Annotated in this window: 82 protein-coding genes (2 of these 82 only partly in view); 47 read left to right on the top strand and 35 right to left on the bottom strand. The window is 69.0% G+C overall.

Annotation, left to right across the window (positions count from 1 at the left end; genetic code table 11):
- A protein-coding gene (locus HUA75_RS08710; protein WP_174486103.1) for a non-ribosomal peptide synthetase crosses the window boundary here: on the bottom strand, positions 1-2,896 show its 5' portion. Its footprint begins 7,451 nt before the window's first position; only the first 2,896 of its 10,347 coding nucleotides appear in the window; it begins with the start codon at positions 2,894-2,896; the stop codon falls past the left edge of the window.
- 98 nt (positions 2,897-2,994) lie between these two features.
- On the bottom strand, positions 2,995-4,095 hold the full coding sequence (locus HUA75_RS08705) for an ornithine cyclodeaminase family protein (RefSeq protein ID WP_371746080.1): 1,101 nt from the start codon (positions 4,093-4,095) through the stop codon (positions 2,995-2,997).
- Positions 4,096-4,280: 185 nt separating this feature from the next.
- On the opposite strand from HUA75_RS08705, the gene HUA75_RS08700 reads away from it, so the two are divergent.
- Entirely contained in the window at positions 4,281-5,312 is a 1,032-nt protein-coding gene (locus HUA75_RS08700; RefSeq protein WP_174477692.1) for a hypothetical protein, read from the top strand.
- A gap of 84 nt (positions 5,313-5,396) precedes the next feature.
- Here the strand turns inward: HUA75_RS08700 and eno are convergent, their stop codons facing one another.
- The 5 genes from eno to HUA75_RS08675 form a co-directional block, all read right to left on the bottom strand.
- Complete coding sequence (eno, locus tag HUA75_RS08695; protein ID WP_174486102.1) at positions 5,397-6,680, bottom strand: phosphopyruvate hydratase; 1,284 nt, start codon at positions 6,678-6,680, stop codon at positions 5,397-5,399.
- A gap of 72 nt (positions 6,681-6,752) precedes the next feature.
- Positions 6,753-7,940 carry a DUF3322 domain-containing protein gene (locus HUA75_RS08690; protein ID WP_174486101.1) on the bottom strand — a complete coding sequence of 396 codons (1,188 nt, stop codon included), beginning with the start codon at positions 7,938-7,940 and terminating at the stop codon, positions 6,753-6,755.
- Entirely contained in the window at positions 7,937-11,320 is a 3,384-nt protein-coding gene (locus HUA75_RS08685) for an ATP-binding protein (RefSeq protein WP_174486100.1), read from the bottom strand. The genes HUA75_RS08690 and HUA75_RS08685 overlap by 4 nt, the downstream gene beginning before the upstream one ends.
- Positions 11,317-11,931 carry a DUF4194 domain-containing protein gene (locus tag HUA75_RS08680; protein ID WP_174486099.1) on the bottom strand — a complete coding sequence of 205 codons (615 nt, stop codon included), beginning with the start codon at positions 11,929-11,931 and terminating at the stop codon, positions 11,317-11,319. The genes HUA75_RS08685 and HUA75_RS08680 overlap by 4 nt, the downstream gene beginning before the upstream one ends.
- On the bottom strand, positions 11,928-13,364 hold the full coding sequence (locus HUA75_RS08675; RefSeq protein WP_174486098.1) for a DUF3375 domain-containing protein: 1,437 nt from the start codon (positions 13,362-13,364) through the stop codon (positions 11,928-11,930). The genes HUA75_RS08680 and HUA75_RS08675 overlap by 4 nt, the downstream gene beginning before the upstream one ends.
- A gap of 216 nt (positions 13,365-13,580) precedes the next feature.
- Between HUA75_RS08675 and HUA75_RS08670 the strand changes: the two genes are divergently transcribed.
- The gene (locus HUA75_RS08670) at positions 13,581-14,675 is read left to right on the top strand and encodes a LuxR C-terminal-related transcriptional regulator (RefSeq protein ID WP_174486097.1); all 1,095 of its coding nucleotides are present in this window, start codon (positions 13,581-13,583) and stop codon (positions 14,673-14,675) included.
- A 54-nt stretch (positions 14,676-14,729) separates the two neighbouring features.
- Here the strand turns inward: HUA75_RS08670 and HUA75_RS08665 are convergent, their stop codons facing one another.
- From HUA75_RS08665 to HUA75_RS08655, 3 genes are all read right to left on the bottom strand, one after another.
- The gene (locus HUA75_RS08665) at positions 14,730-15,005 is read right to left on the bottom strand and encodes a DUF3892 domain-containing protein (RefSeq protein ID WP_174486096.1); all 276 of its coding nucleotides are present in this window, start codon (positions 15,003-15,005) and stop codon (positions 14,730-14,732) included.
- Between the two features lie 142 nt (positions 15,006-15,147).
- Entirely contained in the window at positions 15,148-15,819 is a 672-nt protein-coding gene (locus HUA75_RS08660) for an iron-containing redox enzyme family protein (protein ID WP_174486095.1), read from the bottom strand.
- Between the two features lie 72 nt (positions 15,820-15,891).
- Complete coding sequence (locus tag HUA75_RS08655) at positions 15,892-16,698, bottom strand: GNAT family N-acyltransferase (RefSeq protein WP_174486094.1); 807 nt, start codon at positions 16,696-16,698, stop codon at positions 15,892-15,894.
- A 270-nt stretch (positions 16,699-16,968) separates the two neighbouring features.
- Between HUA75_RS08655 and HUA75_RS08650 the strand changes: the two genes are divergently transcribed.
- The 6 genes from HUA75_RS08650 (at position 16,969) to HUA75_RS08625 (ending at position 23,328) form a co-directional block, all read left to right on the top strand.
- The gene (locus tag HUA75_RS08650; protein WP_174486093.1) at positions 16,969-17,571 is read left to right on the top strand and encodes an RNA polymerase sigma factor; all 603 of its coding nucleotides are present in this window, start codon (positions 16,969-16,971) and stop codon (positions 17,569-17,571) included.
- Positions 17,552-17,935: a hypothetical protein gene (locus tag HUA75_RS08645; protein WP_174486092.1), complete on the top strand. Its 384-nt coding sequence runs from the start codon at positions 17,552-17,554 to the stop codon at positions 17,933-17,935. The genes HUA75_RS08650 and HUA75_RS08645 overlap by 20 nt, the downstream gene beginning before the upstream one ends.
- On the top strand, positions 17,932-18,660 hold the full coding sequence (locus HUA75_RS08640) for an ImmA/IrrE family metallo-endopeptidase (protein ID WP_174486091.1): 729 nt from the start codon (positions 17,932-17,934) through the stop codon (positions 18,658-18,660). The genes HUA75_RS08645 and HUA75_RS08640 overlap by 4 nt, the downstream gene beginning before the upstream one ends.
- A gap of 2 nt (positions 18,661-18,662) precedes the next feature.
- The gene (locus tag HUA75_RS08635) at positions 18,663-19,835 is read left to right on the top strand and encodes a hypothetical protein (protein WP_174486090.1); all 1,173 of its coding nucleotides are present in this window, start codon (positions 18,663-18,665) and stop codon (positions 19,833-19,835) included.
- 12 nt (positions 19,836-19,847) lie between these two features.
- Positions 19,848-22,028, top strand: a complete 2,181-nt coding sequence (locus tag HUA75_RS08630) for an ATP-binding protein (RefSeq protein ID WP_174486089.1) — start codon at positions 19,848-19,850, stop codon at positions 22,026-22,028.
- Positions 22,029-22,434: 406 nt separating this feature from the next.
- Positions 22,435-23,328 carry a sulfotransferase domain-containing protein gene (locus HUA75_RS08625; RefSeq protein ID WP_217445997.1) on the top strand — a complete coding sequence of 298 codons (894 nt, stop codon included), beginning with the start codon at positions 22,435-22,437 and terminating at the stop codon, positions 23,326-23,328.
- 38 nt (positions 23,329-23,366) lie between these two features.
- On the opposite strand, the gene HUA75_RS08620 is transcribed toward HUA75_RS08625, so the two are convergent.
- Positions 23,367-23,507 (bottom strand): hypothetical protein, encoded by a 141-nt coding sequence (locus HUA75_RS08620; protein ID WP_174486087.1) that lies wholly within the window; start codon positions 23,505-23,507, stop codon positions 23,367-23,369.
- A gap of 287 nt (positions 23,508-23,794) precedes the next feature.
- On the opposite strand from HUA75_RS08620, the gene HUA75_RS08615 reads away from it, so the two are divergent.
- Positions 23,795-24,811: an endonuclease/exonuclease/phosphatase family protein gene (locus HUA75_RS08615; RefSeq protein ID WP_174486086.1), complete on the top strand. Its 1,017-nt coding sequence runs from the start codon at positions 23,795-23,797 to the stop codon at positions 24,809-24,811.
- Between the two features lie 9 nt (positions 24,812-24,820).
- Here HUA75_RS08615 and HUA75_RS08610 read toward each other — a convergent pair whose 3' ends face one another.
- Complete coding sequence (locus HUA75_RS08610) at positions 24,821-25,357, bottom strand: YceI family protein (RefSeq protein ID WP_141644755.1); 537 nt, start codon at positions 25,355-25,357, stop codon at positions 24,821-24,823.
- A 296-nt stretch (positions 25,358-25,653) separates the two neighbouring features.
- Between HUA75_RS08610 and HUA75_RS08605 the strand changes: the two genes are divergently transcribed.
- Both HUA75_RS08605 and HUA75_RS08600 read left to right on the top strand, forming a co-directional pair.
- A complete protein-coding gene (locus HUA75_RS08605) occupies positions 25,654-26,496 on the top strand; it encodes a RimK family alpha-L-glutamate ligase (protein WP_141644756.1) in 843 nt (280 codons plus the stop codon).
- A 153-nt stretch (positions 26,497-26,649) separates the two neighbouring features.
- Positions 26,650-28,065 (top strand): radical SAM protein, encoded by a 1,416-nt coding sequence (locus HUA75_RS08600; protein ID WP_174486085.1) that lies wholly within the window; start codon positions 26,650-26,652, stop codon positions 28,063-28,065.
- On the opposite strand, the gene HUA75_RS08595 is transcribed toward HUA75_RS08600, so the two are convergent.
- The 3 genes from HUA75_RS08595 to HUA75_RS08585 form a co-directional block, all read right to left on the bottom strand.
- Positions 28,058-32,338, bottom strand: coding sequence for an AAA family ATPase (locus tag HUA75_RS08595; protein WP_141644758.1), 4,281 nt, complete (start codon positions 32,336-32,338; stop codon positions 28,058-28,060). The genes HUA75_RS08600 and HUA75_RS08595 overlap by 8 nt on opposite strands.
- Before the next feature lie 7 nt (positions 32,339-32,345).
- Complete coding sequence (locus HUA75_RS08590) at positions 32,346-32,747, bottom strand: hypothetical protein (RefSeq protein ID WP_174486084.1); 402 nt, start codon at positions 32,745-32,747, stop codon at positions 32,346-32,348.
- A gap of 81 nt (positions 32,748-32,828) precedes the next feature.
- Positions 32,829-33,380: a molybdenum cofactor carrier protein gene (locus HUA75_RS08585; protein WP_174455672.1), complete on the bottom strand. Its 552-nt coding sequence runs from the start codon at positions 33,378-33,380 to the stop codon at positions 32,829-32,831.
- 257 nt (positions 33,381-33,637) lie between these two features.
- Between HUA75_RS08585 and HUA75_RS08580 the strand changes: the two genes are divergently transcribed.
- Together HUA75_RS08580 and HUA75_RS08575 are read left to right on the top strand one after the other, a co-directional pair.
- On the top strand, positions 33,638-33,943 hold the full coding sequence (locus tag HUA75_RS08580) for a hypothetical protein (RefSeq protein ID WP_141644761.1): 306 nt from the start codon (positions 33,638-33,640) through the stop codon (positions 33,941-33,943).
- Positions 33,944-34,057: 114 nt separating this feature from the next.
- Complete coding sequence (locus HUA75_RS08575) at positions 34,058-35,029, top strand: sigma 54-interacting transcriptional regulator (protein ID WP_141644762.1); 972 nt, start codon at positions 34,058-34,060, stop codon at positions 35,027-35,029.
- On the opposite strand, the gene HUA75_RS08570 is transcribed toward HUA75_RS08575, so the two are convergent.
- Positions 35,010-40,721: an AAA family ATPase gene (locus HUA75_RS08570; protein WP_254627512.1), complete on the bottom strand. Its 5,712-nt coding sequence runs from the start codon at positions 40,719-40,721 to the stop codon at positions 35,010-35,012. The two genes, HUA75_RS08575 and HUA75_RS08570, sit on opposite strands and share 20 nt — an antisense overlap.
- A 356-nt stretch (positions 40,722-41,077) precedes the next feature.
- Here HUA75_RS08570 and HUA75_RS08565 point away from each other — a divergent pair, with 356 nt between their 5' ends.
- On the top strand, positions 41,078-41,293 hold the full coding sequence (locus tag HUA75_RS08565) for a hypothetical protein (protein WP_174455572.1): 216 nt from the start codon (positions 41,078-41,080) through the stop codon (positions 41,291-41,293).
- Positions 41,294-41,303: 10 nt separating this feature from the next.
- Here the strand turns inward: HUA75_RS08565 and HUA75_RS08560 are convergent, their stop codons facing one another.
- The gene (locus tag HUA75_RS08560; RefSeq protein WP_174455676.1) at positions 41,304-41,720 is read right to left on the bottom strand and encodes a hypothetical protein; all 417 of its coding nucleotides are present in this window, start codon (positions 41,718-41,720) and stop codon (positions 41,304-41,306) included.
- Between the two features lie 361 nt (positions 41,721-42,081).
- Between HUA75_RS08560 and HUA75_RS47880 the strand changes: the two genes are divergently transcribed.
- On the top strand, positions 42,082-42,456 hold the full coding sequence (locus HUA75_RS47880) for a DUF2381 family protein (RefSeq protein WP_371746079.1): 375 nt from the start codon (positions 42,082-42,084) through the stop codon (positions 42,454-42,456).
- A 139-nt stretch (positions 42,457-42,595) separates the two neighbouring features.
- On the opposite strand, the gene HUA75_RS47875 is transcribed toward HUA75_RS47880, so the two are convergent.
- Complete coding sequence (locus tag HUA75_RS47875; RefSeq protein ID WP_141644766.1) at positions 42,596-43,360, bottom strand: immunity 52 family protein; 765 nt, start codon at positions 43,358-43,360, stop codon at positions 42,596-42,598.
- Positions 43,361-43,372: 12 nt separating this feature from the next.
- Entirely contained in the window at positions 43,373-44,521 is a 1,149-nt protein-coding gene (locus HUA75_RS08545; protein WP_254627463.1) for a Tox-REase-5 domain-containing protein, read from the bottom strand.
- A gap of 672 nt (positions 44,522-45,193) precedes the next feature.
- On the opposite strand from HUA75_RS08545, the gene HUA75_RS08540 reads away from it, so the two are divergent.
- Positions 45,194-46,300 (top strand): hypothetical protein, encoded by a 1,107-nt coding sequence (locus HUA75_RS08540; protein ID WP_174486080.1) that lies wholly within the window; start codon positions 45,194-45,196, stop codon positions 46,298-46,300.
- A gap of 199 nt (positions 46,301-46,499) precedes the next feature.
- Here HUA75_RS08540 and HUA75_RS47505 read toward each other — a convergent pair whose 3' ends face one another.
- Positions 46,500-48,782, bottom strand: a complete 2,283-nt coding sequence (locus HUA75_RS47505) for an RCC1 domain-containing protein (protein WP_174486079.1) — start codon at positions 48,780-48,782, stop codon at positions 46,500-46,502.
- Between the two features lie 426 nt (positions 48,783-49,208).
- Between HUA75_RS47505 and HUA75_RS08530 the strand changes: the two genes are divergently transcribed.
- The 25 genes from HUA75_RS08530 (at position 49,209) to HUA75_RS08410 (ending at position 85,623) form a co-directional block, all read left to right on the top strand.
- Entirely contained in the window at positions 49,209-49,775 is a 567-nt protein-coding gene (locus tag HUA75_RS08530; RefSeq protein ID WP_174464897.1) for a DUF4255 domain-containing protein, read from the top strand.
- Entirely contained in the window at positions 49,772-50,668 is an 897-nt protein-coding gene (locus tag HUA75_RS08525; RefSeq protein ID WP_174486077.1) for a hypothetical protein, read from the top strand. Before HUA75_RS08530 ends, HUA75_RS08525 begins: the two co-directional genes overlap by 4 nt.
- A 10-nt stretch (positions 50,669-50,678) precedes the next feature.
- Positions 50,679-52,643 (top strand): phage tail sheath subtilisin-like domain-containing protein, encoded by a 1,965-nt coding sequence (locus HUA75_RS46530; protein WP_174486076.1) that lies wholly within the window; start codon positions 50,679-50,681, stop codon positions 52,641-52,643.
- 18 nt (positions 52,644-52,661) lie between these two features.
- The gene (locus HUA75_RS08515) at positions 52,662-53,117 is read left to right on the top strand and encodes a phage tail protein (RefSeq protein ID WP_141643598.1); all 456 of its coding nucleotides are present in this window, start codon (positions 52,662-52,664) and stop codon (positions 53,115-53,117) included.
- Between the two features lies 1 nt (position 53,118).
- Positions 53,119-55,908, top strand: coding sequence for a hypothetical protein (locus HUA75_RS08510; protein ID WP_174486075.1), 2,790 nt, complete (start codon positions 53,119-53,121; stop codon positions 55,906-55,908).
- Between the two features lie 3 nt (positions 55,909-55,911).
- Positions 55,912-56,391, top strand: a complete 480-nt coding sequence (locus tag HUA75_RS08505) for a phage tail protein (RefSeq protein ID WP_141643596.1) — start codon at positions 55,912-55,914, stop codon at positions 56,389-56,391.
- A gap of 3 nt (positions 56,392-56,394) precedes the next feature.
- Positions 56,395-57,135, top strand: coding sequence for a peptidoglycan-binding protein (locus HUA75_RS08500; protein WP_174455682.1), 741 nt, complete (start codon positions 56,395-56,397; stop codon positions 57,133-57,135).
- Between the two features lie 12 nt (positions 57,136-57,147).
- A complete protein-coding gene (locus HUA75_RS08495; protein ID WP_174486074.1) occupies positions 57,148-57,327 on the top strand; it encodes a hypothetical protein in 180 nt (59 codons plus the stop codon).
- Positions 57,328-57,340: 13 nt separating this feature from the next.
- The gene (locus tag HUA75_RS08490) at positions 57,341-58,426 is read left to right on the top strand and encodes a phage late control D family protein (RefSeq protein ID WP_174486073.1); all 1,086 of its coding nucleotides are present in this window, start codon (positions 57,341-57,343) and stop codon (positions 58,424-58,426) included.
- Complete coding sequence (locus HUA75_RS08485; RefSeq protein ID WP_141643592.1) at positions 58,423-59,142, top strand: phage baseplate assembly protein V; 720 nt, start codon at positions 58,423-58,425, stop codon at positions 59,140-59,142. The genes HUA75_RS08490 and HUA75_RS08485 overlap by 4 nt, the downstream gene beginning before the upstream one ends.
- A complete protein-coding gene (locus HUA75_RS08480) occupies positions 59,142-60,713 on the top strand; it encodes a hypothetical protein (RefSeq protein WP_174486072.1) in 1,572 nt (523 codons plus the stop codon). Before HUA75_RS08485 ends, HUA75_RS08480 begins: the two co-directional genes overlap by 1 nt.
- A gap of 4 nt (positions 60,714-60,717) precedes the next feature.
- The gene (locus HUA75_RS08475; RefSeq protein WP_141643590.1) at positions 60,718-61,110 is read left to right on the top strand and encodes a GPW/gp25 family protein; all 393 of its coding nucleotides are present in this window, start codon (positions 60,718-60,720) and stop codon (positions 61,108-61,110) included.
- A 7-nt stretch (positions 61,111-61,117) separates the two neighbouring features.
- Positions 61,118-63,421, top strand: a complete 2,304-nt coding sequence (locus HUA75_RS47870) for a baseplate J/gp47 family protein (protein ID WP_174486071.1) — start codon at positions 61,118-61,120, stop codon at positions 63,419-63,421.
- Positions 63,422-66,193: a phage tail protein gene (locus HUA75_RS08465; RefSeq protein WP_174486070.1), complete on the top strand. Its 2,772-nt coding sequence runs from the start codon at positions 63,422-63,424 to the stop codon at positions 66,191-66,193.
- A complete protein-coding gene (locus HUA75_RS08460; RefSeq protein WP_174486069.1) occupies positions 66,190-67,638 on the top strand; it encodes a hypothetical protein in 1,449 nt (482 codons plus the stop codon). Before HUA75_RS08465 ends, HUA75_RS08460 begins: the two co-directional genes overlap by 4 nt.
- 3 nt (positions 67,639-67,641) lie before the next feature.
- Positions 67,642-68,928: a hypothetical protein gene (locus HUA75_RS08455; protein ID WP_174486068.1), complete on the top strand. Its 1,287-nt coding sequence runs from the start codon at positions 67,642-67,644 to the stop codon at positions 68,926-68,928.
- 42 nt (positions 68,929-68,970) lie between these two features.
- Entirely contained in the window at positions 68,971-69,930 is a 960-nt protein-coding gene (locus tag HUA75_RS08450; protein WP_174486067.1) for an IPT/TIG domain-containing protein, read from the top strand.
- A gap of 9 nt (positions 69,931-69,939) precedes the next feature.
- Positions 69,940-72,447, top strand: a complete 2,508-nt coding sequence (locus tag HUA75_RS08445) for a vWA domain-containing protein (protein ID WP_174486066.1) — start codon at positions 69,940-69,942, stop codon at positions 72,445-72,447.
- A gap of 112 nt (positions 72,448-72,559) precedes the next feature.
- Positions 72,560-74,593 carry a hypothetical protein gene (locus tag HUA75_RS08440; RefSeq protein WP_174486065.1) on the top strand — a complete coding sequence of 678 codons (2,034 nt, stop codon included), beginning with the start codon at positions 72,560-72,562 and terminating at the stop codon, positions 74,591-74,593.
- 14 nt (positions 74,594-74,607) lie between these two features.
- On the top strand, positions 74,608-76,671 hold the full coding sequence (locus HUA75_RS08435; RefSeq protein ID WP_174486064.1) for an ATP-binding protein: 2,064 nt from the start codon (positions 74,608-74,610) through the stop codon (positions 76,669-76,671).
- A 12-nt stretch (positions 76,672-76,683) separates the two neighbouring features.
- Positions 76,684-80,022 carry a hypothetical protein gene (locus HUA75_RS08430; RefSeq protein ID WP_174486063.1) on the top strand — a complete coding sequence of 1,113 codons (3,339 nt, stop codon included), beginning with the start codon at positions 76,684-76,686 and terminating at the stop codon, positions 80,020-80,022.
- A 25-nt stretch (positions 80,023-80,047) separates the two neighbouring features.
- Positions 80,048-80,470, top strand: a complete 423-nt coding sequence (locus tag HUA75_RS08425) for a hypothetical protein (RefSeq protein WP_174486062.1) — start codon at positions 80,048-80,050, stop codon at positions 80,468-80,470.
- Positions 80,471-80,483: 13 nt separating this feature from the next.
- Positions 80,484-82,865 (top strand): glycosyltransferase, encoded by a 2,382-nt coding sequence (locus tag HUA75_RS08420; protein WP_174486061.1) that lies wholly within the window; start codon positions 80,484-80,486, stop codon positions 82,863-82,865.
- A 7-nt stretch (positions 82,866-82,872) separates the two neighbouring features.
- Complete coding sequence (locus tag HUA75_RS08415) at positions 82,873-83,634, top strand: hypothetical protein (protein ID WP_174486060.1); 762 nt, start codon at positions 82,873-82,875, stop codon at positions 83,632-83,634.
- A gap of 186 nt (positions 83,635-83,820) precedes the next feature.
- Positions 83,821-85,623, top strand: a complete 1,803-nt coding sequence (locus HUA75_RS08410; protein WP_246137251.1) for a lipopolysaccharide assembly protein LapB — start codon at positions 83,821-83,823, stop codon at positions 85,621-85,623.
- Here HUA75_RS08410 and HUA75_RS08405 read toward each other — a convergent pair.
- From HUA75_RS08405 to HUA75_RS08350, 12 genes are all read right to left on the bottom strand, one after another.
- Positions 85,620-86,735 (bottom strand): FAD-binding oxidoreductase, encoded by a 1,116-nt coding sequence (locus HUA75_RS08405; protein WP_174486059.1) that lies wholly within the window; start codon positions 86,733-86,735, stop codon positions 85,620-85,622. The genes HUA75_RS08410 and HUA75_RS08405 overlap by 4 nt on opposite strands.
- A gap of 117 nt (positions 86,736-86,852) precedes the next feature.
- Entirely contained in the window at positions 86,853-87,254 is a 402-nt protein-coding gene (locus HUA75_RS08400) for a hypothetical protein (RefSeq protein ID WP_141643576.1), read from the bottom strand.
- 198 nt (positions 87,255-87,452) lie between these two features.
- Positions 87,453-87,887, bottom strand: a complete 435-nt coding sequence (locus HUA75_RS08395) for a hypothetical protein (RefSeq protein ID WP_141643575.1) — start codon at positions 87,885-87,887, stop codon at positions 87,453-87,455.
- 60 nt (positions 87,888-87,947) lie between these two features.
- On the bottom strand, positions 87,948-90,251 hold the full coding sequence (locus HUA75_RS08390; RefSeq protein ID WP_174486058.1) for a lantibiotic dehydratase: 2,304 nt from the start codon (positions 90,249-90,251) through the stop codon (positions 87,948-87,950).
- Entirely contained in the window at positions 90,248-92,221 is a 1,974-nt protein-coding gene (locus HUA75_RS08385; RefSeq protein ID WP_174486057.1) for a hypothetical protein, read from the bottom strand. Before HUA75_RS08385 ends, HUA75_RS08390 begins: the two co-directional genes overlap by 4 nt.
- Positions 92,218-94,554: a lantibiotic dehydratase gene (locus HUA75_RS08380; RefSeq protein WP_174486056.1), complete on the bottom strand. Its 2,337-nt coding sequence runs from the start codon at positions 94,552-94,554 to the stop codon at positions 92,218-92,220. Before HUA75_RS08380 ends, HUA75_RS08385 begins: the two co-directional genes overlap by 4 nt.
- A 56-nt stretch (positions 94,555-94,610) precedes the next feature.
- Entirely contained in the window at positions 94,611-97,853 is a 3,243-nt protein-coding gene (locus tag HUA75_RS08375; RefSeq protein ID WP_174486055.1) for a serine/threonine-protein kinase, read from the bottom strand.
- The gene (locus HUA75_RS08370) at positions 97,846-98,685 is read right to left on the bottom strand and encodes a hypothetical protein (protein ID WP_174486054.1); all 840 of its coding nucleotides are present in this window, start codon (positions 98,683-98,685) and stop codon (positions 97,846-97,848) included. The genes HUA75_RS08375 and HUA75_RS08370 overlap by 8 nt, the downstream gene beginning before the upstream one ends.
- 9 nt (positions 98,686-98,694) lie before the next feature.
- The gene (locus HUA75_RS08365; RefSeq protein WP_254627462.1) at positions 98,695-101,250 is read right to left on the bottom strand and encodes a TonB-dependent siderophore receptor; all 2,556 of its coding nucleotides are present in this window, start codon (positions 101,248-101,250) and stop codon (positions 98,695-98,697) included.
- A gap of 299 nt (positions 101,251-101,549) precedes the next feature.
- Positions 101,550-102,464, bottom strand: coding sequence for a PhnD/SsuA/transferrin family substrate-binding protein (locus HUA75_RS08360; RefSeq protein WP_174486052.1), 915 nt, complete (start codon positions 102,462-102,464; stop codon positions 101,550-101,552).
- Entirely contained in the window at positions 102,461-104,977 is a 2,517-nt protein-coding gene (locus HUA75_RS08355; RefSeq protein WP_174486051.1) for a tetratricopeptide repeat protein, read from the bottom strand. The genes HUA75_RS08360 and HUA75_RS08355 overlap by 4 nt, the downstream gene beginning before the upstream one ends.
- Positions 104,978-104,995: 18 nt before the next feature.
- Positions 104,996-106,810 carry a SpoIIE family protein phosphatase gene (locus HUA75_RS08350; RefSeq protein WP_174468777.1) on the bottom strand — a complete coding sequence of 605 codons (1,815 nt, stop codon included), beginning with the start codon at positions 106,808-106,810 and terminating at the stop codon, positions 104,996-104,998.
- A 244-nt stretch (positions 106,811-107,054) separates the two neighbouring features.
- Here HUA75_RS08350 and HUA75_RS08345 point away from each other — a divergent pair, with 244 nt between their 5' ends.
- The 4 genes from HUA75_RS08345 to HUA75_RS08330 all read left to right on the top strand — a co-directional run bounded on the left by HUA75_RS08345 (position 107,055) and on the right by HUA75_RS08330 (position 110,990).
- Positions 107,055-108,197 (top strand): metalloprotease, encoded by a 1,143-nt coding sequence (locus tag HUA75_RS08345; protein WP_174486050.1) that lies wholly within the window; start codon positions 107,055-107,057, stop codon positions 108,195-108,197.
- Between the two features lie 124 nt (positions 108,198-108,321).
- Positions 108,322-109,329 carry a thiamine pyrophosphate-dependent dehydrogenase E1 component subunit alpha gene (locus tag HUA75_RS08340; protein ID WP_141648393.1) on the top strand — a complete coding sequence of 336 codons (1,008 nt, stop codon included), beginning with the start codon at positions 108,322-108,324 and terminating at the stop codon, positions 109,327-109,329.
- A 3-nt stretch (positions 109,330-109,332) separates the two neighbouring features.
- Entirely contained in the window at positions 109,333-110,391 is a 1,059-nt protein-coding gene (locus tag HUA75_RS08335; protein ID WP_174455711.1) for an alpha-ketoacid dehydrogenase subunit beta, read from the top strand.
- A 197-nt stretch (positions 110,392-110,588) separates the two neighbouring features.
- A complete protein-coding gene (locus HUA75_RS08330; protein ID WP_246137774.1) occupies positions 110,589-110,990 on the top strand; it encodes a GNAT family N-acetyltransferase in 402 nt (133 codons plus the stop codon).
- Positions 110,991-111,019: 29 nt separating this feature from the next.
- On the opposite strand, the gene HUA75_RS08325 is transcribed toward HUA75_RS08330, so the two are convergent.
- Positions 111,020-111,391, bottom strand: coding sequence for a TIGR02266 family protein (locus HUA75_RS08325; RefSeq protein ID WP_141648396.1), 372 nt, complete (start codon positions 111,389-111,391; stop codon positions 111,020-111,022).
- Between the two features lie 194 nt (positions 111,392-111,585).
- On the opposite strand from HUA75_RS08325, the gene HUA75_RS08320 reads away from it, so the two are divergent.
- Both HUA75_RS08320 and HUA75_RS08315 read left to right on the top strand, forming a co-directional pair.
- Positions 111,586-112,452: a hypothetical protein gene (locus HUA75_RS08320; protein WP_174486049.1), complete on the top strand. Its 867-nt coding sequence runs from the start codon at positions 111,586-111,588 to the stop codon at positions 112,450-112,452.
- Positions 112,453-112,665: 213 nt separating this feature from the next.
- On the top strand, positions 112,666-113,937 hold the full coding sequence (locus HUA75_RS08315) for a GDSL-type esterase/lipase family protein (RefSeq protein WP_174486048.1): 1,272 nt from the start codon (positions 112,666-112,668) through the stop codon (positions 113,935-113,937).
- Between the two features lie 22 nt (positions 113,938-113,959).
- Here the strand turns inward: HUA75_RS08315 and HUA75_RS08310 are convergent, their stop codons facing one another.
- Both HUA75_RS08310 and HUA75_RS08305 read right to left on the bottom strand, forming a co-directional pair.
- Positions 113,960-114,667: a hypothetical protein gene (locus HUA75_RS08310; protein WP_174486047.1), complete on the bottom strand. Its 708-nt coding sequence runs from the start codon at positions 114,665-114,667 to the stop codon at positions 113,960-113,962.
- Positions 114,668-114,689: 22 nt separating this feature from the next.
- Positions 114,690-115,343 carry the final stretch of a phosphoenolpyruvate carboxylase gene (locus tag HUA75_RS08305; RefSeq protein ID WP_174486046.1) on the bottom strand. Its footprint extends 2,019 nt past the window's final position, so only the last 654 of its 2,673 coding nucleotides appear in the window; the start codon falls outside the window, past its right edge; its stop codon occupies positions 114,690-114,692.

Here is a 115,343-nt window from a genome sequence, read left to right as displayed (position 1 = left end):
GCTTCCCGTTCACTGTCAGGGGGAAGGCCGGCAGCGGGACGAAAGCCGAGGGCACCATGTACTCGGGCAGCCGTGCCTGCGCGTGCGTGCGCATCGCCTGGGGCGTCAGCGCCACTCCCACGGAGGGCACGAAGTACGCGACGAGCCACCGACCTCCGGGCCCATCGTCCCGGGCCAGCACCGCCACCTCACGCACCTCGGGATGCGCGGCGAGCGCGGCCTCCACCTCGCTCAACTCGATGCGAAAGCCTCGGAGCTTCACCTGACCGTCCAGCCTGCTGGCGAACTCGAGCGTCCCGTCGCGCAGGAAGCGCACCCGATCTCCCGTGCGGTACAGCCGGGCTCCCGGCTCCGCGCTGAAGGGATGCGGCACGAAGCGCTCCGCGGTCAGCTCGGGCCGGCGGAGATAGCCCCACGCCAGTCCATCGCCCCCTGTGTACAGCTCGCCCCACACGCCCACCGGCACCAGCTCCAGGGCCGCGTCCAGCACGTAGACGCTCGTGTTGGAGATGGGCCGACCGATGGACACCGACGTGCCGACTCGCGCCGGGTCCGTGAGCCGATGGGTGGTGGTGAAGGTGGTGTTCTCCGTGGGGCCATAGCCGTTGACCACGCTTCCACCCCGCGCCAGCCGCGCGCGGACAGCGCCGGGAGACACCACGTCACCTCCCGTGAGGACCTGACGCACGCTCGCCAGGGACTCGGGCCGGGTGGCCATCACCTGCTCGAAGAACGCGGAGGTGAGCCACAGCGCGGTGACGCCATGGCGCGACAGCGCGCCCTCCAATTCCTCCATCGAAGGCGAGTGCTCGGAGAAGACGACCAGCCGTCCTCCGTTGAGCAACGGGCCCCACAGCTCCAGCGTGGCCGCATCGAACGAGATGGGCGCCAGTTGGAGGAAGACCTCCCCTGCTCCCAGCTCGGCGAAGTGAGAGCCCTTCACCAGTCGCACCACGGCCCGGTGTGGAATGCACACGCCCTTCGGCCTTCCCGTGGAGCCGGAGGTGTACATCACGTACGCCAGCGCCTCCGGTGGGACGGGCACGCCCGGCGCCTCGTCGTCCTCCGAGTCAGCTTTCTCCGATGAAAACTCCAGCGGCAGGATGTGCACGGCCATGGCGGGGAGCCGCGAACGCAACGAGGGCTGGACCAGCAGCACCTGGAGCCCCGCGTCCTCGCACATGAAGGCCAGCCGCTCGACGGGATACGACGGGTCCAGCGGCACATACGCCGCGCCGGCCTTGAGGATGCCGAGCGTCGCCACCACCATCTCCAGCGAGCGCCGCGTGAACAGCCCCACGCGACTTCCGGCCACCACACCCCGCTGCCGCAGCAGCCGCGCGAGCTGCCAGGCCCGCCGATTCAGCTCGGCATAGGTCAGGTGCGCGCCCTCGAACTCCACCGCGACGGCGTCGGGCGTGCGCGCCACCTGCGCCTCGAACACCTCGTGGATGCTCGCCTCGCGGGGATACTCCGTCCGCGTGTCATTCCACGCCACCAGGAGCTGCTCACGTTCGCTGGCGCTCAGCAGGGGCAGCTCCGAGACGCGCTGCTCGGGATGAGCCACCACCGACTCGAGCAACCGGACGTAGCGCTCCGCCAGTTCCGTCACCGTCTCTTCATCGAAGAGGTCCGTGTTGTATTCCCAGTACGTCACCAACCCTCGGGGCGTCTCCCGCGCGAATAGGGTGAGGTCGAACTTCGACACGCCCGGCTCCAGCGGAAGGTCCGAGACGTCCGCGCCTTCGAGCGCCAACGCCGAGGCCGGCTCGCCTTGGAGTACGAAGGCCACCTGGAAGAGGGGCGAGCGACTCAAGTCCCTCCCCGGCTGGAGCGCGTCCACCAGTTGTTCGAGCGGCAGCTCCTCGTGCGCGAACGCACCCAGGCACGTGCGCCGCACCCGCTTGAGCAACTCCTGGAACGACACATCCTCGACGCGTGCTCGCAGCGCCAGCATGTTCGCGAAGAAGCCGATCATCCCCTCCAGGTCCCTGGAGCCGCGTCCCGCGAAGGGCGAACCGACGACGATGTCCCGCTGCCCGCTGTAGCGCGACAGCAACGCCTGGAACCCCGCCAGCAGCGTCATGTACAGCGTCACCCCCTCCTTCCGGCTTAGCTCGCGCAGGGGGCCCTCCAACGCCTCGAGCGGAGCCATCCACTTCAAGGCTCCGGCGAACGTCTGCACCGCGGGCCTCGGGCGGTCCGTCGGCAGCTCCAGCACCAGCGGCGCTCCCGCCAACTCCTCCTTCCACCACGCCAACTGCTTCTCCAGCACCTCCCCCTTCAGCCACTCCCGCTGCCACCTCGCGTAGTCCGCGTACTGCACCTCCAAGCCCCGCTCCGCCCCCGTCTCCCCTCTCACCCTCGCCCCGTACGCTTCGCTCAGCTCCCGCTCCAGCACTCCCACCGACCACCCGTCGAACACGATGTGATGCACCACCCACACCAACACGTGCTCCGCCTCCCCCACCTTCAGCACCTTCGCCCTCAGCAGCGGCCCCCGCTCCAGGTCGAACGGCCCGCGCGCCTCCTCCTCCACTCGCGCCAGCACGCCCCCTTCCTCCACCTCCTCCACTCGCAGGCTGAACTCCACCGCCTCGTGGATTCGCTGCACCGGCCGCCCGTCCACTTCTCCGAACGTCGTCCGCAGTGACTCGTGCCGCCTCACCACCTCGCGGAACGCGTCCTCCAGCGCTCCAACATCCAGCCGCCCTTTCAGCCTCGCGGCGAAGGGAGCGTTGTAGGCGGACCCATCCGGGTCGAGCTGCGCGAGGAACCACAGTCGCTGCTGCGCGAAGGACTGCTCCACCACGCCACCGTGCGGCTGGTGCACCAACGGAGGCCGACGCCCCGCTCGCTCCACCTTCGTGCGGGTGGACTGCTCGCTCTGCGACATGGTGCTCCTCGGGTCCTCGTGAAGTCCCGTGACACCGGTGACCGGGCTGCGGGACTCCCGCGTAAGAGGCAATGAGAGGAAGAGACCGGATGCGTGCGTCAGGCCACGCGGAACTTGTGCCGGGAGTCACCCGGCTCACCCTGACCTGGCTCGACCCCGCGCTCCGGCAGGAGCAGGTCATACGGGTCCATCGCATCCCCCGCGAGGCACTCCAGCTCCACGTCCATGCCCAGCCCATATCGCCGGGCCAGCTCCGTGAGGACACGCGTCACCGCCTCGTCCTCCAGCGAGAAGCCCGTGGAGTCGAACACCGTGGACCGCTTGCGCCAGTCCTCGTAGCGCTCGGGATGCTGCACGACCTCGATGATGCCCGGCCCAATCTGCTCGGGCTGGAGCTGCTGGCACTCCCCTTCGACGAGCGCCTGGGGAAGGAAGTCCGGGCACACCAGGCTGCGCTCCAGCAGCGAGCGAGGCAGCTCCACCTTCCCCGGCAGGTCCGAGCCCACCGCGTTGACGTGCACCCACGGCCGCAATCGCCCGTCCTCCAGCACCGGCCCTTCACCCACGCCCACGGAGGTCACCGTGCACAGGATATCCGCCTCCGCCTCCACCGCCTCCCGTGGCGCCGCGCGAACATCCAACCCCAGGAACCCCACCCGCTTGGGAAAGGAGCGCTGCACCGCCGCGTCCACGTCAAAGGCAAGCACCCGCTCCACGGGCCACACGCGGGACAACGCGTGCAGCTGCGTGACGGCCTGCGCCCCGCACCCCACCAGCCCCACCACCCGACTCTCCGGATGCGCCAGGTGGCGGCTCGCGATGGCGGACGCCGCCCCCGTGCGCAACGCCGTCGCCAGCACCCCGTCCACCACCGCCCTCAAATGCCCCGTCTCACAGTCATAGACACTGTTGGTCGCGATGATGGTGGGAACCCCATAGCGTCTGGGATTCAACGGATTGTAGCCCACCACTTTGATTGTAATTGTTTCCCCCTGGCGCATCACTGGCATCCATTCCAGCACGCCTGTCCGAGCATTGCGCAGGGTGAAACCGTCGCGCTGCCGCAGCTCCGTCCGGGACGTGTCGAACGCGCGAAAGGCGCCTTCCACCGCCTCGATGACCTGGTCCATCAGGGCATCGATTCCAACCTCCTGCACGAGCCTGCGCAGGTCCGCCTGGGTGACGAGAAGTGTCTTCACGGGCGCTCCCCTCGGGTGGAGATGCGAGCACTCTGCATCAAGCCGTCGGACCTGTGAAGACAATCAAAACAATCCGACACATCATTACCAGACCAGAAGAATTATCATCCCTGATTGCCCATGACCACACTTGCCGACATTGCATGATTTACAGGCCCTCGGCACAAGCCGTAACATCCGACGCCGTGAGCGCACGGACGGACACCGCGGAGTTGTCGTGGGGTTGGGTTCGCAATCCCCGCTTCGACCTTCTCTTCATCGTGGGAACCGCGGGACTGGGCTGTGTCTTCGCCCTGGCCGCGTTGGCGAAACCCTCGCTATTCCCGCTGCTGCTGACCATCGACGTGTGGCTGCTCGGCTACCACCATGTGGTGTCGACCTTCACGCGGCTGGGCTTCGACGGGGAGAGCCGGCAACAGCACCGTTTCCACATCTGGGTGCTGCCGCTGCTCGTCTTCACGGGGACGTTCACCGTGTACAAGCTCGCGGGCGTCTGGCCGCTGATGAGCATCTACTTCTACTGGCAGGGGTGGCACTACCTGCGGCAGAGCTACGGCGTCAGCCGCATCCTGGACCGGGCCTCGCGCAGGCCGCCCTCGGACAATCCGGCCACGGTGTGGATGCTCTACCTCCTGCCCCTGGCGGGCCTGCTCCACCGCTCCGCGCAGGGCTCCACCACGTTCCTCAAGCTGGACGTGCGCATGCTGCCGGTGCCCCAGGAAGTCGCCTGGGTGGCCGCGGCCAGCGCGCTGGTGGCGGTGGCCGCCTGGGCGGTATTCCAGGTCCGCGCGCTGCGCTCCGGCACCGGCAGCCCCGTGCAGACGCTCTATCTGGCCACGCACGCGGGCATGTTCACGCTGGGCTACTTCGTCATCCCCAGCCTGGAGACGGGCTGGCTGGGCCTCAACGTGTGGCACAACGCGCAGTACATCCTCATCGTCTGGCTGTTCCACAACCGCCGCTTCGGGGACAAGGTGAGTCAGGCCCACCCGTTCCTCTCCACGCTCAGTCAGAGCCGGCGGATGCTCCACTACCTGGTGGTCTGCGTGGGGATTTCCGCGCTGCTCTACACCTTCATCCTCAAGGGACTCGGGTGGATTCCGGCGGCCAGCCTGCTCATCGTCCAGACGCTCAACTTCCACCACTACATCGTCGACAGCCTCATCTGGAAGGTGAGGCAGCCGGCGGTGCGGCGCAACCTGGGGCTCGCGGCGTGAGCCCCGCCGTCACGCGGACCTTCCCCGCCCGCGTGACGGACGGCACGACGGCCGGACGACTCCGCCCGGCCGCCGACGCGCGCCTCAGGCCCCCACGCGCAGCACGGAGCGGCCGCCGTAGCGGGCCTGCTTGCCCAGCTCCTGCTCGATTCGGATGAGCTGGTTGTACTTCGCGGTGCGGTCCGCGCGGGACAGCGAACCCGTCTTGATTTGACCGCAGTTGGTGGCGACGGCCAGGTCCGCGATGGTGGCGTCCTCCGTCTCACCGGAGCGGTGGGACATCACGGCGGTGTAGCCCGCCTTGTGCGCCATCTCCACGGCGGCCATGACCTCCGACAGCGTGCCAATCTGGTTGACCTTCACCAGGATGGAGTTGGCGATGCCGTTCTTGATGCCGTCGGCCAGCCGCGTCACGTTGGTGACGAACAGGTCATCGCCAACAATCTGGATCTTCTTGCCGATGCGGTCCGTGAGCAGCTTCCAGCCGGCCATGTCGTCCTCGGCCAGCCCGTCCTCGATGGAGACGATGGGGTACTTCGCCGCCAGCCCCTCCAGGTACTTCACGTGCTCTTCGATGGAGCGCTTCTCGCCCTCGCCCTCGTAGTCGTAGACGCCGCCCTTGAAGAACTCGCTGGCGGCACAGTCCAGCGCCAGGGCGATGTCCTCGTTGGGGCGGTAGCCGGCCTTCTCGATGGACTTCATGATGAAGTCGAGCGCCTCTTCGGCGTTCTTGAGGTTCGGCGCGAAGCCGCCCTCGTCGCCCACGTTGGTGCCGTGGCCGGCCTCGGACAGGCCCTTCTTCAGGGTGTGGAAGACCTCGGCGCCCATGCGCACCGCCTCGGAGAGCGACTTGGCTCCCACGGGCATGATCATGAACTCCTGGAAGTCGATGGGGTTGTCCGCGTGTGCGCCGCCGTTGATGATGTTCATCATCGGCACGGGCAGCAGGTTGGCGGAGACGCCACCCACGTAGCGGTAGAGCGGCAACCCGCGCGCGGCGGCGGCGGCCTTCGCCACGGCCAGCGACACGCCGAGGATGGCATTGGCGCCGAGCTTCTTCTTGTTCGGCGTGCCGTCGAGGGCAATCATCGTCTGGTCGATTTCGAGCTGCGCCTCCGCGTTCATCCCGCGGACCGCGTTGAACAGCTCGTTGTTCACCGCGGAGACGGCCTTCAGCACGCCCTTGCCAAGGTAGCGACTCTTGTCGCCGTCCCTCAGCTCCACGGCCTCGTGCGTACCCACCGAGGCACCGGAGGGAACCGCGGCGCGACCGCGAATGCCGTTCTCCAGGATGACATCGACTTCGACAGTGGGATTGCCGCGACTGTCGAGAATCTCACGGCCTACGACACCGACGATTGTAGTCATCGCGCCTTCGTAGCGAAGCGGTCCCAGTGCGTCAAGACACGAGTCCCCGAGCGAACCGGGGCATCTCCTGACTCACGCGGACAGTCGGGCCAGGGTGTTCTCCACCCAGCGAAAGCCGATGTGTTCCTGCTCCAGTCGGACGCGCTCGCCCAGCCGCTGATGGCGAAGGTCCTCGTAGAGCGCGGCCTCCGACTCGGTGAGTCGCGACAGCGTGCCCCGGTGAGGCTTGTCCTCCTCCACCCAGTGCGCCGTGTGCGCCAGCAGCACGTCGCGGTCCATCAGCAGGGAATGGACGCGGGGATGGTGCGCGCGCAATCGGTCGAGGATGGCGAAGCCATGCGTGTCGATGTCGCCCCAGTAGTACACGCAGGTCGAGGACAGCCAGGGCAACGCGCCGAGCGGCTCCAGCGCGTATCCCAGGCCGAGGATGACCAGGCTCCGCGGGACACAGGGGAACGCGAGGCCGTTGACGTCATTCTCGGTGATGAACACGCGCTCGACGCGAGGCCGCAGCGCCGCCAGCTCGGAGACCGTCACGGTCAGGTCCGACAACAGGCCTTCGAGATAGAGGGCCGGATCCAGGAAGCGAAAGTGGACGCGGAGTGGCTTCGTGCGCAGGCCGAAACGGGACGCGAAGTCACGCACCGGGAGGCGCTCGCGCACTGACGGCTGCACCTCTTCCTGCAGGTCCATCAGGAGTCCCTGGTGCTTCTCGATGAACTTCGAGTCCACCCCAGGAAGGTCCACCTGTCGCATGTACCGCCCGGAGTGCGGGTGGGTGAGGAACCAGTCCAACGCCACGAGCACCCGCGCCCACTCGGCCTCGCGCTCCAGGAGCACCTGGGGGCGCCGAACCAACCACTCGCGCAGCGACGGGAAGCGAGCAAGCGTCTGGTTCGCCAGCGCGTCGAAGCGCCGGGCCTCGCTCGATTTGCGCAACAACACGAGCGCGCTCTCCCGGGTGGGGACGATGACGCACCGGGGCACCCGGTTCGCTCCGAGCTGGCGGTGGCGCACTTCCGACCACTCCACGTGCAAACCCGAGCCGCCCTGGGACTCGCCTTCCCACTCACGGACCCACTGGCGGGCCTCGTCGAACCGGGCCGCCAGCTCCGCCCCCTCTGGCCGGCGCAGGCGCAGGCTCAACGGAAAGAGCGCCTCGCCGGAGAGCGGGGCCGAGAGGATGCGGCCCGAGTCCCAGACGCGCCGGACCTGCTCCCGCACGTTCGCCGGAGTGGTCCATGCGAGCACCCGGCTCATGCGCTCCGGGCCTCTCGCTCGGCGTGGTACTGCTCGATGGTGAGGTTGCGAACCCGGGAGCGGCGGCCCTCCTCGTTGTGGACGTAACCCACGCTGGCCACGTACGGCTCGATGACGCGAATCTTCTGCAGCGGCGTCACGATGAGCAGTTGCAGGTCCAGGCGGCGGAACAGCTCCAGCCCATACGACGCCGACTCGTCCGAGCCGCGCCCGAAGGCCTCGTCGATGACCACGAAGCGGAACGAGCGCGAGCGCGTCTCGCCCCACTGCAGGCCAAACTGGTAGGCCAGGCTCGCGGCCAGCACCGTGTACGCGAGCTTCTCCTTCTGTCCGCCCGACTTGCCGCCCGAGTCCGCGTAGTGCTCGTGCTCCTGGTCATCCGCGCGCCAGCGCTCCGAGGCGGAGAAGCTGAACCAGTTGCGCACGTCCGTCACCCGCTGCGTCCACTTCGCATCCGCGTCGGCCTCGCCCACTCGCCCCCGGAAGCGCTCGATGATGCGCTTCACCTCCAGGAACTTCTGCTCGGAGTACGCGTCATCCTCCGAGCCCGTGAGCGTGCCCTCCGTGCAGGCGCGCAGGTCCTGCTGGAACTCGCGGATGTCGGCGTCCGCCGTCGGCACCAGCTCCAGGACGATGTAGCGGTCCGGGTTGTAGTCGATGGCCCGCAACGAGCGGTTGATGGTGTCCACCCGCTCGCGGATGCCGTGGCGCTCCCGGTGGAGCTGCGCCTGGAAGTTGGCCACCTCGCGGATGGTGTTCTCGTTCAAGAGGCTCTTGAAGCGCGCCTCGAAGCGCGGCAGGTCGTCCGCGCGCAGCGAGCCGAGCAGCCCCACGTACTCCGCCGCGGCCTCCAGGCTCGCCGCCAGCTCCTGGGTCTCCAGCGGAAACTCGGTGCGATACGCCTGCATCGCGGCAAGGAGGGCATCCCGCACCCGCTCCTGCTTGCGCGCCTCGCTGTCGATGCGCGCCTGGAGCCGCTCGCGCACCTGCCGCTCCCGCTCGTCGCACGCGTCCGCTTCGAGCGCCGCGCCCCCCTGCCCCTCCGCGCAGAGCGTGGCCACGCGCGGGTAGCAGGCCCGGATGGACTCTGACGTCTCTCCCATCGTTCGCTGGCACGCCGTCAGCGTCCGCCGCGTCGCATCCTCCTTCTCCTCCAGGCGTCCCTGGCGCTTCTCCACGGCCTTCAAGGCCTGCTCGGTCGCCGCCAGCTCCTTCTCGACGGCGTCGAGCTCCCGCTCGAAACCCCTGAGCACGTCGGACTCGCCCTCCAGGGCCTTGAGTCGCTCCTCCCTCCGCTGGATGTCGCTGGCGACCAGACGCCAGTCGAGCTCCCGGAAGGTGTCGAAGACGGCGAGCTGGCCCAGTTGCTCGCCCTGGGTCTGCAGCCGCGCGTGGCGCTGTTCGAGCGCCTCCCACCGCGCGGTGGCCGCCTGGATTCTCGCTTCCAAGGCGCGGGACTCCGACTCCAGCGCCTGACGCTTGGTGTCGTTCGTCCAGCCCAGCACCCACTGCGAGCGGTCGTCGATGCGGCGCCGGTCGTCCTTCAAGTGCCGCTCCCCGCCCGACTTCACCTGTCCCGAGCGAGAGAGCGCCTGACGTGAGCGCACGAACTGCTCCGTCGTGTCGCAGCACGTGTAGTCGAACTGCCGGGCGAGCTGCGCCTCCAGCCACGGCGCCATGCTGGAGCCCGGCTTGAGGGCGAGCTTGTGCGGAAGGGACTCGGGCCGCGCCGGTGGCACCCGCGTCAGGCCCTCTTCCCGGACGCGGTAGTAGACGAGCCGCTCGTTCAGATGGGTGCGGTCCACCCACTGACTGACCCGCGCGTAGTCGGAGTCAGGCACCAGCAGGGACACGCCCAGCGAGTACAGCACGCGCTCGATGGCACCCGTCCAGTCGCGCGCCTCGTCGCGGATTCGCAGCAGCTCTCCGGCGAACGGGAGCACGTCCTCGGACAGTTGGAGGTCCGCGCACAGCCGGGCCCGGAGATGGAGGAAGCGCGCCGGGATGTTGGAGCGCTGACGACGCAGCGCCTCAAGCTCCACGGACACGGCCTCGTGCGCCTTCTTCATGTCACGCAGGTCCATGACGACCTCCGTGCGGGTGTTCTGCACCTCCGCCAGCTCGCTCGCGGTCGCCTCGCGCTGGAGCTGGACCGAGCGTGCATTGGAGAGGAAGACCTCCAGCTCCGTCGCGGCTGGCAGGCCCACGGCCTGGGCCATCCGCGAGTAGCGGTCCGCCTTCCGCAGGCGCTCGTCCCGCTCATGTCTGCGCTGCACCAACTCCGCCTTCTCCGTCTCCAGGCGGTCTCCCCCGTTGGCGGAGATGGACTGACGCAGCCTGTCCCGGTCCGCCCCGTGCCGCTCGCGCTGCTCCCGCACCTGCTCCGCCTGGAGGCGCACCTGCTCGCGCTCCGCCTCCAGGCTGGCCAGCCGCGCCTCGAACAGTCGCGCCTTCTGCTCGGAGAACCAGGGCCGCAGGGCGTCGCGGCAGCTTCGCAGCGCGTCGAGTTCCGTGGACAGGGCGGTGAAGCGCTCATGGTCCGCCACCAGCGGCTCCAGTCGGCTCACCTGCCGCTTCGCCTTGAGGACCGCTTCGTGCGCGCGGTGGAGGTCATCGAAGTGACCCATGAGCGCCGCGAGCCGCGTCTCCACGTCGAAGGGAGGCAGCATGTGCTGGCGCACGAAGTCCGTCAGGTTGCCCACGGACTTCATCGACACCGTCTGGAGGAACAGGTCCAACGCCTGCTCGTTCTCCAGCCCGAAACGTCGCCGGAAGGCCGCCTGATACGGAGGGAACGTCTCATGGACTTCGCGCGAGAGGTCCTTGAGGCGCTTCTTCAGCGCGTTCAGGTCCGAGCCGCAGCGAGAGAAGTGCTCGGTGATGGAGAGCTTCCCATCCGCGACCACGTACAGCCGGGCGGGCTGGCCCTCCGGCTCGCGCATCCACATGACCTGGGCGAGCGTGACGTCCTGGCCATAACCCTCGTTGTGGAAGTGGGCGAGCAGCACCGAGTACGTCGGCGCGTCGCGGAGGAAGACGGGCCTGGCGCCCATCCCTCCCTCGCCGCGCTCGGACTTGTACTGGCCTCGCACATAGGAGCGCAGTGAGCGCTCCCGGGCCTCCGCGCCCGCCGCCTTGTTGTAGGCGAGCTTCTGGGGCGGCACGAACAGCGTCACCAGGCCGTCCACCAGCGTCGACTTGCCCGAGCCGATATCCCCGGTGAGCAGTCCGCTCTCGCCCTGGAGCTCCAGGTGCCACACGCGGTCGTGGAAGGTGCCCCAGTTGTAGACCTCGAACCGGCGCAGTCGAAACCCCGCGCGCTCGTTGGGGGCGCCGATATCCAACAGGTCCGCCTGCGTGAGAGGACGCACCGTGCTCATTCCACACCTCCGGGTTGTTTCTCGACGAGCTGGTCGCGGTAGGCCGCGAGCCGCTGCTCGAAGTCCTCCAGCCACTGCGCATCGACGAATGCCTTCAGGATGCGGCGGACCTCGAAGGTGTCCTCCTCCCCCAGCCTTCGGAGGAACCCCATCTCCAGCGCCCGCTCGATGTCCTGATTCACGCGCTCCACCCACCGGACCTCGTTGGTGCCATCCGGGAGGAACAGCCTCACCAGCTCTTGCAGCTCATGGCGCCGGAGCACCAACCGACCGCCACCCGCCGCGGCGTCCGCATCCGCGAGCTTCTTGCGCAGCAGCGCGAACAACAGACTCAGGCCATATCCCAGCTGTCTGCGCGCGATGAGCCGGGGCAGCTCGGATGTGCCCTCCCCCTCCGAGCGCTGTCGCAAGAACGCGTGGCCCTCCGACTCGTCGAGCATCAACCGCATGCCCAGCACGGACACCTGGTCCCGCACGCGGGCTTGCAGTTGGAGCAGGGACTGCCACAGCGCGGAGTTGTCCTCGCGGTAGACAACACCTTTCAAGAGGGAGACCACGACGAGTGACAGGGCATCGGGACCTTCGGAGGGACGCGGAGCGGGGGTCGTCATCGGAGGAAGAGCACCAGGGGAAGGGTGGCGCGGCGCGGGTGGCCGCTCGCGTCGGTCCAGAAGAGTTCTTGCGTACGGGCCTCATCGACCGAGGAGCGCCTGTCCTCGGAGGCCAGGCTCAGGTAGACGACCAGCTCCGCGAGGCCGTGTTGCAAGGGGTGCTCCCGCACCAGCTCCGCCAGGGAGATCTGCTCGCGTGACTGGAGGGCCTCGCGGACGTGCGTCTTCAACCGCGCCTTGTCGATGAACGCGAGGTTGAAGAGGGCCTCGGAGGGCACGTCCTCGGTCGCCTCCAGCACCTCCTCGTCCGCCATCCGGGTGCGCGCGGGCGGTGAGTACATGGGACGCTCCAGCGGAAGGTCGAGCGTGGGTGCCAGCTCGTCGAGCGACATGAGGGACACGGCGGGAGGCCGCGTGCGCACGGCGAGGGCGTGTTTCTCGATGCCGCGCAGCACCTGGAGGATGCGGCGGTTCTCCAACCAGACGCGGTCATCCAGGAAGCGGCGGAGCTGACCGGACAGCCTCGCCACGGTGCGCTGGGTGTGCTCGCCCGCCTCCAGCCAGTCGAAGTGGATTCGCGGCAGGCGCGAGTCCGGCTGGAGCGATTGAATGGCGGGATGGGCCAGCACGCGCTCCAGGTTCCGGGTGAGCGCCTCCTTGCGCTCGGGGGACATGAGGAAGTCCCAGAAGGCGCGGAAGCTTCGCCCCTGGTCGGAGCCATTGATGGCGTCTCGTTCGCCCAGCACCGTCTCCAGGAGCTCGCCGCGCGTTCCCTCCCACGTCGCGATGCGCTCACGCACGCGCCGGTCCAGCGCATGGAAGCCATCCTCCAGCGCCCGGAAGTCGGACAGCAGTCCGCGCGCGGTGTCGGACATCTGCTGGAAGCGGTCCTTGAGAGCGGACTCATCCATCAGGTCCAGGTGGCCGGCGCGCACGCGGGCGATCTCCGCCTCCACTTCGGCCTTGCGGCGCTCCAGCTCCACGAGCCGGGCCTCGGGGTCGGGCTCGGTGCCCTCGGTCATCTCCTGGAGGAGATGGAAGACGGTGAGCAATCGGGACTCGGTGCCCACGAAGGGCTGCTCGGTGAGCTGGCTCAACCAGCGGATGGCGCGCTCCGCCGCGGGCGTCAGGTCGAAGTGCGGTTCATCCGTGTCGGGCGGATAGAACTTGCGCAGCCAGCCCGCGCTGTCGGCGGCCCACTCGTCGAGATACGCGCCAGCACTTCGAGGAAACGCGGCCTCCCCGCGCCGCTCCCGGAGGGCGTGCAGATGGTCTTCGAGGCGCAGCACCAGTTCCCGTTGGGGCGTGGCGCGGGCGTTGGATTCGACGAAGACGCGGTGGAGGAAGCTGACGATGAGGGAGGCGTGGTCCGCGACGAGCAGCCGCCATGCGGGATGCTTCAGTCGCAGGGTTTCGAGCGTCGCGAAGTCCATGAAGTATCACCCTTACACCGCGCCTCTGACATGCCCGGGTGACCCCACGGGGCGGTTGTGTTGATGAAAAGTGGGCGTCTTGCCTGGTTGGTTGCCTGCCCGCGAGAAGCCAGGCACTCCGCTCGCTGGACGCGGGGCGAGGGCCTCTGGCGGGATGCGACGTGAAGCCGGACATCGTGGTCTCGCGCGGGGACACCTCCGCGCGTTGGAGGACGGATGGAACTGGCCGTCGACCTCACTTCACACGAGCAGCGAATCTTCTCCGGCCTGATGGAGGGGCTGATCAGCTCGGTTCACCTGCCCGCGCTGTTGGGACAACTACAGGAATCCCTTCCCAAGCTGGTCGCCGCGGACTGCGTCGCACTCTGCGTCTCCCGACCTGGACGACCATCGGACTATGACTGGATGGTGAGCGGTGGCCCCGCGAGGCTGCTCGCGGAATATGCCGCACTGGCCCCTGTCGACTTCGTGAGACCCGCCGTCTTCAGCTCCCCTGGAACAGTCTTCCGCGATGTCGAGATGCTTCCGCCGGGGACGATGAAGAAGACCGCGCTGTATCGACGGAGCCAACAGCTGTCGCTCCGATTGCAGCATGTCCAAGCGGTGTTGCTGACACTCCAGCCGGAGTGGCACGCCGGTCTCACGCTCTACCGCGATCATCCCCTCCCCTTCTCCGACAGGGACCGCGCCATCCATCAGTGGCTGACGCCACTCCTCGCGAAGGCCGTTCTCAACTGCCGCACGTTCGAGTCCACCTCCATCGGAAGCCGCCTCCTGGACGTCCTCTTCCAGCGCCGGGATGCCGCATACGTCGTTGTGGTCTCTCCCGGGCTTGAGAAGTTCCGCACGCAGCGCGCCCAGTTCCTGATGGAGCGCTGGTTCATGCCCTCCGACCGCGACGGCTCAGGCCTGCCCAAGAAGCTGGTGGAGCGTCTCAAGCTCTTGGATCGTGCGGAGACAGCCCCGCCTTCTGCCCCGGACACGCTCACCTTCCTGCGTCCCGACGGACTGCTGACGGCGACCTTCGCTCGCATGCCGACGGAGGACGGCTCGCACCTGTGGGCCATCGTGCTTGAGGAGTCTCCCCACGCCGTCCCCCTTCCTGGGGATCTGGGTGCCAGGCTGACTCAACGTCAGCGCGAAGTTGTCATGCTGATGCTCGAAAACCTGAGCAACGAACGCATCGCCGAGGAACTTGGCATCAGCCTCTACACGGTGAAGGCGCACATCAAGACCAGCTTCAAGAAGCTGAGCATGGATAAGCGCACCGACCTCTTCTATGAGGCGGCTCGGCGCCTCAAGCCCGTGTGAGAGACCCGCGCCACCGCCGCCCGCTGATGGAGGAGCCGGGCGGCGGCGACGGCATCAGAAGTGAGGAAGCTTGAGCAGGTTGTCCGTGGTCGTCTCGTTCGCTTCAGTGCGGAGGTAGGGCGGGTTCGCATTCACGGGAACGACCCGGACGTCGACTCCGGGCTTCGCTTTGACGAACGCGCTGTTGCCGGATTGCACCCACTGCACCATCACCGGTCGACTGCTCTGGCCGTCGCGCTGGCCCTTCTCGCCCTCGTCCCACCTGAATTCGGTGATGTGCTCCAGCCCGGTTCCACCACTCAAACGAATCCCCGTGATGTAGCGCTTCATGGCTCTCCTCGACGTGAAGGGTGAATGAAGACAGGGACGCCAGGAGGCGCCCCCCCTCTCCTCCCAGGCCCCTGTCTTCGAGTCGCAGGATGCGCATTCACTGAGCACCGCGTCTCTACCCCCTGGGTGGTAGCGCCAGCCCCTATCGCTCCCGGAAGAAGCCCGGATACAGCACGCGCGTGGTGCGCGCGGAGAGGATGAGCGCCGCCTGCTCCTCCGGGTCTTCGAGCGCGCGCAACACCTCGGCGAGCTGCTCGACATGGTCTCCGTCCACGTCTCCGTGCCCGCGCAGGAACGTCACGGCCTTGCGGATGTTCGGGATGCGCTCGGCGGCGATGAGTCGCTCCACCGTCGCACCCGCCCGCTGCACGGACAGCGACTCCAACACATACGCCGTCCCGAGGAACGCCGTCGGCACTCCCGCCCGCGTCGTGTATTGGTTCCACCCGACATAGGCCTTCACGGCGGCGCAGCACTCCGTCGCCTCGACCCGTTCGGCCGACCAGCCCAGGTTCTTCAGGTCCGCGAGCAACCACCGCTCGTGCCCATGCTCCTCGTCGGACTTGCTCAGGAGCAGCTCCGCCAACGCGGGGTGCAAACCCAGCCGACGCATCCGCAACCCGGCGCCCTCCAGCAGCGGCGTGGTCCACCGCACGTAGTGGTACGTCTGCGCCAGATAGTGGGCATACCCCTCCGAGTCGATACGCCCCTCGAAGAGCCGCCGCGCCGCGGGGTTCTCGTCCAGCACTCGCACGAGCCCACGCGCCTCCTGCTCCAGCGCCGCAACCCAATCGTTCTCATTCTGTGTCCGCACGCACGTCTCCTGTCCGGAGCCTCGTCGGCTTCCGGTCGAATTGAACCGAAGTGAAGGGGAAACAGGTCCGGCCTACCCCGCGCGCAGCACGTCTCCGTCCAGGTCCGCGAACCGCGCGAGCGTGCTCGTCGGCACGTCATCCAGCGCGGCCACCAGCGGCAGGGAGAACCGACGGAAGCCCGCGTCGTAATGCGGAGCACCGACGAACCTCGCGCCCATCTTCTGCGCGAACAACGACAGCACCGGGGGCATGCGCAGTCCGTCGAATAGCCCCCGCGCCGCGCTCTCTCGCTCCAGGGCACTGTAGAGCAGCGCGCTCGGAGCCTCCGGCGACTGGGACGCCTGGAGCGCACGGACCCGCCAGCGCGAACTCACCCAGCTCCGACGCGACGCCACCTCGACGACGAGCCGCGCATCCTCCGCCGAGTCCGTCTCCATGTTGGCGGACGCAATCCAGTGCGTCACCCCGCGCCGACGGCTCTCTTCGTAGAGCCCCGCCTGCAACCGGAGCAACGCCTCCGAGTGTCGCCAGCGCTTCAAGATGCAGAAGCGCGTGCTCTCCGCGAACACGAGCCCCGGACCGCCGACACCCTCCAGGTCCAGCTTCTGCTCCAGCTCGATGCCAAGCGGTCCCCCCGTCACCCGCGCCACCTCCGCGTTGGGCAACAGCAGGCGCGAAGTCGCCACCGGCTCCACGCCCGCGTAGACGACCAGGTGCACGGTGGTCTCCAACGTGTCGAAGCAGCTCACCTCACGCCGCGACGGTGGCGGCGCTCCCAACAGCAAGCGCAGCTCTCCTCCAAAGACAGCCCAGCGGACACGAAGCGCGTCATCCAACTCACGCTGGGTGGTCGCGACTCGGCAGGTCAGTGATGACATGGGTCCTCACACGGCGAATGGGTCCAGGCACGGCGTTTCGCCGTCCCCCTTCCCTTTCGTCGCAAGGCACCGAAGTGCGGCGACGTCTTCGCGACCCTGTCCTCATGGGCATACCACCCAGGAGGTACAGACGCGGAGCCTGTCCGGTAACAACCTCTGACGACAATGCCCGGTCGCGCGCACGTCGAACTCCATGGAACGGTGCCGAATGAGCACACACGACGCGGTCATTGCGTGAACGGAGCAACAAGCTCCCGGCGAGGTGTGGGGATGCGCTATCCATCGAAAGCGGAGGAAGAGGCGCTGCACGCGAAGATCCTCCAGAAAGACGTCACAGCTCCCGCGGAGGTCCATCGCGCCTTCATGGACGTCATCATCCACGTGCTGGACCGCGAGGTGCCGTGTCGTCATCGGGAGGTCGCTCACGACTCCGCCATCGACGCCGTGCTCCACTACCTGAAGGCCCCCGAGCGCTTCGACCCGCACCGGGGCCGGCTCTCCACCTATCTGACGCAAATCGCCAAGAAGCGGGCCCTGGACCGACGCCGCACCCTGGAGAAGCGGGAGCTGCGCGAACAAAAATACGCGGGTGAATTCGAACTCGTGGCCCGGTCTCCGAAGGAGGCCCTGGAGGCCACGGTGGAGGCACGTCTGCTCATGGACAGGCTGGAGAGCTCTGGGCTCGTCCCGGAGGAGCAAGCGTTCCTGCGGCTCGTCCTCCAGGGCGAAGGCTCCACCGAGCGGCTCGCGGTGGCGCTCGGCCTGGGACCACTGCCAGAGGACGAGCGCCGACGTCAGGTGAAGCGCCACCGAGACCGCCTGATGAAGCGGTTGCAACGCCTGGGAAGAGAGGATGTCGATGTCGACCCCTGATTGGCTGGAGCAGGCGGCACGGCGCAGCGCACGCGAGCCGTGGACGCTCGGCCATGCATTCGAGCGCTACCGCGAACTGGAAGAGCGCACCTGGGAGCAGCTCGTCGAGGACCTGGACTGCACGGAGGAACAAGTCCAATGGCTGTCACTTTGTCGACGTCCGGAGCGTGAGGCCTTTTCCGAGCAGGTGGCCCAGCTCGCGAAACGTTTTGAAGTGGATCTCCGGCGGCTCACCCGGGTTCTCCGGCGCGGGCAGGTCATGGATGCTCTGGGGCAAGCAGGAGCAAACGGCGGGGGCACTGGTGAGAACTCCCTGCTGGTGGCCGCGAGAGACCGTTCCGACAAGGACGAGACGAACTCATGACGGGGCGCTGGCTGGAGGAGGCCGTGGCGACGTCCAGGTTGCCCGTGCCCCAGGTGTTTCCAAGGAACCTGGACGCGGAGGTGGATGGCTTCCTCGACGTCTCCCTCGAGTCGCTCCCGAACCTGACCTCCGGGGGCGTGAGCCGGTGGCTCGCGAAGCGAGGCGTCCATCACCGGGTGGCGGACACGGAGCGCGGGCTGCATGGCTGCATGGTGGCCCATGTGGGAAACGCCATGCTGCTCCTGGACAGCCAGGACTCTCCCGAGGAGCAGCGCTTCACCCTGGCACACGAGGTCGCCCACTTCGTGCTCGACCATCTGCTGCCACGGGCCTGGGCCTTGAGGGCCTTTGGCGCGTCGATTCAGCCAGTGCTGGACGGACTGCGCGCGCCGACGCCACAAGAAGTGCTGTCCTCCCACTTCGACGACGTACCCCTCGGGGTCCAGGTGAAGCTCATGGACCGGAGTCCCTCGGGCACCATCCAGACCTCCAAGGTGGTGGAGGCCGAGCGACGCGCGGACCGGCTGGCCTATGAGCTGCTGGCGCCCGCTTCATACGCGCAAGAGACCTTGAGCGACGGGCCCGTGGAGTCGCGCGCCCAACGACTCTCCGCGCGGTTCGGGCTCACCCCGTGGGGAGCGCGCGAGTACATCCAACTGCTGCTCCCCCGGCAGCGTCCCCAGCGATTCTCGCTCGTGGAGATGCTGGGCGGAGCCCGGAGGTAGACATGGCGGGTGGGGACCATGACGAGCTGTATGGCGACGAGGACTTCCTGGCCGACTATGGCGAGGACCTGGGCACGACGCTCGACCTCGACACCTGGCTCCCAGGGTTCGACCTCGAGCGGGTGATGACGCGAATCCGCCAGGAGCTCGCCCAGGCCGTGAGCAAGGAAGACCAGCTGCGCGCCATCATCCGCGCGGAGATCCTCCCGCTCATCAGCGGACGACCGGGAGGGCCTCGGGAAGCAGGGCTGTACCAGGCCACCGCCGACCAGTTGGAGACCATCTATCAGACCCTCTTGTTCGCGGGCCGGGTGGAGGCGGTGAATGGCACCTTCGCGTCCTACGAGAGCCTGCCCATCGGCATCACCCAGATTGGCATCGCCATCGTCGGCTACGAGGGCACCGCGGGCACCTTCTCCCAGCGCCTGTTCCGCAAGGAGATGGCGGAGAAGCACAGCAACCTCCTCCAGGAGGTCTACGCCTGCATCGACCGCCGGCAGGAGAACTCCAGTTCAGCGCGAGCGGCGCCCTACTCCCGGCTGGCCCGACGAGGCATCCGCGCCTACGCGGAGCGGTCGGCCCTGGTGGACAAGTCGAGCGCGGAGTGGCGAATCGGGCAGGGCAATCCGTGTGCGTATGACCTGCTCACAGGCTCCGGATATCTGCGGCTGCTGGACGCGTCGCTCGGCACGCTGCGGCGGCTCATCCTCCGGCACAAGAAGTTCGTGTTCGTGAACTCCGTGCTGGAGGACCGGGGCTGGCTGACGCTGGGCAGCTCGCTCCAGCCCGGCGAATACGTGGTCATCGAGTCACTCGAACGCTTCGGCGAGCAGGTCCTCGGGCGATGGCAATATGACCCCGGCAGCCTGCGGCGCGTGGAGGACTTCGTGCAGGAGTGCTGTCCGGAGGTTCTCACCGGCGTGTTCCGGACCTCCGGGCTGGCGCCTCCCCGCCTGTTCCATGCGCACCGCGAGCACATCCACATGGCGGCGCGCATCGCCATGGCGGACAGCCTCCTGCGCCCCGCGCGCGGCTTCCCCCTGCTGCTCGACGTGGCCGAGACGACCTGTCGAGGCGCCTTTGGCGAAGACGGCTTCCAGGGCCTCATCCAGGAGGCCTACACGCTGAACGGCGCGGGACTCCAGTACTTCAGCGGCCACAAGCAACGCAGGTAGGGGGAGGGAGTCATGTCTGACAATGACAAGCCGTCACGGCCGCAGGGAACGCGGGCACCGTGGGAGGACGGGCCCCGGCGCGCACCCACTTCGAATGGCACGGCGACGCGCCCCGGGCCCGCGCCACGTGGACCCGCGTCCAACCTGCCGCCCACCTTCTCGACATCGCGCGCGTCGCAGTATGGAGGCCCGGACCCTCGCGACCTTCGCCCTCCGCCGTCCGCGCGGGAGAATGGGCCACCCCGTCGCGAGGCGCCGCCGACAGCGCCTCCCCCTCGCGGTCCGGAGGCACGGCGCAACGACGTCATCCGCCCGACGCCGCCCGAGACACTGGAGGAGTTGGATGCCCTGAAGAGCGAAGCAAAGCCCGCCTCTCCGGAGGAGGCGGAGCTGTTGAAGGCCGTGGCCTTCACCCACTTCGACACCGCCTCCAGCGAGGACAACCTCGTCACGCTCCTCCTCACCCGGGCTGACCTGCATCTGTTGGCCTCACAGACGCTCGTGCGCATCAAGTCGCGCGAGGACCAACGCACCTACCTGGGCGTCGTCGTGCGAGGCCCCTTCGCCGAACCCAACGCCGTTGCCGCCAACTCCCCCATGGCCATTGGCGTGGTGACGCAGGGCAAGCGGGTGACCTACACCTTCGACTACCACGGGCGCGCGGAGGTGGAGCTGCTCGGCGAGGAAATCGAGGGCGCCCTCAAGCCCCCGCGCTTCCGCCCCCGGCCGCAGAGTCCCGTGTTCCGCCTCGACGAGGAAGAGAGCGCCCGCGTGCTCGGCGTGGGCGGAGACCTGTGCCTGGGCGTCGTGGTCGGCTACGAGAAGATGGAGGCCCGGCTCAATCCGCGCGACAAGGCCATCCTCCCGCGCCACACCGGCATCATCGGGACGACGGGCGGCGGCAAGTCCACCACCGTCGCCACACTGCTGCACCGCGCGCAGTCCCAGGGCATCGCCACCATCGTCTTCGACGTGGAGGGTGAGTACACGCACGTGGACCGCCCCACTGACCACGCGGCGATGCTGGAGGCGCTCCGGCGCCGGGGACTGAAGGCCGAAGGCGTCAGGGACCTCCACATCCACCACCTGACCGGGCGCGCCAGCCTCAATCCCAGACACCGCAACCTGCACGGCTTCTCACTGGGCTTCTCCAGCCTGTCCCCCTACGCGCTCGCCGAGATTCTCGACATGTCGGACGCGCAGCAGGAGCGCTTCCTCAAGGCCTACGACGTCACCAAGCTGCTGCTGGAGGACTTCGGCATCTTCCCGACGAGCCCGGACGAACAGCGGCAGGCCCTGGACGTCGACGAGCTCTCCACCGGCTACCCGAAGATGACCATCCAGCACCTGCTGGATGTCGTGAGCGCCTACATCTACAGCCTCAGCGACGAGGGCCGCGCGGACACGAAAGGCCGCGCGCGCGGCCCGTCACGCAAGGACGCCGGCACGGAGGACCTGTTCGCCGCGGAGGAGGCCCCGCCGAGAGGCCCCTCCCTGTACAGCGAGTTCCGGGGCAACCCCGGCCGGGTGATGAACCGCGTCATGGCGCAGAGCAGCAAGCACGAGATCAGCTGGAAGGCCCTGGCCAGCAAGCTCCACCGACTGAGGCGCCTGAACATCTTCGATGTCGGCAATGTCCCCAAGGTGGACTACGGCGCCATGCTCACCGCGGGCCGCGTCTCCGTCATCGACCTGTCCGACACCGACTCGCCCCAGCTCAACAACCTGGTCATCGCGGACATCCTCCGAGGCATCCAGGAGACCCAGGAGGCCCGCTACGCGCGCGCCAACGCCCACGCGCAGGACGTCACCCCCGTCCTCATCGTCATCGAGGAGGCCCACGAGTTCCTGTCCGCCAGCCGCATCTCCCAGATGCCCGTGCTCTTCGAGCAGGTGGCGCGAATCGCCAAGCGCGGCCGCAAGCGCTGGCTCAGCCTCGTCTTCGTGACGCAGCTCCCCCAGCACCTCCCCAACGAGGTGCTGGGCCTGCTGAACAACTTCATCATCCACAAAATCACGGACAGCTCGGTCATCTCGCGCATGCAACGCGCCGTGGGAGGCATCGACGAGAGTCTTTGGAATCGGGTCTCCCGGCTGGCCCCGGGACAGGCGCTCGTCTCGTTCACCAACTTCACCCGGCCCCTCATGGTGGCGGTGGACCCCGCACCGGTGAAGCGGATGCTCGTGGAATGATGAGAGGATGCCCCTCATGAAGACTCTGACGCTGGCAGGTTGGGTGCTGGGCGCGCTGCTGTGGAGCGCCTGTGGTTCCGACGATGACGACGAAGGGGCGTGCGTGCAGGTGACCGTCTTCGCCCGGTCCGCGACGGGGAACTGTTCCGCCTACCCGTCGACCTGCGACGTTCCCGCCGGCTACGTCGAGTGCTGCGGGGGTTTCCTCGGCGGCTGCGTCGCCTCCGGACCTGATGCGCGGTGCGTCGACGACCCCACGGACTCCTGCTCCCCTAACACAGGGGGTGCGGATTGCCCTGGTGTCTGCGACTAGCTTACTGAAAATTTCCAATTCCCGGGACGCCTCCGCGAGCCACGCCAATCCTGCATTGGTTGTGTCGACGTGAGTGTGCATAGTGCGTCGTTCATGTCGTCACCGGCTCATTCCGTGCCGCGCAGTCGCCCCTGGCTGCGCTCCCTGCTGCGTCAATCCATTATCGGACTCACGTGGCTGTCAGGGCGGCTGCTGGCGACCGCCGAATGGCTCCGGTGGGTGCGTCTGAGATATGTCTGGCTCAAACCGCGACGCGGAGACATCTACATCGCCACCAGCCCCAAGGCGGGAACGACGTGGATGCAGATGATTGTCTTCCAGCTCATCACGCAAGGCCGGGGCGAGTTCGAGCACATCAATCAGGTGTCACCCTTCCTGGAGCTCCTGCCCCGCGATGCCACCACGGAGCCCCTGCTGGACTCGCTGCCCTCACCGCGCATCCTGAAGTCGCACCTGCCCTTCCAGCAGCTCAAGCCGCCCAGGCACAGCCGCATCATCTACGTCACGCGCAACGCGGCGGACTCGCTGGGCTCGCTCTACCACCACCACTGTCTGATGGAGGCCACGCCCCTGCCCTTCGAGGGCTACTTCCGGGTGATCATGGACGTGGAGGACCCGTGGCTCGGGCACCTCGAGTCCTGGTGGCCGCACCGGAAGGACGCCAACGTCCTGCACGTGCGCTACGAGGACTTGATTGAGAACCTGGAGGCGGGCGTCAGGCGCGTGGCCGCGTTCTGCGAGCTGCCCATCGACGAGTCGCGGCTGGGCGACATCCTGGAGCGGTGCGGCATCGCGTACATGAAGCAGCACAACGAGCGGTTCGACATGCGCGGGCCGCAAGCGGCGCTCCAGGGCCGAGGCACCTTCATCCACCAGGGTGGCGTGGGCCAGGGCCGCGCGAAGCTGAGCGAGGAGCAGCGCGCGGAGCTGGACACCCGGGTGGTCCGCGCTCGCCAGCGGCTGGGCATGGTGGCCACGGAGCCGTAGGGCCAAACGCTCGCCCGGCCGCACCCGGAGCGCTGGGGCTACACGTCCGGCTTGGACGAGTCCTTCCCCTTCTGCTTGTCGTTCTTCCAGCCCCAACTGGAGCTCCACATCCCGGGCCCCGTGAAGAGCACCGTGACGAGCGTCATCACCGCGGCGCCAATGAGAATCTCCCAGAACATGTCCACGCCTCCAGCCACAGAGTCAGCACCATCCGTACACGCCCAGCATCCCTGATGAAGGCGTAACCGGCGACACATCCCAGGGGGAGTGTCACCTCGCCCACCCGTCGCGAGCACCCTACCGCCCGCTCCCTCGGGGACCCGACGAGAGGTCGCCCTTGAGACAATGACGGGTGGCGTCAACGGCGCGCGGCAACCTAGCAGCTCATGCCCCGAGTGCAATCGAGGACGGAGACACTTCGCCGTCGGGGGCCGGTCCACTTCGCGGTGGTACTGTGCCCGCCCGAATGCCTCTGCTCCCCATCCGTGGCCCGCACCGCTCCGCAGTCATCGGCGCGTGCGTCTCTTCTCTTCGCCGTGCTCCGCTGCTCATGGGCCTGCTGTTCGGCGTCCTCGGCTGTGAGGGGCGGCCTCCTCCGGAGCATCCAGGCCCGGTGAACCCGTGTCCCTCCGGCACCTGTGGCGGCGGCCAGGTCGTCCGGCCCGAGGGGAGCGTGCGCATCGCGGCGTTCAACGTTCATCGCCTCTTCGACACCGTCTGCGACTCAGGGAAGTGCGGCGGCTCCGAGTATGAAGCCCTGCCCACGCCGGGCGTCTTCGATGCCCAGGTGGGTCGGCTGGCGAGTTCCCTCACCACGCTGGACGCCGACATCGTGCTGCTCTCGGAGGTGGAGACCCAGGTGGGGCTCGACGCGCTCCAGGCGCGGCTGCCGGAGTTTCCTCACGCCGTGCTGGGCGAGACGGGTGGGACGGCCTCCGTGGACGTGGCGGTGCTGTCCGCCTTCCCCATCACCTCGGTGGGAAGCCATCGGGACCGCGTCCTGACGCGACCGGATGGCTCGACGACGCGCTTCTCGCGCGAGCTGCTGGAGGTACATCTGGACGTGAACGGCAAGGAGGTCATCGTCTTCGCCGCGCACTTCCGCTCGAAGGTGGATGACGACCCGGGCCGTCGCTACGCGGAGGCGGACACCACGCGGACCATCGTCGCTCAGGCCGCCGCGCGCGCGCCGAAGGCGCTGGTGGTGATGGGCGGCGACCTCAACGACGTGCCCGGCTCGGCGCCCATCACCGCCATGGAGCGAGATGGACAGCTGCTGCGCGTGGCGAAGGACCGGCCGGACGACCAGACCTGGACCTATGTCTATTCCGGGCAGAAGCAGGCCATCGACCATCTGTTCGTCGCGAACGCGGCGGGCGGCACCTATGTGCCGGGCTCGTTCCGCGCGGCGCGGGAAGGAGGCGGTGGGTTTGGCGGCTCGGACCACTCCGCCGTGCTGGCCGACTTCCTTCCCTCGCCTTGAGCCGCGTCTTCAGCTCGCGGCGGGCAAGGCCTGGATGTCCAGTTCGATGTCCACCTTCTCCCCGACGAGCCACCCTCCGTTGTCGAGCGTCTTGTTCCAGCGGATGCCGTAGTCGGAGCGGTTGATGGTGCCCTTGGCCGTGTAGATGAGGCGCGTGCTGCCCCACGGGTCCTTCGACGTGGCCGTGTGGCGCGCCTCGAATACGACGGGCTTCGTCACGTTGCGGATGGTCAGCTCACCGAGGAGCCGGAAGCCCGAGCCTCCGGTGGGCTCCAGGTTCGTGCTGCGGAAGGTGAGCCTGGGCGCGGCTTCGGCGTCGAGGAAGTCGGGCGAGCGCAGGTGCGTGTCGCGGTCCGGCGCGCCCGTGTAGATGCTGGCCGTCTCCGCGCTCACTTCGACCTCGCCCTGGGTCGGCCGCTCGGCGTCCACGCGCAGCACGCCGGAGACGCGCTCGAAGCGGCCGTGCACGCGCGCCACCACCATGTGGCGGGCGATGAACAGGACGGAGGAATGGGAAGAATCAATGTTCCAGGAGGTCACGGGCATGAGGGGGGCTCGTTGGGTGAGGAGTCGAGGGGGAGCGTCGCGAGCGGGTCACCGCGGACACAGTCATCCTAGAGAAAGAACGCACCCCAGGTGGCCTATTCGAGTGACGCTTCAAACATTGCGACGCGAAGTGAATGCCTACCCGACGTGGCGCGCGCGCAGGCGAGCGTGGACGATGTCAGACATTGCGCGAGCCCCCGTCGGGGTGTCGCCGTAAAACAAACAAGGCCCGTACACTCGGACGCCTTGGCGCTTTTTCCCCAGCCTCCGAACAGTGGATGCTTTCCGGAGAACAGATGCGTCCCAACATCGTGGTCGTCAACGGCGAGCGGCACTGGCCGACCTGGTTCCCGGAGGCCGAGGTCATCCCGGTCCGACTCCAGGACTCCGCCTGGGTGCTGCGCGAGGGCATCCTGTGGTGCATCACCCGAGAGGCGGCGGTGCGAGTCGACGGCGTCTTCTGGCGCGTGGGCGCCATCCGTCCGGACCCGCGCCATCGCACGGTCCTGGACCTGGTGCGACTGAGCGGCGTGCCGTGTGTCAACCCCGCGAAGACGCTCGTGCGTTGTCATGACCGGCTGTCCATGCTCGCCGAGCTTCGCGAGGCGGGCCTGCCCGTCATCCCCTTCGACGTCGCGCTCGGTGACGACATGGTGCGCCGGATTGCCCGACCCGCGCCGTTCGTCGTGAAGGTGGGTAACCACCATGGCGGTTACGGGAAGGCGCTGGTGCGAAAAGAGTCCGAGTGGTTCGAGGTCGCGGACCTGCTGTTCGCCGCCGATGACTACGCGGCTGTCGAGCCCTACATCGACTACCGGCGGGACGTGCGCTGCCTGGCCATCAGGGACCAGTTCTGGGCCATGTCGCGCGCGGGCGCGGGCTGGAAGGCCAACGTCCAGACGCGAAAACACCAGGTCATCGACGCTCCCGAGGAATTGGTGGGCTACACCCGGCGGGCCCTGGAGCACCTGGGGGCTGATATCGTCGCGCTCGACTTCCTGGAGACGCAGGAGGGGCGCTTCGTGTTGCTGGAGTGCAACGACACGCCGGGCCTGTCGGGCTTCCCCGAGCAGCTGTGTTCCGAATTGGCGGAATGTCTCCGGGAGAAATTGCGGACCCGCCCCCCAGCTGGGGCCTGAAACACGCGGGGGTCCATCGGGACACAGTCGCTGTCATTTTGCCAAGACGGCTCACCCGGAGGATTCTGGGAACACGGTCTCACGAGGGGGAGACTCCGACTGTCGACGGCGAATCCTCGCTCGCGCCGCTTCATCCTGGAGCCACAGCCTCGCATGCGGATCGCCGTCATCGCCACGTACACGCACCCCACGCGCCTGCGCATCAAGGAACCCTCCATCATGCAGTCCTCCGTGCCGGAGCTGATCGCCGGCCTGTGCCCCGAGCACGCGGAGGTGGAGGTCTTCAACGAGAAGGAGGTGGACATCCCGTTGGACCGGCACTGGGACCTGGTCTTCTTCTCGTACCTGCACTCCTACTACGAGCACACCAAGGTGCTCTCCACGCTGTTCCGCCAGCGCGGAATGACCACCGTCGCCGGCGGCCGCCACGCCACGCACTTCCCCGACGACGTGGCGCTGTACTTCGACGCCGTCATCACCGGCGAGCCCGAGTCCAACGTCCCCGCCCTCATCGCGGACTTCGAGAAGGGCCAGCTCCAGAAGCGCTACGAGCGGCCCTCGCTCGGCCCCACCGCCATCCAGCCGTATCGCTACGAGCTCATCGACTTCACGAACAACAAGGTGCGCCTGCCCGGCATCGAGGCGTCACGCGGCTGCCCGTTCCGCTGCAACTTCTGCGTCCTCACCGGCCACGAGCGCTACCGCTACCGCCCCGTCGCGCAGGTCATCGACGAAATCCAGACGCGCATGCGCTGGAACCCCAACTACCTGGGGTTGATGAAGGACGCCTTCATCTTCCTCGACAACAACCTGGGCGGCTCGCCCAAGTACCTGCGCGAGCTGTGCGAGGCGCTGATTCCCCTCAAGAAGACCTGGGGCTGCGCGCTCACCTTCAACGTCCTCAAGGACGCGTCGCTGGTGAACCTGATGGCCAAGGCCGGCTGCCGCTACGTGTACACCGGTCTGGAGTCGCTCAACCCCGAGTCCATCAAGGCGATGAACAAGGGGCAGAACACGCTCTCCGAGGTCGACGCCGTCATCCGCCGCACCTTCTCCGCCGGAATCCTCCTGTCCTTCGGCCTCATCGTCGGCTCGGACGGCGACACCAATGAGTACCTGGAGAAGATCCCCGAGTACCTCGCGGACCTGCAGTACTTCTCCGTCACGTTCCTCGGCATCGTCAGCCCCTACCCGGAGACGCCGTTCTTCCGCGAGCTGCAGGCCGAGGACCGGCTCCTGCCCGGCACCGTCAGCCGCGACTACGACGGCTACACGCTCTGCCACCGGCCGAAGAACCTGCACCCCTCCGAGGTCGTGGACCACTTCCACCGGCTCTGCGCGCAGCTGGGGAGCCTGCCGAACATCGCCCGGCACTACTGGTCCAAGCTGACCTTGAGCAACCTGCCCCGCTACAAGCAGACCATCCTCTTCGCCGGGCCCGAAATCCTCAGCATCCGCAACCCGCTGAAGAACCCGGCCCGCCACTACATCGCCGGCATGGACGCGCTGGAGGACTGGGACACGAAGCAGATGGCGGCGCTCGGACTTCAGCCCCAGCGCATCACCTGAGCGCGACGGCGCGAGGCGCTTCCACCGGGGCAGGCGGCGTCAGGCCCAGCTCCGCCTCCAACCGGTCCAGGCGCCGCAGCTCCGCCTGGGCGCCAATGGACTGGAAGATGTCGCGCGCCCGCGCCAGGAACTCCACGCGCCGGTGCGGCAGCGCCACGGCCGCGTCATGGTACGCGACGCCCGTCTCCCACCGGTTCGGCGTGTCCTCCAGGAAGGCGATGGCGCGAAGGAACAGCGACTCCGCCGCCTTGCCGCCCTTCTTCAGCGCCAGCGCGCGCGCCGTCACCCGCATCGCGGGCCCCTTCAGGTACGGGTAGCGCCGCCCCAACAGCCGCGCCTTGAACAGGCAGCGACGGATGATGGCCCACAGCGTCTCCTGGGGCACCGCCACCGCGCCCTGCTCCAGCGCGAACAGCGCGCCCTCCGCCGCGTCGACCAGGCCAATGTGGAGGAAGGGCACCAGCACGTGGTAGCGCCACAGCGCCTCGTCCGCGCGCACCGCCATCAACCCCGCTTCCTCCACCTGATGCTCGCGCACCGTCACGTTGACCAGGTGGTTGAGGCTGGCGCACTGGTTGGCCAGGTCCTGCACCTCGATGCTGATGCGCAGGCCCTGCTCCAGCTCCGCGCACAGCTCGCCGACTTCGCCCTCGCCCCGCAGGTAGCGGCACATGGGAATCCACGAGTGTGCCCACCCCTGGTGCATGAGCGCGTGCAGCTCCTCGCCCATCTTCCCCATCTCCACGAAGGCCCGCTCGGCCCCCTCGAAGCGCGAGGCGAGGAACTGGCTGGAGCCCAGCATCATCAGCCCCGTCTGCACCTCCCACATGTCCCGCACCTGGCGCAGCAGGGACATGGCCTGCTCGGCGTACTGCGTCGCCTGCGCCAGGTCGTTACTGAAGACGGACAGCGTGGCCAGCCGGCTCAGGGCGATGCCCTCCGCCGAGGGATCTCTCGCCCGCCGCGCGTAGTCCAGCGCGCGCAGACACCAGCGCTTCGACAGCCCGAGGAAGCCCGAGCCGAACAAGAGCGAGCCGTAATAACTGCTCGCCAGGCTCAGGCCCCGCTCACCGCGCGAGCGCTCCGCCATGATGGTGGCCACCATGGTCGCCCAGGTGAGCTTGGCGATGTCCTTGAAGTAGTAGATCTTGATGAGGGAGATGAGCGTGGTCAGCTGCTTGAGGTACAGCGGCAGCCGTGAGCCCAGGGGCCGCGCCAACCAGGGGAACAGCGCGTAGAGCAGGTGCAGCCCGAAGGCCAGGAGCGTGCGCACCACGAGCGCGGGCAGGCTCCCCGGCGTGCGGTGCCCCATCAACTCCATGGCCCGCTCCAGCTCCTGGATGGCCCGCTTGGACTCGCCCTTCTCCTGATGGGCGCGCCCCAGGCCCAGGTGCAGCTCCGCGCGGCGTGACACCAGCTCCTCGTCCGCCAGGCACTGCTCGAACATGTGGATGGCGCCCGCGTAGTTGCCCGCCTGCAGCAGCGTCTCCGCCAGCTCCTGCATCACCCGGCGCGTCTTGAGCAGCACCTCGTCCGGGTCCAACTCCACCGTGCCGGCGAGGATTTCGATGGCGCGGTTGTAGTGGTGGAGGGCGTCGTCGTTGGCGTACTGACCGCGCGCCCCGCGGGCCGCCATCAGCGTGTACTCCAGGCCCTTCACCTCGTCGTTCCCGGCGAGGAAGTGGAAGGCGAGGATGCCGGCGGACGCCGCCGTGTTCTCACCGGCACGGGCTTCCAGGAAGCGCGCCAGGCGCCGGTGCAGGTCCTCCCGCGACGACACCATGAGCGTGTTGTAGGCCGCGTCGCGGATGACGATGTGCTTGAAGATGCAGGTGTAGGGCTCCTCCACCTCCAGGAGGATGAGGCCCAGGTGCGTCAGCGTGTCGATTGCCTCGCGGATGCGCTGGCGGGACACCGAGCCCGGCGCGAGCGCCGCCACCGCGTCCAGCGTGAAGATGCGGCCGATGACGGACGCCACCTTCACCACCAGCTTCTCCGTCTCGCTCAAGAGGTCGATGCGCGCGAGCACCACGTCCTGGATGGAGTCCGGCAGCACCAGCGTCTGGAGGCTCCGCTTCAGCTCCCGCCGCGACGCACCCGGCGACACCGGCCCCAGGTAGCCGCCCTCGACGAGCCCCTGGACGATGGACTCCGCGAAGAACGGATTGCCCTGCACCTTGGACAGGAGCACGTCCTCCAGCGCCGTGTCCGGCGGCTCCATGCGCAGGTGGACGCGCAGGAGCGCGCGGGTGTCCTCGTCCTCCAGGCTGGACAGGTCCAACCGGCACAACCCCGGCATGTCGTCGCGCACGTTGCGCAGCTGCTCACCGGGCCGCATCGTCACCAGCAGCGTCAGCCGCAGCGGCGCGAGCCGGGCCGCCACGTACTCGATGAGGTCGACGGAGATGTTGTCCGCCCAGTGCAGGTCCTCGAAGAACAACAGCAGCGGCGTCTTGCGCGCGTGCTTCTCCAGGAGCTGGAAGATGATTTGAAAGACCTTCTGGTTCTTGTGCCGCGCGTCCAGCCCCACCGTGGCAGCGTCTTCCTCCACGCTCAGGCCCAGCAGGGCGGCCATCACCGGAATCCACTCCGGGCCCGCGTCCTCCAGCCCGTCGAACCCCTGCCGCAGCCGCGCGAGCTGCGCGTCCACGTCGTCGCCCTCGTGCAGGCCGAAGAGCTGCACGAGCACCTCCTTCCAGGGGAAGAAGGGCGTGAACATCTCGTACGAGTAGCAGATGCCGTACAGGCTGCGCGCGCCGCGCGACTCCGCCTCCTCCACCACCTTGGCGCCCAGCCGCGACTTGCCGATGCCCGCCTCGCCGGACACCACGCACAGCCGGCCACTGCCCGAAAGCGACTCCTCCACCGCCGCGTGGAGCTGCCCCAGCTCGCGCCCGCGCCCGACGATGCCGCCCCGCCCCTTGATGAAGAGGCTGCGGCGCACCTCGCCCTTGAGCTGGTAGACGGGCACCGCGCGGGAGACGCCCTTGAGCGTCGCGTCCTCCACGAACTCCGTGGTGAAGCCGCCCACCTGGAGCTTGCGCTCCGTCTGCGCGTCGATGTGGATGCCCACCCCGTCCGCGTACGTCATCAGCCGCGCGGCCAGGTTCACCACCTCGCCCAGCGCCGAGTAGCCCTTGCGCCAGGGCGAGCCCATGTCCCCGAAGTAGGCGTGCCCCGTGGCGATGCCAATCTGCAGCTCGCGCACGTACGGGAAGGACTCGCGCTCACGCAACAGCTTGCACGCCAGCCGGCTGGCGAGCACTTCCTTGTTCTGCTGCGCGGTGGGCGCGCCGAAGAGGACGTAGAGGACGTTGCCCTTGTCCGTGAAGTCCGTCATCAGCAGCACGCCGCCGTGATGCGCGCTCTCTCGCTGGACGTGCTCGTAGAAGGCGTTCAGCTCGCGGGTGAAGCCCTCGATTTCCGACGGCGAATGGTCCGTCTTGAATCGCAGGAAGAAGCAGGTGAGGTCTCGGAAGTCCCCGCCCAATTCCTGGTGCGCCGTGGTGATGCGGGTGAAGAGCACCGGGTGCAGCAGGAGCGCGCAGCGGCCCACCAGCTCCTCGCCACCAGGGGAGACGAACGTGGGCGGAGCCCGCGCCTCCAGCGGCACCGAGGGCTCCAGGCGGAAGGCGCCGTCCCGCTCCTCGCCCACCCGGGCCAGGTCCGGCAGGAGCGCCCACGCCTCGCGGCTCAGGAGGACCTCTCCCACGCGGGCCCGCTTCTCCGCGGCCACCGCCTGCTCCAGCGGGTGGCCCACGAGCGCCGGGTGCATCCACATGCCCGTCGTACCCAGGACGATGCGGTGCGACTCCCCCACGCCGATGCCAATGCGCGACGACACCGCGAAGCGCTGTCCCAACAACTCCAGCCGGGAGAAGCGCGCCAGCCGCCGCTGCACGTCCAGCGCGCACCGCGCCGCGCGTCCCACCGCCTCCGCGTCGCCCTCGCTCGCGGCGGGCTCGAAGCAGGCGAGGATGGAGTCTCCGGCGAACTGGTAGATGTCGCCGCCGTGCTCCTTCACGACGTCGATCATCTCCGTGTAGTAGCTCTCCAGGAGGCGCTGGAGCGCGTCGATGCCGCGAGGCCCCTCGCCGCTCAGCCCGACGACGATGGGCGTGAAGCCCGCGATGTCGAGCACCAGGATGGCGCCGCGCACCGACTCCACCGGAGGCAGCGCGTGCGCCTCTGTATCCTCCAGGCGGCGCAGCAGCGCGCCGGGGATGTAGGGCCGCAGCGAGGAGAGGACGAGGTCGATGTCCGCCGACGACATGCCGCCCTCAGCCCAACGTCCGGAAGCGAATCCACATCGCGACCACACCCACCGCGGCGTAGAAGAATGTCTCGATGGTCTCCGACAGCGGCTGCGCCCTTCTCAGCGCCCCCCACGCGTGGACCACCACCATCGCCGCGCACACCCAGCCGATGAGCTCGAACAGCGCCGGCTGACTCCGCGGGTCCGGGATGTAGCGCACCACCGTGAGGATGATGGCCAGCGCCACCCCTCCCAGACAGCGGCCGAAATACACCGTCAGGTCCGTGTTCCCCTGCACCGGCGCCCAGCCGAACCACTGGGACCAGCGCAGCGGCATCAGCAACAACGGCAGCGCGAACACCAGCAGGAAGAACGTCGTCGAGACGGCGAGGAACCAGCTGGCGAGTGGGTATTCGGCGCTGATCATGTCGACAGCCGTCCATCCTAGTCGTTTTTCCCCCGGCTTCGAGTGCCCTCGATCAAACCAAGCAATCCTGGCTTTTCTCGCTCAGGGAGCGAGGGGGCGGGCGGGCTCACGGACGGAGGCGCGGATGAACTCGGCGACGCGCTCCAGGGAGTCGGTGCGCTCCAGCTCCGACGAGAAGCGGCGGAACGCCTCCGGAGGGCCGAAGAGGATGATGGGCTTGCCGTAGCGCAGGCACAGCGAGGCCTCGGAGGCGGTGCCGGCGCCCCCCGGCAGGGCCACGAGGGCGTGGGGGGTGAGCACGTTGATGTGGTTGCGGCTGAGCGGGTCCGTCCCCTGCTCTCCGCTGAGGGGCAGGTGGGTGTAGATGGCCAGCTCCACCCCGGGGTTGGGGTAGCCGGAGCGCGGCACGTAGTCGCCGTCCTTCACGGTGCCCGGGACGATGCCAATGGAGATTCCGCGCCGACCCACCACCTGGACGAAGGCATCCGCGGCGGCCCGCATGACGCCGCTGCCGGCGCCGGTGAGCAGGTCGAACCCCGCCTCGGCGATCCACCGTGCCAGGGGAATGACACGCTCCAGGTGCTCTTCCTGGCCTGATCCGAAGACCCCGATGATCCGCCGTTCCCTTCGCATGGATGCCCACTCCTTCCCGGACATGTGACCGGCCCTCCCGGAAGCTTCTTCCATGTGCGTCCGACGCACCCGGCGCAACCGTTCAGTGCCGCACAGAGGGGGCGTCGGCCGTTCACCGACGGAAGGATCCACCCTCGGACAGAGACCGAAATGACACTTGCAGGACGGCGCGCGCGGCGGGGTGTGACGCCCCCTGGGGCCCTCCACCTGTCAGACCCCCTCCCTACCCTCCTTCACGTCAAGCCTGGAGGTCGGCCTTGTTCGACACCTGTGGTGGATGTGAGCGGCGCGGTGGCCCCGGTGAAATCTTCGACTGGTGCGCCAACTGTGAGCTGTCCTTGTGCCCCCGCTGCATGAAGCGGGGATGCTGCGACGCGCTACCCGCGGAGTCGGGGCGGGATGCTCCGTTGATGTTGCCGGACCCGCCGGAAGAGGAGGAGGCCCCCTTGCCCGAACACTTCGGCGGACGGTGCTGCTCCAGCGCCCGCGCGGTGGCGTGCTCGTGTGCCTTCCACTGGGTCTGTGAGCGACACGGGGACCAGCACATCGGCACCCACGACTGAAGCGACGGCGTGAGGGAAGAAAATCCCGGGCGTACGTTCAACCGTCGGCGGCACAGAGCCAACGGCGTCCCGAGCCTGGGGCGCGCGTGACGCAGGCTGACGGGGGACTCGTCGATGACCATGGTGCTGGGGCACGGACCGATTCACGTCCGGCTGATGGAGCTGGTCGCAGCCGCGGCGACAAACGACGCGGAGGTGCTCATCCAGGGACCGAGTGGCGTGGGCAAGGAGCTGTATGCGCGGCTCGTCCACGAGCAGAGCGTGCGGGCACCCCATCCGTTCATCCCCGTCAACTGTGGCGCCCTGCCACCGGACCTCTTCGAGAACGAGCTGTTCGGCCACGTGGGCGGCGCCTTCACCGGCGCGAAGACGCGCAACCGGGGGCTGGTGGCGGAGGCGGAGCACGGCACCCTCTTCCTGGACGAGCTCGACGCCCTCCCCCTCTCCAGCCAGGTGAAGCTCTTGCGCCTCATCCAGCAGAAGGAATACCGGCCGCTGGGGGACTCACGGCTGTATCACTCCGACGTGCGCATCATCGCCGCCACCAACACGGACCTGCTGGCGGCGGCCCAGGCGGGACACTTCCGCTTCGATTTGTTCTTCCGCCTGCGCGTGCTGCCCATCGACGTGCCCCCGCTGCGCGAGCGGCCCGAGGACATCCAGCCCCTGCTCGAGTACTACCTGCGGCGCTACGCGGACGAGTACGGCAAGGCCCCCGTCACCTTCACGGAGGCCGCGAGGCATCGCCTGATGACCTACGCGTGGCCCGGCAACATCCGCGAGTTGGAGAACTGCGCGCGCTACCTCCTGTGCACGCGCGCGGGCACCTGTGTCGACGAGGAGGACCTGCCCCTGCTGGCGGAGCCCGCGCCCACGGGACACCGCGAGCCGATGTCCGCGGTGTCCCGCGAGTCCTTCCAGGTGGCCAAGCGCCGAGTCGTGGAGGCCTTCGAGAAGGCCTGGCTGGAGGGCTCGCTCGTCGAGCACGGGGGCAACATCGCCGCCGCCGCGCGCGCCAGCGGCAAGCACCGCCGCGCCTTCTTCGAGCTGATGCGGCGGCACGGCCTCAAGGCCCACTCGCGCTGACAGGGGTGCTCTCCTCCACGGGCCCCTCGCACGGCAGCTCCACGGTGAAGCGGGCCCCGGCGCCCAGCGTGCTCTCCGCGCGCACCTGCCCGCCCAGCGCCGCGACGATTTCGCGGACGATGAAGAGGCCCAGGCCCAGGCCGCCGTACTCCCGCGAGGAGACGGCGCGCTCGAAGCGGCCGAAGATGTGGGGCAGCCGCTCGGCGGGAATACCGATGCCCTGGTCGACAATCTCCAGCCGCACGCGGCCTCCGGTCTCCTCCAGGTGGACCTCGATGGGCTGCCCCGCGCCGAACTTGAGCGCGTTGGCGAGCAGGTTCGTCACCACCTGCTCCAGCCGGACACGGTCCCACCGGCCCATGCAGCCCGGGGCCAGGTCCAGCGACAGCGAGGACTGCGAGCGCTGGATGGCGTCGCCCAACCCCTCCACCACGGCACGCACCACGGCCTCCAGGTCCACGGTCTCCAGTTGCAGGTGCAGCCGCCCTGTCTGGATGCGGGAGACATCGAGCAGTTCGTCCACCAGGTGCGCCAGCCGGCGCGTCTGGGCCTGGGTGGAGCGGGAGGCGCGCTGGACGGAGTCGCGCGTGGGCACCTCGCTGCGAGCGAGCCCCTGCACGGAGAGCTGCAACGCGGTGATGGGCGTGTAGAGCTCGTGCGCGGCGATGGAGAGGAACTCGTCGCGCAGGCGGATGGCATCCTGCGACTCGTGGTACAGCCGCGCGTTGTCCAGGGCGATGGCCGCGCGGCGCGCCAGGTCCTGCGCCAGCTCCAGGTCCCCGGGCCCATAGCGCTTCGTCGGCACCGAGGAGACCAGGGTGAGGACGCCCAGCAGCCGCTCCCGGGCGATGAGGGGCACCGCCATCAACGTCCGGGCCTTCAGCGCGCGGATGAGCGCGCAGTGCCGCGCGTCCCGACACAGGCGCGTCAGGAGTTCGTCGGTGAGCACCGGGATGAGCAGTGGCTCCTTCGTGCGCAGCACGGCGTTGGCGGGCTGCGACGAATCCCAATCCGGCGTGTATGACGACTGAAGCTCCCGTGCGAGCCCCTCCGAGGCCGGGTCCGCGTGCGCGGTGGAGAGCCTGCGGATGGAGCCCGACGCATCCACCACGTCGATGGCGCACACGGTGGCCAGGAAGGGCACCGCCAGTCGAGCCAGCCGCTTGAGGGTGGCCTCGTAATCCAGCGACTCGGCGAGCACCACGCTGGATTCGGCCAGGAAGCGCACGGCCTCCTCGGCCCGCTTGCGCTCCTCGAAGAGGAGGCTGTTCTCCAGGGAGATGGCCATCTGCGAGGACAGCAATTGGAGCACCCGCACCCGGTCCGGGGTGAAGGCGTGCGTGGCCAGATTGTTCTCCAGGTACAACACCCCCATGGTCCGCGCGTGGCGGCGGATGGGCACCACCAGCGCGGACTTCACCCGCTGCCGCGCCACGTACGCGTCCGTCACGAAGCGGCCCTGGTGCGCGGCATCCCCCAGCACCACCGCGTCCCCCGTGCGCCAGGTGTGCCCGAGGAGCGACTCCGGCACCAGCTCCGCGCCCGCGAGCGGGACGTGGAGCCGCGTCATCGGCTCACCCACGCCCCCCACCGCCTCCAGCATCGGCGTGCCCTGCTCCTCCAGCACCAGCGCGCCCCGCTGCGCCCCAGCGACCTCCAGGCACACCGCCATCAGCTTCTCCAGGAGCCGCTCCAACGCCACCTCACCGGACAGCGACTGCGCGGCCTTGAGGATGCTCAGCAGGTCGAGCGACGCGCCCCGGAAGTCGTCCCCCGTCGGCGTGACGGTCTGGTCCCAGATGCCGGGCTCCTGTATCTGGACGTCCGGAAACTCCTCCTGGAGCGCGGCGACCACGGCCTTCGCCCCCCAGCGCGCATACCCCTCGCGCGCGGCCCGCAGGTACAGCGTGGCAATTCGCTTCCGGCCCAGCGCGCTGTACAGTCGTCCCGCGAGCACGTTCGCGAGGGCCTCGTCCTGCGGGAAGCCTTCCTCCCGGGCCCGGTCGATGGCCTCGTCGAACAGCTCCGCGGCCTCCGTGAAGCGCCCCTCCAGCCGGGCCCGCTCCGCCGACAGCATCAGGTGGCGGTGGCGGAAGTTCTCCGGACAGTTCGTCGCCCAGTGCCGGAAGCGGTGCCACGTCTGCTCGACATACGCACGGAGCGCCTGTCGCTCCGCGTCGCTCCCAGCGTCCGCGCTGGCCGCCAGCACGAGCGCGCCGAAGAAGGCGTGCTCCGTGACGTTGAAGAGCGACTGCACGAAGCGGAGGTTTGGCTCGGCCGCGCGGAACATCTCGCGCGCACCCGCGAGGTCCCCGAGCAGGTAGGACGTCTGGAGCCGGAGGATGAAGAACTGACCGAGGATGGTCGGGTCGCCTTTCGACTGCTCCAGGAAGGCCGCCGTGTCGAACGTCGCGTCGTCATAGCCTCCCCGCTCGCGCGTCCTCCCCTGGAGACACCGCACGGCCTGACGCAAGGCGAGCTGCGTGTCCGCCATGGCGCCCTGCCCGCTCTTGCGGTCGAAGGCCAGGGCCCCTTCGGCTTCCGCGTGGACGCGGTCCAGCTCCGTGCCCAGTCGCAGCCGGGTGAAGCTGATGCTGGCCAGGAGGTAGGCGACGTACTGCGGCTCTCCGCTCTCCAGGCCCGCGGCGAGTCCCCGACGCAGCAACGGCATCGACGAGCGCAGGGGCTCGCGCCAGTGCCGCATGTAGAAGAGGAAGGCGGCGAGGACGCGACACTCCTCACGCGGGTTGGCGAAGCGGCGGCTCAGCTCCATGCCCAGGTGACTGAAGGCGTGGCCCGCGGCGTAGTCGCCCCGTGACTCGCCATGGATGAGGCCGAAGCACACGTAGGCGAAGGCCGAGTACACGCTGTTGCCGTGATTCAGCGTGAGGCCCAGCATCCGGGTGTAGATGAACGAGAACATCGGCGGGTCGGAGAACCACGCCGCGATGCCCGCGCTCATCAAGAGGCGCATGCAGCCGCGCTCCAACGAATCGGCCATGCGCGGCGCCGACAGCAGCTCCTCCTCGGTGCGGGACTTCCACATCTCCACCACCTGGGGCAGCTCCGCCTGGAAGTCGGCGGTGGCATCCCCGTCCGGCAGCGCCACGCCGAAGAGTCGCAGTCCCTCACGGGCGTGCTGGAGCGCCGCCGCGTGATTCCGGCCGAGGATGCTGGCGTTCATGCGCAGGACGTAGAGGTCCACCTTCTCCAGTGGCGACGTGGCATGCGCCATCGCCTGGTCGATGAGGCGCTCGGACAGGAGGCGGTCTCCCGTGAGCTGCGCGCACTCCGCCGCGTCCTGGTGAAGCCGGAGCATGCGCTCGCGCTGCGTCTCCCAGGCGTCCTCCGGGAGGAGGACCCGGGCGCGCATGAAGTAGGCCAGGGCGGCCTCGAAGGCGGAGGCGTCTCGCACCTTGCGCCCCGCGCGCTGATTGAGCTCGGCGAGCCACTGGCGCTCGGTGGCGGTCTCCACCACGTCGCCGCCCAGGTGGAAGTGGTCCACCACCTCGCAGATGCGCGGCTCGGCCGCAACACCCGGGGCGTCTTCCCAGAGACGGCGGCCGATGGTCCGGTGCAGTGCCCGGCGCTCCTCGTCTGACAACAACGAGTAGGCGGAATGTCTCACACGGTCATGCGCGAAACGGTACGTGGCCTGCCCCTCCGTCAGCCCGTCCGGCGTCTGCTCCGGATGGAGCGGCTGGAAGCGAGGTCCCCGCCCCTCCGGGACGAGCAGGCCCGCGCGCAGCGCGCTCCACAGCGCGCCCGCCGTGTCCTCCATGGGGGCATCGACGACGCGAGCCAGGAGCCACAGGTCCACCTGACCGCGCATGCACGCCGCCACCGTCAGCAGCCGCTGCGTGTGCTCCGGGAGCCGGCGGATGGAGTCCAGCATCAGCTCCACCACGTTGTCGGTGACCTCCGCCTGTTCGATTCGCGCCAGGTCCCAGTGCCACGAGCCGTCCTCCAGCTCATACGTGAGCAACCCGGTGCGATGCAGGTGCCGCAGGAAGTGACTGATGGAGAAGGGGTTGCCCGCGGTCTTCTCCAGCACGAGCCGCGCCAGCGCCCGCGCGCGCTCCGGCTCGCAGCGCAGCGTGTCCACGCACAGCGTCGTCAGGGCGGACAGGTCCAGGGGCCCCAGCTCCAGGAGTCGCGGCGCCGCAGTGGTGCCCGCGAGTGACGACAGCACTCGGGAGAGGGGATGCGACGTGCCCCACTCTCCGGGGCGATAGGCACCGATGAGCAGCACATGGTGCAGCTCCGGGTCCGTCACCAGCCGCGTGAGCAGCTCCAGGGTGGCGGCGTCCGCCCACTGGAGGTCGTCGAGGAACAACACCAGCGGCTCCTCGTCCGTGGCGAGGTCGCGGAAGAAGGACTGGAGCAGCAGGAGGAAGCGGCTGCCCGCCTCCCGAGGGCCCAGGGGGACGATGGGAGGCTGCTCGCCGATGAGCCGCTCCAGTTCGGGAACCAGCTCGGTGAGCACCCTCCCCTGGGTGCCCAGCGCTTCCTGGAGACGCTGCCGCCACTCGGCCACTTCGTCGGGAGGTTGCTCCAGGACACCGACGACGAGCCCCCGGACGGCCTCCACCAGCGAGGCGTACGGTGCCTGGCCCTTCAGCTCCGAGGACTTTCCGGAGAGGAAGCGCGCCGTGCCCAGGTGCGCGCGCAGCGCGTGGACCAGGGACGTCTTGCCGCTCCCCGAGGCTCCCGACAACAGCACCCACTCCCGGGCGCCGAACCGCGCGCGCTCCAGCGCGGCGTCGAGCACGGCGCGCTCCTGGTCGCGGCCATAGAGCCTGTCGGGCAGCCCCAGCTCGCGCGCGAGGTCATACCGGCCCAGTTCGAAGGCGATGGGCGTACCCGGTCCGCGCCAACGTCGCTGGATTTCTCGCAGGTCCTCCACGAGCGCCTCGGCGCTCTGGTAGCGCTCCTCGGGCACCTTCGCGAGCAGGCGCAGCACCACGTCGGAAAGGATGGCGGGAAGCTGGGGGTTCTTGTCGACGGGAGGCACGGGCGGCAGCGCGAGCAGGGCGTGGACCAGCTCCGCGGCGTCGGTCGACACGAAAGGCGCCTCGCCCGTGAGCATCTCGTAGAACGTCGCGCCCAGCGCATACAGGTCCGCGCGGTGGTCGACGCGGCGGCGCATCCTCCCGGTCTGCTCGGGGGCGATGTAGCGCAGCGTGCCCTCGAAGCCACCGGGGACTCCCGCCATGTGCACGAGCCCTTGCACGCGCGTGGACAGGTCGAAGTCGATCATCACCAGCCCGCGTCCTCCGGGCGCCACGACGAGGTTGGCGGGGTTGAGGTCGCGGTGGATGACATGCTGGCGATGCAGCGCGCCCAGCGAGCTGGCGAGGTCACACGCCAGTTCCAGGAAGAGGTCTACCTCGATGGGGCCCCGGCGCAGCCATTCCCGCAAGTCATGGGGTCCTGCGTCCTCGATGGCGAGCGCAGGCTGGCCCGCCACCACCTCCAGCGCCACCACGCGGGCGACTCCGGTGAGGTCTCGAAGCTCGCTGAGCATCGCGTGCTCGTGACGCAGCAGGCCGGCGCTGCTCTCCGCCAGCGGCCCTTCGCGGACGACCTTGAGCACCCGCGCGGCGCCCTCGGGCGTCCAGGCGCGGAACACGTCGTAGCGGTGCCCCCGGTAGATTCTTCGCACGTCCTGATAGCCGGCCAGCTCCAGCATCACGACCCCTCGACGACTTCCCAGGGGAAGTTGCACACGCGACAGGCCCCGGGGCTCAGAAGGCACTAACGGATGATGCGGGCGCGGTCCTGTCCAGAGGAGCGGGCCGCCTGCCGCTCGGACGTCAACAGCTCCTGCGTGCGCCTCGCGGCATGCCTGCCTCGGGGTCCGAGAGTACGTCGGCTAGTGAGCGCCCACCGCCCCGTGCTCAGGGGCGAGGAGCGGCTCCAACGAACAGCCCGCTCGGTCCAGCAGTGGAGTTGCTTCAGTTTCGGCGTGAGGAGCGCGACGTCCTCTCAGGCCGCGACCTGGTTCGCTCAAGAAGGCGTCGGCACGCCCAAGAAGCGTTCCGATTCGTGAGCGAGAACCAGGCCGAGCATGCAGTGGCGACGATCTGCCGGGTGCTGGGAGTCACCGAGGCCGGCGACTCCGCCTGGAAGCGACGGGCCGCCTTGAAGCGAGCCGAGACCAGGATGGCCGTCTTTCAGTACATCGAGGGCTGGTACAACCTGCGGCGGCGGCACTCAGCCCTCGGCTACCAGTCACCGGCTAGCGATGCGGAACCGGTGTAACTCGAGACGGCTAAAGGAGTGACTCGATGATGGTCCGAAGCTCGTCCTCGCCGAAAAGCTTGTCCGAGTAGCCGTAGAAACTCTCACGCACAAAGAGAGTGTTGTCCTTGAGCTCCACATTCTTGTCGCCTGGGTTGTCTGGGTTCGTGGCGACATTCTGGAAGATGATCTTGTTGAACTTCGCTTTGACTGCCTCACGACCGAGATCATCGCTACAAATACTCTTCATCGCCTGTGCGACGAGCCCCGGACCGTATGACTCATAGTAGGAGTCGTAGCAGTCGAGAATGGTCTTGTCTTCAGGGAAGCTCGCGATGTCGATTTCAAAAGGCATCGAGAATCCAATGGAGCTGTTTAGCTCTGATTGGAAACGGGGGGTGTGCGACTCCTTGATCGTAGCGATACGGCGTCGCTCTGCGAGACCCATCGAATGCTCCTTTATCCCAGGGCGTGCTTGTTGGTTTGGAGAGTGTGTCCGCTCGTATTTCAGGCGTCAACTCATTCGGAGCCTCGCGCACGGCTCATTCTTCAGCGCCCAGCATCTTCAGAAATTGTGCTTCGCTGGGTCCGTCAACTCCGCGCGTTTACGAGGAAGACGAGCAGGATGACCGCGACGAGGTCGGACCTGAATCGCCGCCACAAGGACTGAGAGCGGACGGGCCCGTTCAACGCCGCTGCCGTGAAGCGCGCCCCAAAGCGCTCGGCCCCATCACTGTGTCCCGTTGGGACTGGCCGGTCGCGCGAATAGAGCACCCCTGCGCGGGTACTGGCGATGCGAGCGTGCCCATGTGGAAGGTCACCCGTCCTTGCTCCAACCCTTCAGATTGGCCGTGGTGTTCGTGCTCACATGGGGAACTGCGGCGCACGCTGACACACCAGCCGCCCCTCACGTCCTCCGCGAGCGCTCCGTTACTGTCGCCAGTTTGCCCTCCGGGCAGCCCCCGGTCATCAACGTCGCCGAGGGCTCGCCGACGTTGTTTCTCCTCTCTTCGCCGATTCAGCGAAAGTCCCGCAGCCTCGTTCAGGAGGAACACCTCATAACGGTGGCCCCGGTAGATCCTCCGCACGTCCTGATAGCCGGCCAGCTCCAGCATCACGACCCCTCGACGACTTCCCAGGGGAAGTTGCACACGCGACAGGCCCCGGGGCTCGGAAGGCACTAACGGATGATGCGGGCGCGGTCCTGTCCAGAGGAACGGGCCGCCTGCCGCTCGGACGTCATCAGCTCCTTCGTGCGCCTCGCGGCATGCCTGCCTCGGGGTCCGAGAGTACGTCGGCTAGTGGGCGGCATCGGCCCCGTGCTCAGGAGCTTGGAGGAGCGCCGACAAACAGCTCCGCTCGGTCCAGCAGCTCTCGCACGCGCTCCGCCAGCGCCATGTGCTCCGGATTGCGGGCAGTGAAGCGTTCGGGAGTGAGGAGGATGAGGGTGCCCTTGTCTTCCACGGACTCGACACGCACGGGAGCGGGGAGCGGCGGCACTCGGCCCAAGCGGTTCGAGACGTAGGTAATCCACCCAAGGGAGAAGGGCGCGAAGTCGGGCTCCCGAGCTGTGTCCTCGTAGGAGTCCGAGGTGGCAAACGCCCAATCGGGATCCCAGGGCCGAACCATGCTGCGCACCACGTTCGCCAGTACGGGTGCCGTCAGTATCCGCTCCATGCCTGGCCCTTCTTTCGGCAAGGGCATCACGCACGAGTTCGGATTGGCGCCACTGTAGTCACCGCAGGTGATGCGCAGATCCGCGCTGTCCGCCCCCGCCTCGCCGTTGCCGAACCAGAAGCTATAGCCCAATCGCTCGATGGCGGGACCTCCACGCTCACGGTTCACGCCCCGCCGGAACATCTCGGTGAGCGTGGGCAGGTCGGGAGGCATGAGCGGATGTTTGCGGGCATCCTTGCGAGAACGCGCGGGCTTGTACCAATGAGCCAGGATCGGATCACATGACGCGAGGAGGTTGAGGAAGTCTGCTGTGCGCAGAGCGCATTCCTCGGGGGTCTCCTTGCGAGGGCCCCAGTAGGCGCCCGCGTAGTAGGTCTCCGGGTAGGTCGTGGGCTCAGGCGTCGCGGTCACGCTGTGCATTCCTCAAAGCGCCGGTGTGCAGACCACTTCAATGCCCTTGATTCTATTGCGCATCAATAGCTTCTCGATGGCGCCCGCCGCCTGCTGCTCAGCGACGTGCCATCGTATCGAAAAGCCAAGGCCACGGACCTTCTCACTCTGCCTTCTGGCTTGATCGACAAGGCCCTTGGCTCCCGAGTGACGGAACCACTCTTTCGGGTCCAGGCCCTCGAAGAACCGGGCATAGCCCTGCCCCTTCGCCTCCAGCAGGACACCCTTCTCGAAACCATCGAACTTCACGCCGCCACTGTCCCTGCCTACACCACCGACCCAGTATGCCTCGTCGGCGGAATGCCCCGTAATCTGTTCCTGGTAACGCCGGGCGTGGGGTGACATGGACTCTTTGACCGGCCCCCACTTGCCGGGCCCATTCGACGGTGAGCCGCCCTTCGCGGCCGAGCTGGCCCGCTGAAGGATGATGGCTGCTCCAGGCCCACCACTCAGCACCGCCGCCGCACGCCCCACCGGAACCGCCACGATTCTCATGGCAACGACTCCCTGGGCGGACAGCGAGAGCGTTGGCATCTCCACCGCTGCGAGCGATGCACCTTCCAACGTGCGCGTCGCGGATGACACCGTGCCCCACGTGGCTATGAGGTTCGTTGCCAGCTTGGAGACGGCCTGAATCTGTTCACCCCGCGTCATGTACCGGAAGCGCTCCAGGTATTCGGGTGACGACTCCAGCAATGCCGCCACGGCGGCGGGCATCTGACGAAGCGCCTCGAGGTTTTCGCCTGGCGACGTCGAGAAGAACTTCCCCACCGCAAGGGCCAGTCCAACAAAAGCCTCTTCGGCACCATCAAGAGAGCGGCTGATGACGTCGGCATCGTCGTGGACGTCCGCCAGCGGGAATCCATCCAACTCACGCAGTTCATCGTCCAGCGAGCGGAAGACACCCGTGCGCCCATCGTAGAAACGGCCCAGCTCGAAGTCGTGCGCACGGAAAACACCGTTCCGCCACTCCACGGGGGCCACTCGCTGCTGCGTCCGGCCACTGCGCACCCACGCGAGGCATCCATCGGGCCGGAGCACCGCCAGATGATTGAAGCGCTCCACCCGCTGCACCAACTCGGTGCGTGACACCGCTCCCGAGCCCATCACCTCGCGCAGCATGAAGCCCACCGCGACACGCGCAGGGAACTGACCCAGCGTCACATCCTTCCCCAGCAACACCTCCAGCAGCCGCGCCGCGTGCGTAGGCGTGAGCGAGTTACCAGGCACGGGTTGCGCGTCGCGGTCCTCCAACCCCGAGACCTGAAGCAACTCCTCGAATGCATCCTTCCGCTGCTCTCGGGGAAGATGCGCCTTCCCAATGGCTCCCGACTGCCCCCTCGCCTCGTACAGTGTGGAGCGCTGCTGAAGGGCGCCCCTACGGGGGGAGCGTTCAACCCCAGAGCAGCCCGCGACAAGGATGGCGACGCACAGCAACCAGAGGCCACTTCGCATTCAACACCCCGCACTTCCTCAACAGGAGGCTATCGCGCTGGATGCTGGCATTCACGTCCGACAAGATGATGGACGGCCGATAGCGCGGCAGAAGCGTGAGAGCCAGGCCTCGCGAGTGGGAATGCCCCCATCTGCCGGACAGGCTGGGGCCGTGCGACGCCGCCGTCCGCCTCCATGCGCTCGCCCACCGTCGCGCGCATGACTCGGCAGGGTAGTGAGCGACACCAGCGGAGCCTCTCGGCGCCCTCTAGTCCGAGGTCCTCCGCTCGTGACAATGAGGGTGCCTGGAATTGCTAAGGTGCGGACATGCATTCCAACGTGCGTCGGGCTCGAGGAAGCGTGCTGCGTGCCCTGGTGTGGTTTGTCAGCGGGCTTCTCCTGCTGGCCGTCATCGCGATGGTCGCGTTCGATTGGTTCACGCGCGCGAAGTACGAGCCCACTCTCGATGCGATGCGACAGGAAGTCACTGCGCATGTGGACCTCTTCTGTCAGGAGCAGACGAAGCTCGCCGCCGACCCGTGGTTCCACGAACCGCGCACCGAGGGCGACGCGGGGCCGCTGCTCAACCGCTGGGCGGAGTGGGACCGCCCAGGCCCGTCGATGCCCGCGGACTCACCCCTCCAGCTTCCCGCGCACCTGAAGGAGAAGAAGACGCTGGAGGAATGGTTCGCGGCCAACCCCGACCTGTCCGCGCTCGACTTCAACTGGATGCGCGAGCTCAAGCGGTTCGACCGGTGGGATATCCGCCAGAACCTTCCATTCAAACAGGAGGAGCCGTTCGACCTGATGACGGTCCCCTTTCCGAACTTCATCGTGCTGATGGAGTGGTCCAAGCTCCGGCTCCTCCAAGGCATGCGGACCGGACAGCCCCTGGAGGCGGCCAAGGACGTGCGTCACCTCGCGTGGCTGTCGTATCGGACGGACACCCTGATCGGTTCGATGATCGCCTATACGCTTCTCGGGCTGGAGCGCACGGCACATGCACTGACGAAGCAACCTCCGTCGGAATGGCGACCGATGAGCCAGGAGCAAGGCGAGCGCCTGCGCGCCGTGTTCTGGGCGAGCAAGTCGTTCTCCAATATCACCACGCCCGTGGAGGTGGCCCGGAAGGCGCGGAGCTGCGGATCGGGCATCTCGCGCTGCCTTGGACTGGTCGAGGCCAGCAATATGGCGAAGCATCTCCAGCCCCTCGCGGAGCCGTCGTATCGCGAGGCCTACGCGGAGTTCGAGAAGGAGATGGCGACGCCCTGCCCCACCTCGGTGTTGATCACGCAGTGGCAGCACGGCGGCACCATCGAAGATCACCCGCCCAGCAGTGGCTCAATGCCAGACCAGGCAGGCTGGATGCGCAGTCTCCCCGGGCGATATTTCGCAAAGCACATCGCCGGAGTCCTGCTGACCGTCGCGAACCAGGACATCGACCTGCTCAAGAAGCTCCCTCAGTGACAGGCCACTCCGGCCTCGGCTGAAACCGCGCCTTGACTGGCTCAAGGCGCGTCCTTGCCAAGCTCGCGCGAGCCCGCGCACAAATTCCTCGGCCGTAGTCCCCTGCCAAGGTGAGTTGAAGACGAAGTCCTGGCGGATTGCGGTGTTGCCCTCCTCTGACACAACTTCAAGGCGCGCTGGTCCTTTGGCCTGCTGCTCTTCACTGACTGTGAGACTCGCTATTCACACCCTGCGCTGATCTGCCCACGATCCCAGGGACATTGATGGGCGACAGCCGGGTGCTCCGAGTCCCGTCTCCCAAAGAACCAGAGCCGTTGTAGCCCCACGCCCAGAGAGTACCATCCTCTTTCTGTGCCAAGGAATAGTTACTGCCTGCCTCCAGCGCCCACACATTTATAAAATCAGGAACCAGGGTTGGCACCAAGCGCGCAATGGTCGTTCCATCGCCCAGTTGCCCATTCACGTTGGGTCCCCATGCCCAGACGGTACCGTCAACTCTTAGTGCCAGACAGTGCGAGCCATGTGCCGATAAGGACGTCACATCCGTGAGGTCCAGAACGCGGGTAGGTGTCAGCCGCTCAGTAAGCGTTCCATCTCCCATCTGGCCGAAAGTGTTCCCACCCCAGGACCAGACAGTGCCGTCTGACTTCAACACCATGGAGTGCGAACTGCCCGCCGCCAGGCCGACCACGTCTGTGAGGTCTGGTGCCTGGGTAACCGTCCGCGAACCGATGCTCGTTCCATCACCCAAGTACCCCTCCCCCCAAGTCCAGACGGTCCCATCTTCCTTCAACGCCAGTGAAAAGTAGTAGCCCGCAGCCAAAGTTTGAATGCCCGTGAGCCCTGGAACCTGCGTTGGCGGAACTTCTCGATTCGCTGTTTCAAACCCCAACTGCAAGGAGGCGTTGTAGCCCCAAGCCCAGACAGTTCCGTCCGACCTCAGAGCAAGCGAGTGCACCACTCCAACTGCAACCGCGCGCACACTCTCAAGACCAGGAACCTGGATGGGTGTCAGTTGCTGAATATCCACCGTCTCTACACCTAATTGGGCGCCCGCGTTGTCGCCCCAGGCCCAAACGGTACCATCCTCTTTCACCGCAAGCGAATGATAGGAGCCTGCAGCGAGCGCCACCACGTCGTCCAGACCTGCCACGGGGATTGGTATCAACGAACGGATTCGCGTCCCATTCCCCAATTGGCCGAAGGAATTCGACCCCCATGCCCAGACAGTTCCGTCCACGTCCAGCGCCAATGAATGAGACCCACCTGCCGCAATCATTCTCCTCTCCACCAACTCCTTTGTTTTCGTCGGCAGGCTTCTGGGCGTAACAGTGCCATCCCCAAGTTGGCCCTCCACATTCTGGCCCCACGCCCAGATCTCACCATTGGCCTTCATGGCTACGGAGTGCAGCCCGCTTCCTGCAGCGATCGCTTGAACACCAACCAACGAAGCCACTGGGACCGGTACAGACCGCTGCGTCGTAGTCCCGTCCCCCAATTGGCCCCTCAGGTTGGAGCCCCATGTCCACACCGAACCATCTGCTTTCAGCGCCATCGAGTGCATCTCAGCTCCTACGACTCCGTCGACCTCCATCAAGCCCACGACCTTTTCAGGAGTAGTGCGTGAGGTCGTCGTGCCATTACCTAGTTGGCCACTTGAGTTGTTACCCCACGCCCACACAGAACCATCTGAACTCCGAGCCAACGAGTGATTGCTGCCGCCTGAGACCCCTGTGACCTCGCGCAGCATCGGGACAGGCAGCGGGAGCGCACTCGACTCCGCAGTGCCGTTTCCCAATTGGCCGCTGGTATTGCTACCCCATGCCCATACCGTGCCATCCGACTTCAATGCCAGCGAGTGCGCATTTCCTGCTGCAACCGCGACCACTCCCGACAACCCCGCTACCTGCACAGGAGACAGGCGCGTGATGGTGGTACCATCTCCAAGCCGACCTGCCCCATTGCTTCCCCAGGCCCACACCGTACCGTCCGACTTCAATGCCAATGAGTGTGAGAAGCCTGCAGCAAGTCTCACAACCTCCGTCAACTCAGGCACCTGTATCGGGACAATGCGCGTCGTGGTTGTACCATCCCCAAGCTGCCCAAGCTCATTACGGCCCCAAGCCCAAACCGTGCCATCTGCCTTCAGCGCCAGCGAGTGCAGATCGCCGGCGCTGACCGTATTGATTCGATTTACAACCCAAGCCCGCACCGGAAATCGTTGAGCCTGCTGTGTGCCATTCCCAAGCTGTCCATGGGTATTGTCCCCCCAGGCCGACACCGTCCCGTCAGGACGTACGAAGAGCGTATGGCGCCTCCCGGCGGCGACGCGCCCCCGAAGGCTCGCCGTCTCGAACGATTCGTTTGTGCCCAGTTCCCCGCTTGAGGGAGTTCTCTCCTCTCGGCACCCCGCGCCGAGCAGAACAACGCACGCTATCGTGACTACAATCTCTGCAATCTTTGCTGAGGACTTCAGGTTCATCGTGAGAGGCCCCTCTGACAAGCCAAGCTACGACTCAGAGTATGAGCGCATGCCCCAGACGGACCAAGCCAGCGGATGAGCATCGAGGTCTTGCCTTCATGAGGCCTGCACGACTTCAACACCCAATCAGCAGTAAGCCGTGAGCGGCCCGGAACCGGTGGACCTTTTCGTCCACCCCTGACTCCGCAACGATTCCGCGAGGTTCCGCGCCACCCGCTGGAGCAATTCATCCGCCCTGGCCCGGCGCGTGCGCTCACCCCGTCACTCAAGTGCCTGGGATCACTCACGCGCGCACGCTCCGCCACGTGGGCACGCGCGTTGCTGTCCAGCCGCTGACCTTCCCACCGCACCATGGGGGTGTGGGTGGGGGGCGGATGTCAGCGCTGGGGGCACAGCTCGGTGGCGACGTACGCGGCGATACCTGCGGTGGGACAAGCCCTTCTGGCCCTGCTCGAACAGGCGTGTCCGAAGCCTGAGTTCGAGGGCGCGAAGTTCCGCCTCTACCAGGCCTCCGACTTCAAGGCCCCCATGGACGAGGGCATCTCCCTCTTCCTCTTCCGCGTCACCCCCAGCACCACGCGCCGCAACCTTCCCGGTCGACTCGACTCGCAGGGACGCCGCACCCGTCGGCCCCTCCCCGTCGACCTCTACTACCTGCTGACGCCCTGGGCGAAGTCCGCGGCCAAGCAACACCGGCTCCTCGGCTGGGCCATGCGCCAGCTCGAGGACACCCCCACCCTCACCGCCAGCTTCCTCAATCACTACGGCACTCCCGAGACAGACACCTTCCTCCCGGATGAAACAGTCACCGTCGTCTACGAGCCGCTCTCCATCCAGGACATGCTCAACGTCTGGGAGCCCGGCAAGCCGAACATCCAGGTCTCCGCCTCGTACATCGCGCGCATGGTCGGCATCGAATCCGCCATCGCCGACGAGGAAGCCGGCCCCGTCCAGACGCGCGTGATGTCGCCCGGAAAGGTGACCGAGCGATGAGGCCCGCCATCCACGTCCTCGAGCACGTGTCGCGCGTGGCCCCGCTCGGTATCCGCTTCCGCGACGAGGCCACGGGTGCATCGGTCGGCGAAGGACTGCGCGTCAGCGCGTTCCCCGAAGGACAGCCCGCGTTGCGCCGCGAATCCGTGGTCAACCGCTCGGGCCTCCACCTGCTGATGAACCTCCCCGGCTTGCGAGACTTGGAGTTCGGAGGCGAGCACGCCGGCGACGACGCGTGGTGGGCCGCCCTGCCCTCGCGCCGTCCCTACACCATTGAAGTGCATGACACCTTGAACCGCTTCGTGTCGTGCGCCTTCCGCGCGGCGCTTCCACATCGGGGCCTCTTCTCCCTCGACTGCGTCGCCTCTCCCCCCTCGCCGCTGTCGCCACCGTCTCCCTCCGTGCCGCTCTTCTCCGCGCCCACGCGGCAGAGCGCCGTGCCCATGGCCGTGGTGCGCGCGGAGCTGTGGGACACGAAGGCGAAAGCCCCCGCCTCCTGGGCGTTGGTGGAAGTCACGCCCACGGGGGGCATCACCGCGCGCGGCATGACGGATGAGCGCGGACGGCTCGCGCTGTTCTTCCCGTACCCGGCCCCCGTGGACTTCGCTCCCGGCTCGCCCGTGGACGCATCCAGCCTGCCTCCGGGGCTTCCGCTCTTGGAGCAGACCTGGCTGCTCCAGCTTCGCGTCCGTCACGACTACCGCGCACCCGGGACGGCGCTGCCGGACGTGTGCACCACGCTGTCCCAACCCCCGGCGGGGGTGTGGGCGGACACGGGCAGCCCCCAGGCGCTGCTCGAGCCAACGCTGCGCTACGGCCAGGAGCTCGTCCTGCGCACCCAGGATGCGCCTGCCTCCCGGCTGTGGATCACCCCCACGGGTTCACCTCCCTAGGAAATGACCGATGCCTGAATATCTCGCTCCCGGTGTATTCGTCGAAGAGACCAGCTTCCGCTCGAAGTCCATCGAGGGCGTGAGCACCACCACCACCGGCTTCGTCGGCCCCACCCGCTACGGGCCCGTGGAGCTGGAGCCCGAGCTCATCACCAGCGTGGTGGAGTTCGAGCGCATCCACGGCAACCGCCGACAGCTCGCCTTCACCGACGACGTCACGCTGCACAACTACACGTGGCACGCGGCGCGCGCCTTCTTCGAGGAGGGCGGCAAGCGGCTCTACATCAGCCGCGCCTTCCGCCGTCCGGACGACGCGCTCTACACGGGCCTGGACACCACCATCGACCTGGGCACCGGCACCGCCGTCTCCAACGAGTACAACGACGGCCACGCCCGCGCGCTCCTGGATGCGAGCGCGAGCCCCAAGACGGACACGCTGTCGCTGACGGCGCGCTTTCCGGGCTCGGCCGGCAACCTGCGCGTGCGCTTCTCCCTGCGCGTGGGCCAGAACGTCCTCTCGTTCGAGGACGGCACGCCCCGCGTAGGCGCGCTCCTGGCGCGCGACGTCGTGCTCATCCGCGACATCCAGTCCCCCATCTCCAGCCCCGTGGGCACCGGCGAGTTCTACCTGGCCACGTGGGACGAGGACGTGCAGGACTGGAAGTTCACCGGCGGCGCCGGCAGCCCCCTCTTCCTCTCGTCGCTTCAAGAAAACGCGGGCTTCGAGATTCGCGTCGTCACCGTCGCCGTGACGGTCATCCCCATGGATGACCCGGCCTCCGCGCAGACGTGGGACGGGCTGGCCCTGGACCCCGGGCACACGCGCAGCGGCGCGGCGGACTCGCTGTCCGCGCGCTTCGCCTACGACGCGGACGAGCCGGCGAAGAACCGCGACGTCCCCATCATCATCTCCACGCAGAACCTGGATGACGGCGTGGAGGTGCTCGGCGCCTTCCTGGATGCCAGCCTCGCCAGCCCCATCATGAGCCCGCCGCTGGACTCCGCGCTGGAGGACCCGGACTCGCCCGAGTCGCAGCGCTCGCTGGAGGTTCTGCTCAAGGGCGGCAGCGACGGCATGCGCCCCACCGCCGACGACTACAAGGGCCAGCAGGTCCCCAACACGACGCGCAAGACGGGCCTGTTCCACTTCGAGGACCTGGAGGACATCTCCATCGTCGCCGCGCCGGGCTCCACGTTCGGTTACGAGAACGGCTACGGCGCCAACGCCGCCACCATCATCAACCTGCTCATCTCCCACGCGCAGCGGATGAAGTACCGCATCGCCGTGCTGGACAGCGGCAACGGCCAGACGCTGGGACAGGTGCGGGCGCTGCGCGCGAAAATCGACACCAGCTACGCGGCGCTCTACTACCCGTGGGTGAAGGTGCTGGACCCCGTCACGCGCCAGCCCATCTTCCTGCCGCCCAGCGGCTTCGTGGCGGGCATCTACGCGCGCAACGACGTCAACCGCGCCGTCTACAAGGCCCCCGCCAATGAAGTGGTGAACCTGGCGCTCGGCTTCGAGACGAACCTGAGCAAGGCGCAGCAGGAGGTGCTCAATCCGGAGGGCATCAACGCGTTCCGCTACTTCGAGGGGCGCGGCAACCGGTTGTGGGGCGCGCGCACGACGGCGTCGGACCCGGAGTGGAAGTACGTCAACCTGCGGCGCTACTTCGCCTACCTGGAGCGCTCCATCGACAAGGGGACCCAGTGGGCGGTGTTCGAGCCGAACGGCGAGCAACTCTGGGCCAACGTGCGGCGCACCATTGAAGACTTCATGCTCAATGAGTGGCAGCAGGGCGCGCTGCTCGGAGAGAAGCCCGAGAAGGCGTACTTCGTGAAGTGCGACCGCAGCACCATGAGCCAGAACGACCTGGATAACGGTCGGCTGGTCTGCCTCATCGGCGTGGCGCCGCTGCGCCCGGCCGAGTTCGTCATCTTCCGCATCGGTCAGTGGACCGGCGACCGGAAGTAATCCCTCTGGAGACCACCCATGGCTGTCTTTCGTGATCGCCCCTATGTGCAGTTCAACTTCCTGGTCGACCTGGGCGCCGGCAACGGCACCGAAGGGCCGGACGCGGGTTTCCAGGAGATCTCCAACGTGGGCATGGAGGTCACCGTCGCGGAGTACCGCAACGGCAACGAGAAGGAGAACAGCGTCCGGAAAATCACCGGCCTGAACAAGGCGACGGACGTCACCATGAAGCGCGGGGTGATTGGCTCGCTCAGCCTCTACAAGTGGTTGGACCAACTGCGCAACGGCGAGTCCAACGCGCTGCGCACCGTCACCATCCAGCTCCAGAACGAGGACCACACCGCGGTGGTGCAGACGTGGAAGCTGCTGCGCGCGCGCATCATCAAGCACGTCAGCGGCCCCTTCAACGCGAAGGGCACGGATGTGGCCATCGAGGAGCTCACCATCGCGTACGAGCGCCTGGAGATGGAGTGACGTGAGCCGCCCCGCCGCCAGACGCCTCCCCGGCTTGCGCTTCGAAATCCAGGCACCGTCCGTCGTGGACGTGTTGCCCCGGATGGACGTGGGCGCGTTCGTGGGCTTCGCCTCCTCCGGTCCCCTGCACGTGCCGGTGGCGGTGGAGGACGTGGCGGACTTCGAGGCGGTGTTCGGCGAGGCCCCGCTGCTCGCATGGGACGCCGAGCGCGGAGAGCCCGTGCAGGGGCACCTGGCCTCGGCGGTGCGTGCCTTCTTCCGCAACGGGGGACGCCGCTGCTGGGTCGTCCGCGTGGCGGGGCCCGACGCGAAGTCCAACACCTTCCCTGTCCCCGGGCTGCTGCGTTGCTCGGAAGGTGGAGCGGTGTCCACGGCCGTGGCCCGGGCGCGCTCGGAAGGAAGCTGGTCGGACCCGGTGCGCGTGGCGGCATCCATCCATCGCGAGCTGGTGGACCTGGTGGACTGGAGCACCACGGGGGGCGGCGACGCGACGCTCGTCGTGACGGCCTCGGGTGGCGTGGCCGTGGGAGACCTGCTGCGCGTGGGCTTCGATGGCACCGCGTGCGCGCTGCTCATGCCCGTGGAGTCGGTGGAGGCCGTGGGCCAGGAGGCGGCTCCGTCCTACTCGGGGCCCGCGCCTCGACGCGTGACGGTGCGCGTGCGCACGAAGAAGGCCCGCTGGCTCGAATCGAGCGTGGCGCCGACGTCGCTGCCCACCGCGTCGTGGACCCGAGGCGAAGGAGAGATCGCCACGCTCGGGGTGACGGCGATGACGGACCCGGGCCCGGGCGATGTGCCCCGTGTGCTCACCCTCACGTTGAGCGTGACTCCGGAGGGCGCTCCGCCTCCGGGTGCGGTGCTGAGGTTGATGGAGGCGTCGCTGGGCGAGCACTGGCTCCTGGTGGAGTCCGTCGTGCTGGGACAGGTGGGCGCGGGAGCGGTGCAGGTCTCCGGCGTGGCCACTCGCGTGCTGACTTCCACGCCTGGGGCCGTGGCCTCGGCGCCAGCCTGGTGCGAGCGATTGACGCTGGGCCTGTGGACCCGCCGGAGCGCGGAGCAGCCCGCGCAACTCGAGCGGCTCGGCTTCTGCCCGAGCCATCCGCGCCACTGGGCCGCGCTGCCCACGGACACCGAGCGGGCTCGCTTCGAGGACGCGGAGACGCTTCCCTCGCGGCTTCCTGAAGAGCGACTGCCGAGCGATTGGCGCCAGGGCATCCCCAGCAGCCGCTTCCCGCTTGCGGGGCCCGGAGCTCAGGGTGAGGCGTTCTCCATTCCCCTCGGACTGTCGGACTCGCCCACCGCCTACGTGGGCTGCACGCCACCCGCCGGGGACTCCCTGACGCGAGATGGGCTTGCGTCGTTCGACGCGGACCTCTTCCTGGATGCGGACCTGAAGTCGGTAAGCATCGAAGCACTGCCGGCCCAGGCGGACTTCCTGCGCTACCAGAGCAGCCGCCCGCGCTCGCTCAAGGGCCTCCACGCCGTCATGGACCGACTGGACGCGACGTTGGTGGCCGCGCCGGATGCCATCCATCGCGCCTGGGTGCTCACGGGCAGGCCCTCCGTCCCGCCGCCCGCGCCAAACGAGCCGCTGCCCGAGCCCGATTGGGGGACGTTCCTCGATTGCGCGCACGAGCCGCCGCCAGCGCCCGCGCCACTGGTCGCCTCACCACCGGAGCCCACCTCAAGTCAGCCTTTCACGCTGACCTGGGCCACGCTGCCCGGAACGGGAATCGAGTATGTGCTGGAGGAGGCGCTGCGCCCGGACTTCAGCGACGCGGCCGTGCTGTACCGGGGGCCGCTCAGCACGCGCACGCTGTACGGGCGCACGCCGGGCACTCGCTACCATCGCGTCCGCGCTGAACGGGCGGGCATCACCGGGCCCTGGACTCCGGGCATGGCTGTCAGCGTGTCGCCTCCCGCGCGATGGCAGCTGCTGCCTGCTTCGTCCTACGACGTGGGGCCGCTGCTCGCGGTGCAGCGCGCGCTGGTGCGCATGGCGCGGGCTCGCGGAGACCTGCTGGCAGTGCTGTCGCTGCCCGAGCACTACCGCGAGGAGGACGCGCTCGCGCACGCGGGGACGCTCCAGTCGCCCCTGGGCGCGGAAGAGGACGGCGTGCCTCCGATTGGCTTCGCGGAGGACGCGGCGCTGTCGCACGGCGCGCTCTATCACCCGTGGACCTTCGTCTCCGAGGAGAACAAACCCGCGGAGCCCCGGCGCATGCCTCCGGACGGCAACGCGTGCGGAGTGCTCGCCCGGCGCGCGCTGGAGCGAGGCGCATGGGTGGCTCCCGCGAACGAGCCCTGGACGGGGGTGGTGGCGCTGAGTCCGGCGTTGGGCCGCGACTGGTGGCTGGACCTCCAGGAAGCGCAGGTCAACGTCGTGCGCCAGGAGCCGCGCGCCTTCCTCACGCTGTCCGCGGACACGCTGGCCACGGACCCGGAGCTGCGGCCCATCCACGTCCGGCGGCTGCTGTCCCTGCTGCGACGCGCGGCGCTGCGCCTGGGCGCGACCTACGTCTTCGAGCCCAACGACGCCAGCTTCCGCCGCCGGGTGCAGCGCGGCTTCGAGTCACTGCTCGGAGACCTCTTCGTCCGGGGCGCCTTCGCCGGCAAGACGCGCGAAGGCGCCTTCCAGGTGGTGACGGGCTCCGAGCTGAACACGCCCAGCCTCGTCGAACAGGGGCGCTTCTACGTGGACCTGCGCGTGGCCCCTTCCCAACCCCTCACCTTCCTCAACGTGCGGCTCGTCCAGAGCGGCGACCGCGGGCTCGTCACGGAGGCGCGCTAGGCCATGGCCACGACCGAGGACGAGACGGTCATCGACCCCTTCATCGCCTTCGCCTTCGCGGTGGAGATCGACATCCCAGACCTCGCGCCCACCGCGTGCTTCGCCGCGTTCTCCGAATGCGACGGCCTGGAGATGACGATGGACGTGAAGACCATCCGCGAGGGCGGCAACAACGGCCGGCAGATTCGCCTCACTGGCGCGCACAGCTTCGGTCAGCTCACGCTCAAGCGCGGCATGAGCGCCAACGAGGACCTGTGGCGGTGGTTCGAAATCATGAGGACCCGTCCCCGCCTGCGCGCAAGCGCGGAGGTGGTGATGTTCGGTCCCGGGCTCGAACGGAAGGAGCGTGCGCGCTTCGTCCTGTCGCGCTGCCTGCCCGTGAAGCTCAAGGCCCCTCCGCTCAACGCGAAGGACGGCATGGTGGCCATCGAGGAGCTTCAAATCGCCTACGAGTCCCTCACCCGCAAAGCCGGAGGCGCCTGAGCCATGTCCGACGACGCCACGCCGCTCGCGAAGGCGAAGCTGCTCCAGCTCGACTCCAACTTCGAGCACCCGATTGACGAGCAGACCACGTCCACCGTGGTGCAGTTCAACCCGGAGACGCTGAAGGTCGCCTACGCCAACCAGGTGCAGCAGCCCTCTGGAGGCGGAGACCAGCGCGGCACACCCGCGCAGCAGTTCGTCGGCGCGGGCACCACCAAGCTGAGCGTGCAGTTGTGGTTCGACGTCACGGGCCAGCCGGAGGGCGCCTCGGACGCGGTGGAGGACGTGCGCAAGCTCACCGCGAAGGTGGCCTTCTTCATCACTCCGAAGAAGGAGGGCGACAAGTTCGTCCCGCCCGCCGTGCGCTTCCTGTGGGGCAGCTTCCAGTTCGACGGAATCATGGAGTCGATGGAGGAGTCGCTGGAGCTGTTCTCGGCCGAGGGCCTGCCCCTGCGCGCCAGCGTCAGCTTCAGCCTGTCGCAGCAGAAGATCACCGCCTTCGTCTTCGCACCCACGCAGCCTCCCGCGGGAGCCAGTCCGAACCCCAGCGGCAAGGGCGCGGGAGAGGCGCCCATGAAGTCCGCGCCGGAGGGCTCGACGGTGCAGGGGCTCGCGTCGAACGAGGGCAAGGGCGCGAGCTGGCAGGGCATCGCCTCCGCGAACGGAATCGAGAACCCGAGGCGACTGGCCCCCGGCCAGCTCATCGACTTGCAGGCGGGCATCAACATCGGAGTCAGGCGGTAGCGGGGGGCGTGCATGGCCGTGGTCATCAACGAGATGGAAGTGGTGAGCGCGCCGCCAGCGGCGTCCACGCCGTCAGGGGGCGGGGCCGGGGGCTCGGCCGAAGGTGGCGCGTCAGCGGTGCAGAAGGCGCACGAGCAGGAGCGCGCCCAGGTCCTCCACCGCGAACGGCACGCACGCGTGCGCGCGCACTGAGTCGGAGAGCGCCATGGCCGACGGAACCAGCAATGACTCCAAGCTGCGCGCCTCCCGCCCCACGCTGCGGGTGGACGGTCGCGAGCACCCCACGCTCGCCAGTGGGCTGCTGGAGCTGTGCATCGTCGAGACGGCGCAAGGGCTGTACCGGTGCGAGGCGACGTTCGGCAACTGGGGTCCGAAGGATGGCGAGACGGGGTTTCTCTACTTCGACCGCTCGGTGCTCGACTTCGGCAAGCCGTTCGAGGTGCGGCTGGGCACCCAGGATGTCCTCTTCGAGGGGCGCATCACCGGCCTGGAGGCCGGCTTCCCGGAGAGCGCCTCCCCCACCCTCACGGTGCTGGCCGAGGACCGCCTCCAGGACCTGCGGATGACGCGGCGGACGGCGGCGTACGAGAACGCGACGGACGAGGACGTCCTGCGCCAGCTCGCGGGCAAACATGGCCTGACGGCCGAGGTGGAGGTCCCAGGGCCCAAGCACCCCGTGCTGGCCCAGGTGAACCAGAGCGACCTCGCCTTCCTGCGCGAGCGCTGCCGTGCGCTGGGCGCTGAGCTGTGGGTGGAGGGCAAGACGCTGAAGGCGAAGGCGCGCGCAAGCCGCTCCAGCGGCCAGCCCCTCAAGCTGGGACGCGGCAACGAGCTGATGTCCTTCACGGTGCTGGCGGACCTGGCGGGCCAGCGGTCCTCGGTGACGGTGAGCGGGTGGAACGTGGCGGAGAAGGACGCCATCTCCTGTGAGGCCGGCCCGTCCGTGCTGGGCGCGGAGCTGGAGAAGGACGAGAGCGGCGCGAGCCTGCTGGCCTCGAAGCTGGCCGAGCGCAAGGAGGCCGTGGTGCACGCGGCGCCCCTGAGTGTCCCAGAGGCGCAGGCGCGAGCGGACGCGCACTTCCGACAGCAGGCGCGGCGCTTCGTGGTGGGGCGTGGCACGGCACAGACGGACGCGAAGCTGCGCGTGGGGGCGCGCGTGGAGCTGACCGGCCTGGGGCCGCTGTTCAGCGGCAAGTACCACCTGGCCGAGGTGAAGCACCTGTTCGACGGCGCGCGCGGCCTTCGCACGGAGCTGGTGGCGGAGCGCGTGGGACTGGGGAAGGCGTCATGAGCGCGGACGCGGCGTGGGAACAGGTGCTGGACGAGCGCGTCGCGGACGGCCTGGGTGGCCGCTTCTACGGTCTGTACCCAGCGCGAGTCACGGACCTCAAGGACCCGGACAGCCAGGGCCGGGTGAAGGTGCTGCTGCCGTGGGCCGCCGACGCCGCGGGTGGCGGACGCTACGAGGCGTGGGCCCGGCTGGCCACGCTGATGGGCGGCAAGAATCGCGGCTCCTGGTTCGTGCCGGACGTGGATGACGAGGTGCTCGTTGGCTTCGAGGCGGGCGACGCTCGGCGGCCCTATGTCGTCGGCGCGCTGTGGAACGGCAAGGACACGCCGCCGGAGTCCATGGATGGCGCGGGCCGCAACGCGAAGAAGGTGCTGCGCTCGCGCAACGGCATCGTCATCACGCTCGATGACACGGACGGACAGGAGACGCTCACGCTGGAGACGCCCGCCGGTCAGACGGTGACGCTCAAGGACGGGCCCGGCTCCATCGAGGCGAAGGACAGCAACGGCAACTCGCTGAAGATGGAGCCCAGCGGCATCACCGTGAATGCCGCGGCCAAGGTCACCATCAACGCGAGCACGGCGGAGATTTCGGCCGGGATGCTCACCGTCAACGCGGGCATGTCCAAGTTCAGCGGCGTGGTGCAGGCGGACACGGTCATCACCAACAGCGTGGTCAGCGCCTCGTATACGCCGGGCGCGGGGAACGTGTGGTGATGGCGACAACCCTTCCCCATCCGGTGCAGTGGGTGACGGCCTCGCCGCTGTGGGGTCCCGCGCCCGACAAGCTGGCGCGACTCCAGGCGCCCGGCATCCTCCAGTTCGACTCGGACCGCTTCATGGAGGAGCTGGCGGAGCGACTCCAGGCGCCCACGCGGCCGGACCTGACGGACCTGCTGGTGACGCGCTTCAAGAGCTACCGCGAGCGCATGCCCGGCGAACCTCCCGACGACGAGGTCAACACGCCGCCCAAGCTGTACCAGCCGGCGCACGGGCGCTTCTATCTGGTGGCCACGAGCCTCGTGTGTCGACTGCCGGGACTGCCGGACCACGTCGTGGACTCCGCGAGCGGAGAGAAGGCCGCGTTCGTCCTGCGTCGCTCCCTGGGCGGCGGCAAGGAAGGCGCGTGGGTGCCGGCCTCGCCCGGCAGTCCCGCCGACAAACGGCGCATCTGGAAGGAGCTGAGCACGGCGGAGACAGGCGCGCTGGCGAAGGGCGAGGAGCTCCTGCCCCTCTTCCCGATGAACTTCGCCTCCGAGGGGAAGCGGCGCCGGATGCTCGTGGGGCTGGTGCCCACCTCCAGTCGCGACACCTTCGAGTCCGCGGCGGCCTTCCAGGACGACGACCCGAGCACGGGGTTGGACCCGGACAAGATGCTGGCGGACGAGGCCGAGGGACAAGTGGTCGCGCCGTTCGAGCAACTCCTCGCGTACACGAAGGCGACGAGCGAGGCGGTGGCCGTCCAGAAGGAAGTGACGCGCTTCCTGCTCGTGGACTTCGCCACCTTCCTGGAGGAGCGCCTCCCCGCGCTGTGGACGCTCCTGGACAAGGCGTCACCAGGACCCACGCCCGCGGCGGGTTCTCCCCTGCGTACGCTGTTCCTGTTGCTGACGGGCAACCACCGCGTGGAGGGCAGCTCCGGGGACACGTGGCAGCAGGCGCTGCGCAAGGCGATGCAGCAGCGCACGGCCATCCTCAACGGCAGCACGGGTGGGCTCGATTACAACCTGCGGCTGTGCACCGAGGTGACGGTGACGGCGCTGCGTTCGGCGTTGGGCGCGGCGGTGGTGGCGGGGGTGTACTCGCTGCCCTCGGAGCCGGAGCCGGTGTCCAAGCTGGAGGAGCCGGGCAAGGCGCTCTACGTGCTGCGGTGCGTGTATTTGAAGCCAGCGTGCGGCGCGCTGTGCCCGCCCATCGTCAGCGCGCCATCGAAGGGTTTCACCCTGGCGCCGTTCTTTGATTCGGACGCACCCGCGCGACCGGTGCGCATCGAGCTGCCGTTGGACACCAGCATCCGGGGGCTGCGCAAGTTCAAGAAGAACGTCGGATTCACGCTGTCGAAGGGGTTGCGCAAGCAGATGTCTCGGGTGGCGGGGTTGGAGAAGACGATGAAGGGGGAACTCGACGACGGGCTGAGCTTCGACCTGGGAGAGCTGTGCATGTTCTCCATTCCCATCATCACGCTCTGCGCGTTCATCGTCCTGATGATCTTCTTCAGCCTGCTCAACATCATCTTCTGGTGGATGCCCTTCCTGAAAATCTGTCTGCCCAAGCCCAGGGTGGGGTGAGTCCATGGACGCCGGAAAACTCATTGGACGCGGCCTCGGCTTCCCTCCTCGCGTGGGGCCGGATGGGCGCATGCAGTGGTCCGAGGGTGAGCGCAACGTGCGTGAAGCCATTCAAATCATCCTCGCCACCGAGCAACGCGAGCGGCTGATGCTGCCGGAGTTCGGCGCGGGGCTCGGGCGCTTCCTGTTCGAGCCGAACACCGTCACGACACGGCATCAAATCGCCGATCGCATCAACCGGGCCCTGGCGCAGTGGGAGCCCCGCATCGCGGTGGAGTCGGTCAGCGTGGACGCGGACCCGCAGGACGCTCGGGCCGCCACCGCGACCATCACCTACAAGCTCGTGGCCACCGGCGCACGAGAGCGGCTCAACCTGAGCGTCACGCTCGCGGGGTAACGACATCGTGCCACTCACCCTCCCGCCCATCGATGACCGCAAGTACCAGCAGCTCCTCGACGAGGCGCTGGCACGCATCCCCATCCACAACCCCGAGTGGACCAACTTCAACAAGTCCGACCCGGGCGTCACGCTGCTGGAGCTCTTCGCCTTCCTGACGGAAAGCCTGCTGTACCGCGCCAACCAGATTCCGGAGCGCAACCGGCTCAAGTTCCTCCAACTGCTCGGCGTGCCGTTGCTGCCGGCCGCGTCCGCGCGCGGGCTCGTCGCCTTCCGCAACGAGCGCGGCGGTCCGCCCCAGGCACTCACGCTGACGGAGGGCGTGGAGGTCCGCGCCGGCCAGGTGCCCTTCCGCACCGAGCGCGGCCTGGACGTGCTGCCCGTGGAGGCGGCGTGCTTCTACAAGCGGAGCGTCGCGCCCGAGGAGCGGGTGAAGGAGTACTACCAGGAGCTCTACGCCTCCTTCACCGCCACCGCGCCGCCGCCCGCGCCGCTCAACGAACTCCAGTTCTACGAGACGACGCCCTTCTCTCCGCGCGGCACGGAGCCGTTGGACCTCAACACCGAGACGCTGGACAAGGCGCTGTGGGTGGCGCTGCTGCTGCGGCCCGCGGACCGGAAACTCCCCGATGCGCTGACACGGGCGAGGGAGGAGCTGAAGGGCAAGGTGCTGACGGTGGGACTCGCGCCCGCCGGTGGCTCCGAGGGACGAGACTTGGTCCCCAATGGACAGGCGCGGCCCGTGGGCTCGGCGGTGCTCCAGTTCCAGCTTCCCCGCTTGCCCGTGGACGGCAAGCTCCCGGAGGACCCGGCGCTGCGCAACGCGAGCTGGCGCACCCTGGTCACCTCGGAGATGCCTGGCGAGCCCTCCGTGGTGGACGTCCCCCTGCCCTCCACGCTCGGCGAGCTGGAGCTGTGGACGAACCTGGATCCGCTGGAGGCGGGCACCCGCGACTTCCCTCCCTCGCTCGACGACGAGGAACTGGAAGCGCGCGTCATCACCTGGGTGCGCATCACCGCTTCGGCGCCGGTGACGACGAAGCTCCTGTGGGCCGGCATCAACGCCGCGCCCGTGTCCCAGCGCGAGCGCGTGACGAGCGAGCTGTTGCCCACGGGCTCGGGCGAGCCGGACCAGGCGCTGAAGCTGTCGCGCGCGCCTGTGTTGCCGGGCTCGGTGAAGCTGAGCGTCACGGTGAATGGAATCACCGAGACGTGGGAGGAAATCGATGACCTGACGAGCGCGGGCCCCGAGGTCTCCGTGCCGGACCCGCGCCTGCCGCCCGGCTCGCCGCGCCCCGCGCGGACACGCGTGAAGGTGTTCCGTCTGGACGCTGAGGCGGGAGAGCTTCGCTTCGGTGACGGTGCCCACGGCGCGAGGCCGCCGCTCGGGGCCACGCTGCGCGCCGACTATGACCACGGCGTGGGTCGCGCCGGCAATGTGGCCACGGGCACGGTGGCGAGTGGGCCCGCGCTTCCCCCAGGCATCCAGGTGGCGAATCCGCTGCCCACGTGGGGCGGCTCCGACGCGGAGGGCGTGCGCGAAGGAGAGCGGCACATCTCGCGGTTCCTCCAGCACCGGGACAGGCTGGTGACGGCGCAGGACTTCGAGGCGGTGACGCTGCGCACGCCCGGTGTCGCGGTGGGCCGCGTGGATGTGCTGCCCGCGTTCCACCCTGCCCTCTCGCCCAACGAGCCAGGTGATGCACCCGGCGCGGTGACGGTGTTGGCCATTCCCCGCGCGGAGCCTGATGCGCGCGAGGCGGAGGGGCCGGACACGTTCCTCGATGCGATTGCCTGCTGGCTCTCGCCTCGTCGACTGGTGACGACCGAGGTCTTCGTGCGCCGCCCCCAGTACAAGCCCGTCTGGGTGACGGTGGGCCTGGAGGTGGTGGCGGGAGTCTCGCAGGCACAGGTGCGCGAGGCGGTGAAGGCGGCCCTCGTCGAGGTCCTGTCGCCCCTGCCCCCCGAGGACGCGGAGTTGCTGGAGCAGACGGTGTCGCTGGCGGGCGCGAACCTGTCCACGGTGGCCCGGCGTGGCTGGCCGCTGCGCAAGGCGGTGGTGTCGCTGGAGCTGGCGGCGGTGGCCAGTCGCGTGGCGGGCGTGGCGCTGGTGCGCGGGGTGCGGCTGGGGCTGGCCACGGGCACTCAGCAGGACCAGATACCGATGACGGGGCTCCAACTCCCCCGGCTCGCCGGACTCTCGGTGGCCGTGGGTGACGCGCCCTCGCTCGACGACCTGCGCGGCACGTCCGTCACGACGACGCAGCGGCCGTTCGTCTCGGTGCCCATCGTCCCCGAGGAGTGCCGATAGATGGATGCCAACGGCGCTCGCTTTCATCTGCTGCTCGGTCGCGACGACTGGGGCCGCTGCACCTCGAAGGGCCGCGTTCTCTCCGAAGCGTGGAGCGAGGCGTCCGGCACCGGCGCGGACGTCGCGTGGGACTCATCGCGCTCGGAGGTGTCCCTGCGCGCGGAGCTGTTCCGCTTCATCGCCGCGCCGCGCGACGTACCTCCCGTGCTGGAGGACCGGCGCGGCGCCGCGAAGGACCGCTATGGCAACGTCTACTGGGTGGCTCTCGACGGGCGCACGCTGAAGGTGCTCTCCAGCGGTTCGAGGCAGACGAGTGACTTCTGGCCCGTCACGCCCGAGGCAGCACCCGTCTCCGGCACGGGCGGCTTCGGCCCGCTGATTCCGCCCTCGCTTCCCACGCCCGAGCTGCTCGGAGCCATGGCCATCAGCGGGCATCACTACCTGGTCGTCGGCACGCTCGCGCCCGCGGGGCTGCTCGTGTTCGACCTGCACTCGGGCGGCCCTCCGGTGCGACACCTGTGGCCCACGGGTGTGCCCTTCGCGCCGTGGGACATGGCGGCCACTCCCGATGGCGGCGTGGTGGTGCTGGACCGTCAGCACCGCCGCCTGTGGCGACTGGACGCGGGCTTCCGCGTGGTGCGCACGGGCGTGGATGACGTGCTCTCCGCGTCACGGGTGGAAGCCTTCCAGCCCCTGGCCGGAGGACCGACGCGAACGATTCCCGCCGTCACCTTCCCACGGCCGGTGACGCTGGATGCGTCGACGCCCGTCGCCGCCCAGGACCCCATCTCCGTGGAGGTGCTGCCCGACGGCCACGTGCTCGTGCTGGACCGGGGCACCGAGGACAGTCGCCTGCTGGTCTACCGCGACGGCGTCCTGACAGGTGCCCCCGTGCCGCTGGAGGTCGATGGCCTCCTTGGCGACAACAGTCCCGCGTCGTCGTACGTCCTGGTGGCGCATGACATGGCGCTGCTTCCGGCCGGGTCGGATGGCTCGGTGGGCCGCGTCGTCGTGGTGGGTCGGGACGGCAACCAGGCCTTCGCCTTCGAGCTGCACACCTCGGAAGGCGGTGACCTCGTCGCGGTGGCGCAGCCGGAGTACCTGCCGCTGCGGTTGTTTGGCGGAAAGGCGCTCATCGCCTCGGACGGGCAGGCCCTCTACGACTTCGCGGACACGTTCATCCCGCTCGTGGCGCAGCGACGCCCGCGCTACGTGTCCGAGGGCACGCTGCGCACGCCCGTGCTCGATGGACGGACGCCTGACTGCGTGTGGCATCGGCTGCTGTTGGACGGCTCCCTTCCGCCCGGAGCACGCATCGTCGTGCGCAGTCGCGCGGCCAATGAGCGCTCGGACCTGGAGGCCCTTCCCTTCAGCGAAGAGCCCGCGCTCTACAAGCGAGGAGCCGGCTCCGAGCTGCCCTTCACCACGACGGCGCGGGGCGAGCACCGGGGCACCTTCGAGGTGCTCTTCCAGCGCGCCAGGGGCCGCTTCGCGCAGGTGGAACTGGTCCTCCAGGGAGGCGGCGCCGCGACTCCGCGCATCCACGCGATGCGAGCGTGGTACCCGCGCTTCTCCTACGCGGAGCAGTACCTCCCGGGCCTGTACCGACAGGACCCTGAGTCGGCCAGCTTCCTGGACCGCTTCCTCGCGAACCCCGAGGGACTGCTCACGCCCCTGGAAGACCGCATCGCCGCCGCACAGGTCCTCTTCGACGCGAGGAGCGCGCCCCCGGAGGCGCTCGAGTGGCTGGCCTCCTGGTTCGGCGTGGCGCTGGACCCGGCCTGGGACGAGACGCGTCGCCGTCTCTTCCTCCGTCACACGCTGGACTTCTTCCAGTGGCGAGGCACGCCGCGCGGCCTGCGCATGGCGCTGCGCGTGGCCCTGGACGACTGCCCTGACGCGTCCATCTTCACCGACGACACCGAGCCGACGCGCGCCCGCTACCGCATCGTCGAGCGCTTCCGCACCGCGCGCACCCCGTTCCTCTTCGCGACGGACACCTCCGAGACGGGAGGCATCCGCATCCAGCCCGCCGCCACGTCACGCCGCTGGGAACCGTCCCAGGGCATCGCGAGGCTGCTGGAGCGCTATCAAGCCGCGCTCTCCGACGCGGGTGTGACGGCGGCGTCCGATGCGCTCCCCTTGCGTGAGCCCACCCAGGCCGCGGTGGCCACCGTGTGGCGAGCCTTCATGCAGGAGGCGCTGGGCTTCATCCCGGCCGCCACGGCAGCGAGCGCGCCGCGCTGGCTCGACTTCCTCACGCGACGCTATCGGACGGTGCAGGCCCTCAACGCGGCGCATGGCACCACGCTGACGGACTTCACGCAGGCCGTGTTGCCAGTGACGCTGCCCGGGGACGGTCCGGCGCAGTCGGACTGGTACCACTTCGAGACGGTGGTGCTGCCGGTGCGTGCGGCGGCCCATCGCTTCACGGTGGTGCTGCCCGTCCCACGAGGCAGCGCGGCGCAGGAGCAGCGCGCGCGACAAGAGCAGGCGATGCGGGTGGTGGCGGTGGAGAAGCCGGCCCACACCGTGTTCGACGTGAAGTTCTACTGGGACATGTTCCGCGTCGGCGAAGCCCGCCTGGGCGTGGACACCCTGGTCGATCTGGGCAGCCGTGCCCCCGAGCTGATGCCCGCCATGCGGCTCGGACGCGAATACCTGGCGGAAAGCCATCTGGCCCCGAGACCACCCCAGGACGCCGCGGACCGGCGAATCCTGGGGCGGGACTTGCTCGGGCGCCGTGAGACCCACGGGAGCGACATCCAATGAGCACCTTCACTTCCACGTCAGTGCAGCGCGCGCCGGCCGACCCGACCAGACACGTCAACTACGTGCTCGGCATGGTGCTGGGCGTGGACGACTTCACCCAGGAGTTCGCCTACCTGTCGGAGCGAGACAGATGGCTCGCGCGCGACCTCCTCGGCTACGGCACCGCCTGGGGCCTCGCCGTGAGTCACGGCACCGGCACGCGCGGCCCGGAGGTGCGCGTCACCCCTGGAGCGGCGCTGACACCGCGAGGACAACTGGTCCGCGTGACGCCCACCCAGTGCGCCGCGCTCAACGACTGGCTCATCGCGCGCGGCACGGAGGTGGATGCCTACCTGCGTTCCGGCAACCGGCTGACGGTCTACGTGGTGCTTCGTCACCGCGACTGCCTGACGGACCCGGTCCCCGTGCCGGGTGAGCCGTGCCGCACCGAGGACGACACCACCGCGCCCTCGCGAGTGACGGACGACTTCCACCTGGAGCTGGCGCTCCAGCCGCCCCCGCCTCCGCTCGAGGAGAACGCGGTGCGCGACTTCGTGCGCTGGCTGCGGCGGAACATGAACGTGGTCTCCTCCTCGCCCACGCCCACCACCCTGGAGCAGTTCGTCACCCTGCTGCGCGGCTCCGTCGTCCCCTCCTCGCCGGTGTCACCCGTGGACGACTACGTGCTGGACGACCCGCCCGGTGGACCCGTGCCGGTGCTGGAGACGGACGTCGAGTCCTTCCTGCGCGAGGCGTCGCGGCTGTGGGTGACGGAGCTGCGTCCCTTGTGGCGGACGAACTGGCTGGGCGAGTCCCAGGGCTGCACCCAGCCGGTGTCTCCCGCGCCGGAGTCGGCGAACGACGGCGTCCTCCTGGCGGCCGTGGACCTGCCGTTGGTGCGCGAGCTGGGCACCGGCCCGTGGAAGGTCGACGCGGCGGGCACGAAGACGGTGGACGAGACACAGCGGCCGTACCTGCTGCACCAGCGCATGCTCCAGGAGTGGCTGCTGGCGGGGCTCGCCCGTGACGCCTCGGCGGTGCACCACCCGGACAACCTGCCGCCCTACTCCCTCATCGCGGCGGGCATGATTCCCATCGACGACACCTCCACCGACGTTGGCTACAACGGATTGAAGGCGACGAAGGTGGACGTCGGGCTCGTGACGCTGAGCTTCGACGGCTTCGCGCATCAGCCGGACCAGTGGCGCTACGTGGTGAAGGCGACGCTGGTGGAGCCGCAGAACGGACTGGTGACGCAGCCCTCTGTCACCTTCGTACGCGCGGACGCGGATGGACTGCTCCTGAAGGTGCGGGAAAAGGACGCCCTGCTTCCCATCGCCACCCTGCGCAAGCTGGGCCTCATCGTGGAGGTGAGCCAGTACGCCGTCCCCGCGAAGAAGAAATCCTCCAGTGGCGACGCGAAGCCGAAGGCCCGCGTGAGCGCTGGCACGGAAGGCACGAGGTAGGCCATGCGCATCGACCTGGACACCGCGTTCCTCGAGGACGGCATCCGCTCGACGAACTTCTTCAACGGCCGGCTGCTGTCCGCCGAGGACCTGAGTCAGGAGCAGACCGCCCACGAGGCGGCCCTGGGACGACACGTGCGAGCCATGGGCGAAGGTGTCGCCCACGGGCTCACGGTGTCCATCGCTCCGGGAAGCACCGTGTCCTCGCCGCTCGTCACGGTGACGGCGGGCCTGGCGCTCAGCCGCGCGGGCCACGCGCTGGAGCTGCTCCAGCCGGTGGAAGTGTCCCTGGTGCGAGGCCCCTCCAACAGCGGCAGTGGCGCGACGGCCACCGCCACGGGCGGCTTCGAGACCTGCGCGCCGGGCAGCAGCGACTACGTGTCCGGCACGGGCGTGTACCTGCTGGTCCTCTCGCCCGCGTCCGGCCGCGAGGGGCGCGCACCCGTCAGCGGCCTGGGCGGAAATCCCTCCTCCGGCTGCGAGGCGAAGCGGCGGGTGGAGGGCGTGCGCTTCCGGCTGCTGGACTTGAAGCTGACGGCGGCCCAACTCTCGGACGAAGCGCGGCTGCGCAACCGGGTGGCCCACCTGTGCCTGGGCACGTCGGACGCGGCGAGCCGCGCGTGGATGGTGAATCCCTTCGGGCCCGCGAACCCGCCCTATGGCCTCATCGACAAGCTGCGGCCCACGGCGCTGACGCCGTGTGACGTGCCGCTGGCGGTGGTGCACTGGAAGGCGGGCGTGGGCCTGCGCTGGGTGGATGCCTGGGCCGCGCGACGCCGGCCCGCGCGCGTGGCCACGCCAGAGCGCTGGGGACTGGGGCTCGAGGACCGCCGAGCCACGGAGGGCGAGGCGAGCTTCCTCCAGTTCCAGGAGCACCTGGACACGCTGCGCACCGGGACGCCGGAGACGGTGCGCGCGCTGGACCACTTCGTGGCGCTGCCCGCGGTGGGCCTGTTGCCGCTGGAGGGCATGACGGGCGCGCGGGGCTTCACGTACACGAAGTTCTTCGACGGGCTCACGTATCCCCCCGAGGCGCCGGTCCACGTGGAGGGCTCGCGGCTGCAAGCCCTCTTGAGGATGTCGCTGGCGTATCCGCCCGTGGACCTGGTCCGCAAGGAGCCCTTCCTGTGGCTCTACCTGGTCCACGAGAACCACCTCGCGCAGAGCGACGCGAGCACACCCCGGCCCCAGCCCTATCTCGTCTTCGCCAGTGGCTACCTGCCCTACCTGGGTGACGCGCGGTCCGACGCCGCGCACTGGCACTTCGGCAACTACGCGCTGCCCCGCTGACCTTCCCACCTTCCATCTCTCGCAGGCCGCGAGGAGACCCCGATGGCCGACCCACTCAACCTCGTCAAGCCCGGCGACCTCATCAGCGCCGAGCTCATCAACGCAATCATCCAGCTGCTCAACGCGCTGGCCACCACGTCGGGTGGGCCCAACGTGGTGCCCAACCTCTTCAGCCGAACGCTGCTCGACGTGAAGGCGCTGCTGGCGCAGTCCGGCGGCAACCTCCAGCTCGCCCTGTCGATGGATGCCTCGGGCCTGGTGGTGAACCTCAATGACCCGAAGAACAACGCGCGGCCGGTCATCGGGCAGATTCCCACGCCGGGCACCCGGGTGCCGGACGGCACGGGCATCCACCTCCTCATCGCAACCATCGCCGGCTCCACGCCCACGCCTCCGGCGAAGCCCATCATCAGCGGCTTCTCACCCCTGACGCCGAACATCGGGACAGAGGTGCAGATCGTCGGCGAGAACTTCGATGCGGTGCGCACCAACAACACGGTGACGTTCGACGGGACCGTGGCCGCGCCGCCCTCGAACGCGAGCTCGCGCTACTCGCTGTTCGTCGTCGTTCCCTCCGTCGCCAACCCGCCCGCCGCGGGTCAGCAGAAGACCGTGACGGTGGTGGTGTCCAACCCCGCGGGCACGACGTCCTCGCAGCTCATCATCCTGGGACCCACGGGAACGCCCCTTCCGAGCATCACGCCCTTCAGCATCGCGAACGCGCCCTTGGGCGGCGAACTGGTCATCAACGGGCAGAACTTCGGCTCCACGCTGACCAACATCCGCGTGTTCTTCGATGACCAGCCTCGGGATGGCACGTCGGGCACACCCATTGGCGTGCAGCCGCTCGGCACGTCCACGCTGCCTGGCCGACTCGTCGTCACCATCCCCACGTCCCTGACGGGCATCAACCTCCCCGGGGACAGCAAGTTCATCAGCATCAAGGTTCGCGTGGGGACAGCCATGTCTCCCACGCAGGCACTCGAAATCTACAAGCCCTGAGGTCCACACATGCCAAGACATTCCAAGAGGCTTTCCTGGCTCGCGGTCCCATTCCTGCTGGGTGCGCCGGCGTCGCTGGCCGCGACGCACGAGCTCGACATCTCCGCGCCCGCGACGACGATTCCCATCACCCGCGTGAAGGTAATGCTCGAATCGAGCACGCCGATTCCGAATGGCGCGACGCTGACCTTCGCGACGCCGACGGGCGACAAGGACGTGACGGTGGGCGGCGGGCCGACTCCCCTTGGAGACCCGCTCACGGGCGATCAGGTGGTGATCACCGGCGGCGGAACGAACGCCATCCTCATCGACTACAAGCGACGGGACCTCCTCCTCCTGGTGGGCGACCTCTGCAGCATCAAGCCCCCGCAGGATGGCTCCGGGAAGATTCGCTTCACGCCGGACGCGACGAACTTCAACAACCTCACGGGCTATCGCACGACGAGTTTCGCGGCGCCCTCCTTGTCCCAGTGCGAGTGTTCCTCGCGGCGGGTCAAGGGGCTGACGCTCTGGACCCAGCCTCCCCCGGGCGTGGACCGGGGACGCATTCCCATGGACGTGGCCCTGGTCCTGGATCGCTCCGGGAGCATGCTCTCCACGACGCCAGGGGACCCGGCCAACGTCGAGAAGTGGCTCGCGCTGCAGAGCGCCGCCGAGCAGTTCATCCACTTCTGGGAGGTCGAGGGATTGGATCCCCTGAGTCAGACGGGAGGCACGGGCCTGGGCAAGGACCGGCTGGCGCTCGTCTACTTCGAGAGCGACTCCGAGCCGACCCAGTTCAACGGCAAGCTGTTCGTCGAGCGCGCCCCGGCGTTGATGGATGGCGGGCACCCGTGGGAGCAGGCCGTCAGCCATGTGAATGCGAACGTCACCGCGGGCACCACGGCGATGGGCGGCGGCATCCGGGATGCCCTCACCGCCTGGCAGGCGGACATGGTCAATGACCTGACGCTCGTGGTGATGACGGACGGCATGCAGAACGTCAACCCGATGGTGAAGGACGGCACGGGGGGGGACACGGGCTTCAAGGTGCTGGAGGTCGCGCCTGGAGCGGCGGAGCGCCTCACCAGGCACTGCGTCCCCATGCTGACCGTGGCGGTGGCCAGCGGCGCCGTGCCGTACGCGGACCTGATGAACGCCATCTCCCAGCAGACAGCGGGGCAGAGCCACCTGACGACGAGCAGCGGAACGACGACGGCCTTCGCGCAGCAGTTGGTGACGGCGCTCAAGGGCAACACGCTGTCCACGCTGCTCCAGAGCTCCACCACCCTGCCCTCGGGAACCAACACCGCCAGCCGGTCCGTCGATGTGGACGGCACGGTGCAGAGCCTCTACGTCAACCTGGGCTGGTTCACGACGAGCCCGCGCGGGCAACCCGTGACGCTCAAGGTGACCGCGCCGGACGGCAGCAACCCGAAGCCCGTGGCGGTGAAGACGGGCCGCAGCCATGTCCTGAACCGCTACGACTTTCCCAAGGCGGGTCCGGTCGGCAAGTGGCAGCTCACGGTGAACCGCATCCCCGGGACGGCGAGCCCTGCCATTCCCTACCAGCTCGGCGCGTATGTGCAGGAGAAGAGCCTCGACTTCCAGCTCTCGCTGGACAGGCTCCGCCACTCCGCCGGCCAGCCGCTCAACGTCGTCGCGCAGGTGTCGTTCGACGGCAAGCCGCTGGAGAACCTCAACAACGGCGAGCTGACCGTCCTGGTGGAGACCCCGAATGGGGCGCTGGGCACGCTGATGCACGAGACGCGCGGCGAGGGACGCGGCGAGCAGAGTCCGGACCCGGTGTCGCCGTACCAGGGCAAGCTGGACACGCTGATGAAGGACCCCGAGTTCCTGAAGAAGATGGGCACCACCGTCGGCAAGGATGAGCTGGTGCTGAAGGAGACCGCGCCCGGCATCTACAAGCTGGAGTTCAAGGACACGCAGACGCCTGGCACGTACCGCTTCCACTTCCAGCTCTTGATGAAGGGCCCCAGCGGAGAGCCGCTGCGGCGCACGGAGATTGTCGAGACGCAGGTGGACGTGCTGCCCTCCGGCTCGAAGACCGACGTCCAGGTGACGAGGGTCGACACGGGCAGCTACGTGCTGGTGCTGACGCCGCGTGACGCGCTGGGGAACTACGTGGGCCCGGGCTTCGAGGACCGCGTCGTCGTGCAGATCAACGGCAAGGGCCGGCAGGCCCCGGCCACCACGCCCAAGCTCGACGGCACCTACGAGGTCCGCCTGAGTGGGATTGCCGAAGGCACTGAAATCATCGTGCTGGTGAACGGGACGCCCGTGGCCAAGGGGCCGGTGACGAAGCTGGAGCCGGTGGAGCCGCGGCCTCCGGACAACGGCACCGGGCGTGATGGCGGAACGGGTGGAGGGGATGGAGGCTCGGGACCTCCCGTGCCGCCTCCCGGGGAGGGCTGCCCGTGCAAGCACACGCGTCCGAGTGGTTCCACCGGTGTCCTGGGGCTCGTGGCCCTGGGGTTCCTGGCGAGCCGCCGCCGCAAGCACCACGACGGGGATTGACGTCTGGCTTCTGGGAGCCCCTGGCCACGGGGCTCCTGGCCCGGCCGGAAGCACACGCACATCACGAAGTGGAAGCGGACGCTGGTGTCGAACCCAAGAGGACGTCGCGACGATGCATGAGCAGGCGGCACGAGGCAGGACGGTCATCCAGCGGCTGCGGCTGCGCGGGGCGGAGCTGGAGCCGCTCTCGGCGCGGCTGCGGCTGGAGGCCGTGCTGGCGGGCGCCGACCTGCTTCCACCGGGGCTTCCGCCCTCCGCCACCGTGTGCATCCGCCGATTGATGGACCCGAAGCCCGGGGTGCTCCCCTTGAATCAGCAGGCCCTGCGCCCGCCCGCGGCGTGGAACGAGGCGCTGTCCTCGGTGCTGCGAGAGCAGGTGGCTCGTGCGGCGAGGCCCGCGCATGGCGTCGTTCCACCTGGCGCGGAGGCCGTGCTGTTCGCGGACCCCTCCGAGCTGCTGGCGTGTCTGGCGAGCGATGTAAGCCGGGGCCTCGCGAGCGCCCACTGGTGGTGGCGGGGATTGTTTTCCAACGCGGACCTGTCCCGCACCGTCGTCACGGAATGGCTGCGCGCACCCGAGTACGTCCCGAGCGCCCTGGAGTTCCTCACCCGGCGACGCGAGGTCCGTGCCGTGGTGTCGTTGTTCACGCCGCCGGAGGCCCGGGCCCTGCTCACTCGCGTGCTCCAGGTCCACGGGCTTTCCGCCGCCGCCCTCGACGCACCTTCGCGAGATGTGGGCGGCGAACGGCCCACGGTCCCCGCGAGTTCCCCGAGCACGTTGAAATCGGATGGAGCGGTCCTCGCGACAAGCGCCCCATGGGAGTCGTGGGCACCTGAAGCGCGGACATTGAAGGACTCACGCGAGCACGGTGCGCTGCTCGGAGTCGCGCTCACGCTTCGGCGCGCTCCCGTGGAGGCACGTCGTTTGGAGTTCCTCCCCGCCGTGGGCATCTGGCGAGATGCTCACGAGGCGCTCGCGGTCCCCTCTCCCTTCGCACCCCACGAGGCTCGGCACGCGGCCCCGCCCGAACCTGTCGTGGCCAGCGTTCTCCCAAAGCCACACTCCGAAGCAGCTCCCGACGACACCGAATTCGCGCCCCCTGTCGACGACCTCCTGAAGGGGCCCGGTCTGGAGACATCTCCTTCCGAGGGCGCGACGACAAAGCAATCCGCATCCCGAGGCGAGGCAACGACGGCGGACGAGGGGGTCCTGGAGCGTACGGACACCCACGGCGTATCGAAGGCCATCGAGTCTCCGCCGAGCGATGGGCGCACGCTGCCTCGTCACGCCTCGCCAGCCTCCGCAACTGAAGACCTTTCGCGGTCCCCCGTGCACACCACGACACCACCGACGCCACTCCGAGAGCTCGAGCCACCCTCCGGACGCGCGTGGGGACTGCCCTTTTCCACCCGACTCGGCGGCCTCTTCTATCTGGTCAACCTGGGCCTGTTCCTGGAGCTGTACGGCGACTTCTCGATGCCGGCCCATCCGAACCTTCCCCTATCGCTCTGGGACTTCGTCACGCTCGTGGGCCGGCGCCTGTGCGTGGACCCGCGCCCCTCGGACCCGGTGTGGAAGGTGCTGGCCTTGCTCGCCGGCCGAAAGCCCGGAGCCCTTCCCGGCCAGGACTTCGCGCCTCCCGATGCGTGGCGAATCCCTCCCGCCTGGCTGCGCACGTTCCGCGCGGCGCGCGACTCCCACTGGACCTGGAGCAGTCACGAAGGACGGCTGCGCGTGAGGCATCCCGCGGGTTTCCTCGTGCTGGACGTTCCCTGTGATGAACAGGACGCGGACGTTCTCGTGAACAGAGAGCTGGCGCCCTACTCCGTCGGCTCGGCGTTCACGCTCTCCCGAGGTGACGAGACAGGTCGGCTCGACACCGAGCCCCTGGAGCGCTGGCTCGGATGGCTGGTGCCGTTCTGTCGAGCCCGGCTGTGCCGCGCGCTGGGGGTGTCGTCAGAAGATGCGTCTGCCCTGGACGCGACACTGCTCGCACATGACGCGCGACTTCACGTGACGGAGGGGCATGTGGACGTGGTGCTGTTCCTGTCGCAGCTCCCGCTGGCGGTGCGCATCGCGGGCCTGGACCGCGACATCGGGTGGCTGCCCTCCGAGGGGCGACACCTCACCTTCCACTTCGAGTGAGCCCGAGGCGCGCCATGTCCATCTCCCAGCCTCCTCCCACCGAGTCCCAAGCACACGAGCACTTCAAGCTCTACTTCTTCGCCGCCGCGTCACGCGTGCTGGCCCAGGGTGCAAGCCTGTGCGGTGGCGAGGACTCCCTCCTCGCGCGTTTCCCCTTCCTGGAAGCCTACCGGGCGGAGCTCACCGAGCTGGGCATCGACCCGCATGAAGTGTCGACCGGAGCAGGCCCGTGGGCCGAGGCGATCTCCGCATGGGAAGAGGACGTCACCGAACACCTCCCCCTGCGCGCGCTGCGCCGGGCCGCGCTGTTGGATCATGACACGCTGACGCTCCTGCTCGCGGTGGGCATGGTGGAAGAAGATGCCCGCTTCGGCGCGCTGTTCGCATCACTCCAGGGCACGCCCACGCTCCACCGTCCCACGCTCGGCCTGCTGAACGCGGGCTGGCGCGGCGATGAGGACCGGGGAGAGACGCGCGCTCGGTTGCGCCGCTTGATGGAGCTGGGGCTCGTGGAGGTGTCGGACCGCGAGGCCCCTCGCTCCGAGTGGGCGCTCCATGTCCCTGGCGCGGTCTGGGATGCCCTGCGAGGAGAGGCGCCCGACAAGCCCACGTCGTGGATGAAACACCACCCCTTGGAGGGGCTGGAACAGGACGAGCCGCTCATCATTCCAGAGTCACTCCGCGAGGCCCTGGAACGACTGCCCACGCTGCTCGGCTCCGATGAGGTGCGCGCGCTGGTGCTCCGGGGACCTCGTCACAATGGGCGGCGCACGCTGCTGCGCACCGTGGCCCGCTCGCTCGGACGCGGCGTGCTCGAGGTGGAAGGACTCCAGAAAGGAGATGACCCGCGCTGGCGCGTCGTGGGCCCGCTGGCGACGCTGCTGCACGCGATGCCCGTGGCGGTGACGGACCCGCCTCCAGGCGAGGCCGCTGAGATTCCCGCGCTGGAGGGACTCGACGGACCGCTGGGCGTCGTGCTCGGCCGACTGGGCGGTGTCACGGGAGACGGTGTCGACCGCGCGCTCACGCTGGACGTGGCGATGCCGGGCCCCGACGAACGCATGCTGCACTGGGAGCGAGGACTCGCCGGCCGCGCCTGTCCCGCCCTGGAGACGTTGAGCACGGGCTTCCGCCTCACCCGGGGACACCTCCGACGCGCGGCCCGCCTGGCCCAGGCGCACGCGGCACTCGCGGACCGAGTGCATGTGGAACCCTCGGACGTGCGCGAGGCCACGCGTGCGCTCAATCGACAGGCCCTGGACACCCTCGCCGTGCGCGTGACGACGCCAGGGGATTGGAGCCAGCTCTCCGTCGCGAGCGAGACGTTGCGCGAGCTTCGCCTCCTGGAGACGCGCTGTCGCAACCGCGAGCGCATGGGTGCGGCGGTGGGAAGCGCACTGGCACGACAGCTCACCGCGGGTGTGCGCGCCCTCTTCCAGGGCCCCAGTGGCACGGGCAAGACGCTGGCCGCGCGGCTCGTATCGGCGGCGCTCGGGCTGGACGTGTACCGGGTGGAGCTGTCCTCGGTGGTGAACAAGTACATCGGCGAGACGGAGAAGAACCTCGCGCGCATCTTCGCGCTCGCCGAGGAGCTGGACGTGGTGCTGCTCTTCGACGAGGGCGACGCGCTCTTCGCGCGGCGCACGGGCGTGGGCTCCTCCACGGACCGCTACGCCAACCTGGAGACGAACTACCTCCTCCAGCGCATCGAGTCCTACGAAGGCATCCTCATCATCACCACCAACGCAGCCGACGCCATCGACACCGCGTTCCAGCGGCGGATGGACGTGGTGGTGGACTTCCGCTCCCCGGACGCCTCCGAGCGCTGGACGCTCTGGCAGCTCCACCTTCCTCCCGCGCACGCGGTGGACAGCCAGTTGCTTCGCGAGGTGGCCGCGCGCTGCCAGCTCAGCGGCGGACAGATTCGCAACGCGGTGCTGCACGCCTCATTGCTCGCGCTGGAGGAGCAGGCGCCGCTCGGCTCCGCGCACCTGGAGGCGGGCGTGACTCGCGAGTACCGCAAGGCCGGAGACGTCTGCCCGCTGCGTCGGTCCACCACGCCGTCCCTGCGAGGCTGAGAGAGACCACCCATGCCTCCCGCCCGCGCACCCGCCCGAGCTGCCTCCCGCGCACCCGCGCGAGGAGCGGCGCCCGCGCGCGCGGGGGCCACGAGCGCGGCGGCACCGGGAGGCGCGGCCATCAAGGTCGGCGGTGACGCGGAGAAGGACCCGCGCTTCCGCAAGGTCATCGAGCAGCTCAAGAAGAGCTCCGACAAGACGAAGAAGCATCCTCCCGCGTCGCAGAAGGCCGCGGAGGCGCAGGCCGCCGCCGTGTCCCCGCCCACCGAGCAGCTCGCGGGGGCAAAGGGCAATCAAGTCGACGCCATGAAGGCGGCGGAAGCGCCCAAGACAGAGCCCAACGGTTTCCTCGCGATGTTGCGCGCGGAAATCGAGAAGGCGATGCCGAAGACGCTGGATGACGCCGACAGCTTCATGGAGGGCAACGAGACGGCGCAGGTGAAGGACAGCGTCGCCGGAGGCGTCAGCGAGTCGAAGCAGGCGGCCACGGGCCCCACGGAGGCCGCGACGGCGGCGGCTCCAGACCCCAGCAGCGTGCCCGCCCGGCAGTCCTCGGCGATGCCCTCCGAGCCCGCGCCCGAGTCGCTCCCGGTCAACGGCGCGGAGGCCATGCCCGCGCCCAAGCCGAACACCCAGGTGCAGGCGCTGGAGAAGGGCAAGCAGGACGCCGACCAGCAGATGAAGGACGCGGAGCTGACGCCCGACCAGCTCAAGAAGGCGAATGACCCGCGCTTCTCCAAGGTGATTTCGGAGAAGGGTCAGGTGGAGAAGACCGCCGGAGCCGCGCCCGGCAAGTACCGCGCGAGTGAGACAGGCACCCTGGGTCAGGCCAAGGCGAAGGCAGGCGGAGACGCCCGTGCCGGCGTGGCGCAGATGGCCGGCGTCCGCGTGTCCGGCAACAGCAAGGTGAAGACGCGCCAGCTCCTGGCGAAGCAGAAGGACGAGGCCCGGCGCAAGGAAGTCACCGCGAACATCGAGCGGATGTATCAGCAGACGAAGCAACGGGTGGACTCGCGGCTGTCCACGCTCGAAGCGGACGTCATGCGCATGTTCGACCTGGGCGCCGAGGCGGCCCTGGGGGACATGAAGTCCTATGCGGACCGTGAGATCGAGAAGTTCAAGGACGACCGCTACAGCGGCCTGACGGGCAAGGCGCGCTGGGTGGCGGACCTGTTCCGCCCCGTACCCGAGGGCATCAAGGTCATCCTCGGTCAGGCCCGCGTGCGCTTCGCCTCGAAGATGGATGCGCTCGCGGTGCGCATCTCCACCGCGGTGGACAACCGGCTGGCCCAGGCCAAGGCCGACGTGGACAAGGGACAGGCCGCCATCAAGGCCTATGTCGACAGCCTCCCTCGCGACTTGCAGAGCGTGGGACAAGAAGCCCAGAAGGCGGTGGGCGAGCGCTTCGACGAGCTGAGAAGCGGCATCGACGCGAAGAAGAACGACCTGGCCCAGAAGCTGGCCCAGAAATACAAGGACGCGTTCGACAAGGCGGACGCGGCGCTCAAGAAGTTGGAGGAGGAGAACGCCGGCGCGCTGAAGAAGCTGGCGGACGCCATCGGCGAGGTCATCAAGATCCTCACCGAGTTCAAGGACAAGCTGATGGCCCTGCTCCGCAAGGGCTGGGAGACCATCAAGCTCATCCTCGCGGACCCCATCGGGTTCCTGTCCAACCTCATCTCCGCCATCAAGCTGGGCGTCCAGCAGTTCCTGGGCAACATCAAGGCCCACCTGATTCGCGGCTTCATGCAGTGGCTGTTCGGAGCGCTGGCGCAGGCGGGCATCCCCATCCCCACGGACCTGACGCTGCCGAGCATCCTCAAGCTGGTGCTCGCGGTGCTCGGCATCACCTACGAGCGCATGCGCGCCAAGGCGGCGAAGCTCCTGGGCGAGCGCACCGTGGGGCTGATGGAGAAGGTCTTCGAGCTGGTGCGCACCCTGGTGACGTCTGGCCCCGCGGCGATGTGGGAACAGATGAAGGAGAGCCTCGGCAACTTGAAGGACATGGTCATCGAGGCGCTGAAGACGTGGCTCATCGAGACCGTCGTCAAGCAGGCCATCACGAAGATCATCTCCATGTTCAACCCGGCGGGCGCCATCATCCAGGCCGTCCTCGCCATCTACAACACGGTGATGTTCTTCATCGAGCGCGCCAGTCAGATCATGGCGCTCATCGAGGCCATCATCAATTCGGTGCATGCCATCGCCACGGGAGCGATTGGCGGCGCGGCCAACTGGATTGAGCAGGCGCTGGGGCGCGCGGTGCCCGTGGTCATCAGCTTCCTGGCGCGGCTCATCGGCCTGGGCGGCATCAGCGACAAGATCAAGGAGACCATCCTGAAGGTGCAAGGGATGGTGGACCGCGCCATCGACAAGGTGCTGGCGAAGCTGGTCGCGCTGGCGCGGCGGATGTTCGGGCGCAACCGGGGAACCAGTCGTCCGGGTGAATCCGCCTCCGCGGACCAAGATGCCCGGTTGACCGCGGCCGTGACGGCCGCGAAGGCGCACTTCGCGACACGCGACACGACGGTCGCTCAGGTCGAGGAGAAGCTCCCCGGCATCGCGCGTCAGCACGCGCTGACGTCCCTCAAGCTCGTCAAGGACCGCGAGGGTCGCTACCACGTCGAAGCCGTCGTCAACCCACGCAAGAAGGGCGGCGTCGAGCCCCTCTTCACCAACGAGCAACTCCGGGCCATCCGCCAGGTCGCTCGGGATTTCGCCGCGCTGATACGCACCCGACGCCAACAGGCCGAGTACAGGGCCAACAAGCATGCCTACCTGCTGAATGCCGATCGCGTCACCGTGGGCCGTCCCGTCGAAGCCGCGGGCGAGCACATCGTCGCGAATCTGGCCCACGACAAGGGCCTGTCGGTGATGCGAAACGTCGCGCTTCAGTTCTACGATGCGACGGGAGAGAACATTGGTGGATCGCAGGCGGAGATCGACTTCCTGATTCTCGGTTCGAATCGCGTCGAGGAGATCGTCAGTGCGAAGATGAACCCGGCGCAGCTCAGTGTCTCGCGCGACCGCAGCAACCTCGGCCACTATCAGAGCATGCCGCTGAGCCTCCAGCAGATGATCAACTATGCCACCCGTCATTTTGGCAGCGCGCGGCTCTATGCGAGGGCCGTCGGGGCACGCGTCACCTTCAACGACTATGGAAGTCCGGGCTCCATGCCGATCAGCCAGTTCCGCAGCCGGTACATGGCGAAGACTCCCGTGGACACGCTCTCGGTCAAGGTCCTCAGTCCGGCTCAGCCTGGAGGAGGGCGCACCCCGGATGTGCCGCTCTCCATGACCGCGACCGAGCTGATCGAACAGTTGAGCGCGGAGATCGACAAGCTCTTGTAGGGACTTCGCACCAGGAGGATGCCAGATGGGTCGTCGTCACCAGGTCTTCGTCGCTCCCGGTCCCGAGAACGAAGCGCTCCCCACGGAGCCGTCGCCCTGGCACCAGGGCCGAGAGGTCTACCTCCCCCTGGAGCATTGGCACCTGCTCCTGAACGAGGCCCGGCACCTCGACGCCGCCGAAGCGGCGCGCCTTCAGGAGTGGTCGGGACGGGGAGCCCTGGAGGATGACACCTTCGCGCCCTCGACAGGAGAGCTCGACAACGCGGTGGCCTTCCTGAAGCGCCTCGCGAGCCATGTACGAAGCGCTCCCGCCCTCGTGCCAGAACCCACCGAGGAGTTCCCGGAAGACTTCATCCCCGAAGAACATGCCCGGATGCTCGACTCCGTCACCGCGGTGTTCTCCGAGTCCTTGCAGCGCGGCCAGCCCTTCAGGGCGTGGGTCACCTGAGGCGCATCTCCCCATGGCTCCCTTCCGGCACATCTTCGCCTGCCTTGTCCACGAGCGCCCCGATTGCGTCGTCGACCTCGTGCGCAATCTGCATCACCTGGACCCCAGCTCGCTCATCCTGCTCTACAACGGCGGGCACAACCCGAAGCTGCTCGAGGGTTTTCCCTTCGAGCACTTCAACGCCGTCATCCACCCCACCCCACGGCCGATGAAGTGGGGCTGGCTGCACGACTTCGCGCTCGACTGCTTCCGCTTCGCGCGGGAGCACCATCCGTTCGACGCGATGACCATCGTCGACTCGGACCAACTGGGCCTGCGGCCCGGGTACTCCGAGCACCTGCGTGCGTTCTTCTCCGCGAATCCCGGCGCGGGCCTGCTGGGCAACGTGCAGGCCCCGCACGGTCCGGGAGCTCGCACGGCGCCCGCGGTCCATGCGCGGCGCGAAGTGGACCTGTGGCGTCCCTTCCTGCGCAGGTTTCCCAATGGAGAATCCCAGTTCGTCCACTGGACGTTCTGGCCGTCCACGGTCTTCAGCGCCGACGCGGCCCAGGACCTCGTCTCGCTGTTCGAGCGAGACGCGCAGCTCCAGGACATCCTCCGCCGCTCGCGCATCTGGGCCACCGAAGAGGTGCTGTTCCCTACGCTCACGGCCCTGCTCGGCCACCGCGTGCTCACCAGCCCGTGTGACTACGAGGTGGTCCGCTACCGCGTCCGATACTCCTCCGCGCAGCTCGACGCCGCGATGGCCAAACCCAACGTGTTCTGGGCACACCCCATCCCGCGCCAGCTCGACGACCCGCTGCGCACCCACGTGCGCAATCACTTCGGCCGATATGAGCGCCCCTCCACGCTCGGGGGGATATCCGACGCGAATCCCAACGGTGAGCGAAGCGCCGTGCCGGATACGCACACCTCGCGCGAAGCCCCGGTGATGGAGGCGACACGCGCGGAGTCTTCCGGGCTGCTGCTCACGCGGCCCATCCTCGCGGAGATGCGTGAAGTCGAAGGCTGGCTCACGGACGACGAGGCAGACCTGCTCATCGCCGCCACATCTCGTGCGCTGACCTCCCTGCCCGCGACGCATGCCGTGGTGGAGGTGGGCAGCTACTGCGGCAAGGCCACCGTCGTGCTCGGCCGCGTGGCGCAGGCGCTCGGAGTTGCGCCGCCCATCCACGCCATCGACCCGGGTGACGGTGTCGTGGGCGCTCGCGGAAGCAACCTCCAGCACATGGGCTCCACGCGCGCGAAGCTCGAACACACCCTCCAGCGGACCGGGCTCGCGGCGCACATCCAGGTCCACCACCAACACGCGCCCACCGTGGCGTGGAACGAGCCCATCTCCCTGCTCCTGGTGGACGGGCTTCACGACTACGCCAGCGTGTCGGCCGACTTCCTCCACCTGGAGCCCTGGCTCGCCGTGGGAGGATTGGTCGCCTTCCACGACTGCGCCGACTACTTCCCCGGCGTGAAGCGGCTCGTGCGAGAGCTGCTCCATGAGGGTCGCTACCGCGCGCTCCACACCGCGGGCACCCTGGTCGTGCTCGAAAAGCGCGCCATGGCCGCCCGTCAGGAAGTGGCTCCCAGCCCAACGCCACCTCCAGCGCGGACGCAAGAAGAGGCGAAGCCCACGCTCACCCTCGCTCGTGCCTCCGCCGCTTCCAGCACCGAGGAGCCACGGCTCACGGTCTTCCCGTCGCGTGACGAAGCACGGCCCACGGTGTCCTGCATCATGCCCACGTTCAACCGACGCCAGTTCGTCCCGCTGGCGGTGCGCTGGTTCCTCGCGCAGGACTGGCCAGAGAAAGAGCTCATCATCGTCGACGATGGCACCCAGCCCGTGGAGGACCTGCTGCCCGAGGACCCGCGCATCCGCTACCTGCGACTGGAGCGCCGACACTCCGTGGGAGCCAAGCGCAACCTCGCCTGTCAGTCCGCGCGTGGAGAACTCATCGTCCACTGGGACGACGACGACTGGTCCGCTCCTCGACGCCTTCGCTATCAGGCCACGTCACTGCTCGACGCGGGCGCCTCCGTCTGCGGGCTCACGCGCGTCTACTACCACCAGCCCGCGACGGACCGCTCCTGGCAGTATGTCTATCCCGCCGGACAGCGCCCCTGGGTCTCCGGCAACACGCTCTGCTACACGAAGTCCTTCTGGAGTCGGAACCCGTTCCCCGACATCAACATCGGAGAGGACGCGCGGTTCCTCTGGAGCGACCCATCCCGCAAGCTCCTCGTGCTCGACGACCCGTCCTTCTTCGTCGCGTGCATCCATGACGCGAATGTGGACCCCAAGCGCGTCCACCATCGCTACTGGCACCCCCATCCCACCGACACGGTGCGCGCGCTGATGGGCGATGCGTTCGACGCCGTCCACGCCCTCCTCGCGGCCTGAACCCGACATGACGCCCGCCCTCAACTTCTGCTTCCACGGTGGAGCCTTCCGCCCCACCGTCGTCGCGGCCATCCGCTCGGCCATGAAGCACAATCCCCAGGCCCGGACGTTCGTCTACTGCGATGAGCAGAGCATCCGCCGCTATCAACCCCTGCTCCCCGGTGCCCGCTTCGAGGACCTGGCGCAGCTCAGCGCCCAGTTGGGCACGACGCGGCCGGAGGTCGCCTCACGGCGCATGCGGGCCTTCGCGCTCCATCAGAACGGCGGCTGGTACCTGGACGCGTTCGACACCGTGACGCTGCGCCCGCTGCCCGACGTGGAGCGCTTCACGATCGGCGAGGAGTGTTGGGACTCGCGCCGCCGCTGCGCCGGGGTCTGCGCCAGTCCCCCGGGAGACGCCTTCGCCCGGCACTGGCTCTCCGCGATGATGGCCATCCCCGACGAGGCGTGGGACCACTGGACGGACCAGACGGTGTGCAACCGCCTCATCAGCACCCATCACCACCTCGTCGAATCGCTGCCCACCGGGCGACTCAACTGGCCCTCCGAGAGCGGCTTCACCGGCGAGCTCCGCCTGTCCGAGGACCAGGTGGCGTGGCTCCTGGAGAATGCCTGGGTCATCCACTACTTCGGCCGAGGCGCGAGGGGCGTGCCGTACAAGGAAATGGACCTGTCGGCCTTGAGACATTGTCGCAAGCTCGGCGGATGGCTTCCCCGACTCATCCTCCATCACACCCAGGGCCTCTCTGCTCCAGCCCCCGCGGAATGAGGCCTGTGACGCGCCCTGCCTTCCTGGAACACCCACCGTAGGTAAATACACCAGGGGTGGATTGCTCGACTGCTAAGAGGATGTGAAAGTAGGGCCTGTCGAAGAATCAGCAGGCACGCCTTCTCGACCCCCTCTCGAGGACCCACAGTGAGCGCCCCACCCGCTGTACTTGGTGTCTCCTTCGCAGTGTCCGTGGAGCAGGGAGTTCCCTCCGCGCTGCCTTCCCGGGCCATCGAAGTGGACGTGGGGGTGGCGCTGCCCACCGCCTTTGGAGGACTGAGGAAGGTCCTCCGTGCCTGCGAGGAGACCGCTCCCGAGGTCGTCCGCGCCGTGGCCGCCGCGCATCCCTCGGAGTGGAACCGGCTGTTTCCGGGCGCCATCCAGGGGGCCGCCGACCTGGGTGACCTGGCGCTCTCTCCCTCCGAGCGTCGGCTCCACCGCGAATCCGAGCAGGCGTTCTGGATTCTCACCGTCGCCGCGCGCGCCATCGTCGAGACGCTGCGCGTGAGCGGCCGTCCCCTGGTGCTCCACGGCGCTGGAGAGTGTGACCTGGTCAGCCTGCGCGCGGTGATGCGCGCGGCCGAGTGGGCACGGCTGGACGGACTGGACGGGACGCTGCTGTTCACCGGCTGGAGGATGCGGCGTCCCCATGGCGCCGCCGTCTTCGAGTCGCGACGGCAGGCCTACCTGGATGCGCTGAGCGACAGGCTGCGAGTCCCCCACGCGTCGGGCCCGGGGCCGGTGTCCTCGCGTCGGGAAGAGCCGGCGGTGGACCTGGAGGGCCGCTACCTGCGGCTCGTGGTGGATGGCTCGGAGTCGCGTGAGTCGCGCGTGGCGGCGGCCATCCTCGCCATCCGTCAGTGCTTCTTCACCACGAACTACGAGGGCGCCTTGCTGGCCGCGGAACACGGCCTGGCGCTGCTGGACGGAGACCCGGACTCGCACCTCGCCTCGCGCGTGGCCCAGGCGTGGGACGTGCTGGACACGGGGTTCTCCACCCCCGCCATCGAAATCGACCGGAGCAGTCTGGGCGACGTGGATGAGCTGAAGGCGCTGCTCCACCGCAGCATGGGCGTGGTGCATGTCTTCACCGGCGCACACGACGCGGCGATGGAGGCGTTCGGCCGAGGCCTGGAGTGCCACATCCCTCCGGAGCTGGTGGCGCGGCTGCACATGTTCCGCGCGCTGACGTTGACCAAGCGCTTCGGCCAGCTCCCCAATGCGCGCGTCGAGGTGGAAGCGGGCGTGGCCGCGCTGGCGAAGAGCACCGCGCCGGACCGCGCGCTCCAGGAGGGCTGGCTGCGCAACGTGTGCGCGCTGACGTGGTTCCAGGAGCGCAAGCTCGACAAGGCGCTGGTGGAGGAGAAGCTCGCCATGCGCTGCGTGGGCGACCTGCACGACGCGAGCGCCACGCATCTGAAGATCAACCTCATCTCCAACGCCAGCTACCTCCAGGAGTCGGCGCGGCAGTTCTCCGACGCCATCGCCACGTGGCGGCGCTTCGAGGGCATCAGCGAGAAGTGGGGCGTCAACTTCTCCAAGCACCACCGCTACCGGCTGGCGGGGCTGGAGTTCGCCTCGGGAGCGCGCGCGGAGGCGGTGGAGCACTTCACACAGGCGTATGCCAGCGCGGAGGCCCTGAAGGACTCCTTCCACCGACAGGTCATCGCCTCGGAGCTGGGGCGCATGTTCCTGGACGACGGGAAGATGGACTCGGCGGTGGACTGGTACGCGCGCGCGGAGCAACACGCGCGCGAAATCGGCGAGCCGCTCAAGGCAGCGGAGAGCCTCGCGGGGCTGGCCCTGGCCGCCGGACGCTCGGACTGGTCCGAGGCCCTGCGCTGCGCCCGCGCCAGCTCCACGTGGCCCAAGGAGACGCAAGCCCTGGTCGACGCGCTGGGACGAGGCGACGCCGCGGCGGTGCAAGCCCTGCTGCCCCGCCCCCGGACGAAGCTGAACCGGCCTTTCGACTCGGTCAGCCTGTACTAGCGACGCTCTTCGACGACGGCTTTCAACGACGACGCCCTGCTCGGCGCGAAGGGCGCGGCGAGTTCCGTTCGTCCCCACGCGACCAGCTCCACGAGCACCGTCGCCGCGTGGGCACCGGTGAGGATGCCCTGCCCTCCCAGGCCCGTGGCGACGAACGTGCGCTGAGTGCCCGGGTAGCGGCCCAGGTACGGGCGACCATCTGGCGTCACCGCGCGCAAGCCCGCCCAGGCGCGCACGAAGCGAGCCTCTCGTAGACGCGGCGCCAGCTTCGCCACGGTGGCGCTCAGGTGCAGCAGGCCCGCGGGCGTCACGTTCTCCACGAAGCCGACGTCCTCCTCCGTGGCGCCGACGACGATTTCTCCCGCGCGCCAGGGCGCCAGGTACGTGGGCCCGGAGATGACGCGAGAGAGGAACAGGCCCGGCTGGTGCACCACCAGCATCTGCCCGCGCACCGGCTTGAGCGGCAGCGGTGGCAACCCCGGGAAGGTCGATGACCACGGCCCCGCGCTGACGATGAGCTGGTCCGCGCGCAGCGTCTCGCGGTCGGTCCGCAGCACCACGGCGTCGGATGTCTCCTCCACGGACCGCGCGGACTCACCGAGCCGCAGCCGCACACCCGCGCGCAGCGACGCGCCCAGCAGCGCGTTGACGTAGCCCTCCGTGTCGACCATGTGGCCCCGCGCGGACTCGAACGCGCCCAGCAGCGGCGTTCCCTCCAGCGCGGGCTCCAACTCCACCAATCGGGCCGCATCCACCCACGTGCCCAGCTCGTCCGGATGCCGGGCCGCGCGCTCGGCGAGCGCGTCACGCCCCTTCGCATCCGCGGCGATGCGCAGGATGCCCTGGCCCCGGCGCAGCAGGTGGCCCTCCGGAAGAGAGGCCAGTTCGTCCGCCAGCGTCGCCCTTCCCGCCTGCGAGAAGGCGAGCATGGCCGGGTCGTCGTAGAGGCGCACGGAGGGAATCGCCACACCCGCGGCGGCGCGGGAACCCCTGCCGCCGGGGTCCACGGCATCCAGCACCGTCACGCGCGCCCCGGTGGCCGCCAGCCGCCTCGCCGCCGACAGCCCCACCACACCGGCACCCAGGACCACGACATCCGAGCTGGAACTCATCCGCGAGACTCACCAAGGCAATACGAGGGGTTGCCCCTTGAATACACGAAGGGCGCCGACCCTGCTTCAGGGTGCGGCGCCCGGGGGGGAGGGCGAAAGTGAAGTCGACCGCGTGAATCAGGCGACCGCGGTCTCGGCCATGCGCTTGGCGAACAGCTCCTGCGCGTTCTTCAGGCTCTGCTCCGACAGGCCCTTCTCCGTGTTCGCCTTCATCACGTCGGTGAGCAGGTCGGTGACCTGGCTCGGCTTGGAGACCTTGTCGAGCAGACCGCTCACCAGGCTGTTGCCGCCCATGCCCTCGAGGAGGGACTTACCGGGGAAGTTGTTCAGCAGGTTCTTCGCGACACTCGCGCCAGGGAACATGTCCATGGCGGCGCCGAGGCCGGCCTGGAGGGGGTTCTCGCCCTTCATCAGGCCGCTGACGAAGCCCGCCGCGATACCGAGCGCGGGGTTGATGGCCGTGAGGGCCGGCTTGATGATGTCCAGCGCCTTGCCGAGAACGTCCTTGAAGAGCCCCATGGTCGCTATCTCCCGAGGTCTGGCATCGCTCCGCGTCCGCCGCGAGCCAGCCTGACAGTGGAGTTATCGGTCCACCGCTCCCGAAGTTCCGTGGGGCCTGGAACAAATCCCACCGTCCGCCAAAGTCCCCGGGATTCCGTGGGTTTACATCCCACCTTGTCGGCACCCGGGGAGAAATGCCGCCGATAAATCAGGCGATCAACCCTTCTGGGGGTCCTGGGGCGGAGGCGTTCCACCGCGGGATTCCGGGGCGCCCTTGAGGACCGCGTCCGAGGCGAGCGCGGCCTTGTAGCGGTCGTCACCCTGTCCCGCGCTGAAGCCGTCCCGCATCTGCGCGCGGCTGATGATCACCTCGCCGCTGATGAGCTTGTCCAGATGGTCCTGGATCTCCGCCACGGTGGCGGCCTTGGGGTCCTTCGCCTTGAGGTCGCCGTCGAGGGTGATTTGCAGCGGCATCTGCTTCTGCGGGTGCTGTGCGTAGTCGAGGATCTTCTCGACGTAGGCCTCGACGGAAATCTGGAGGAGGCGCGCCTGCTCCTTCACGTCCGCGTCGACCAGCAGCTCCGCGCGAATCTCCTCCACGGGGCGCTTCAGCTTCCGAGTCTCAGGAACGACGGTGTTCTCTCCGGACATGGGCTCTCCAGGGGCTGGCCGTGGCTTTGCCCCATTCTGTTCGCGGACGCGCCTCGGATGTCAAAGCGGAGGGGTGCCCTCGCTCCAGCGAGTGAACTGCATGCGCAACTCACAGGTGTAGCGACCCCGGGCGTCCTTGAGCCAGAGCTGCGCGGGGGCCGGGTACATCTCCTCCACCGACAGCCGCTCGGCTTCGCGCGACAGGTGCGAGAGCAGGTCCAGGGCGAAGGGGCTCGCGGTGTCGATGAGGTAGGGCTTGCGCTCCTTGGAGCTGCGCATGAAGACGAAGCGAGGCCACCCGCGCGAACGCCGCTCGCGCTGCGCGGCGAGGAAGAGGTCGAAGCCGGTGGGGCGCGCCAGCTTCTCCGAGGTCAGCTCCCAACGCTCACGCTGGTACACCGCGCCGCCGATGCTCAGCCGCGGCAGGTGGCTGCCCTTCGTGCGCAGCGGGGCATGGAGCACCTGGGGATGCGCCAGCGCGGCGAAGGGCGGATAGGACGAGAAGTCATCCAGGGGCAGGTACAGGTGCAGCCGCTCACCCTTCCCGTCCACCAACACCGGCCCTTGCGACGTCGGGAGCACCTTTACGTCGGCTGGCGTCATCGCGCCGTCCTCGACGTCCAGCACGTCCGACACCGCGTACACGAGGCGCCGACCGGGAAACACGTAGAAGCCCTTGTTGCGACGGCGGATGGACAGGCCCACCAGTCCACGTGCCGCGGGGTCCGCGTCCAGCCAACGCGAGGCCACCGCCGAGTACCGCTCCCGCGACGGGAAGAAGGCGCTCAGCCAGCTTCGCAGCATCAGGTGGTGGTGCACGCGCGCGAGCATCACCTCGAACCCGGCGCCCTCCCCCTTCGACGCGAGGCAGACATCCGGCAGGGCATACCGGCCGCCCGGCGTGGCCGTGCCCAGGAAGTCCACCGGCAGCGAGCGCGCCCGTGAGGAATCCTCGTCCAGCAACACCGGAGGCACGGGAGAGAAGCGGCTGCCCGTGACCTGGTCGGGACGCAGCCGGACCGCGTACTCCAGGAGGTCCACCGGCCGTTCGTCGGTGCCGAGCGCGTCGCGGACCTGCTCGCGGAAGCCCTGCTGCACGCGCTCGCCGTAGGCCGCGGACAGCTCCAGGGGACCGGTCAGCGCGGACTCGAGTTCCTCCGTGAAGCGCTGGCCGAAGCGCAGACGAAAAGGAGAGCTGGCCTCCTCGTAGATGATGAGCCGGTCCGCGTACACCTGGCCGTCACCGCGCCGCGCGGGCTTGCCCGTGGCCTCCGTGAAGAGGGCCTCCAGCTCCGGCAACAAGGCGCGACGACGCGTCAGGTTCGCGGTCTCGAACTCGGCCTTCAGACGCGAGAGTGTGTCCAACCGCGCCAACCAGAGTGCGCGGGCCTCCAGCGCCGGCAGGGCCGCGACGGAGTCACGCACGCTCTCGAAGGTGGTGAAGTCGTTGGGCCGGAACGGCAGCCCCCACAGCAGCAACGCGCCCTTCACCAGGGGCAGGGCCGAGCGCATCACCTCTTCGACCGCGAGGCCAAGCACCTGCGCGGCGGCGGCGGGCGTCGGATGCGCTCGCAGTACGGCCAGGAGCTTCTCGGCGCCCTCGGCCAGCGGCACCTCCAGTTGCAGGGCTTCGCACGCGGCGCGGCCCGGGGACACCGTGAAGAGGGGGTTGAGGCGCAGTGGCAGGTGAGGCCGCAGCGTCCGCTCGCGCCCCACCGCGCGCGCCAGCTCCGTCACCGCCCAGAAGGAGAAGAACGTGCGCCGGCTCGTGTCGCCGCTCGCCACCGTGCGCACGTCGAAGTCATCCGCGTCGGTGCGCTCGCCGTAGGAGATGGGGCCGAAGAAGCTGGTCGTCTCGTTCTTCGCGCAGAAGCGTTGGAGGTACGTGTAGACCTGTCGGTCCACGCGGCGAGCGTCGGACGTGTCCTTCTGCTCGCCCCCTCGCAGGTAGCGGGCCCAGACGTTGTCGAACATCGCCGGACTGGAGAGGAACACGGCCTCCTGGATGGCGGGGTCCGCCGCGCGCTCTCGCAGCTTCAAGCGAAGGTCCGTGCGCTCATTCGCATACCGAGTCTGAAGGACTTCGCGCCTCACGCGATAGCGCTCCAGCGCGTCACGACTCGTCTGGCCGTGACGGGCCTTCAGCGTGGGCACGCGGCCCTGCTCGAACGAATCCTGGAGTGCCTTCGCCCCCGATTCGTCGCCCTCGGCGCGCACCGCGTCCAGGAGCGCCCGCTCGTCGTCGAGCAGCAGGTTCGCCTCGCCCAGCACCTCGTCGGAGAACCCGAGCGACTCCAGCCAATCGAATGGGAAGCCGGCGTGCCGGAGCACGAACACCTCGCCCAAGGTCCAGCGCTCGCTCATCCGTGCGTCCTCTCCAGGATGGACTTCGTCACCAACGTCTCGACCAGCTTCGCTCGCTGCGCTTCCGGCACCGCGCCCAGCGCGGCCGATGCGGTGGTGGGCGCCGTCAGTCGGGACAGCACCGGCGCGAGGCGCGCATCCATCGCGAGCACGACACCGGTGCGCAGGTTCGCCGCATACCACGTGGGCTTCGGGGCACCATCGAGCGATGCCGGCAGGCGCACCACCGCGCAGTCCGCGTCCAGCCGGATGAGCGCGGCGGCTTCGTTCGCGGGCTCCTTCTCGGGCGCTGGAACCACGGGCGCCGCGACTTCGTGCGAGGTCTGCGCCGCGGGCGTGGCAGCTCCATGAGTCGTATTCGTCGCGCGTTCAGGCGCTGGAGTCGCGGCGACCTCGTGCGAGGACTGCGCTGCGGGCGTGGCAGTTCCATTCGCGGTATTCGTCGCGCGTACAGGCGCTGGAGTCGCGGCGACTTCATGCGCGGTGTCTTTGCCGGGCTCTGGAGCTGCGGGCGTGGCAGTTCCATGCGCGGTATTCGTCGCGCGTACAGGCGCTGGAGTCGCGGCGGCTTCATGCGCGGTGTCGTCGCCAAGCAATGGAGCTGCGGGCGCGAGCATGAAGGCCGCCGCGACCCGGCCCGGAATGAGCGGGGCGCGACTCAGCAGGCGGCTCGCCAACGAGGTGAGCACGGAAGGCAGGCGGGCCCCGGGAATCGTGCCGGGCTTTTCAATGGGGCGACTGCGGGACAAGTCCCGGTCCGCCGGCGGGTCACCAGGCTGTCCCCACCAGCGGCCCAAGTCGCGAACTCGAGCGATGCGCTCCACCGACGCGTGGAACGGGCGCACCCCCGCGAGTTGGTCGAAGAAGCGCGCGCCCTCCATCGCTGCCAGCGTGAGGTCCAGGGACTCCTCGTCCACACCAGGCGCGCCCACCCACCACTCCGCGACGACCCGCACGCCCGCGGCCTTCAAGCGTTGGTAGCCCTGGACGAGTTGCTCCACCGGACTGAACCGGCGGTCGATGTCCATCACCCGGCCGTTCTCGATGAGGCAGAAGCCCACCACCACCGTCTGGCAGCCGCTCTCCACGAGCACATCGGCCGCCAGGAGTGAGCCAAGCGACACGTGGCCCGCCCAGCGTGCCCCCCCGGTGAAGGCGCGCACATCCTTCAGAAAGCAGGCACCGAGCCAGCCCGCGCTTCGCCGCGCCTCCGGTTCCGCGTCACCGGCCGGTGGCGTTTCCAGGTAGGCCCAGTCCTGCTCATCGCCCCATGGGTAGGGAGCAATGACCTCCAGCCCCAGCCCATCGGGGACCCACAGGACATCGTCAGCGCCAGGGGCACCGTCCAGCGGAACCACCCGCCAGCGCAGCGGGGGCACGTGTTCTGGAAACGCGGCGCGCCGGAAGGCCGGCATCCGCGCCAGCACCTTGCGATGCGCCCAGGCGAAGGGCCCCGCGACCTCCAGGGTGACATGTGCCGGACACGCCTGCGCGAGTGTCACCGCGGCGGGAAGCTGGAGGTCTCGCTCCAGCCACAAGCGGACACACTCCGCTTCCTCGAAGCGCGCGAGGACATCCGCAACGTCATCCGAGTACGACGCGGGCAGCCCCGCCACACGCTGGACATCCCCGCTCCGCTCCGTCGTGCCGGACTCCAGCTCCACATCATCCAACCGCAGGTGGACACCGTGAGGCGGGCCGGAGATGGCCGTCAGCACCGCGCCCAGGGCCCGCAGCTCCGGGATGGGGCCTCTGTCGCGAAGTCCCTGCGCGACTCGCAGCAGGAGCAGCTCGCGCATCGCTTGTGGCGACGGGGGTGACGACTCGCGGACCAGGGCCTCCGCCTCCATCGACTCCGCGGAGAAGACCCGGCGGACGAAGTCCCTCGCCAGGTCCAATAGGTGCCACCCCTCGGGGACTTCCGGAACGAGCGTCACGTCCCGGTGTGGCGGTAGAACCAGCCACTTCATCTCCCCTCCTCCAACGTCGGAGGTGCGCCGGCCCTCGGGCCTCCCCACATCAACGTGCAGCGAAGCTCCACGGTGTGGCGCCCTCCAGGGCCTCGGAGCCAGAGCTGCTCCGGTCCGGGCAACATCTCCGAGAGGATGACCTCTTCCTTCTGCTCCAGCAGGTTGAGGAAGACACGCAGCAAGGGCGGGCTGCGCACGTCCACCAGCACGGGCTTTCGCTCCCCCTTGAACTTCGCGAAGACACACTCGGGAAGGCCCCGCGCGTCCCACAGGCCCACGGCGACCCGCAGCCTCGAGCGGTCATCCTTGCACGCGAGCAACGCCTCACACGCCGCCGCGTCCAGCCGCCACTGCTCACGCTGCACCACCACCCCACCGAGCGTCACGCGGGGCGTGTGCTCTCCCAGCGAAACCCGCAGCGGACGGATGCGTGGGAGGGAGAACGCCGTATGCACCGCGCTCTCCAGCTCGCCGTTGTAGAGACACACCTCGGAGCCGAGCCGCTTCGACACCAGCCGCGCGCTCTTCCCGTCGCTCTCCACGAACAGGTCATCCAGGGGAATCCGCCACGCGGAGGCACGGGAACTCACCCCGCCCAGCTCCACCACCGGCCCTGGAAACTCCGACGGCAACAGTCCCGTGCGACGAGAGGGCAGCACCGTCACCAGCGGCATCGCGCGAGGAAGCGCACCGAGCGCTCTCACCATGGCGCTCTCCACCTTGCCGCGCGCGGGGTGGAACTGGAGCGCCCAGCCCCATACGAGCGCGGTGTCGTGGATGTCTCCCATCACCAGCGTGTAGTCGCCCTGCCCCCACGCCTCCACGTCCTTCGCGCCAACGAGCAGATCCACCGACGTGACGAGCGGCAGTGCGCGAGCCATGTCCCAGGCGGGCGGCACCACCGCACCCAGCTCGACGGTGCGCGCGTCCGCGCTCGGAATCGACTGAGCGAGCAACTCCGCCATGGAGGTGTCCAGCGGCACCGGCAGGTCCGCGCTGGCCGCCGCCACCTTCCAGAAGGGAACCGTGCGCGAGCCCACCTTCTGCGCCACCGCCGCGCGGGCCGCGTCTCGCGTGCGCCAGGCCGCCTCGGCCATCCACGCCAGCGCCGGCTCCATGCGGGTCCCCAGCTCCCGGGCACGCTCGCCGCCCACCTCGAGCCGCAAGTCGCCTCCGCACTCCTCCCGAAGCGCGAGCCGGTCCTGGTAGAAATTGTGCGACTCGGACGCGGGCCCTCGCTCCGTCGGAGGAGCCACGCCCCACTGCTCCTTCGCCCGCCTCGCGAAGGCGTCCTGGAGCGACATCTTCCCGCTCGCGTCCGCCGCGCCGTAGCGCCCCATCAACTCCAGCAGCGCGCTCAGTCCCTCGACGTGACGTCGGGCCCCCCCGCTCGGCAGGGCGGCGACACGTTCGGCCAGGTCATCCACGGGATGGTGCACCGCCGAGGGCACCTCGAGCTGATGGGTGAGCAGCGACTTGTCACAGCCCAGCCGCAGCGCCTCGCGGGCCAGGCCGGGCGCCACGCCCAGCGACGAGGCCAGGGCCGCCAACGTGCGCGTCCCATCCGCCAGCTCCACCAACCGAGGCAGCAGCTCCTCCGCGCTCTCCGGCGTGGGGCCCGACTTGCGCGCGGGCATCTCCGCGAACGCCTTGCGGCGCGGCACCAGCCACGACGCGATGTCGGGGTCGAACGCGATGGCTCGCACCAACCCCTGCACCAGCCACGAGGCCGCGAAGGTGTTGCGCCCCACCAGCGTCTCGGGACCGGACCAGCGCAGCGTCACGCCCGTGGGAGCGGACGGGTCCACGCGGCCGTAGTTGATGGGGCCAAAGAAGCCCATCGTCTCGTTCTTCGCGCACAGCCGCTGCAGATAGCTGGCGACCTGCCGCCGGAGCCGCGAGCCTTCTCGTCCCGCGAGCAGGTCCTTGGCCACCGGCGGACTGGAGCTGGCCACGGCCTCCAGGAAGCGCGGCTTGCGACACAGGGCCACGGCCTGGGCCTCCACCGCCGCAAGCTCGCGCTCCATCGCCTCCGCGAAGCCCGCCTCGGCCTCCTGGGCCGCCGCCGCGCGGACATTCCACTCCGCGAAGCGCTCGGGAGACTCCAGGCCCTCCGTGTTGACGGGGCGCCCCGCCTTGAGCGCCGCCAGCAGCTCTCGCGGAGGGCGGCGCACGCGAGGCCCCTGGGCTCGCAGCGACTCCAGCCCGCGCCGCTCCGCTTCGAGACGACGCGCCCACGCCGCCGACTCCGGGCATCCCAACCGCTCCAACCAGTCGAATGGGAAACCCGTCGTCCGCACGACGAGGTGAGGGAAGAAGGTCCAGCCCTTCATGGGTCACATGCCCTTCAACCTCGTGGGGCGCCCGAAGGCGGCCCGAGGCCAGCCGTTCAGTCGTGCTGCTGAGCCGTCAGGACAATCTCCTGCCCCGGCACCGCCAGCACCCACTGCTTGCTCGCGGCGCCAGGACAACTCACCACCACTTCCAGCTCCCTGCCGGCCTCGATGGAGGCCTTGTTCACCGGCGTGCGGTTGGGCAGCGGAGCACCATCCACCTGGACCTGGCAGCCCGGAGCGCTGCTCGCCACGCTCAGCACCCCGCGAGTCCCCGGCTGGGGCATCGCATCCGCCAGCGTGCGCACGTCGATGTCCTCGCGCAGCTGCGTGGTGCCGAACCGCCGCAGCTTGCCGTTCACCGCCGTGGCGATGAGCAACGGCCCCGAGGGCGGTGCCGGCAACGTCTGCGCGCCAGACTCCAGGCGCACGCCGCCGACGTACACGTGCTCGCCCTCTTCCAGATTGCGGAACATGGAGTCGGAGCCGCGCAGCAGCACCACCGCCACCACGGCCACCACCAGCAGCAGGCCGCCACCCATGGCCGCCCACTTCAGCGACGAGCGCCGCTCCGACTCGTCCGCCGCCGCGGGCACCGCGTGCACCTGTACCGGAGGCGGAGGACGCGGCGCGGCGACAGGGCTCTGATGCGTCGGTGAAGAAGGCCTGGGTTGCCCGGGGCGAGGCGCCACACCCGCCGCGGGCACCATCGTCGAGGAAGGCCGCTGGGGCGCGGGCACCGCGGTGTGTCCCGGCTGCGACGGACGCGGCGCGGGAGCCGGCCGGGCAGGTGCGGGAGGCGGCGGCACATTCCCCTGCAGCAACACCACCTCGGTCCGGTCCGAGGCATCCAGCTCCGGGAGCATCGGCAACGGCGGCGTCAGGGCTGGAGGAGGCGGAGGAGGACGATGCGCCACGGGAGGCGGCGTCGGAGGACGCGGGGCCACGGGAGGCGGCGTCGCGGGCCGGGGGGCGACAGGCGCGGGACGAGGGCCGCTGGACGAAACGGGCGGCGCGGACACATTGCCACTGCCCGTCCCCGTCGGACGCGGGATGTTGCCGCTGCCCGCGGTCGTCGGCTTCGGGCCACTGCTCGTGCCCCGGTTCGGCGTCCTCCCATCGCTGGGGGCCACCATGTCGCCACTGCCGACGTTGCCACTGCCCGTGCCGGTGCCCGTGGGGACGGGCTTGGGATGGCTGCCTGTTCCCGACGCGGACGAGGGCGCGTACTCCACCAGCCGGTCGCCGAGCGTGTCCTTGAAGAACTGGGCCACCGCCGCCGGAGACGAGTTGAGGCGGTGATGCGCCATCACCGCTTCGATTTCCTCACGCATCGCCGCGGCGGACGGAGTGCGGCGCGCGGGGTCCTTCACGAGCGCGCGCAGGACGAGGTCGGAGACGTCCTGCGGAATCTGCGGACGCAGCTGCGAGGGGACGGGCGCGGGGTCTCGAACGATGGCGTTGAGCGTGGCCGCGTCGTGGTCCCTGCGGAACGGCAACTGTCCGGTGAGCAGTTCGAAGAGCACGACGCCGAGCGCGAAGACGTCGTTGCGCGCGTCCAGCGTACGGCCCGACGCCGCCTCCGGGGAGATGTACGAAATCTTCCCCTTCAGCACGCCCGCCTGCGTGTTCTCCTCGCCCGCCACCTTGGCGATGCCGAAGTCACTCAGCTTGATGGCGCCGTCCAGGGAGATGAGGACGTTGTGGGGGCTGACGTCCCGGTGCACCACCGGGTGCGGAATGCCCGCCGGGTCCACATAGGCGTGCGCGTAGTGAAGCCCCGCGGCCACTTCCGCGACGATGCGCAGCGCGTGCTCCAGCGGCAGCGCCATGCCCTTGCGGCGCAGCTCATTCACCAGCCGCTTCATGTCCGGCCCGCGCACGTACTCCATCAGGATGTACGCGACGCCGTCGGACACGCCCACGTCGAAGGTCTGCACGACGTTGGGATGCGTGAGCCGCGCGTTGGCGCGGGCCTCCGCGAACAGCATGTCCACGAACTCGGGGTTCTGCGCGAACTGCGGGAGGATCTTCTTCATCACGACGAACTTCTCGAAGCCCTTCACGCCCACCTGCTTGGCGAGGAAGACCTCGGCCATGCCGCCCTGGCCCAGTCGTCGGATGATGTTGAGCTTGGTGCTGCCCAGCGAGTTGGAGATGTCGGTGGGCGAGCCCTTGTTGGCCTGCGGGTCGATGTTGGTGGACCCGAACAGGTACTGACTGAGCGCGCGCGGCTCCAGCGCCTCGATGTCCTCCAGGGGCCGGTCCGTCAGCTGCACGCGCGCCAGGAACCCCTGGAGCTGCGGCATGTGCGGCACCTGGGCGCTGCCGCCGCAGATGGGGCACTCGATGGAGATGGTCGTCTGGTGCGCGCGCAGCTGCGCCAGGTACTCGTGCGCCTGGATGCGCTGGTGGCTCACCTGACCGCAGTTGCGGCACTCGCACGGCAGCCACAGCGTGGCCAGCCGGCCCGGCATCAGCTTGGACGAGCGCGCCAGCACCGCCAGCACCGGCGGAGGCACGCGGCAGAGCACCACCTGGGCGCCCTGCGCCGCGGTGTCCAGCACCTGCTCCAGCTTGGGCAGCGCCTCCGGCTCCACCTTGCTGACGTGGCTGAAGTCGAACGCGGCGCGCCCCTCCAGCCCGGACGCGAGCCTGCGCACGTTGAGGTCGCCCTTGAGCGTGCTGGCCAGCGAGATGAACGTGACGTCGTCCTGGACGATCTTCAGGTGCTGCGGGAGCTCCGACTGCTCCGTCGGCATGCTCGCGCGCAGGTAGCGCATCACCACCGGGTCCACGGTGCCGAACTGCTGCCGGCGCGCGTAGTCGAAGAACTCGCTCGGCAGGTCCGCGAACTCCAGCGGGTTGGAGCAGACGGGACAGGTGTGCTCGGGCGCGCGCTCCTCGGCGATGACCTGGGCCTCGTCCACCAGGTTCACCACCCGCATCCGGTCTTCGTTGCAGGTGCGACAGGTGTACGGGGCGAGGACGGAGAGCACGCGCGCGACGCCCGCGAAGCCCTCCACCATGTTGAGCTGATCCACCACGACGGGGGGCGCATGCACGACGTACAGCCCCAGCGCGCCCGGAGGCAGCTTCGCGGCGAATTCAATCCACCGACGGACCCCGAAGGAGCTGATGCGCTCCACCCGGCCGAGGTCGACCACCAGGAGCCCCGTGAGCTCCGGATGGGTCGACGTCAGCGGGAAGGTCTCGTCGATGACACCAGCAATCCGGACGTGGGTGATGGTACCCACGCGGAGCCGGCTGATGATGGCGTTGGAACCCTGGCTATCCACCGGCCCTGACCTCATGCAGACAGAACATCAGTGACTTGGGCTGGGCCGCGCGGCGGCGCGCGTCTCCCAGGTCCACCACGCACACGACTCGCGACTCCCGGCCAGCGGTCACCCGGACCGCCACCGTGTCGCAGTGCTCGAGGATGCGACGCAATCCAAGACCCGCTCCACCACCAGACGCATCCACCTTCACGCGCTGTCCCCACCCTTCCAGCGCCCGGGCGAACGAGCCCGGCCGCAGGCCGCCGAAGCGGTCCGCCACTTCCAGCCACATCCGGCCGTCCTCCACCGCGAACACCAGCTCGCAGGCGTCCTCCGCCTCCACTTCGCGCACCTCGGTGCGGCGGTGCGCGTAGCGAGGCTCGCCCCGCGCATCCACCGGCGCATCCAGGAGCGCGTTGACGGCGATTTCATGCACCACGTCCGCCACCAGCCCCGCCGAGACGCGGCTGCCCTGCGCGTCGCTCACCGCCACGGCTGCCGCCGTGGCCGCCGTGTTGATGTCCACCATGCGGCGCAGCGGATGGCGCGACACCTCCGCCTGCTCCGGCAGCAGCGAGCCCGCTTTCCAGAGCGCGCCCAACAGCCGGACCTCCCACATGGAGGGCCCGCCGTCCCGCTCGCGCGTGGCCAGGAGCAGGGCGGGAGGCTCGCGCCGCAGCCATTGCGCGTGCTCGGGCTTGAGCACCCCGTCGAACAGCACCAGGGCGCCCTGCCCTCCCACCCCACCCTGTGCCAGCAGAGGCACCGCCTGCTCGAGCGCGGTGGCGGGCAGGGATGCATCTGCGATCAGCAGGAGGCCCCCGGCCTCCAGGTGGGGAGCGGTACTCAAACGCGGTGCCTAATAGCGTACCTTGACTTCACTGAAGAAGGATTGGGGCGGCGCGGGGAAGCCGTGAGACTCCTCGTAGGCCGCGTTGAAGAGGTTGGAGCCGAGGAACGACACGGAGATGCCGTCGTAGACGTTGAAGCCCACGCGGGCGCTGGCCGTGAGGTAGCTGGGCAGCTGCACGCGGGAGGTGGGCAGGCCCGTCGCCTCGTCCACCTGGAAGCCCGGGTCGAAGCGCGGCCCGACGAAGAGCGCGTACAGCTCCACGAAGGCCACCTTGCCGATGTTGGTGCGGCCACGCGCGTAGATGCGGTGCGTGGGCGCGTAGTCCAGCGGCGTCTCCGGGCTGTCGTCAAAGGGCACGTTCTTCGCGTCGAGCAGCTGGTAGGCCACGTCGAACGACGAGTTGATGGACGGAATCTGCGCCGCCGCCTCCAGCTCCAGGCCGGCGATGCGCGCGTCGCCCATGTTGCGGAACTGGGACACCGAGCCGAAGACGAGCTCCTGATTGATGAAGTTCTTGGCCACATTGTAGAAGCCCGTCGCCGTCAGGCGCACGCGCCGGTCGAAGGGCCAGAAGTCCACGGAGCCCTCGAACGTGTCCAGCGTCTCCGCGCGAAGCTCGGCGTTACCCACCAGCGTGGACGCGTACATCTGCTGGTTGATGGCCAGCTCCGCCAGGGTGGGCGCGCGGAAGGCGCGGCCGTAGTTGGTGCGCAGCGTGAGCAGCTCCGGCACCGCGTGGAAGACGATGCTGGCGCGCGGGGAGATCTGGTCGGTCCGCTCGCGCCAGACGACCTCGGGAATCTGGTAGCGGTCATACCGGGCGCCTCCGCTCAGCACCAGGCGCTCCGTCAGCCGGTACTCCGCGTCCACGAAGCCACCGAGGATGGTCTGCTTCGTGTCATCCATGGACAGGCCCGGCAGCACGTTGGGCACGTTGACCTGGTCCAGCTTCACGTCGCCGCCGAACGTCACCGACACCGGGCCCGCCGAGTACAGCGCGCGAACCTCGCCACCCAGCCGGCGGCGCTTGCCCAGCGCGCGCGTGGGGTCGCCACCGAAGGCGTTCTCCAGCACCACGTCGCGGCGCTTGAAGAAGCCGTACGCCTGACCGAACAGGCGCAGGCTGTCCGTCACCTGCTGGTCCACCTGCGCGGAGGCGTTGAAGTTCTGGACGGACTCCTCGTCGTTCGGCGTGTAGTGGCACCGGCCGCAGTTGCCCACGGTGGAGATCTGCGTGTGCGAGCCACCCGGGCGGCCAATGGTCGCGTCCGTGAAGTCCGCGTCCAGCGCCAGGGGCCCCACGCGCACCTTGCCGTTCACCTGGTGCACCATCGAGTCCTGGTTCGTGTCCACCAGGCCCGTGGCGGGGTCATTGAAGAGCTGAGGACCATCCGAGCCATAGCCGTAGTAGCCCAGCAGCGCCTCCACGGGGCCGCCGCGACCGGCCACGTTGCCGTGCAGGCGCCACGTCTGGTCCTGGCCCGCGAGGATGCGCGCCTCGGCGCCCACGTTGCGTCCCGGAGCGATGAGGTCCGCCGGCTGGCGCTCGATGATGTTGATGACGCCGCTGAAGGCGTTGGAGCCGTACAGCGAGGAGCCCGGGCCCCGGATGACCTCCACCTGCTTGAGGTTGACGAGCGGCGTCGTCTCGTCCGCGTAGAACTGGCCCGTCCACGGGTCCGTCAGCGGGCGGCCGTCCTTGAGCAGCAGCAGCCGGTTGGACAGGTAGTTGGAGCCCAGGCCGCGCGCGCTCACCGCCGCCTTGCGCATGGACCCGCGCCGGCACTCCATGCCGGGGAAATACTGGATGGCCTCGCACAGCGAGAACTGGCCGGTGCCCTCCAGCTCCTCGGCCGGAATCCAGGACACGGTCAGCGGCACGTCCGCGATGCGCTGCTTGCGCTTGGAGGCCGTCGACACCACCGCCTCGCTCAGCACGCGGTTGACAGACTCCTCCAGGGCATCCGCGCCGCCCAGCGGGTCCTCACCGGGCAGGCTCGCCAGTCCGGACGGGGGCGGCATGGGCCGGTCCGTGGTGGGCTGGGCGAAGGGCGCGCTGATGGGGACGTTGTCGGTGGCGACCGGCGCGTGCGGCTCGCGGGTCGTCGCGGGCAGCACCGCCCCGTGCGAAGGGGACGGGGTGCCCAGCGGATCCTGCGTGGTCGCGGTGGGGCTCGCCACCGGAGCGGCGGGAGGACTCGCTGGGGGGGACTCCACGAAGGGCGAGGGGGCGACCGGCACCGGCGGCTCCGCCGTGACGGACTCTCCACCCTGGGACGGATCATCCGTCTCGGGGCCAGCGCCCAGCACCGGAATCTCCGAGTCGGGGATCGGCGCCTCCACGGGCTTGGTGGACTTGCGCGTCTTCGGGGGCTTCTTGGCCGAGCGCGGGGGCTTCGTCGCGGGCGTCTTCGTCGCTCCTGGGACTTTCGTTCCCGGCGCGGCGACGCGCTTCTTGCGCTTCACCTTCGGCGGCGACTCCGCCGCGGCGTCGGCGGCCTGGGCCTGGGCCACGGACGGATGGGCCAGGGCCAGCGCGAAGAACAGGACGGACACCACCATGGCGGCGCGGTTACCTTGGCGCCCCGCGTAAGCTCCCACCGCACCTCGCAGCGGATCAGCAGACACTTTCGAGTGCATCGTTCTCACATCCGCGGAATGGGAGGAGCCCCCGCGGTCCTGTTCGCCCCTGTTGGCGGGCGCGGCGCCAGGGCAATCGGTCTTTGGACGAATTCGCTCACCTGCACGCTCGCGCCGTAGGAAAACAAGCTACCCCAGAGGACCTGCTGGGCCAAGTCGGTGATTCTCATTCCCTGAAACTCAAGAGTGTTTCGGGCTGGCGCGTCCAAGGTTGCGTCAATTCAGTCATCCGGCTGTTCGGCGGCCACGGCGAGGTCGCCCGCGAAGGACGGGAGGGAGGGTCCCAGTTCCTCGGCGCGGACCAGGACTTCCGCGTCCACGCGCAGGTCCGGCGCGTCGGCGAAGACGGGCTGGCGGCGGGGCGGACCCTGGGTCACGAGACGTCGGAAGTCCTCGAAGTCCTTACCCTGGACACGGGCGAAGGGCTCGAAAGGAGCCACGGCGCCCACGGAACCGAGGGCCGCGTCCAGCGCCGCCTTGTGGTTGCGCAGGTCGACCAGGACGGCCCCCGGCAGCCGGGCGCTGCGGAAGAGGATGCGCAGGTCCTTGTCCTTGGGGACGTGGGACATGGGCACCAGGGCCGCCTCGGCGCCCTTGGCCTCCAGCATCTTCAGGGCGGACTCCACGTTGGGGACGGGGGCGAGCTTGAAGTGCCGCTGCGCGTCCAGGTCCCCTCCCAGGACGGCGTGGGTGACGAACTTGGGATCCGCGGGCCCCGCGCCCTTCACCAACGCCAGGCGCTTGCCGGCGAGGTCCTTCACCACGCCCTTGTGGGTGGAGACGATGGCCCAGCGCTGCTGGGACTCGCCGGGACGGGACGCCCAGGCCAGTGGCGTGGCGCGGGCGCCGAGCTGCACGGCGGCCCACCCCTCCACCACGGCGAAGTCCACCAGCCCATCGGCGATGGCGCGAGAGAAGTCCTCGTAGCGGCCAAAGCTCTTGGCGGCCACCGGGCGGTCCATCGCCTCGGTCAGCTTCGCGGCCAGGGCCTCCGCGTACTGGAAGCGCTCCTGGCCGTCGCTCAGCGTCGTGGCCAGGAAGACGCCAAGCGTGGCCTTCTTCGGGGCCGCGCCAGCGGGGGTGACGAAGCAGAGGGCCAGCGCGAGGCTGGCCAGGACAAAGCGGAGCATCTTCATGGGGTGGTCTCCTCCGCGGTGGCTCCGGTCGGCGCCGCGCCCGAGGGCTCGGCGAGGCCATGGAGGCTCTGCAGGCGTTCCTTCCACTCACGCACCTGGGCCTGGCGGGGTCCGGGGCCGGAGGCGAGATAGCGGCGCCAGGCATCCACGGCCTCGGCGGGTTCGTGACGGCGCTCCTGGGCGTCGATGCCCAGGTTGAGCGAGGCGACGGAGACGGCGGGCTCCAGGCGACGCCACGTGGCCAGGGCCTCGGACGACTTGCCCTTGCGCCAGTCGACGCAGGCCTGGTTGTGCTGGAGCAGCACGTCCTCGGGCTCCGCGGTGAGCGCGGCCTTGAGGGCCTTCTCCGCGCCCTTCATGTTGCCGGAGGCGTAGGCCAGCGAGGCCTCGCGCCGGTGCAGCGCGCCCGTCAGCGACGCGAGCCACCGGGGCTGGCCCGGCATGGGCTTCTTGGACGCGGCGGCCAGCTGCTTGCGCGAGGCCGCCACCTGCCCCTTCTTGTAGAGGACGAAGGCCTCCGCCAGGGCGCGGGTGTTGGGCCAGGCCCAGGGCTGCGCCGGGGCGAGGGCCTTCTTCAGCGCGGCGCTGGCCTCCGCGTGGCGACCGCCCTCCGCGCGCGTCAGCCCCCGGGCGAAGAGGACCAGCTTCGTCAGGTCCGTGCGCTTGCCGGTGCCCAGCTTGTCCACCGCGTCCAGGTCCCGGTCGGCGCCTTCGACATCCCCCGTCTCCAGGCGGGCCAGCGCGCGACGCACCAGCACGCGCGGCAGGTTGGCCTGCGCCACGCTCGCGGCCGTGCGCGACGGACCCACCTCGGTGAGCCGCTGCACGGCGGCGTCCACCTGCCCCAGCTCCACCTCCGCGAGCGCCGCGCCCACCGACGCCTCGGCCTGCTGGTCCGGCTCCTCCGTCTGCTTGCCGGCGCGGCCAAAGGCCTCCAGGGCCGCCTGCGCGTCACCGGCGCCCAGCCGCGCGTAGCCCAGCAGCAGCTGCTCCCGCCACGTCGCGCCCGGCAGCGTCGCGCCCTGCTCCATCACCTTGCGCGCATCCGCGTAGCCGCGCGTCTCCATCAGCGCCGCCGTCAGCCGGCGGGCCATGAGGGCGCTGCGGTCCAGGTCGAACGCGCGGCGCAGGTCGCGCACGGCGTCGTCCGCCCGCCCCGCCCCGCCCCTGTCCCGGGCACGGTGCGCGAGCGCGCGGGCCAGCCACTGCTTCGCCCCGGCGTGCGTGGGCTCCACCTGGAGCGCGTTGCCGTAGTCCTCGATGGCCTGGTCCCACTGGCCGGTGGCGAAGTGGTCCGCGCCCAGCAGCATCCAGCCCAACGCCTGCCTCGGCACCATCTCCACGACGCGCCTGTGCACCTCCACCGCGCGCTGGAAGCGGCCGGCGCGACGGTTGACGGAGCCGAGCGACGCCCACAACTCCACGCTGCTCGCGCCCGAGCGCACCGCGGCCTCCAGGAACTGGATGGCCTCCTCGTGCCGGCCCTGCGCCTGGAGCGCCTTGCCGACCGCCATCTGTCCCAGTACCAGTCCGGGCTGCAGCTCCAGCACCTTGCGGTACGCCTCCTCGGCGGCGGGGGCCTGCTTCTGCGCCAGCCGCACGTCACCGAGCAGCAGGTACGCGGAGGGCGACGCCCCCAGCTTCACCATGGCCACCGCCTGCGCCTCCGCGCGCGGCACCTCGCCCGAGGCGAGGTACAGCCGGGCCAGCTTCTCCTTCGGCTCGGCCACCTGCGGGAAGCGCGTGGTGACCCCTTCGAGCAACGTCCGCGCCTCGCCCAACTTTCCTTCCAGCTCCAGCACGCTGGCGAGCCCCTGCTGCACGGTGGGCGACTCCGGCCGGCCCGCCTGCGCCTGGGTGAAGGACGCGCGAGCGGCCACCCCGTCCCGGCGCAGCACATGCGCCCGGCCCAGCAGCTCATGGACCTGGAAGTCGTTGCCAGCCAGCTTCGCGGGACGCAGCGTCAGATACTTCTGCAACCGGGTCACCGCCGCGTCGCCCTGCTGAGCGAAGAGGTAGTAGCTGGCCAGGTAGTAGTGGACGATGAGGTGCTCGGCCTGGTCCGCGCCGGCCACCTGCTCCAAGAGAGGCACCGCCTCCGGGAAGCGGCGCAGCTTGAAGAGGGCCACGCCCAGCGGGTACGCCAGGGACAGCTCGGACGCATTCGCCGCCTGCACGGGCTTGACCCGGTCCACGGTGCGCGCCCAGTCCTGCAGCGCGTTGGCGGCGGAGCCCACGCCCGCGGCGGCGGCGACGGAGCCCGGCTCGGCGGCCAGGGCCTGCTCGAAGAGGGCCAGGGCCTTGCGGTATTTCTCGTCCGCTTCCTTCTTGTCACCGGAGGCGCTCGCGGCGCTGGCGGACACCTGGGCCGTCTCGCCGTCCTTCACCAGCCGCTGCGACTCGGACATGGGTGGAGGGCGGTACTGGGCCAGGGCGGGAGGGCCGGCCAGCGAGGCCAGCAGGGCGAGCGCCGGGACGAGGCGTCGCATGGGGGTGTGGGGTGTGCGGCGCATGCGGGTGTCGTCCAGGGGTCAGGCGGGGCTGTACTCGGCCACGACGACGGTGATGTCATCGCGCTGGGGCTGGCCGGCGCTGTGCGCGCGGGCGTCCGCGAGCAGCGCATCACGCAGCGCCTCCGCGGACAGGTGGGCATGGGCTTGCACCGCCGCGGCCAGACGCTGGGTGCCGTACATGCGCCCCGCCCCGTCCCGCGCTTCGGTGATGCCGTCGGTGTACCAGACGATGATGTCCCCCGGCCGCAGCTGCGCCTGACGGGACGAGAACTGCGACGTCACGGACGCGCCGAGCAGCGGCCCGCGCGCGGGCAGCGAGGCCACCTGCCCGCTGTGCTTGTTGAAGACGAGCGGGCTGGGGTGCGCGCCCGCCGCGTAGTCCACCAGGCCGTTGGACACGTCGATGACGGCCAGGGCGCTGGACATCTGGTGCTCGCCGCGGCCCACGTTGGCCAGCGTCACGTTCAGCGCGGTGATGAGCATCTGCGCGTTGACCTCGGTGGGCTCGCGCAGCGTCATCGCGGAGGCGAAGCCGCTGGTGGCGCTGGTGGCGACCAGCGAGGTGGACAGGCCGTGGCCCGTCACGTCGCCGATGCCGATGACCACCCGCTGCTCGTCCAGCACCGCGCGGAACCACCAGTCGCCACCACACGCGTCGGCGGTGACGACGAGGCCGGCGATGCGCAGCGGCCCCACCTGCACGGCATCTCGTCCTGGCAGCAGCGTCTCCTGCACCGTGCGGGCAAGGGACACCTCGCGCTCGAGCTGGGCCTTGGCGCGCACGTCGTCCAGCAGCACCTTGATGCGCTCGGCCATGTGGTTGAACACCACGCCCAGCGTCTTCACCTCGCGGCCAGCGCCGGTGGCGGACTGGGTGCGCGCACCCAGGTCTCCGGCGGCCAGCTGCATCACCTTGTGGGTGAGCACGCCCAGCGGACGGGTAATCCTGCGGCTCTGGAACGCGGCGACCACGCCCGCCAGCACCACGAAACCCACCCCCAGGGCGAGCATGCGCCAGGTGTTGGTCTCCATGGTGGCGCGCTTGTCACGCTCCAGCTCCCCCAGCTGATTCTGGAGGGCGCGCAGCGAGTAGCTGATGACCACCAACCCCATGCCGCTGCTGGAGCCGTAGTTGATGGGCTCATGAATCTCGTACACCGCCTGGTTCTGGAAGAACGCCTGAACCAGTCGCTGCTCGACGACTCTCTTGGCGGGCGCATCATCGGCAGCGCCATCGGCGGCGGGCTTGTCGGGCGCATCGGCGGCCTTCGGCTCGCTGTCCGCCATCACCACGCCCTCCGGGTCGATGATCTGCACGCGGAGGATGTTGGGGTTGGCCCCGACCATGGAGCCGGCCACGCCCTGCAGGAAGTCGTAGTTGTTGTCGCGCAGGTTGGTGACGGAGGTCAGCGCCAGCGTCCTGCCCACCGTCTGCCCCAGCTCGCGGGCCTGCTCCTGGATGCGCTCGGTGGAGCGGCGCGCGGTCTCCTCGAACTGGGACTGCGTGGAGGCAACGGACAGCGCCGCCACCATGCCGACGATGACCACCACCAGCGCGGTGGTGGTGAGCAGGAGGATCTGGTCCAACCGGAGGCCACGGATGGCCGCCACATTGGGCAGCTCCCCGGCTTCCAGCGGAGCGATGAGCGTGCCCGTCGCCTCGACGTGGGGCAGGCCCACGTTGGACGTCAGCCGCGTGGCGGTGGACTCGCGAGTGCCGGTGATTTCCCGAGAGCCCGTCCTATCGGCGGGCGACAGCGTGCCGCCAGGGGACGTGCCAGGGGACGTTCCGGGCTCGGGTGTGGGGTTCAGACGCGTGTTCGTGCTGGACAAGGACACACCCGGAAGGCCACGCCAAGGCGCGGCGGGGAGCGGGAAAGAGCCGCGACTCTAGCGCACTTCTCCTGCTTCGCGAGACCTTGCCCCCCACGGCACGTCACGTCGGGCCCTCGGGCCGAGGCTTCCCACGAGGTGTGGTGCGTGGGTTGGCCTGGCGGACACTTCACATCCGGTGCGAAGCGGAGCACCAGACCTTCACCGGGCGTCCGCTCGAGACGCCGGTTAGCATCCCGGACGCATGAAGCCCCACTTCCACGTGTCCGGGTTTCCCGTCCGCGTCCATCCGCTCTTCTTCCTCACGACCGTGGCGACGGGCTGGAGCTTCGCCTCCGGGCTGGCCCACCTGGCACTGTGGGTCGCGGTGGTGTTCGCCTCGGTGCTCCTCCACGAGTTGGGCCACGCGTGGGCGTTCCGCCACTTCGGCTCCACAGCGAGCATCTCCCTGCACGGGATGGGTGGAACCGCGCAGGGCACGGACCAGCTCACGCACCGCCAGTTCGCGTGGGTGAGCTTCGCGGGCCCCGGGGCGGGCTTCCTGCTGGGCGGGCTGGTGTGGGCGGCCTCGGTCGTCACGCCGCTGGGCGAGCAGGGCGGGCTGGTGGGCCTGGCCGTGCGGCAGCTGCTCTGGGTGAACCTCGGCTGGGGACTCTTCAACCTGCTGCCCGTGCAGCCCCTGGATGGAGGTCACCTGCTCGCGTCGCTCGTGCGAGCGCGCAAGGGGTATCGGTATGAGCGGGCCCTGCACCTCGTCGGCATCGTCACGGCGGCTGTGATGGTGGGGCTCGCCGTCTGGCAGCGCACCGTCTGGGTCGGGGTGATGGCCCTGATGTTCGGGGTGATGAACCTGGAGCAACTGCGACAGCTCCCCCGCGAGGTCCGCTTCCAGCCCGCTTCACCCCCTCGCCGCGTGGCCCCGCGACGCGCGTCGACGGTGGGCGCCGTCACCCTCGACCAGTTGCTGGGTCGAAGCCCTGCCCCACCCTCCCCCACCGCCGCCAACGAAACGGCCACCACCGCCGAGGCCCCCGTCCTCGCCCGACGTCCCGAGCTGGAGGACACCGGGCCGGAGGCCCCGCACGACCCGGCCGCGGTGGGACAGCTGCTTTTGGACAGCGGCCTCGCGACCCTGGCGGTGAAGCCCCTCCAGGAGGCCTTCTCCCGGACGCCCTCATCCCACACGGGACATGCCCTGGTCCTCGCGCTGCTGGAGGCCGGACGCACCCCGGAGCTGACCGCGCTGCTCTCGGGGCCTCGGGCCGCGACCCTGTCCGACGAGACGCTGGAGGCCATCTCCGTGCGAGCCGGCGCCGACGGGGCGCTAACGGACCGCGTCACGGCCCTGCGACGGGCCGCCACTCCTAAGTTGGATGAGCAAGGCTGATTGCCGCGCCGCGCCACCGGGCACCCTTTGACCAGGGGGCCGACAGGAGGCCATCTGCACGCTTGAGAAAAGGGGGCGCATCCGGGTTATAGGGGCGTCCCCTCCAGCCAGAGGAAGCCCGCGCGTGTCTCGACCCAGACTCATCAAAGAATCGTCCGCGCCGCTCCCGCTCGACAGGGAGCTGCTGGTTCGTATCCACGACCTCATGGTCAAAACGCGCGTCCTCGAGGAGCGCCTCATCCAGATGTACAAGCAGGGCCACGGCTACTTCTGGATTGGCGGTCCCGGTGAGGAGGCGTTCAACGTCCCGCTCGGCCTGCTGATGAAGAAGGGCCAGGGCCCCGAGTACGACTACCTCCACGCCCACTACCGCCAGTCCGGCACGCTGCTCGCCCTGGGCGAGGAGCCCATCGGCGCGCTGCGGCAGATGAAGAACACGGCGTCGGACCCGTACTCGGGCGGCCGCAACTTCGCGGGCCACTTCTCCCTGCGCAAGTACAACGTGGCCCCCGTCAGCTCGCCCATCGAGGTCCAGTACTCCATCGCACCGGGTACGGCCATGATGCAGAAGCGCGTGGGCGGTGACGCCATCACCATCGTCACCGGCGGCGACGCCGGCACGGCCGAGGGCGATTTCGCCACCTGCCTCATCTGGAGCAGCCGCCCCGCCAACCCGCTGCCGGTGCTCATCATCGTCACCAACAACAAGTGGGGCATCTCCACCTCGGCGGAGGGCCAGCACGGCGAAACGCGAGTGAGCGAGCGCGGCAAGGCGTTCAACATCCGCTCCAAGACCATCAACGGCAATGACCCGGTGGAGGCGTACACGGAGCTGAAGGAGGCGATGGAGTACGTGCGCACCGAGCGCAAGCCGTTCCTCCTGGAGGCCAACGTGTCGCGCCTGTACGGCCACTCGTCCGCGTCCGGCGCCAACTACGTGTCCGAGGAGATCGACTGCCTCAAGCAGTTCGAGACCCGGCTGGAGGCCGACGGCGTCCTGACGCGCCAGCAGATGGACGAGCTGCGCAACCGCTACACCGAGGACATGGCCGCCGCCGCCCGCATCGCCCGGGACGAGCCGCTGCCGGCCCCGGAGACCATCTGGAAGCACATCTTCGCGGAGGACAAGTAACCCATGGCCAACATGGCACAGGCCATTCGCATGGCCCTCCACTACGCCGAGGAGAACCTCGGTGTGACGGACATCTTCGGAGAGGACGTCGGCGCTCCGCTCGGCGGCGTCTTCACCTGCACGCAGGGCTTGAAGACGGCGTGGAACTCGCCCCTGGACGAGCGCGGCATCATCGGCGCGGCCATGGGAATCTCGCTGGGTGGCGGTCGGCCCGTCGCGGAGATCCAGTTCTGCGACTACGTCTACAACACCATCGACCTGCTCAAGCTGGCGGGCAACACCTGCTGGGCGAGCAACGGCGACTGGAACCTGCCCATGGTGGTGCGCACCCCGGTGGGCAGCGGCATCCGCGGGTCCATCTACCACTCGCACTCGTTCGACGCGACGATGACGCACATCCCCGGCTGGAAGGTGGTCATGCCCTCCACGCCGCTGGACGCGTACGGGCTGCTCATCTCCGCGTGCAAGGAACAGAACCCCGTCATGTTCCTGGAGCCCAAGGCGCTGCTGCGCGTGAAGGGCGACGAGCGCATCCCCGGCGAGCCGGACGATGACCGCGCGCTGTCGAAGATGATCGACGCGCCCCTGGGTGACCGCTCGCAGTGGAAGCCCCAGTGGCCCGCGGAGCTGGAGGCGTTCGCCATTCCCATCGGCAAGGGCAAGCTCCTGCGCGAGGGCACGCAGCTGACCGTCGTCAGCTACGGCCGCACCCTGCCCCTGTGCGCGCGCGCCGCGGCGACGCTCGCCGACGAGGGCATCAGCGTGGAGGTCATCGACCTGCGCTCGCTGTGGCCCTACGACTGGGAGATGATCAAGACCTCCGTCCAGAAGACGGGCCGCGTCCTGTTCGTCAACGAGGACACCGAAGTGACGAACTTCGGTGAGCACCTCCTGCGCCGCACGGTGGAGGAGCTCTTCTACTCGCTGCTCGCTCCGCCCCGCCTCGTGGCCGGCAAGTTCGTCCCCGGCATCGGCCTGGCCGACACGCTGGAGATGGCCTCCGTGCCCCAGCAGAACGACATCACCGACGCCCTGCGCTCCCTCGCTGGCGAGCAGCCGTAAGCGTCGCACCCACAAGTACGCCGTGGTTCCCGCACCACGGAAAGTTCCGGGCCGCCGTTCCTCTTTGGAGGAGCGGCGGCCCTTTCGTTAGACTCCCAACTGCCTTGTCACAGCCAATCGTCCGGACCGTCACCCCCGCGGGAACAGATGCCCCCGCCTTTCGCATTCGCCGCGCCCGTCGGGGCGACGCGGAGGCAATGGCCTTGCTGCTTCGCGAGCTGGGCTATCCCCAGGGCACGGACCAGCAGACCGTGCACTGGGTGGTGAGCCATCCGGAGATTGAAATCTTCGTCGCGGGCGACCCCCAGGACAAACCCGTGGGCATGCTGTCGTTCTCGCACCGGCCGCAGCTGCGGCTGCGCGGACGCGTGGCCACCATCGACGAGCTGGTGGTGACGGAGACCTGGCGGCGTCGGGGCGTGGGCCGCGCGCTCATCAAGCAGATCCTGGAGCGCTGCAAGGTGCTCAGCGCCCGTCAGCTCCAGCTCGTCTCGCCCATGGCCATCACCCCAGAGGCGCGCAACTTCTATACGGCGTGCGGCTTCTCCGAAATCGATGCGGGCGTGTTCCGCCATGTGGAGACAGAGGGCCGCCACTAGGGCCGGCTCCATCATGTCTCCACCGGGCGTCAGCGCTTCTTGAAGCTCTCCACCACCCGGTGGAGCCGCGCGCGGTCCTCGTCGCTCACGTCCGTGAAGCGCACGCCAATGGCCTCCTCCTCATCGCGCACCCACGCGATGATGCCATTGAGGTGGAACTCCTCGCCCGCGATGTCCATGGACAGCCGCACCTGCGAACCTACGTCGTAGGCCTTGCGCGTGCGCAGGCACAGGCCGCCCGCCGACACGTTGATGGAGAACACGCGCAGCGCTCGCGCGGCGTCCTCCGTGTGCTCGAAACGAACCGCGAACTTCGCCGCCACGCGCTCATCGGTGCGACGGTTCGCGTACGCGGAAGGATCTCCTGGTGCCATCTCTGCTTCCGCCACCTTGCTAGTCATGTGCACCCGCTACCCCCTGGCCACTGCTGGCGACCCGCTGCCATCCCAACCTCAGGGATTCTGACGCGCCGAGCCACCCCTTGGGCATCGGTCATCCGGCAAGTGTCCGCTGCTTTCCAGGCACGATTCAAGTGGGCCCCCACGAATGAACTCCATCAGGTAAGTCCCCGCTGACTTCGATTCGGGAGCGTGGGATGCGCGCGTGGCTCGCGGTGTTGACGGGGACCCTCTTCCTGGCGCTCTTGGCGCCTGGATGTGATGACGATGACAACAAGCCCGCGCCCAACGGTGAAGACTCCGGGGTGCCGGGGGACCCGGATGGCGGCGGGCATCCGGGAGACGGCGGGCCGAGCCCTGACTTCGCATGCAACGTCGCAAGGCAGGAAGGCTGTGGAACGGGCCAAAGCTGCCACTTCGCGGACCTGGGGAGCGGCAGGACGGGCAGCCGGTGCTTCGCGGCGGCGTGCGACGTCGTCCAGCAGAACTGTGCGCAGGGTCAGCGCTGCACATACGTGAGCGCGGGCGCGACGACGGAGCGGCGGTGCGTGGAGGCGGGTGCGAGCGCGGAGGGCGCGCGGTGCACGCTGGCGCCCACGGATGGCGGCGTCGAATACGACACGTGCGCCGCGGGCCTGTTCTGCAAGGACGAGCGGCAGGACGACGGCGGCACGGGCTTCTTCTGTCGCCGGCTGTGCCACGCGACGACGCAGTGCGGGGATGCGGGCGAGTGCAACACGGTGCTGCGGCTCGCGGGCACGTCGGAGCTGCCGCTGCTGTGCGGGCCGCGCTCGCAGGCGTGCGACCCCTTCGCCCAGGGCTGCACCGCGCCGCTGAGCTGCTATCCGGCCTCGTCGGGCCCCGTCTGTGCGGGCAGCGGCACGCGCGGCACGGGCGAGACGTGCGACTTCAGCAACCAGTGCGCGCCGGGCAGCGCGTGTGTGAATACGGGGCGAGGGCTCAACTGCCGGCCGCTGTGCCGGCCCTCGGGCACGCCCGCCTGTACCGCCGGGACGTGTCGTCCACTGAATGACAATCCCGGTGTGGGCGCATGCATCCCCTGAAGCGGAGTGCCCACGCGGGGTAACTCCGTCGCCCTGAGAGGACGCCGCGAGGCCACGCAAGGGCCGCGAACGCGCACGCGAGGGACACTCGCGGCTCCGTCTCGCCCGGAGACCAGGGAGGCGTGCGCCGCGCGCCTCGGGCCTTGCGCGTGTGTCGGGTGGTCGTCGCGGGAATGAGCGGTGAGCATCGTGCGTCCTCGGGAGGGAGCGACGATGCGAATGTGGCGGACGTGGCTCGGAGTCCTGGCGTGTGTGGGCGGTGCGCAATGGGCGTGCGCTCCCAGCAACGCGGAAGACCCCGTGTGGGAAGAGCCCTCTCAGGAGCAGGATGAAACCTCGAATGCGCCGGACGCGTCCGTGGAGGTGGCACCGCCGCTGGTGCTGAACGACGAGGGGCAGGTGCGAACCGCGCCCCCACCCGCGCAGCCGACACCGCCGGCCGTGAGCTTCCAGCCCGGCTTCCATCAGGCCCTGCGCTGGTCCTACTCCGTGAGCAGCGTCACCACGTTCCGCATGCGGGTGCCGGTGGCGCGGGCCGGAGAGCGAATCCAGGTGACGTTCCGCGCGGGTGACGGGGCGCTCACGCTCCAGCGCGCCACCGTGGCGCGGGCCGGCGCGGACGGCTCGCTGGTGTCCACGCCCGTGGCCTTGAGCTTCGAGGGCAAGCCGGGCTTCGCCGCGGGCGCGCGCGCCCTGGTGACGTCGGACCCGCTCACCTTTCCGGTGACGTTCCGCGACGACCTGGCCATCACCTTCGAGGTTCGCGGCGCGCTGGCGGCCAGCGCCATCAACGCGTTTCCCGGCAGCTTCGCGAGGGTCGGCACGCACTCCCAGGCGTCAGAGGCGCTCGGTGGCGAGGCCTTCGAGCGCTCCGTGGGCGTGGCGACGGTGGACGTGGAAGGCCCCACCGGCCGGGCCTTCCTGGCGATGGGCGACAGCATCACCGAGGGCTACGTCGACCTGCGCAACGACACGCGCAACGCGTGGCCCGCGCTGGTGGAGTCGCAGCTGGGTGTGCCCGTGGTCAACGCGGGCGTCAGCGGCCAGGGCTTCTACGACGCGCTGATGCTGCTCGACGACGAGGTGCTCGCGGTGAAGGGCATCACCGACTGCCTGGTGCTCCTGGGCACCAATGACCTGGGCGACGCGGGCGCGGAGGAGCAGATGGAGACGCGGATGCTCCTGCTGGTGCAGCGGCTGGAGCCCTTCTGCCACGTCTGGGTGAGCACGCTGCTGCCGAAGGAGAAGACGAACTACGGCGCCTATGAGTACGTGAAGTCGCAGCGGCTCAGCTTCAACGCGTGGCTGCGCGCCGGAGGCACGGGCGCGGAGGTCATCGACCTGGAGTCGGTGATGCGGCGCACGGGCAACGTGCACCTCTACCTGGAAGGGCTGGGCGTGGACGGCATCCACCCGAGCACCGATGGCCACCGGGTGATGGCGACCGAGGTGGTGCGCACCCTGCGCGAGCGCGGCCAGTTGTAGCCGCGCGCGTCGCGGCGGCGGCTCAGCGAGGACCGAGCACGCCGTGCAGGACGAGCAGCTCCGCCAGCCCTGGCGGCAGCAGGAGCCAGTCGTTCTCCGCGGGCACCCAGCGCACCGGCGCGCCCGCGGCCTCCAACTGTGCATTCACGCGCAGCAGCAAGGGCGTGAAGGTCTTCGCGGGCGCATCCCAATCACCCTCGCCGACCTCGACCTCGACGGCGCCCGGGTCCACGACGAAGGCGTTGCGCCCTTGCAGCGGCTTCACGGCGAAGCCCGGGAGGTAGGGCTGCATGGCCGCCTCCAGTCGCTCCAGCAGCGCGCCGTCCTTGAACGGATGCGACAGCTCGAAGTCGAAGAACGTCGGGAGCTGGGACAACAGCTCCTGGCGCAGGGGGTCCTCGCGGCTGTCGCGCCAGTGATGCTCCGCGAGCTCCATGGCCGTGGCAGGCACCTTCAGCTCCCACGGCTCCAGCTTCGCGAGCAGCTCGCCCATGCGCTCCACCAGCTCGTAGGGAGGCTCCGCGCGCGACACCCAGGCCACGTCGGCCACGGCCTGGCCCCGGCGCAGCCCCGTCACCCGGTCTCCCTTGCGAAGCTGGAAGGGCGGCGCGCCGGACTCCGGCTCCGGATAGAGCGGCGCGTTGAAGAGCCCCTCGCCCGAGTCCGGACGCAGCCGCGCGAAGCCGTGCTTCGGGTTGACGTCCTCCACCGTGAATGTGTCCCTGGCCATCCGACGCCTCCTCCCGGAAAGACTAACCCGTGTTGCGCATGCCGGCCGCGATACCGTTGAGCGAGAGCAACAGGGGCCTGTCGCAGTCACACGCGCTCTCACGCTTGCGGCGCATCAACTCCACCTGGAGGAAGGACATCGGGTCCACGTACGGGTTGCGCAGGGAGATGGCGCGCTGGAGCTGGGGGTTGTGGTCCAAGAGCCGGGCCTCCCCCGTCAGCCGCTTCACCTGTCGACGCGTGCGCCGATGCTCCTGCTGAATCAGGCGCCACAGCGGACGCGTGGACGAGGGGGCGAGCGCCGCGTACCGGCCCGCGATGGCCATGTCCGACTTGGCCAGCACCATGGTGACGTTGTCGATGACGGCCTTGAAGAAGGGCCACTGGCGGTACATGCGCTTGAGCAGCGCGGGTCCACCGGGCTCCTTCGCGAACGCCTCCAGCGCGGAGCCCACGCCGTACCAGCCGGGGATGATGGCCCGGTTCTGCGTCCAGGCGAACACCCACGGAATCGCGCGCAGCGTCTCCAGTCCTCCCGCCTTGCGCTTGCTGGGGCGCGAGCCGATGGGCAACGCGGAGATCTCCTCCACCGGCGTCGCGGCGGTGAAGAGCTCCAGGAACCGGGGGTCGTCCCACACCAGGGCGCGGTACGCCTCGCGGCCCGTCTCGGCCAGCGT

The organism is Myxococcus sp. CA040A (assembly GCF_013336725.1).
In the GTDB taxonomy this organism is placed as follows: Bacteria; Myxococcota; Myxococcia; order Myxococcales; family Myxococcaceae; genus Myxococcus; species Myxococcus llanfairpwllgwyngyllgogerychwyrndrobwllllantysiliogogogochensis.
The sequence above is the reverse complement of the archived record's forward strand: the minus strand, read 5'-3'. Positions and strand labels throughout refer to the sequence as shown.

What these genes read in the sequence shown, in the direction of transcription:
- HUA75_RS08475 (WP_141643590.1), top strand. Translation starts at nt 60,718, where the DNA reads ATGGACGCCGGAAAACTCATTGGACGCGGCCTCGGCTTCCCTCCTCGC.
- HUA75_RS08395 (WP_141643575.1), bottom strand. Translation starts at nt 87,887, where the DNA reads ATGTCCGGAGAGAACACCGTCGTTCCTGAGACTCGGAAGCTGAAGCGC.
- HUA75_RS08425 (WP_174486062.1), top strand. Translation starts at nt 80,048, where the DNA reads ATGGGTCGTCGTCACCAGGTCTTCGTCGCTCCCGGTCCCGAGAACGAA.
- HUA75_RS08465 (WP_174486070.1), top strand. Translation starts at nt 63,422, where the DNA reads ATGGATGCCAACGGCGCTCGCTTTCATCTGCTGCTCGGTCGCGACGAC.
- HUA75_RS08515 (WP_141643598.1), top strand. Translation starts at nt 52,662, where the DNA reads ATGGCTGTCTTTCGTGATCGCCCCTATGTGCAGTTCAACTTCCTGGTC.
- HUA75_RS08490 (WP_174486073.1), top strand. Translation starts at nt 57,341, where the DNA reads ATGGCCGACGGAACCAGCAATGACTCCAAGCTGCGCGCCTCCCGCCCC.
- HUA75_RS08415 (WP_174486060.1), top strand. Translation starts at nt 82,873, where the DNA reads ATGACGCCCGCCCTCAACTTCTGCTTCCACGGTGGAGCCTTCCGCCCC.
- HUA75_RS08525 (WP_174486077.1), top strand. Translation starts at nt 49,772, where the DNA reads ATGAGGCCCGCCATCCACGTCCTCGAGCACGTGTCGCGCGTGGCCCCG.
- HUA75_RS08455 (WP_174486068.1), top strand. Translation starts at nt 67,642, where the DNA reads ATGCGCATCGACCTGGACACCGCGTTCCTCGAGGACGGCATCCGCTCG.
- HUA75_RS08310 (WP_174486047.1), bottom strand. Translation starts at nt 114,667, where the DNA reads ATGGCCAGGGACACATTCACGGTGGAGGACGTCAACCCGAAGCACGGC.
- HUA75_RS08615 (WP_174486086.1), top strand. Translation starts at nt 23,795, where the DNA reads ATGCCTCTGCTCCCCATCCGTGGCCCGCACCGCTCCGCAGTCATCGGC.
- HUA75_RS08595 (WP_141644758.1), bottom strand. Translation starts at nt 32,338, where the DNA reads ATGTCGTCGGCGGACATCGACCTCGTCCTCTCCTCGCTGCGGCCCTAC.
- HUA75_RS08360 (WP_174486052.1), bottom strand. Translation starts at nt 102,464, where the DNA reads ATGAAGATGCTCCGCTTTGTCCTGGCCAGCCTCGCGCTGGCCCTCTGC.
- HUA75_RS08560 (WP_174455676.1), bottom strand. Translation starts at nt 41,720, where the DNA reads ATGGGTCTCGCAGAGCGACGCCGTATCGCTACGATCAAGGAGTCGCAC.
- HUA75_RS08440 (WP_174486065.1), top strand. Translation starts at nt 72,560, where the DNA reads ATGCATGAGCAGGCGGCACGAGGCAGGACGGTCATCCAGCGGCTGCGG.
- HUA75_RS08685 (WP_174486100.1), bottom strand. Translation starts at nt 11,320, where the DNA reads ATGAGCACGGTGCGTCCTCTCACGCAGGCGGACCTGTTGGATATCGGC.
- HUA75_RS47505 (WP_174486079.1), bottom strand. Translation starts at nt 48,782, where the DNA reads ATGAACCTGAAGTCCTCAGCAAAGATTGCAGAGATTGTAGTCACGATA.
- HUA75_RS08605 (WP_141644756.1), top strand. Translation starts at nt 25,654, where the DNA reads ATGCGTCCCAACATCGTGGTCGTCAACGGCGAGCGGCACTGGCCGACC.
- HUA75_RS08670 (WP_174486097.1), top strand. Translation starts at nt 13,581, where the DNA reads ATGGAACTGGCCGTCGACCTCACTTCACACGAGCAGCGAATCTTCTCC.
- HUA75_RS08690 (WP_174486101.1), bottom strand. Translation starts at nt 7,940, where the DNA reads ATGAGCCGGGTGCTCGCATGGACCACTCCGGCGAACGTGCGGGAGCAG.
- HUA75_RS08445 (WP_174486066.1), top strand. Translation starts at nt 69,940, where the DNA reads ATGCCAAGACATTCCAAGAGGCTTTCCTGGCTCGCGGTCCCATTCCTG.
- HUA75_RS08480 (WP_174486072.1), top strand. Translation starts at nt 59,142, where the DNA reads ATGGCGACAACCCTTCCCCATCCGGTGCAGTGGGTGACGGCCTCGCCG.
- HUA75_RS08650 (WP_174486093.1), top strand. Translation starts at nt 16,969, where the DNA reads ATGCGCTATCCATCGAAAGCGGAGGAAGAGGCGCTGCACGCGAAGATC.
- HUA75_RS08405 (WP_174486059.1), bottom strand. Translation starts at nt 86,735, where the DNA reads ATGAGTTCCAGCTCGGATGTCGTGGTCCTGGGTGCCGGTGTGGTGGGG.
- HUA75_RS08590 (WP_174486084.1), bottom strand. Translation starts at nt 32,747, where the DNA reads ATGATCAGCGCCGAATACCCACTCGCCAGCTGGTTCCTCGCCGTCTCG.
- HUA75_RS08680 (WP_174486099.1), bottom strand. Translation starts at nt 11,931, where the DNA reads ATGACGACCCCCGCTCCGCGTCCCTCCGAAGGTCCCGATGCCCTGTCA.
- HUA75_RS08640 (WP_174486091.1), top strand. Translation starts at nt 17,932, where the DNA reads ATGACGGGGCGCTGGCTGGAGGAGGCCGTGGCGACGTCCAGGTTGCCC.
- HUA75_RS08610 (WP_141644755.1), bottom strand. Translation starts at nt 25,357, where the DNA reads ATGCCCGTGACCTCCTGGAACATTGATTCTTCCCATTCCTCCGTCCTG.
- HUA75_RS08355 (WP_174486051.1), bottom strand. Translation starts at nt 104,977, where the DNA reads ATGCGCCGCACACCCCACACCCCCATGCGACGCCTCGTCCCGGCGCTC.
- HUA75_RS08400 (WP_141643576.1), bottom strand. Translation starts at nt 87,254, where the DNA reads ATGGGGCTCTTCAAGGACGTTCTCGGCAAGGCGCTGGACATCATCAAG.
- HUA75_RS08500 (WP_174455682.1), top strand. Translation starts at nt 56,395, where the DNA reads ATGTCCGACGACGCCACGCCGCTCGCGAAGGCGAAGCTGCTCCAGCTC.
- HUA75_RS08325 (WP_141648396.1), bottom strand. Translation starts at nt 111,391, where the DNA reads ATGACTAGCAAGGTGGCGGAAGCAGAGATGGCACCAGGAGATCCTTCC.
- HUA75_RS08675 (WP_174486098.1), bottom strand. Translation starts at nt 13,364, where the DNA reads ATGGACTTCGCGACGCTCGAAACCCTGCGACTGAAGCATCCCGCATGG.
- HUA75_RS08630 (WP_174486089.1), top strand. Translation starts at nt 19,848, where the DNA reads ATGTCTGACAATGACAAGCCGTCACGGCCGCAGGGAACGCGGGCACCG.
- HUA75_RS08345 (WP_174486050.1), top strand. Translation starts at nt 107,055, where the DNA reads ATGAAGCCCCACTTCCACGTGTCCGGGTTTCCCGTCCGCGTCCATCCG.
- HUA75_RS08625 (WP_217445997.1), top strand. Translation starts at nt 22,435, where the DNA reads ATGTCGTCACCGGCTCATTCCGTGCCGCGCAGTCGCCCCTGGCTGCGC.
- HUA75_RS08390 (WP_174486058.1), bottom strand. Translation starts at nt 90,251, where the DNA reads ATGAGCGAGCGCTGGACCTTGGGCGAGGTGTTCGTGCTCCGGCACGCC.
- HUA75_RS46530 (WP_174486076.1), top strand. Translation starts at nt 50,679, where the DNA reads ATGCCTGAATATCTCGCTCCCGGTGTATTCGTCGAAGAGACCAGCTTC.
- HUA75_RS08460 (WP_174486069.1), top strand. Translation starts at nt 66,190, where the DNA reads ATGAGCACCTTCACTTCCACGTCAGTGCAGCGCGCGCCGGCCGACCCG.
- HUA75_RS08585 (WP_174455672.1), bottom strand. Translation starts at nt 33,380, where the DNA reads ATGCGAAGGGAACGGCGGATCATCGGGGTCTTCGGATCAGGCCAGGAA.
- HUA75_RS08315 (WP_174486048.1), top strand. Translation starts at nt 112,666, where the DNA reads ATGCGAATGTGGCGGACGTGGCTCGGAGTCCTGGCGTGTGTGGGCGGT.
- HUA75_RS08385 (WP_174486057.1), bottom strand. Translation starts at nt 92,221, where the DNA reads ATGAAGTGGCTGGTTCTACCGCCACACCGGGACGTGACGCTCGTTCCG.
- HUA75_RS08330 (WP_246137774.1), top strand. Translation starts at nt 110,589, where the DNA reads ATGGCCTTGCTGCTTCGCGAGCTGGGCTATCCCCAGGGCACGGACCAG.
- HUA75_RS08600 (WP_174486085.1), top strand. Translation starts at nt 26,650, where the DNA reads ATGCGGATCGCCGTCATCGCCACGTACACGCACCCCACGCGCCTGCGC.
- HUA75_RS08485 (WP_141643592.1), top strand. Translation starts at nt 58,423, where the DNA reads ATGAGCGCGGACGCGGCGTGGGAACAGGTGCTGGACGAGCGCGTCGCG.
- HUA75_RS08430 (WP_174486063.1), top strand. Translation starts at nt 76,684, where the DNA reads ATGCCTCCCGCCCGCGCACCCGCCCGAGCTGCCTCCCGCGCACCCGCG.
- HUA75_RS08545 (WP_254627463.1), bottom strand. Translation starts at nt 44,521, where the DNA reads ATGCTGCGCGAGGTGATGGGCTCGGGAGCGGTGTCACGCACCGAGTTG.
- HUA75_RS08450 (WP_174486067.1), top strand. Translation starts at nt 68,971, where the DNA reads ATGGCCGACCCACTCAACCTCGTCAAGCCCGGCGACCTCATCAGCGCC.
- HUA75_RS08495 (WP_174486074.1), top strand. Translation starts at nt 57,148, where the DNA reads ATGGCCGTGGTCATCAACGAGATGGAAGTGGTGAGCGCGCCGCCAGCG.
- HUA75_RS08665 (WP_174486096.1), bottom strand. Translation starts at nt 15,005, where the DNA reads ATGAAGCGCTACATCACGGGGATTCGTTTGAGTGGTGGAACCGGGCTG.
- HUA75_RS08620 (WP_174486087.1), bottom strand. Translation starts at nt 23,507, where the DNA reads ATGTTCTGGGAGATTCTCATTGGCGCCGCGGTGATGACGCTCGTCACG.
- HUA75_RS08570 (WP_254627512.1), bottom strand. Translation starts at nt 40,721, where the DNA reads ATGCTGGAGCTGGCCGGCTATCAGGACGTGCGAAGAATCTACCGGGGG.
- HUA75_RS08380 (WP_174486056.1), bottom strand. Translation starts at nt 94,554, where the DNA reads ATGAAGGGCTGGACCTTCTTCCCTCACCTCGTCGTGCGGACGACGGGT.
- HUA75_RS08420 (WP_174486061.1), top strand. Translation starts at nt 80,484, where the DNA reads ATGGCTCCCTTCCGGCACATCTTCGCCTGCCTTGTCCACGAGCGCCCC.
- HUA75_RS08635 (WP_174486090.1), top strand. Translation starts at nt 18,663, where the DNA reads ATGGCGGGTGGGGACCATGACGAGCTGTATGGCGACGAGGACTTCCTG.
- HUA75_RS08655 (WP_174486094.1), bottom strand. Translation starts at nt 16,698, where the DNA reads ATGTCATCACTGACCTGCCGAGTCGCGACCACCCAGCGTGAGTTGGAT.
- HUA75_RS08365 (WP_254627462.1), bottom strand. Translation starts at nt 101,250, where the DNA reads ATGGTGGTGTCCGTCCTGTTCTTCGCGCTGGCCCTGGCCCATCCGTCC.
- HUA75_RS08335 (WP_174455711.1), top strand. Translation starts at nt 109,333, where the DNA reads ATGGCCAACATGGCACAGGCCATTCGCATGGCCCTCCACTACGCCGAG.
- eno (WP_174486102.1), bottom strand. Translation starts at nt 6,680, where the DNA reads ATGACTACAATCGTCGGTGTCGTAGGCCGTGAGATTCTCGACAGTCGC.
- HUA75_RS08575 (WP_141644762.1), top strand. Translation starts at nt 34,058, where the DNA reads ATGACCATGGTGCTGGGGCACGGACCGATTCACGTCCGGCTGATGGAG.
- HUA75_RS08505 (WP_141643596.1), top strand. Translation starts at nt 55,912, where the DNA reads ATGGCCACGACCGAGGACGAGACGGTCATCGACCCCTTCATCGCCTTC.
- HUA75_RS08645 (WP_174486092.1), top strand. Translation starts at nt 17,552, where the DNA reads ATGTCGATGTCGACCCCTGATTGGCTGGAGCAGGCGGCACGGCGCAGC.
- HUA75_RS08320 (WP_174486049.1), top strand. Translation starts at nt 111,586, where the DNA reads ATGCGCGCGTGGCTCGCGGTGTTGACGGGGACCCTCTTCCTGGCGCTC.
- HUA75_RS08435 (WP_174486064.1), top strand. Translation starts at nt 74,608, where the DNA reads ATGTCCATCTCCCAGCCTCCTCCCACCGAGTCCCAAGCACACGAGCAC.